General features: G+C 65.9%; 113 protein-coding genes and 2 tRNA genes (1 of these 115 cut by a window edge). 61 read left to right on the top strand and 54 right to left on the bottom strand.

Annotation, left to right across the window (positions count from 1 at the left end; translation table 11 throughout):
• On the bottom strand, positions 1-996 hold the 5' portion of the coding sequence (locus C5F44_RS13085; protein ID WP_107673981.1) for a TraB/GumN family protein. 3 nt of this gene lie to the left of the window's left edge; only the first 996 of its 999 coding nucleotides appear in the window; its start codon is at positions 994-996; the stop codon falls past the left edge of the window.
• Positions 997-1,192: 196 nt separating this feature from the next.
• On the opposite strand from C5F44_RS13085, the gene groES reads away from it, so the two are divergent.
• A complete protein-coding gene (groES, locus tag C5F44_RS13080) occupies positions 1,193-1,480 on the top strand; it encodes a co-chaperone GroES (protein ID WP_107673980.1) in 288 nt (95 codons plus the stop codon).
• A 43-nt stretch (positions 1,481-1,523) separates the two neighbouring features.
• On the top strand, positions 1,524-3,161 hold the full coding sequence (gene groL / locus C5F44_RS13075; protein ID WP_107673979.1) for a chaperonin GroEL: 1,638 nt from the start codon (positions 1,524-1,526) through the stop codon (positions 3,159-3,161).
• 77 nt (positions 3,162-3,238) lie between these two features.
• On the opposite strand, the gene C5F44_RS13070 is transcribed toward groL, so the two are convergent.
• Positions 3,239-3,727, bottom strand: coding sequence for a GNAT family N-acetyltransferase (locus C5F44_RS13070; protein ID WP_107673978.1), 489 nt, complete (start codon positions 3,725-3,727; stop codon positions 3,239-3,241).
• Positions 3,705-4,214 carry a GreA/GreB family elongation factor gene (locus tag C5F44_RS13065; RefSeq protein ID WP_107673977.1) on the bottom strand — a complete coding sequence of 170 codons (510 nt, stop codon included), beginning with the start codon at positions 4,212-4,214 and terminating at the stop codon, positions 3,705-3,707. Before C5F44_RS13065 ends, C5F44_RS13070 begins: the two co-directional genes overlap by 23 nt.
• Positions 4,215-4,337: 123 nt before the next feature.
• Between C5F44_RS13065 and C5F44_RS13060 the strand changes: the two genes are divergently transcribed.
• Both C5F44_RS13060 and C5F44_RS13055 read left to right on the top strand, forming a co-directional pair.
• Complete coding sequence (locus tag C5F44_RS13060) at positions 4,338-4,739, top strand: low affinity iron permease family protein (protein WP_107673995.1); 402 nt, start codon at positions 4,338-4,340, stop codon at positions 4,737-4,739.
• A gap of 69 nt (positions 4,740-4,808) precedes the next feature.
• Positions 4,809-5,510, top strand: coding sequence for an alpha/beta hydrolase (locus C5F44_RS13055; RefSeq protein WP_107673976.1), 702 nt, complete (start codon positions 4,809-4,811; stop codon positions 5,508-5,510).
• A 59-nt stretch (positions 5,511-5,569) separates the two neighbouring features.
• Here C5F44_RS13055 and C5F44_RS13050 read toward each other — a convergent pair whose 3' ends face one another.
• Both C5F44_RS13050 and purE read right to left on the bottom strand, forming a co-directional pair.
• Positions 5,570-6,637, bottom strand: coding sequence for a 5-(carboxyamino)imidazole ribonucleotide synthase (locus C5F44_RS13050; RefSeq protein WP_107673975.1), 1,068 nt, complete (start codon positions 6,635-6,637; stop codon positions 5,570-5,572).
• Positions 6,630-7,115 carry a 5-(carboxyamino)imidazole ribonucleotide mutase gene (gene purE / locus C5F44_RS13045; RefSeq protein ID WP_107673994.1) on the bottom strand — a complete coding sequence of 162 codons (486 nt, stop codon included), beginning with the start codon at positions 7,113-7,115 and terminating at the stop codon, positions 6,630-6,632. Before purE ends, C5F44_RS13050 begins: the two co-directional genes overlap by 8 nt.
• A 124-nt stretch (positions 7,116-7,239) precedes the next feature.
• Between purE and C5F44_RS13040 the strand changes: the two genes are divergently transcribed.
• A complete protein-coding gene (locus tag C5F44_RS13040) occupies positions 7,240-8,361 on the top strand; it encodes a DMP19 family protein (protein WP_107673974.1) in 1,122 nt (373 codons plus the stop codon).
• Positions 8,362-8,434: 73 nt separating this feature from the next.
• Here C5F44_RS13040 and C5F44_RS13035 read toward each other — a convergent pair whose 3' ends face one another.
• Both C5F44_RS13035 and C5F44_RS13030 read right to left on the bottom strand, forming a co-directional pair.
• Complete coding sequence (locus C5F44_RS13035) at positions 8,435-9,031, bottom strand: OmpW/AlkL family protein (protein WP_107673973.1); 597 nt, start codon at positions 9,029-9,031, stop codon at positions 8,435-8,437.
• A gap of 213 nt (positions 9,032-9,244) precedes the next feature.
• Positions 9,245-9,463, bottom strand: a complete 219-nt coding sequence (locus C5F44_RS13030; RefSeq protein WP_107673972.1) for a YdcH family protein — start codon at positions 9,461-9,463, stop codon at positions 9,245-9,247.
• Positions 9,464-9,674: 211 nt separating this feature from the next.
• On the opposite strand from C5F44_RS13030, the gene C5F44_RS13025 reads away from it, so the two are divergent.
• The 3 genes from C5F44_RS13025 (at position 9,675) to C5F44_RS13015 (ending at position 10,895) form a co-directional block, all read left to right on the top strand.
• Positions 9,675-10,103, top strand: a complete 429-nt coding sequence (locus C5F44_RS13025) for an Hsp20 family protein (RefSeq protein WP_107673971.1) — start codon at positions 9,675-9,677, stop codon at positions 10,101-10,103.
• A complete protein-coding gene (locus C5F44_RS13020; protein ID WP_107673970.1) occupies positions 10,100-10,327 on the top strand; it encodes a DUF1150 family protein in 228 nt (75 codons plus the stop codon). The genes C5F44_RS13025 and C5F44_RS13020 overlap by 4 nt, the downstream gene beginning before the upstream one ends.
• A 91-nt stretch (positions 10,328-10,418) precedes the next feature.
• The gene (locus C5F44_RS13015) at positions 10,419-10,895 is read left to right on the top strand and encodes a cytochrome b (protein WP_107673969.1); all 477 of its coding nucleotides are present in this window, start codon (positions 10,419-10,421) and stop codon (positions 10,893-10,895) included.
• Between the two features lie 70 nt (positions 10,896-10,965).
• Here C5F44_RS13015 and C5F44_RS13010 read toward each other — a convergent pair whose 3' ends face one another.
• The 3 genes from C5F44_RS13010 to trxB form a co-directional block, all read right to left on the bottom strand.
• Positions 10,966-13,035: a bifunctional sulfate adenylyltransferase/adenylylsulfate kinase gene (locus C5F44_RS13010; RefSeq protein WP_107673993.1), complete on the bottom strand. Its 2,070-nt coding sequence runs from the start codon at positions 13,033-13,035 to the stop codon at positions 10,966-10,968.
• A 137-nt stretch (positions 13,036-13,172) separates the two neighbouring features.
• Positions 13,173-13,649 carry an RES family NAD+ phosphorylase gene (locus C5F44_RS13005; protein ID WP_181318262.1) on the bottom strand — a complete coding sequence of 159 codons (477 nt, stop codon included), beginning with the start codon at positions 13,647-13,649 and terminating at the stop codon, positions 13,173-13,175.
• A 2-nt stretch (positions 13,650-13,651) separates the two neighbouring features.
• A complete protein-coding gene (gene trxB / locus C5F44_RS13000; protein ID WP_107673968.1) occupies positions 13,652-14,590 on the bottom strand; it encodes a thioredoxin-disulfide reductase in 939 nt (312 codons plus the stop codon).
• 177 nt (positions 14,591-14,767) lie between these two features.
• Here trxB and C5F44_RS12995 point away from each other — a divergent pair, with 177 nt between their 5' ends.
• A complete protein-coding gene (locus tag C5F44_RS12995; protein WP_107673967.1) occupies positions 14,768-15,268 on the top strand; it encodes an Lrp/AsnC family transcriptional regulator in 501 nt (166 codons plus the stop codon).
• On the opposite strand, the gene pgeF is transcribed toward C5F44_RS12995, so the two are convergent.
• From pgeF to lgt, 3 genes are read right to left on the bottom strand one after another with little or no spacing between them, the layout of a single operon-like run.
• Positions 15,265-16,023 carry a peptidoglycan editing factor PgeF gene (gene pgeF, locus C5F44_RS12990; RefSeq protein WP_107673966.1) on the bottom strand — a complete coding sequence of 253 codons (759 nt, stop codon included), beginning with the start codon at positions 16,021-16,023 and terminating at the stop codon, positions 15,265-15,267. The genes C5F44_RS12995 and pgeF overlap by 4 nt on opposite strands.
• Positions 16,023-17,081, bottom strand: coding sequence for a class I SAM-dependent methyltransferase (locus C5F44_RS12985; RefSeq protein ID WP_107673965.1), 1,059 nt, complete (start codon positions 17,079-17,081; stop codon positions 16,023-16,025). Before C5F44_RS12985 ends, pgeF begins: the two co-directional genes overlap by 1 nt.
• The gene (lgt, locus tag C5F44_RS12980; RefSeq protein ID WP_107673964.1) at positions 17,078-17,944 is read right to left on the bottom strand and encodes a prolipoprotein diacylglyceryl transferase; all 867 of its coding nucleotides are present in this window, start codon (positions 17,942-17,944) and stop codon (positions 17,078-17,080) included. The genes C5F44_RS12985 and lgt overlap by 4 nt, the downstream gene beginning before the upstream one ends.
• Before the next feature lie 129 nt (positions 17,945-18,073).
• Between lgt and C5F44_RS12975 the strand changes: the two genes are divergently transcribed.
• Entirely contained in the window at positions 18,074-18,337 is a 264-nt protein-coding gene (locus C5F44_RS12975; protein ID WP_107673963.1) for an accessory factor UbiK family protein, read from the top strand.
• A 104-nt stretch (positions 18,338-18,441) separates the two neighbouring features.
• Here the strand turns inward: C5F44_RS12975 and rodA are convergent, their stop codons facing one another.
• From rodA to C5F44_RS12950, 5 genes are read right to left on the bottom strand one after another with little or no spacing between them, the layout of a single operon-like run.
• Positions 18,442-19,581 (bottom strand): rod shape-determining protein RodA, encoded by a 1,140-nt coding sequence (rodA, locus tag C5F44_RS12970; RefSeq protein WP_107673962.1) that lies wholly within the window; start codon positions 19,579-19,581, stop codon positions 18,442-18,444.
• 10 nt (positions 19,582-19,591) lie between these two features.
• The gene (mrdA, locus tag C5F44_RS12965) at positions 19,592-21,538 is read right to left on the bottom strand and encodes a penicillin-binding protein 2 (protein ID WP_107673961.1); all 1,947 of its coding nucleotides are present in this window, start codon (positions 21,536-21,538) and stop codon (positions 19,592-19,594) included.
• On the bottom strand, positions 21,535-22,074 hold the full coding sequence (locus C5F44_RS12960; protein ID WP_107673960.1) for a rod shape-determining protein MreD: 540 nt from the start codon (positions 22,072-22,074) through the stop codon (positions 21,535-21,537). Before C5F44_RS12960 ends, mrdA begins: the two co-directional genes overlap by 4 nt.
• Complete coding sequence (gene mreC, locus C5F44_RS12955) at positions 22,067-23,080, bottom strand: rod shape-determining protein MreC (protein WP_107673959.1); 1,014 nt, start codon at positions 23,078-23,080, stop codon at positions 22,067-22,069. The genes C5F44_RS12960 and mreC overlap by 8 nt, the downstream gene beginning before the upstream one ends.
• A 37-nt stretch (positions 23,081-23,117) precedes the next feature.
• The gene (locus C5F44_RS12950; protein ID WP_107673958.1) at positions 23,118-24,155 is read right to left on the bottom strand and encodes a rod shape-determining protein; all 1,038 of its coding nucleotides are present in this window, start codon (positions 24,153-24,155) and stop codon (positions 23,118-23,120) included.
• A gap of 248 nt (positions 24,156-24,403) precedes the next feature.
• Between C5F44_RS12950 and C5F44_RS12945 the strand changes: the two genes are divergently transcribed.
• Both C5F44_RS12945 and C5F44_RS12940 read left to right on the top strand, forming a co-directional pair.
• A complete protein-coding gene (locus C5F44_RS12945) occupies positions 24,404-25,162 on the top strand; it encodes an SDR family NAD(P)-dependent oxidoreductase (protein WP_219908686.1) in 759 nt (252 codons plus the stop codon).
• 108 nt (positions 25,163-25,270) lie between these two features.
• Positions 25,271-26,023, top strand: a complete 753-nt coding sequence (locus tag C5F44_RS12940) for a PGN_0703 family putative restriction endonuclease (protein ID WP_107673957.1) — start codon at positions 25,271-25,273, stop codon at positions 26,021-26,023.
• Positions 26,024-26,041: 18 nt separating this feature from the next.
• On the opposite strand, the gene C5F44_RS12935 is transcribed toward C5F44_RS12940, so the two are convergent.
• Positions 26,042-28,258, bottom strand: coding sequence for a transglycosylase domain-containing protein (locus tag C5F44_RS12935; protein ID WP_107673956.1), 2,217 nt, complete (start codon positions 28,256-28,258; stop codon positions 26,042-26,044).
• Between the two features lie 268 nt (positions 28,259-28,526).
• Here C5F44_RS12935 and C5F44_RS12930 point away from each other — a divergent pair, with 268 nt between their 5' ends.
• Complete coding sequence (locus C5F44_RS12930) at positions 28,527-28,865, top strand: P-II family nitrogen regulator (RefSeq protein ID WP_107673955.1); 339 nt, start codon at positions 28,527-28,529, stop codon at positions 28,863-28,865.
• Positions 28,866-28,890: 25 nt separating this feature from the next.
• Positions 28,891-30,303, top strand: a complete 1,413-nt coding sequence (locus C5F44_RS12925; protein ID WP_219908685.1) for an ammonium transporter — start codon at positions 28,891-28,893, stop codon at positions 30,301-30,303.
• A gap of 237 nt (positions 30,304-30,540) precedes the next feature.
• On the opposite strand, the gene C5F44_RS12920 is transcribed toward C5F44_RS12925, so the two are convergent.
• The 7 genes from C5F44_RS12920 to dapA form a co-directional block, all read right to left on the bottom strand.
• On the bottom strand, positions 30,541-31,716 hold the full coding sequence (locus C5F44_RS12920) for an amino acid aminotransferase (protein ID WP_107673953.1): 1,176 nt from the start codon (positions 31,714-31,716) through the stop codon (positions 30,541-30,543).
• A 3-nt stretch (positions 31,717-31,719) separates the two neighbouring features.
• On the bottom strand, positions 31,720-32,580 hold the full coding sequence (gene sseA, locus C5F44_RS12915; protein WP_107673990.1) for a 3-mercaptopyruvate sulfurtransferase: 861 nt from the start codon (positions 32,578-32,580) through the stop codon (positions 31,720-31,722).
• A gap of 181 nt (positions 32,581-32,761) precedes the next feature.
• Entirely contained in the window at positions 32,762-33,055 is a 294-nt protein-coding gene (locus C5F44_RS12910; RefSeq protein WP_107673952.1) for a hypothetical protein, read from the bottom strand.
• Positions 33,056-33,211: 156 nt separating this feature from the next.
• Positions 33,212-33,685, bottom strand: coding sequence for an SsrA-binding protein SmpB (gene smpB, locus C5F44_RS12905; RefSeq protein WP_107673951.1), 474 nt, complete (start codon positions 33,683-33,685; stop codon positions 33,212-33,214).
• Between the two features lie 74 nt (positions 33,686-33,759).
• Positions 33,760-34,308 carry a Hint domain-containing protein gene (locus C5F44_RS12900; RefSeq protein ID WP_107673950.1) on the bottom strand — a complete coding sequence of 183 codons (549 nt, stop codon included), beginning with the start codon at positions 34,306-34,308 and terminating at the stop codon, positions 33,760-33,762.
• Between the two features lie 266 nt (positions 34,309-34,574).
• Complete coding sequence (locus C5F44_RS12895; protein WP_107673949.1) at positions 34,575-35,432, bottom strand: DMT family transporter; 858 nt, start codon at positions 35,430-35,432, stop codon at positions 34,575-34,577.
• 7 nt (positions 35,433-35,439) lie between these two features.
• The gene (dapA, locus tag C5F44_RS12890) at positions 35,440-36,324 is read right to left on the bottom strand and encodes a 4-hydroxy-tetrahydrodipicolinate synthase (RefSeq protein ID WP_107673948.1); all 885 of its coding nucleotides are present in this window, start codon (positions 36,322-36,324) and stop codon (positions 35,440-35,442) included.
• A 139-nt stretch (positions 36,325-36,463) separates the two neighbouring features.
• Between dapA and C5F44_RS12885 the strand changes: the two genes are divergently transcribed.
• Positions 36,464-38,386, top strand: a complete 1,923-nt coding sequence (locus C5F44_RS12885; protein WP_107673947.1) for a lytic transglycosylase domain-containing protein — start codon at positions 36,464-36,466, stop codon at positions 38,384-38,386.
• Here the strand turns inward: C5F44_RS12885 and C5F44_RS12880 are convergent.
• Together C5F44_RS12880 and C5F44_RS12875 are read right to left on the bottom strand one after the other, a co-directional pair.
• A complete protein-coding gene (locus C5F44_RS12880) occupies positions 38,383-39,021 on the bottom strand; it encodes an HAD family hydrolase (RefSeq protein WP_107673946.1) in 639 nt (212 codons plus the stop codon). The two genes, C5F44_RS12885 and C5F44_RS12880, sit on opposite strands and share 4 nt — an antisense overlap.
• Before the next feature lie 55 nt (positions 39,022-39,076).
• A complete protein-coding gene (locus C5F44_RS12875; protein ID WP_107673945.1) occupies positions 39,077-41,020 on the bottom strand; it encodes a 5'-nucleotidase C-terminal domain-containing protein in 1,944 nt (647 codons plus the stop codon).
• Positions 41,021-41,310: 290 nt separating this feature from the next.
• On the opposite strand from C5F44_RS12875, the gene nudC reads away from it, so the two are divergent.
• Together nudC and C5F44_RS12865 are read left to right on the top strand one after the other, a co-directional pair.
• Positions 41,311-42,252 (top strand): NAD(+) diphosphatase, encoded by a 942-nt coding sequence (gene nudC / locus C5F44_RS12870; RefSeq protein WP_107673944.1) that lies wholly within the window; start codon positions 41,311-41,313, stop codon positions 42,250-42,252.
• 55 nt (positions 42,253-42,307) lie between these two features.
• The gene (locus C5F44_RS12865; protein ID WP_107673943.1) at positions 42,308-42,787 is read left to right on the top strand and encodes an SRPBCC family protein; all 480 of its coding nucleotides are present in this window, start codon (positions 42,308-42,310) and stop codon (positions 42,785-42,787) included.
• A gap of 9 nt (positions 42,788-42,796) precedes the next feature.
• Here the strand turns inward: C5F44_RS12865 and C5F44_RS12860 are convergent, their stop codons facing one another.
• Complete coding sequence (locus tag C5F44_RS12860; protein WP_107673942.1) at positions 42,797-43,639, bottom strand: prephenate dehydratase; 843 nt, start codon at positions 43,637-43,639, stop codon at positions 42,797-42,799.
• A 169-nt stretch (positions 43,640-43,808) separates the two neighbouring features.
• Between C5F44_RS12860 and C5F44_RS12855 the strand changes: the two genes are divergently transcribed.
• The 6 genes from C5F44_RS12855 to C5F44_RS12830 all read left to right on the top strand — a co-directional run bounded on the left by C5F44_RS12855 (position 43,809) and on the right by C5F44_RS12830 (position 51,645).
• Positions 43,809-44,336 carry a c-type cytochrome gene (locus C5F44_RS12855; protein ID WP_107673941.1) on the top strand — a complete coding sequence of 176 codons (528 nt, stop codon included), beginning with the start codon at positions 43,809-43,811 and terminating at the stop codon, positions 44,334-44,336.
• A gap of 162 nt (positions 44,337-44,498) precedes the next feature.
• Positions 44,499-46,406 (top strand): extracellular solute-binding protein, encoded by a 1,908-nt coding sequence (locus tag C5F44_RS12850; protein WP_107673940.1) that lies wholly within the window; start codon positions 44,499-44,501, stop codon positions 46,404-46,406.
• A 24-nt stretch (positions 46,407-46,430) separates the two neighbouring features.
• Positions 46,431-47,600 (top strand): microcin C ABC transporter permease YejB, encoded by a 1,170-nt coding sequence (locus C5F44_RS12845; protein WP_107673939.1) that lies wholly within the window; start codon positions 46,431-46,433, stop codon positions 47,598-47,600.
• 3 nt (positions 47,601-47,603) lie between these two features.
• Positions 47,604-48,713 (top strand): ABC transporter permease, encoded by a 1,110-nt coding sequence (locus C5F44_RS12840; protein ID WP_107673938.1) that lies wholly within the window; start codon positions 47,604-47,606, stop codon positions 48,711-48,713.
• Complete coding sequence (locus C5F44_RS12835; protein ID WP_107673937.1) at positions 48,710-50,416, top strand: ABC transporter ATP-binding protein; 1,707 nt, start codon at positions 48,710-48,712, stop codon at positions 50,414-50,416. Before C5F44_RS12840 ends, C5F44_RS12835 begins: the two co-directional genes overlap by 4 nt.
• Positions 50,413-51,645, top strand: a complete 1,233-nt coding sequence (locus tag C5F44_RS12830) for a glycosyltransferase (RefSeq protein WP_107673936.1) — start codon at positions 50,413-50,415, stop codon at positions 51,643-51,645. The genes C5F44_RS12835 and C5F44_RS12830 overlap by 4 nt, the downstream gene beginning before the upstream one ends.
• A 69-nt stretch (positions 51,646-51,714) precedes the next feature.
• Here the strand turns inward: C5F44_RS12830 and hemN are convergent, their stop codons facing one another.
• The gene (hemN, locus tag C5F44_RS12825) at positions 51,715-53,070 is read right to left on the bottom strand and encodes an oxygen-independent coproporphyrinogen III oxidase (RefSeq protein ID WP_107673935.1); all 1,356 of its coding nucleotides are present in this window, start codon (positions 53,068-53,070) and stop codon (positions 51,715-51,717) included.
• Between the two features lie 66 nt (positions 53,071-53,136).
• Here hemN and fnrL point away from each other — a divergent pair, with 66 nt between their 5' ends.
• Together fnrL and C5F44_RS12815 are read left to right on the top strand one after the other, a co-directional pair.
• Entirely contained in the window at positions 53,137-53,883 is a 747-nt protein-coding gene (gene fnrL / locus C5F44_RS12820) for a transcriptional regulator FnrL (RefSeq protein WP_107673934.1), read from the top strand.
• Positions 53,884-54,021: 138 nt separating this feature from the next.
• Positions 54,022-55,584, top strand: a complete 1,563-nt coding sequence (locus tag C5F44_RS12815) for a trimethylamine methyltransferase family protein (protein WP_107673933.1) — start codon at positions 54,022-54,024, stop codon at positions 55,582-55,584.
• Between the two features lie 81 nt (positions 55,585-55,665).
• Here the strand turns inward: C5F44_RS12815 and C5F44_RS12810 are convergent, their stop codons facing one another.
• Complete coding sequence (locus tag C5F44_RS12810; protein ID WP_107673932.1) at positions 55,666-56,511, bottom strand: universal stress protein; 846 nt, start codon at positions 56,509-56,511, stop codon at positions 55,666-55,668.
• 208 nt (positions 56,512-56,719) lie between these two features.
• Between C5F44_RS12810 and ccoN the strand changes: the two genes are divergently transcribed.
• From ccoN to ccoS, 8 genes are all read left to right on the top strand, one after another.
• Positions 56,720-58,324 carry a cytochrome-c oxidase, cbb3-type subunit I gene (ccoN, locus tag C5F44_RS12805; RefSeq protein WP_107673931.1) on the top strand — a complete coding sequence of 535 codons (1,605 nt, stop codon included), beginning with the start codon at positions 56,720-56,722 and terminating at the stop codon, positions 58,322-58,324.
• 14 nt (positions 58,325-58,338) lie between these two features.
• Complete coding sequence (gene ccoO, locus C5F44_RS12800; protein ID WP_107673930.1) at positions 58,339-59,088, top strand: cytochrome-c oxidase, cbb3-type subunit II; 750 nt, start codon at positions 58,339-58,341, stop codon at positions 59,086-59,088.
• 13 nt (positions 59,089-59,101) lie between these two features.
• Positions 59,102-59,299, top strand: coding sequence for a cbb3-type cytochrome c oxidase subunit 3 (locus C5F44_RS12795; protein WP_107673929.1), 198 nt, complete (start codon positions 59,102-59,104; stop codon positions 59,297-59,299).
• A 1-nt stretch (position 59,300) separates the two neighbouring features.
• A complete protein-coding gene (ccoP, locus tag C5F44_RS12790) occupies positions 59,301-60,182 on the top strand; it encodes a cytochrome-c oxidase, cbb3-type subunit III (protein WP_107673928.1) in 882 nt (293 codons plus the stop codon).
• 296 nt (positions 60,183-60,478) lie between these two features.
• Complete coding sequence (gene ccoG, locus C5F44_RS12785) at positions 60,479-61,912, top strand: cytochrome c oxidase accessory protein CcoG (RefSeq protein WP_107673927.1); 1,434 nt, start codon at positions 60,479-60,481, stop codon at positions 61,910-61,912.
• A 3-nt stretch (positions 61,913-61,915) separates the two neighbouring features.
• Positions 61,916-62,368, top strand: a complete 453-nt coding sequence (locus C5F44_RS12780; protein ID WP_107673926.1) for a FixH family protein — start codon at positions 61,916-61,918, stop codon at positions 62,366-62,368.
• Between the two features lie 3 nt (positions 62,369-62,371).
• On the top strand, positions 62,372-64,606 hold the full coding sequence (locus C5F44_RS12775; protein WP_107673925.1) for a heavy metal translocating P-type ATPase: 2,235 nt from the start codon (positions 62,372-62,374) through the stop codon (positions 64,604-64,606).
• Positions 64,606-64,764, top strand: a complete 159-nt coding sequence (gene ccoS, locus C5F44_RS12770) for a cbb3-type cytochrome oxidase assembly protein CcoS (RefSeq protein WP_107673924.1) — start codon at positions 64,606-64,608, stop codon at positions 64,762-64,764. Before C5F44_RS12775 ends, ccoS begins: the two co-directional genes overlap by 1 nt.
• A 5-nt stretch (positions 64,765-64,769) precedes the next feature.
• On the opposite strand, the gene C5F44_RS12765 is transcribed toward ccoS, so the two are convergent.
• Complete coding sequence (locus tag C5F44_RS12765; protein ID WP_107673923.1) at positions 64,770-65,444, bottom strand: fumarylacetoacetate hydrolase family protein; 675 nt, start codon at positions 65,442-65,444, stop codon at positions 64,770-64,772.
• Entirely contained in the window at positions 65,444-67,381 is a 1,938-nt protein-coding gene (locus C5F44_RS12760) for a D-alanyl-D-alanine carboxypeptidase family protein (RefSeq protein ID WP_235822629.1), read from the bottom strand. The genes C5F44_RS12765 and C5F44_RS12760 overlap by 1 nt, the downstream gene beginning before the upstream one ends.
• 510 nt (positions 67,382-67,891) lie before the next feature.
• Here C5F44_RS12760 and rplO point away from each other — a divergent pair.
• The 17 genes from rplO to C5F44_RS12675 all read left to right on the top strand — a co-directional run bounded on the left by rplO (position 67,892) and on the right by C5F44_RS12675 (position 85,181).
• On the top strand, positions 67,892-68,359 hold the full coding sequence (gene rplO, locus C5F44_RS12755) for a 50S ribosomal protein L15 (RefSeq protein ID WP_107673921.1): 468 nt from the start codon (positions 67,892-67,894) through the stop codon (positions 68,357-68,359).
• Positions 68,360-68,465: 106 nt separating this feature from the next.
• Positions 68,466-69,824 (top strand): preprotein translocase subunit SecY, encoded by a 1,359-nt coding sequence (gene secY / locus C5F44_RS12750; protein ID WP_107673920.1) that lies wholly within the window; start codon positions 68,466-68,468, stop codon positions 69,822-69,824.
• Positions 69,825-69,828: 4 nt separating this feature from the next.
• A complete protein-coding gene (locus tag C5F44_RS12745; RefSeq protein WP_107673919.1) occupies positions 69,829-70,482 on the top strand; it encodes an adenylate kinase in 654 nt (217 codons plus the stop codon).
• Positions 70,483-70,664: 182 nt separating this feature from the next.
• The gene (gene rpsM / locus C5F44_RS12740) at positions 70,665-71,033 is read left to right on the top strand and encodes a 30S ribosomal protein S13 (protein ID WP_107673918.1); all 369 of its coding nucleotides are present in this window, start codon (positions 70,665-70,667) and stop codon (positions 71,031-71,033) included.
• Positions 71,034-71,048: 15 nt separating this feature from the next.
• Complete coding sequence (rpsK, locus tag C5F44_RS12735; protein ID WP_107673917.1) at positions 71,049-71,450, top strand: 30S ribosomal protein S11; 402 nt, start codon at positions 71,049-71,051, stop codon at positions 71,448-71,450.
• A gap of 118 nt (positions 71,451-71,568) precedes the next feature.
• Positions 71,569-72,585, top strand: a complete 1,017-nt coding sequence (locus tag C5F44_RS12730; RefSeq protein ID WP_107673916.1) for a DNA-directed RNA polymerase subunit alpha — start codon at positions 71,569-71,571, stop codon at positions 72,583-72,585.
• Positions 72,586-72,722: 137 nt separating this feature from the next.
• Positions 72,723-73,136, top strand: coding sequence for a 50S ribosomal protein L17 (gene rplQ, locus C5F44_RS12725; RefSeq protein WP_107673915.1), 414 nt, complete (start codon positions 72,723-72,725; stop codon positions 73,134-73,136).
• A 173-nt stretch (positions 73,137-73,309) separates the two neighbouring features.
• Entirely contained in the window at positions 73,310-73,921 is a 612-nt protein-coding gene (locus tag C5F44_RS12720; protein ID WP_107673914.1) for an autoinducer binding domain-containing protein, read from the top strand.
• A 54-nt stretch (positions 73,922-73,975) separates the two neighbouring features.
• Positions 73,976-74,563 carry an acyl-homoserine-lactone synthase gene (locus C5F44_RS12715; RefSeq protein WP_107673913.1) on the top strand — a complete coding sequence of 196 codons (588 nt, stop codon included), beginning with the start codon at positions 73,976-73,978 and terminating at the stop codon, positions 74,561-74,563.
• Between the two features lie 155 nt (positions 74,564-74,718).
• Complete coding sequence (locus C5F44_RS12710) at positions 74,719-76,104, top strand: trypsin-like peptidase domain-containing protein (RefSeq protein WP_107673912.1); 1,386 nt, start codon at positions 74,719-74,721, stop codon at positions 76,102-76,104.
• 30 nt (positions 76,105-76,134) lie between these two features.
• Positions 76,135-77,448, top strand: a complete 1,314-nt coding sequence (locus C5F44_RS12705) for a replication-associated recombination protein A (protein ID WP_107673911.1) — start codon at positions 76,135-76,137, stop codon at positions 77,446-77,448.
• A gap of 51 nt (positions 77,449-77,499) precedes the next feature.
• Positions 77,500-78,375 carry a tRNA 2-thiocytidine(32) synthetase TtcA gene (gene ttcA, locus C5F44_RS12700; protein ID WP_107673910.1) on the top strand — a complete coding sequence of 292 codons (876 nt, stop codon included), beginning with the start codon at positions 77,500-77,502 and terminating at the stop codon, positions 78,373-78,375.
• Between the two features lie 80 nt (positions 78,376-78,455).
• The gene (locus C5F44_RS12695) at positions 78,456-80,009 is read left to right on the top strand and encodes a putative bifunctional diguanylate cyclase/phosphodiesterase (RefSeq protein ID WP_107673909.1); all 1,554 of its coding nucleotides are present in this window, start codon (positions 78,456-78,458) and stop codon (positions 80,007-80,009) included.
• Between the two features lie 151 nt (positions 80,010-80,160).
• On the top strand, positions 80,161-82,080 hold the full coding sequence (gene yidC / locus C5F44_RS12690; protein ID WP_107673989.1) for a membrane protein insertase YidC: 1,920 nt from the start codon (positions 80,161-80,163) through the stop codon (positions 82,078-82,080).
• Entirely contained in the window at positions 82,077-82,832 is a 756-nt protein-coding gene (locus C5F44_RS12685; RefSeq protein WP_107673908.1) for an MOSC domain-containing protein, read from the top strand. Before yidC ends, C5F44_RS12685 begins: the two co-directional genes overlap by 4 nt.
• Positions 82,829-83,479, top strand: a complete 651-nt coding sequence (gene yihA / locus C5F44_RS12680) for a ribosome biogenesis GTP-binding protein YihA/YsxC (RefSeq protein ID WP_107673907.1) — start codon at positions 82,829-82,831, stop codon at positions 83,477-83,479. Before C5F44_RS12685 ends, yihA begins: the two co-directional genes overlap by 4 nt.
• Positions 83,480-83,558: 79 nt before the next feature.
• Positions 83,559-85,181: an MFS transporter gene (locus tag C5F44_RS12675; RefSeq protein ID WP_107673906.1), complete on the top strand. Its 1,623-nt coding sequence runs from the start codon at positions 83,559-83,561 to the stop codon at positions 85,179-85,181.
• On the opposite strand, the gene C5F44_RS12670 is transcribed toward C5F44_RS12675, so the two are convergent.
• Positions 85,178-85,909, bottom strand: coding sequence for an SDR family NAD(P)-dependent oxidoreductase (locus C5F44_RS12670; protein ID WP_107673905.1), 732 nt, complete (start codon positions 85,907-85,909; stop codon positions 85,178-85,180). The two genes, C5F44_RS12675 and C5F44_RS12670, sit on opposite strands and share 4 nt — an antisense overlap.
• A gap of 134 nt (positions 85,910-86,043) precedes the next feature.
• On the opposite strand from C5F44_RS12670, the gene argB reads away from it, so the two are divergent.
• The 3 genes from argB to C5F44_RS12655 are packed head-to-tail and all read left to right on the top strand — an operon-like array spanning position 86,044 to position 88,063.
• Complete coding sequence (gene argB, locus C5F44_RS12665; RefSeq protein ID WP_107673988.1) at positions 86,044-86,922, top strand: acetylglutamate kinase; 879 nt, start codon at positions 86,044-86,046, stop codon at positions 86,920-86,922.
• Positions 86,919-87,563, top strand: a complete 645-nt coding sequence (locus C5F44_RS12660; RefSeq protein WP_107673904.1) for a ferredoxin — start codon at positions 86,919-86,921, stop codon at positions 87,561-87,563. Before argB ends, C5F44_RS12660 begins: the two co-directional genes overlap by 4 nt.
• Positions 87,560-88,063 (top strand): SixA phosphatase family protein, encoded by a 504-nt coding sequence (locus tag C5F44_RS12655; protein WP_107673903.1) that lies wholly within the window; start codon positions 87,560-87,562, stop codon positions 88,061-88,063. The genes C5F44_RS12660 and C5F44_RS12655 overlap by 4 nt, the downstream gene beginning before the upstream one ends.
• A gap of 33 nt (positions 88,064-88,096) precedes the next feature.
• Here C5F44_RS12655 and C5F44_RS12650 read toward each other — a convergent pair whose 3' ends face one another.
• The 11 genes from C5F44_RS12650 to rpmH form a co-directional block, all read right to left on the bottom strand.
• Positions 88,097-88,537, bottom strand: coding sequence for a hypothetical protein (locus C5F44_RS12650; RefSeq protein ID WP_107673902.1), 441 nt, complete (start codon positions 88,535-88,537; stop codon positions 88,097-88,099).
• Positions 88,538-88,556: 19 nt separating this feature from the next.
• Positions 88,557-89,327: an amino acid ABC transporter ATP-binding protein gene (locus tag C5F44_RS12645; protein WP_164681913.1), complete on the bottom strand. Its 771-nt coding sequence runs from the start codon at positions 89,325-89,327 to the stop codon at positions 88,557-88,559.
• 14 nt (positions 89,328-89,341) lie between these two features.
• On the bottom strand, positions 89,342-91,138 hold the full coding sequence (locus tag C5F44_RS18335; protein ID WP_412917547.1) for an amino acid ABC transporter permease: 1,797 nt from the start codon (positions 91,136-91,138) through the stop codon (positions 89,342-89,344).
• Between the two features lies 1 nt (position 91,139).
• The gene (locus C5F44_RS12635; protein ID WP_107673900.1) at positions 91,140-92,465 is read right to left on the bottom strand and encodes an amino acid ABC transporter permease; all 1,326 of its coding nucleotides are present in this window, start codon (positions 92,463-92,465) and stop codon (positions 91,140-91,142) included.
• 130 nt (positions 92,466-92,595) lie between these two features.
• Positions 92,596-93,612, bottom strand: a complete 1,017-nt coding sequence (locus C5F44_RS12630) for an amino acid ABC transporter substrate-binding protein (RefSeq protein WP_107673899.1) — start codon at positions 93,610-93,612, stop codon at positions 92,596-92,598.
• A 231-nt stretch (positions 93,613-93,843) separates the two neighbouring features.
• Positions 93,844-94,551 carry an ATP12 family chaperone protein gene (locus C5F44_RS12625; protein ID WP_107673898.1) on the bottom strand — a complete coding sequence of 236 codons (708 nt, stop codon included), beginning with the start codon at positions 94,549-94,551 and terminating at the stop codon, positions 93,844-93,846.
• Positions 94,552-94,570: 19 nt separating this feature from the next.
• Positions 94,571-95,617, bottom strand: coding sequence for an RluA family pseudouridine synthase (locus C5F44_RS12620; protein WP_107673897.1), 1,047 nt, complete (start codon positions 95,615-95,617; stop codon positions 94,571-94,573).
• Entirely contained in the window at positions 95,614-95,997 is a 384-nt protein-coding gene (gene crcB, locus C5F44_RS12615; RefSeq protein WP_107673896.1) for a fluoride efflux transporter CrcB, read from the bottom strand. The genes C5F44_RS12620 and crcB overlap by 4 nt, the downstream gene beginning before the upstream one ends.
• Positions 95,998-96,028: 31 nt before the next feature.
• The gene (gene yidD, locus C5F44_RS12610) at positions 96,029-96,292 is read right to left on the bottom strand and encodes a membrane protein insertion efficiency factor YidD (protein ID WP_107673895.1); all 264 of its coding nucleotides are present in this window, start codon (positions 96,290-96,292) and stop codon (positions 96,029-96,031) included.
• Positions 96,289-96,705, bottom strand: a complete 417-nt coding sequence (gene rnpA, locus C5F44_RS12605) for a ribonuclease P protein component (RefSeq protein WP_107673894.1) — start codon at positions 96,703-96,705, stop codon at positions 96,289-96,291. The genes yidD and rnpA overlap by 4 nt, the downstream gene beginning before the upstream one ends.
• A gap of 38 nt (positions 96,706-96,743) precedes the next feature.
• Positions 96,744-96,878 carry a 50S ribosomal protein L34 gene (gene rpmH / locus C5F44_RS12600; protein WP_107673893.1) on the bottom strand — a complete coding sequence of 45 codons (135 nt, stop codon included), beginning with the start codon at positions 96,876-96,878 and terminating at the stop codon, positions 96,744-96,746.
• A gap of 256 nt (positions 96,879-97,134) precedes the next feature.
• Between rpmH and C5F44_RS12590 the strand changes: the two genes are divergently transcribed.
• The 4 genes from C5F44_RS12590 to C5F44_RS12575 all read left to right on the top strand — a co-directional run bounded on the left by C5F44_RS12590 (position 97,135) and on the right by C5F44_RS12575 (position 100,921).
• Entirely contained in the window at positions 97,135-97,839 is a 705-nt protein-coding gene (locus C5F44_RS12590) for a TVP38/TMEM64 family protein (protein WP_235822627.1), read from the top strand.
• Positions 97,839-99,257: a dihydrolipoyl dehydrogenase family protein gene (locus C5F44_RS12585; RefSeq protein WP_107673987.1), complete on the top strand. Its 1,419-nt coding sequence runs from the start codon at positions 97,839-97,841 to the stop codon at positions 99,255-99,257. The genes C5F44_RS12590 and C5F44_RS12585 overlap by 1 nt, the downstream gene beginning before the upstream one ends.
• Before the next feature lie 141 nt (positions 99,258-99,398).
• Positions 99,399-100,787: a sensor histidine kinase gene (locus C5F44_RS12580; RefSeq protein ID WP_107673986.1), complete on the top strand. Its 1,389-nt coding sequence runs from the start codon at positions 99,399-99,401 to the stop codon at positions 100,785-100,787.
• 57 nt (positions 100,788-100,844) lie between these two features.
• Positions 100,845-100,921, top strand: a tRNA-Arg gene (locus tag C5F44_RS12575).
• 388 nt (positions 100,922-101,309) lie between these two features.
• Here C5F44_RS12575 and C5F44_RS12570 read toward each other — a convergent pair.
• Positions 101,310-101,639: a nuclear transport factor 2 family protein gene (locus C5F44_RS12570; protein WP_107673985.1), complete on the bottom strand. Its 330-nt coding sequence runs from the start codon at positions 101,637-101,639 to the stop codon at positions 101,310-101,312.
• A gap of 138 nt (positions 101,640-101,777) precedes the next feature.
• On the opposite strand from C5F44_RS12570, the gene C5F44_RS12565 reads away from it, so the two are divergent.
• A complete protein-coding gene (locus tag C5F44_RS12565) occupies positions 101,778-102,683 on the top strand; it encodes a LysR substrate-binding domain-containing protein (RefSeq protein WP_107673890.1) in 906 nt (301 codons plus the stop codon).
• Between the two features lie 391 nt (positions 102,684-103,074).
• Here C5F44_RS12565 and C5F44_RS12560 read toward each other — a convergent pair.
• Both C5F44_RS12560 and C5F44_RS12555 read right to left on the bottom strand, forming a co-directional pair.
• Positions 103,075-103,150 (bottom strand) — tRNA-Ala (locus C5F44_RS12560).
• A 95-nt stretch (positions 103,151-103,245) separates the two neighbouring features.
• Positions 103,246-103,578 carry a TIGR02300 family protein gene (locus tag C5F44_RS12555; RefSeq protein WP_107673889.1) on the bottom strand — a complete coding sequence of 111 codons (333 nt, stop codon included), beginning with the start codon at positions 103,576-103,578 and terminating at the stop codon, positions 103,246-103,248.
• Between the two features lie 137 nt (positions 103,579-103,715).
• On the opposite strand from C5F44_RS12555, the gene C5F44_RS12550 reads away from it, so the two are divergent.
• The 3 genes from C5F44_RS12550 to C5F44_RS12540 all read left to right on the top strand — a co-directional run bounded on the left by C5F44_RS12550 (position 103,716) and on the right by C5F44_RS12540 (position 106,138).
• Complete coding sequence (locus C5F44_RS12550) at positions 103,716-104,411, top strand: M48 family metallopeptidase (protein ID WP_107673888.1); 696 nt, start codon at positions 103,716-103,718, stop codon at positions 104,409-104,411.
• A gap of 30 nt (positions 104,412-104,441) precedes the next feature.
• Positions 104,442-105,092, top strand: coding sequence for a GntR family transcriptional regulator (locus C5F44_RS12545; protein ID WP_107673887.1), 651 nt, complete (start codon positions 104,442-104,444; stop codon positions 105,090-105,092).
• A 134-nt stretch (positions 105,093-105,226) separates the two neighbouring features.
• Positions 105,227-106,138 (top strand): pirin family protein, encoded by a 912-nt coding sequence (locus C5F44_RS12540; RefSeq protein WP_107673886.1) that lies wholly within the window; start codon positions 105,227-105,229, stop codon positions 106,136-106,138.
• 80 nt (positions 106,139-106,218) lie between these two features.
• On the opposite strand, the gene lpdA is transcribed toward C5F44_RS12540, so the two are convergent.
• From lpdA to odhB, 6 genes are all read right to left on the bottom strand, one after another.
• Positions 106,219-107,607 carry a dihydrolipoyl dehydrogenase gene (lpdA, locus tag C5F44_RS12535; protein WP_107673885.1) on the bottom strand — a complete coding sequence of 463 codons (1,389 nt, stop codon included), beginning with the start codon at positions 107,605-107,607 and terminating at the stop codon, positions 106,219-106,221.
• A 66-nt stretch (positions 107,608-107,673) separates the two neighbouring features.
• Positions 107,674-108,564 carry a sulfotransferase family 2 domain-containing protein gene (locus C5F44_RS12530; protein WP_107673884.1) on the bottom strand — a complete coding sequence of 297 codons (891 nt, stop codon included), beginning with the start codon at positions 108,562-108,564 and terminating at the stop codon, positions 107,674-107,676.
• Between the two features lie 29 nt (positions 108,565-108,593).
• Positions 108,594-108,989 (bottom strand): MAPEG family protein, encoded by a 396-nt coding sequence (locus C5F44_RS12525; RefSeq protein WP_107673883.1) that lies wholly within the window; start codon positions 108,987-108,989, stop codon positions 108,594-108,596.
• Positions 108,990-109,121: 132 nt separating this feature from the next.
• Complete coding sequence (locus C5F44_RS12520) at positions 109,122-109,604, bottom strand: hypothetical protein (RefSeq protein WP_107673882.1); 483 nt, start codon at positions 109,602-109,604, stop codon at positions 109,122-109,124.
• A 58-nt stretch (positions 109,605-109,662) separates the two neighbouring features.
• Positions 109,663-110,250: a L,D-transpeptidase family protein gene (locus tag C5F44_RS12515; protein WP_107673881.1), complete on the bottom strand. Its 588-nt coding sequence runs from the start codon at positions 110,248-110,250 to the stop codon at positions 109,663-109,665.
• A gap of 78 nt (positions 110,251-110,328) precedes the next feature.
• On the bottom strand, positions 110,329-111,076 hold a 748-nt coding region (odhB, locus tag C5F44_RS12510; RefSeq protein ID WP_146161947.1), incomplete at its 5' end, for a 2-oxoglutarate dehydrogenase complex dihydrolipoyllysine-residue succinyltransferase.

The following is a 111,076-nucleotide window of genomic DNA, read 5'->3' as shown; positions in this document are numbered from 1 at the left end:
GGGGCCGGCCAGCGGGGTGATCGTCCAGCCGTCCTGCGCCAGCAGGTTCAGCACCCCCTCCGGCCCCGGCAGGTGCAGCGCACCGAAGGCCACCACCAGGGGGCCACCCTCGGCCGCCGCCGCGTCGATCACTGGAATCCAGGCGCGGTTGCGGCGGCTGACCAGCACCTCTTCCATCGCCTTCATCTCGGCATCCACCTGTTCGCGGGTATAGCCGGGCATGTTGTACGAGGTTTCGCGCATCAGTTCCCAGATCAACTGGCTTTTGCCGTCGTAGTAGGCATCGGCCAGCGTCACCGAGAAATCGGCGCTGACAGGTTCCAGCGCCAGCGACTGGTCGATCATCGCCACCTGGTCCTGCTGGGCGAAGGCATCGAAGATGGCAAAGACCGTGTCATAGGGTTCCAACGCCCGGATCGGCTTGCCCGCGGCGGTGGCGGCGTCGATCAGCAGCCCGTCCAGACCCTTGGGCTGGCTCAGGTCGGCCATGGCGCAGGGTGGCACCGACAGCAGGACGGTCACATACCAGGGCTGGAACTTGGCGGCCATGATGCCGGGAATCCCGCGGTCGGCCAGCGCCTGTTTCAGCCGCGCCCAGGTTTCGGGCGGCAGCATTTCCAGCAGCGACGGGCCTTCGGTGATCATCAGGACACCGGGATCGCTGGCCATGCGGTCCTTCAGCCGCTTTTCCTCTTCCGGGCCGCCTTCGACCAGCAGCATCCTGGCCGCAGCCAGCAGCGGCGTGATTCGCTGCATCACCGCGTCATGGCGCGGATCATCAAGGTGGTAGGTGCCGATGATGGTCAGGCTGGCCTTGCCCTTTGTGGCCGTCCAGAGATTGCCTTCGGAATAGGGCACGGCCGCGGCCGCCGCCTCGATCCGGGCGCGGTCTGCGGCGGGCATCAGATCCAGCAGGTTCAAGCCATAGCACGCGGTGGCCGCAGCGGGGGCCAGGTGCAGCAGGAGGCTTGCAAAAAGGGCAATCAGGAAACGCATCTGGCTCCGGTCCGGCAGGGGTCTGGGGCTGCATGGTGGCATCTGGGCGGGCGAAGGCCAAGCGAAAGCTGTGCGGCGAATTTGGTCCGGGCGGGTGTTGACAGGTGGCAGGGCAGCGCCTATCTCGGCCTCGTTAGCACTCGCCCGGCGTGAGTGCTGATCCTTTACAACCTGGAACCCAAGGGAGTGTTACCAGATGGCCTTCAAACCGCTGCATGACCGCGTGCTGGTCCGCCGCGTCCAGTCGGAAGAAAAGACCAAGGGTGGTCTGATCATCCCCGATACCGCCAAGGAAAAGCCCGCCGAAGGTGAAATCGTCGCCGTGGGCGAAGGCGCCCGCAAGGATTCGGGCGAGCTGATCGCCCCGTCGGTCAAGGCTGGCGACCGCATCCTGTTCGGCAAATGGTCGGGCACCGAAGTCACGCTGAATGGCGAAGAGCTTCTCATCATGAAGGAAAGCGACATCCTCGGCATCATTGCCTGAGGACGCTTTTCCCAACCGCAACCCATTCCAAGGAGCAACAGCAATGGCTGCCAAGGACGTGAAATTCACCGCCGATGCCCGCGATCGTCTGCTGCGTGGCGTCAACACCCTGGCCGACGCGGTCAAGGTGACCCTCGGCCCGAAGGGCCGCAATGTCGTGATCGACAAGTCGTTCGGTGCGCCCCGCATCACCAAGGACGGTGTGACCGTCGCGAAGGAAATCGAACTGGCCGACAAGTTCGAGAACATGGGCGCCCAGCTCGTCAAGGAAGTTGCCTCGCGCACCAATGACGAAGCCGGCGACGGCACCACCACCGCCACCGTTCTGGCGCAGGCCATCATCAAGGAAGGCCTGAAGTCGGTTGCCGCGGGCCTGAACCCGATGGACCTGAAGCGCGGCATCGACCTGGCCACCGCCAAGGTCGTCGAAGCGATCAAGGCTGCGTCGCGCCCCGTCAAGGACAGCGACGAAGTTGCCCAGGTCGGCACCATCTCGGCCAACGGTGAAGCCCAGATCGGCCGTTTCATCGCGGATGCGATGCAGAAGGTCGGCAACGAGGGTGTGATCACCGTCGAGGAAAACAAGGGCCTTGAGACCGAAGTCGAGGTCGTCGAAGGTATGCAGTTCGACCGCGGCTACCTGTCGCCCTACTTCGTCACCAACGCCGACAAGATGATTGCCGAGCTGGAAGACGCCTACATCCTGCTGCACGAGAAGAAGCTCTCGTCGCTGCAGCCGATGGTTCCGCTGCTGGAAGCCGTGATCCAGTCGCAGCGTCCGCTGATCATCGTGGCGGAAGACGTTGAAGGCGAGGCCCTGGCCACGCTGGTCGTCAACAAGCTGCGGGGCGGTCTGAAGATCGCCGCCGTCAAGGCTCCGGGCTTCGGCGACCGCCGCAAGGCCATGCTGCAGGACATCGCCATCCTGACCGGCGGTCAGGTCATCAGCGATGATCTGGGCATGAAGCTGGAAAATGTCGGCATCGACATGCTGGGCCGCGCCAAGAAGGTGCAGATCAACAAGGACAACACCACCATCGTTGATGGCGCCGGTGACAAGGCCGAGATCGAAGCCCGTGTTGCCCAGATCCGTGCGCAGATCGAGGAAACCACCTCGGACTACGACCGCGAGAAGCTGCAAGAGCGTGTGGCCAAGCTGGCCGGCGGCGTTGCCGTCATCCGCGTTGGCGGCATGACCGAAGTCGAAGTGAAAGAGCGCAAGGACCGTGTGGACGACGCGCTGAACGCGACCCGCGCTGCGGTGCAGGAAGGTGTCGTGGTCGGCGGCGGCGTGGCTCTGGTTCAGGCCACCAAGTCGCTGGAAGGCCTGAAGGGCGCCAACTCGGATCAGGACGTGGGCATCGCCATCGTCCGTCGCGCGCTGGAAGCCCCGCTGCGCCAGATCGCCGAAAACTCGGGCGTCGACGGCGCCGTTGTGGCCGGCAAGATCCGCGAATCGACCAGCCTCTCGTTCGGCTTCAACGCCCAGACCGAGGAATACGGCGACCTGTTCGCCTTCGGCGTGATCGACCCGGCCAAGGTGACCCGCACGGCGCTGGAAAACGCCGCTTCGGTGGCCTCGCTGCTGATCACCACCGAAGCCATGATCGCCGACAAGCCGGCTGACAAGGCTGCGGCTCCGGCGATGCCGGGCGGCGGCATGGGCGGCATGGACTTCTGATCCGGATCTTCGGAGAAGACAGGAAAGGGCGGCCTTCGGGCCGCCCTTTTGCTTTGGCCCCCTGTGCCGGAGGGTGGTCAGAGCGGCTTGACCAGCCGTTCGATCCATTGACCATCCGCTTCGTCGAAGCGGCGGATGCCGGTGGGGGCGAAGCCTTCGCGTTCCCAGAAGGCGCGGCCGCGGGGGTTGGCGTCCAGCACGCCAAGATAAAGCTGCGGCGCGCCCTTGGCGCGGGCCAGCGTTTCGGCACGGACCAGCAGGGCGCGGCCATGGCCCGATCCTTGCGCCCAGGGGCCAAGGACCATCAGCCCGATATAGGCGTCCTGCGGCTGGGGAAAGCCATAGGACAGCTCCAGCAGGCCCGAGAGGCGCCCGTTCAGGAACAGGCCCAGCCGGTTGCCGGTGGCTGGGTCAATGCCGGGCGGGCCGTCGGTGAAGAATTCGACGGCCTTGACCTGCGGATCGCAGGCGCCTTCGGCCAGCAGCCAGTAATCCGGCGCCGCGGTATAGAAGGCACGGACCAGATCGGTGTCGGTGGCGGCGTCAAGCGGTCGGATCGTCGGCATGGGCAATGCTCAGGATCTCCAGCGAAAGCGCGCCGGCGGGGCGGGGCCAGGTGACCTCATCCCCGACGCGGGCACCCATCAGGGCGCGGGCCAGGGGCGAATGGGGTGCGATGCGGCCGCGGGTGGCGTCGGATTCATCCTCGCCCACGATTTCATAGGTGGTCTCGCGACCGTCCTCATCGGCGACGGTGACGCGCAGGCCGAAGGCGACTTCGGTCAGGTCATGGCGGGCAGGATCGACCGGGATCGCGCTGGCGATGCGCGCCTCAAGCCAGCGGATGTCGCGCTCGGCCGCGGCTTCGGGCAGCTTGTCCAGCCGTTCGGCGCGGGCGCGGAGCGCCGCCAGTTCGCCCTGCCGCGCGGCCAGACGCGCGCGAAGATCGGCCAGACCGCGCGGCGTGACGAAGTTCGGATGCGCCGACAGCGGCAGGTCGGGCAGATCGGGGCGGTCTTTCCCGGCATCTTCGTTGACAAAGGCGCGGCTCATGCGACGGCACCGGCAATATGTGGGTTCTGGCTCATGCCACAGGCTTGCCGGGCAAGGCGGCCCTTGTCCAGTGCCGCGCATGGGCGCAGCATGGGCGCCCGGCACAGACAGAAGGAGCGTGCGATGGCGAGTTATGCGGCAATGGCGCGGCGGGTGGCGCGGTGGTGCGGGCGGCCAGTGACGGTGGCCATGGCGGTGGCCTTCGTTGTGGGCTGGACGGTCTCGGGGCCGATCTTCAACTATTCCGACAGTTGGCAACTGGTGGCGAATACGGTGACCAATGTGGTCACCTTTCTGATGGTGTTCCTGATCCAGTCCAGCCAGGACCATGACACGGCGGCGATCCAGTTGAAGCTGGACGAACTGATCCGCGCCACCAACGGGGCGCATAACGCGCTGCTGGATCTGGAAGAGCTTGACGAGAAGACGCTGGATTCGTTCCGGGCCCGCTATGAACAACTGGCCCGGCTGGCGCGGCAGGGACAGGTGGCCGGGCAGGCCGATACCGGATCGCCCGAGGCGTGACGTGGGGTCAGCCCCGGGGTCAGGCCGGACAGACCTTGCATCGCCGCCCCGGGCGGGGATGATCCTGCCATGATGCGCCCCACGCTTGATCTGCTGCGCGACCTGACCTCGGAAGAGGAAGGTGAGCCCCGCGCCCCGAAAGGCCGGGTGATCCTGGTGCATGGGCTGGCGCGGACGCAGCGGTCGCTGGCGGGGATGGGGCTGGCCTTGCAGGCGGCGGGCTATGACGTGGCAAGCGCCGCCTATCCGTCCACCAAGGCGGGGCCGGAAGAGCTGGTGAAAAGCGTGGCCGAGGCCTGGGCGGTGCCCTATCTGGGCGTCACGCATTTCGTGACCCATTCGATGGGCGGCATCCTGGTGCGCGACTGGCTGGCGCGCGGACGGCCGCAGGGGCTGGGCCGGGTGGTGATGCTGGCGCCGCCGAACCACGGGTCGGAACTGGTGGACACGTTCGGCGACTGGCGGGTGTTCAGGCTGTTCAACGGCCCGGCGGGGCTGGATCTGGGCACCGGGCCGGACAGTTGGCCGAACCGCCTGCCGCCGCCGGATTACCCGGTGGGAATCATCGCCGGGACCAAATCGGTCAGCCCGTGGTTTTCGCAGATCCTGCCGGGGCCGGATGACGGCAAGGTGACGGTCGCCAGCACCCGGCTTGACGGAATGGCCGACCATCTGGTGCTGGGCGTCAGCCACACCTGGATGATGGTGAACCCGGTGGTGATCCGCCAGACGGTACACTTCCTGCGCCACGGTCGGTTCGACCGGGGCTGAGGGGCGACCCTGGGCTGTCGGGGCGGCTGGCGCTGCGGTTAACCCGGCCCGCGCTTCTTTCAGCCCCGGGTGATGCGGTTGACGTGGCCCATCTTGCGGCCGGGGCGGGGGGCGCCCTTGCCATAAAGGTGGACCGCCGTGTCCCGTTCCTTCAGCAGCGCGGGCACGCGCAGCACGTCGTCGCCGATCAGGTTCTCCATCACCACATCGGCGTAGCGGTTGCCGTCGCCCAGAGGCAGGCCGGCGACGGCGCGGATGTGCTGTTCGAACTGGTCCACGCTGCAGCCTTGTTGCGTCCAGTGGCCAGAGTTGTGGACGCGGGGAGCGATCTCGTTCACCAGAAGCCCGGCGCGGGTGACGAACAGCTCAACCCCCATGACGCCGATGTAATCCAGCGCGTTCAGGATGCGGGCCGCCAGCAGCACGGCATCGCTGCGCTGGCCGGCGGTCAGCCGGGCGGGCACGGTGGTGGTGCGCAGGATGCCGTCGCGGTGGATGTTCTCGCCGGGGTCATAGGCGGCGACGCTGCCGTCGGGGCTGCGGGCGGCGATGACGGACACTTCGCGGTCAAAGGCGACGAAGCCTTCCAGCACGCAGGCGGCATTGTCCATGGCGGCCCAGGCGGCGGGAATGTCGGTCTCGGACTCAAGTTTGACCTGGCCCTTGCCGTCATAACCCAGCCGGGTGGTTTTCAGGATGGCGGGCAGGCCCAGCCGGGCCACGGCGGCGCGCAGGTCGGATTCCGAGTTCACGGCGGCCCAGGGGGCGGTTTGCAGGCCAAGATCGCCTAGAAAGGTTTTCTCGGAAATCCGGTCCTGGCTGACCGCCAGCGCCCGGCGGTTGGGGCGGATGGGGCGCAGGGATTCCAGCAGGTCCAGCGCCGAGGTGGGGACGTTCTCGAATTCGTAGGTGATGACATCCACGGTTTCGGCAAAGGCCCGCAGCGCGGCCGTGTCCGAATAGGGCGCGGTCGTCACGCGAAAGGCCACGTCGCCCGCCGGTGCGGCGCCCGGTTCGAAGATGTGGCAGCGATAGCCCAGGCGGCTGGCGGCGACCGAAAGCATCCGGCCCAACTGGCCGCCGCCGAGAATACCGATGGTGGCGCCTTGCGGCAGCGGTTCAGTCATCCTTCGGCTCCTCGGGGATGCTGGCCGAGAGGGCGGCGCGCCAGGCGTCCAGCCGTTCGGCAAGGGCCGGGTCCGAGATGGCCAGGATTCCGGCCGCCATCAGCCCGGCATTGGCCGCGCCGGCCGCCCCGATGGCCATGGTGGCCACCGGATAGCCCTTGGGCATCTGCACGATGGAATAAAGCGAATCGACGCCCGACAGCGCCTTGGTCTGCACCGGCACGCCGATCACCGGCACGCGGGTCTTGGAGGCCATCATGCCGGGTAGATGCGCCGCACCGCCCGCGCCCGCGATGATGACCTTCAGCCCGCGCGACACGGCGGTCTTGCCATAGTCCCAAAGCCGGTCTGGCGTGCGGTGGGCTGAAACGATCCGGGCTTCATAGGTGATGCCCAGCTCATCCAGGATCAGGGCGGCTTCCTTCATGGTGGCCCAATCGGATTGCGACCCCATGATGATGCCCACGGAAACGCTCATGCCCGGCCCCCTGATGCTGATGCGGCGCGCATATACGGAAGGGCCGCGCGGGGCAAGCCGGGAAGGGCCTTTCGCCTGCCGATCCATGCGTTAGGTTTGGCCGGTCGATGGGGGAAGTGGCGGTATGCGGGTCAAGGCGGCGGTTCTTGTGGTGATGTTTGCGGCGGCGGCGGCCGGCATGGCGCGGGCCGACCATCCGCTTTGCGCCCGGGGCGCGGTGGCCGGGCCGGTGCCGGTGGGCCACCTGCTGCAACAGGATGGCCAGGCCCTGCGGGTGGCCGCGTTCGAAAGCGTTGACTGGAAGGCGGTGTCCGAGGCGGAGGATCGGGTTCAGGTCGCCCCCGAGGCGCCGAAGCTGCGCGACCTTCTGGCCGAGAGATCGGCCGCCCTGCCGCCTGCGGCGCGCGATCTGCCCTATCTGGTGGTGCTGGCCGAGGTCGAGGCCAGCCCGGACGGCGCGATCTTCACCCTGACGCAAGGGGCCGAATCGCTGATTGCCGCGCGCCTGCTGGATGCGATGGACCGGGCCGGGCTGACGCAGGAAGCCGCCCTTCTGCGCGAGGCGGTGGGGCTGTTCCCCGACTGGGGCGACACGCCGGAAGACCGGGCCGAGCAGGTTTATGACCGCGACAGCTATGCGCCGATCGAACCGCTTTCCAGCCGGCTGGCCGAGATCGACGCGCGTTGGCCTGCCGCCGGGGGCCGCGCGCTGGCCGCCGCCGAGGCGCTGGTGGCGGCGGACCCGGCGCTGTCGAAAGCCTATGCCGACCGGCTGAACGGGCTGACCGAGGACGAGCGGTTCGGCTGGCTGCAGGCGCAACTCTGGGCGCAATGCACCACGCCGTCGTGGTGGACGGTCGAAGAGGCCGATGCCGCCTTCCTGTCCGGCGGCACGGTGCAGGGGGCGCTGCTGATGCTGGACCTGTTCGCCGGCACGATGGAGGAAGGCGGCGGTCTGGCCGATTTCTTCTACAATTCTCCGGGCACCTTTGCGCCGCGACTGGCGACGATTCTCGACCTGCGGAACCAGACGGCGGCGGCCAAGGCGCTGCGCGACGGCATGGCGCTGTTCGGCGGCAGCTATCCGCGCGATTATGAGCAGCGCATGATGGCGATGGATGCCTTTACCGAAGCCCAGTTCGCGCAACTGGATGACCTGAGCCTGGCGATTGATGCCGCCGGAATCCGCCGCGACATGCAGGGTCTGGCGCGCGAGGCCGGATTGATGCCGCCCCGGGGCAACTGACGGCGGCAATCTGCACAATGAAAAAGGGGCGGGTGGGCCCGCCCCAGCTCAGCTTGCATCCCGTGAGCGGGGATCAGAACTTCATCACATAGGCCACGTTGGCAACGATCGGGTCGATGTTGACCTTGCCGATGTTAGTGCCGTTCAGCGTCACGTCGCTGTCGATGTCGATGTAGCGGACTTCCATCCGCAGGGCGGCCTTCTCGTTCAGGGCGAAATCCATGCCCAGCGTGGCGGCCAGACCCCAGCTATCGTCGATCTTCAGATCGCCCAGCGGTGATTCTTCCGAGAAGAAGGTGGTGTAGTTGATGCCGACGCCGACGAAGGGCGTGACGCTGCCGCCGGTCGGGATGTGCCAGTTGATCGACACGGTGGGCGGCAGGTGCTTGGTGGTGCCGGCAAAGGTGCTGCCACCAAGATAGATGTCGTGCTTGAAGGGCAGGGCGCCCAGCACTTCCACGCCGATGTTGTCCTTGAAGAAGTATTCGAAGGCGATGGTCGGGCGGGCATTGTTGCCAACGGTGGCCGGCAGAGAGGCGAGCGTGCCGTTGTTGTCCTTGGGGGCGACATAACCGATGCCGAAGCTGAGGGTCATGTCGCCCGCGGATTGTGCGAAGGCTGGCACGGCGAGGGTAGTGCTGGCGAGCAGGGCGAGTACGAGGGTCTTCATTTCACTTGTCCCAAGTTTTTTTGTTTTCCACGCCCCGAGAATTGCGCGCGGCCGGATGCGACACGTTGACCTGAATCAATTGTAGACCATCGTATACCGCGACAGGACGCCGCACCCAAGCCGCGGAAAAGCAAGGATAAATTATATGTTATAGATGTATGTTATGGGCCTGCCGCTTTGCAGGCGGCCCCGCCCCGGCGGCAGCGGCGCGGGTCAGGCGATGATGTCGGGGATCAACTGGTCTTCGATCCGGGTGATCGCATCCTTCAGCGCCAGCTTCTGCTTTTTCAGCCGGCGCAGCGTCAACTGATCAGGGCGACCGTTGGTTTCCAGTGCGTGGACGGCCTCGTCCAGATCTCGGTGCTCACGGCGAAGCACTTCCAGCTTCACGCGCAGCATCTCATCGAAGCTCATCTCGGAGGGGGCGTTCATGGCAGCCTTGGCTTGCTTCTATTCATTATGCCCGACGATACAGCGAAACCTCTGATTCGCAGCAGATTTCGACAGGATTATTCTCGGCCCCCCTGTGCGTCGCCGGTCTTGCGAGGGCGGCACTTGCGCCCCATATTTCCCACAGGGGACGGGATGCCCGCGTGTGGGGTCCGGTCCTGCCGACGTCGCTTTCGTGAAGGACTGTCCTGCAATGACGAAACTTGGTCTGGGAACGCATCCCTTCCTTCTGGGCTTCGAACAGCTTGAACGGCTGGTCGAACGCACCGCCAAATCGGGGGGCGAAGGCTACCCGCCCTATAACATCGAAGCCACCGCCGAGAACGCCTATCGCATCACGCTGGCCGTTGCCGGGTTCCGCGAGGAAGACCTGTCGATCACGGTCGAGGATCGGCAACTGGTGGTTCGGGGCCGTCAGGCCGAGGATGCGCAGGATCGCGTCTTCCTGCACCGTGGCATCGCCGCCCGCGCCTTCCAGCGCAGTTTCGTGCTGGCCGACGGGGTTGAGGTCGCCGGGGCCGCGCTGGAACACGGTCTGCTGCATGTCGATCTGCGGCGGCAGGTGCCGGAAACCGTGGTGCAGACCATTCGGATCGGTCGCAAGGACGGAGGAGCCGCATGAATACGCCATTTCCGGGGTTTCCCGCCGATAACGGCCGCATCGCCTATGTCCGGCCCATTCTGGTGGCCGACCTGCCCGAAGATCTGCAGGCGCAGGCGGACGGGGCCGAGGTGATCTATGCGGTTCACAGTTCCGACGGCAAGCGGCTGGCGCTGGTGGCCGACCGCACGCTGGCCTTTCATCTGGCCCGCGCGCATGATTTTGCCCCGGTCAGCGTGCACTGAGCCCCGTTTCACACCTTGCCGTCACGCCGCATTGCCTGCCGTGCGGGCGCGTGTCTAGACTGCGCGCGTAGCCATACCGGATGAGGGCAAGATGACGGTTCGCAAGGGATACAACGGCGCGCAGATCGCGCTGCACTGGCTGGTCGCGCTGGGTGTGGTGTTCAACTATGTCGTCAGTGAGGGCATGGGCGACGCCCTTGACCAGAAGCTGGAAGGACACGAGATCACCGTCGGCATCGCACCGCTGCATGTCTGGGTCGGGGTGACCGTGCTGGTGCTGGCGGCGCTGCGCATCGTGCTGCGGCTGACCCGCGGTGGCCCGCCGGCCGAACCGGGGCCGCGCGGCAAGGCCGCTTCGGCGCTGCACGGTATTCTCTATCTGCTGATGGTCGCGGTGCCGATCGGTGGCGGTCTTGCCTGGTTTGGCGGGATCGAGGCTGTGGGCGATGGCCACGCGCTGTTCGCCAATGTGCTGATCATTCTGGCGGGCGCGCATGCGTTGATCGGGCTGGCGCACCACTATCTGCTGAAGGATGACATCCTGCGCCGGATGATGCGGCCGGAATAACCGGACCAAACCCGGGCAAAAGAATACGGGCGCCCTGCAGGGCGCCCGTTTGTCTTTGTGCGGGGCCGGATCAGGCGCGGATCAGACCCATGGATTCCAGCTTGAGAATCACCTGATGGGCGCAGTGGTCCACGTCCACATCCTGCGTATCGACCACCAGTTCGGCGGCGGTGGGCGCTTCATACGGGTCGGAGATGCCGGTGAATTCCTTGATCTTGCCTTCGCGGGCCAGCTTGTAGAGACCCTTGCGGTCGCGGCGTTCGCATTCCTCGATGCTGGTCGCGACATGCACTTCGACGAAGGCGCCGTAGGCTTCGATCATCTCGCGCACGGCGCGGCGCGTGGCCGTGTAGGGCGCGATCGGGGCGCAGATCGCGATGCCGCCGTTCTTGGTGATCTCGGACGCGACATAGCCGATGCGCTTGATGTTGATGTCGCGGTGTTCCTTGCTGAACCCCAGTTCCGACGACAGATGCTTGCGCACCACGTCACCGTCCAGCAGCGTGACCGGGCGGCCGCCCATTTCCATCAGCTTGACCATCAGCGCGTTGGCGATGGTGGACTTGCCCGAACCCGACAGGCCGGTGAAGAACACGGTAAAGCCCTGCTTGCTGCGCGGCGGGCTGGTGCGGCGCAGTTCGGTCACCACTTCGGGGAAGCTGAACCATTCGGGAATGTCCAGGCCTTCACGCAGGCGACGGCGCAGTTCGGTGCCGGAAATGTCCAGCACGGTATCGCCTTCCGGCACTTCGTTCGCGGGGAAGTACTGCGCCTTTTCCTGCACATAGACCATGTGCTTGAAGTCGACCATCTCGATGCCGATTTCCTCGGCGTGCTTGGCGAACAGTTCCTGCGCGGCGTAGGGATCATAGAAATCCTGCCCGGCCGAGTTCTTGCCCGGACCGGCGTGGTCGCGGCCCACGATCATGTGGCTGCAGCCGTGGTTCTTGCGGATGATGCCGTGCCAGACCGCCTCGCGCGGGCCGGCCATGCGCATGGCCAGATTCAGCAGCGAAAGCTGGGTGGTCTGCGCCGGATACTTGTCCAGCACCGCCTCGTAGCAGCGGACGCGGGTGAAGTGGTCCACGTCGCCCGGCTTGGTCATGCCGACGACCGGGTGGATCAGCAGGTTCGCCTGCGCTTCCTTGGCGGCGCGGAAGGTCAGTTCCTGGTGGGCGCGGTGCAGCGGGTTGCGGGTCTGGAACGCCACGACCTTGCGCCAGCCCATCTTGCGGAAGAAGGCGCGCAGCTCGTTCGGGGTGTCGCGGCGGCCCTTGAAATCATAATGCACGGGCTGCTGGATGCCGGTGACCGGGCCGCCCAGATAGACGCCGCCCGCGGTGTTGTGCAGGTAGTTCACCGCCGGATGCGCCAGATCGTCGGCACCAAACACCTTGGCGGCTTCGTTCGACTTGTTCGGAACCCATTTGTCGGTGACCGACAGGATGGCAAGGATCACGCCTTCGGCGTCGCGCAGCGCAATGTCCTGACCCGGCTCGATGCCTTCGGCGAATTTCTCGTTCACGTCCAGCGTGACCGGAATCGGGAACAGCGTGCCATCGGCGGTGCGCATGTTTTCGACGACACCGTCGTAATCCGCCTCGGTCATGAAGCCCTTGAGCGGGTAGAAGCCGCCGTTCATCAGGAGTTCAAGATCGCAGACCTGACGCGCGGTCAGATCCCAGGACGGCAGGTTTCCGGCCTCTACCTTCAGTTTCTGGGCCGATTCGTATGAGACATAAAGCTCGGGGATCGGGGCAAGGTTGTTCTGCATGACATCGGTCCTGTGTTTTGTGGGGATGAGGCTTGCGTCCTCACCCGTGAGTTCGGCGTGAAGGGCGTGATATTCGGCAAGTTTCCCTGCCAGAAAACGGTCAACCAGCCGGGCCTTCATGGCGCCACCCTTCGGGGTCAGCGCATAGGCAAAGCGTTGGCGGCGGTCGGTGGCGGTGTCGCGGTCGGTGACATGGATCAGCCCGGCTTCGGTCGCGGCGCGAAGCTGGGCGTTCAGGCTGCCAAGGCTGACGCCAAGCGCCTGCGCGGTTGCCCGCTGCGACGCCTCTGGCGCGCGGTCAAGCTGGCGCAGCAGGCGGAAGAGCTGGTCTTCCTCGGGCAGGGTGTGGCGGGCTGTGGATGACATCAAGACGCAACTATGTTCAACGATGAACATATCTCACATCCTGAGGAAAAGGGAAAGGGGCCGCTGCGGCGGGAGGGGGCAGGGGAAGATTATTGCCGCCCCGCCGCGGCAGAAACGCCACATCCGCCGGGGGCGGGTCAGCGCAGGGGGAAGGGGAGGGCCGCGCCTGCCGGGGCCAGAAGACCCGCATCGAACAGCGCAAGATGCGTCAGCGCCGGGGCCGAACGCGAGGAATAAAGCAATCCGGCGGCCCCTGCCGCCCGGGCCTGATCAGACCAGACCCATGTGGGGGCCGCCGCCCCGCCTGCGCGAATGTCCTGCCAGACGGCCGAGACCGCTGCCCGCCCGCGCAGGTCAGCCACAAGGCAGGGCGCAAGCTGCAACGGCACAATCTCGCGTGGAGGGTCGTCGGGGCTCAGGTATCGCTGAATGGCAACGATGCAGCCCTCGGGCGTGCAGGAAGTGTAAAGCGCGGTCTGGCCCGAATGGTGGAACCGCCCTTCGGGCGAGGTGACCGGCAGCAGCGGGTTGGCACCGCGAAACACCGCACGCCAGACCGTGCCCTGCCAGGGCAGAAGCGGCGGCCCCGCATCGGGTGCGGGGGCGCCGGGCATTGTCAGTGGCCCGCCAGAAACTTCTCGGCGTCCAGCGCGGCCATGCAGCCCATGCCGGCGCTGGTGACGGCCTGGCGGTAGACATGGTCGGTCAGGTCGCCCGCCGCGAACACGCCGGGAATCGAGGTGCGGGTGGTGCCGGGTTCCACCTTCACATAGCCGCCGTTGTGCAGTTCCAACTGGTCCTTGACCAGTTCGCTGGCCGGGGCGTGGCCGATGGCGACGAAGAACCCGTCGCAGGGAATATCCTGCGTGGCGCCGGTCTTCACGTTGCGGACGGTGACGGCGGTCACGCCCAACGGTGCCTCGGTGCCCTTCACCTCGGTCACTTCGCTGTCCCAGACCACGGCGATCTTGGGGTTCTTGAACAGCCGTTCCTGCATGATCTTTTCCGCGCGGAAGCTGTCGCGACGGTGCACGATGGTAACTTTCGACGCGAAGTTGGTCAGGAACAGCGCCTCTTCCACGGCGGTATTGCCGCCCCCGATCACCACCACCTCGCGGCCGCGATAGAAGAACCCGTCACAGGTGGCGCAGGCCGAAACGCCGAAGCCCTTGAACTTTTCCTCGCTTGGCAGGCCCAGCCAGCGCGCCTGCGCGCCGGTGGCCAGGATCACGGCATCGGCGGTCCAGCGGGTGCCGCTGTCGGTTTCCGCCACGAAGGGCCGCTGTGACAGGTCAAGCCGGGTCACCAGGTCGGTGATGATCTCGGCACCCATCTCGCGGGCGTGGTCTTCCATGCGGACCATCAGGTCCGGTCCCTGCACCGTCTTGTCGCCGGGCCAGTTCTCGACCTCGGTGGTGATGGTCAACTGCCCGCCGGGCTGCATACCCTGAATCAGCACCGGCTTCAGCATGGCGCGGCTGGCATAGACCGCCGCGGTATAGCCCGCCGGGCCGGAACCGATGATCAGAACCTTGGTGTGACGTGTCTCGCCCATGGAATGCCCCCGTGTGTCAGGGCCGATATATTCAACCCGCCCGCCCGCCGAAAGCCCCGGCGTGTTGCGTTTGCGGGTCGCGCCCCGAAACGGCACCGTCTTTTTCTTGCGCGACCTTGAAACAATGTTGCGCGCCTGCCGGCAAGCGCCTAGACAGACGCCAGAAAGGGGAACGGCATGGCAGGCCACAAGCTGGACGAGATCGACCGCAAGATTCTTGCGGAACTGCAGGTCGACGGTCGGATGACGAATGTGGAACTGGCAAGCCGGGTGGGCATCTCGGCCCCGCCCTGTCTGCGCCGTGTGCGCACGCTGGAGGAGCAGGGCTATATCCGCGGCTATCATGCCGACATCGACCCCCGCGAACTGGGGTTCGAGGTTTCGGTTTTCGCCTCGGTCCGGCTGAACAGCCAGGCCGAAGCCGATCTGTCCGCCTTCGAGGCGCGCTGCCGCGCCTGGCCGCTGGTTCGCGAATGTCACATGCTGAACGGCGAGATCGACTTCATCCTGAAATGCGTCTCGCCCGACCTGTCCACCTTCCAGAGCTTCCTGACCGGAGAGCTGCTCAAGGCCGACAATGTGGCCAATGTGAAGACCAGCCTTGTCATCCGCTGCGCCAAGGATGAACCCGGCGTTCCCTTCGACGTGCTGGAAGCGCGGCTGGCGAAGAACGCCTAAAGCCGTATGGCCGAGATAAGGCGCCCATAATCGGCCTCGGCCGCATGGGTGGTGCGGCGATAGCTGTAGAACCGATCCGGGTCGCGATAGGTGCAATGCCGCGTCCATTCGGCATGGCCCACCCCGGCCGAACGCAGCCGGTGCAGCCCGTAGGACGGCAGGTCGAACAGATAGCGCCCGCCTTCGCCATTGGCGAAGAAGCGGGCGTTTTCGGGATCGTCGCTCAGGAAGTTTTCCAGAAACTCGGTCCCCACCTCATAGGCGGCCTGGCTGATGGTGGGGCCGATCACCGCGGCAATGTCGGCCCGCCGCGCGCCCAGCGATTCCATCGCGGCAACGGTCGCCTCAAGCACGCCGTCGCGCGCCCCGCGCCAGCCGGCATGGGCGGCACCGATCACGCCGGATTTCGCGTCGGCGAACAGCACCGGCTGGCAATCGGCGGTTAGCACCGCCAGCGCCAGCCCCGGTGTTGCCGTCACCAGCGCATCCGCCTCGGGGCGCAGCGCCAGCGGGCCGGTCACGGTGACGACATCGGCCGAGTGGATCTGATGCACGGTCGCCAGCGCCGACAGGGGCACCCCCATCGCCTCGGCCACGCGGGCGCGGTTGATCGCCACGATCTCGGCCTGATCGCCCGATCCGGTGCCACAGTTCAGCCCGGCATAGACGCCGGAGGATGCGCCGCCCTTGCGGGTAAAGAAGCCGTGCCGGAAGGGCAGGGCGTCAGAGGTGATGAGTTCCAGAGTGGCAGGCATCAGGCAGCGTCAAATCCCGGTGGCGGTGGCGAACCGGCGCGGCAGAGTGCCAGCACCTTGAACAACGAACCCATTTCCTGCGGGTGGGTCAAGCGTCGAAGCGCGGCAAGGTGGGTTTCCCGCGCAGGCCCGGCCAGCCCCTGCGCCAGCCGGTCCGCTCGCGCGGCGATGCCCAGCCGGGCCAGCACGGCCCCCTGCGTGTCATAGGCACAGGCCCCGGCCCCCTGGGCCAGCGCCTCGAAATCGACATGGGCGGTCAGGTCGGCCTCGCCCGGATGGGCCAGCGGGTCGTCAAAGGCATGGGCGCGCAGGGCTTGCAGCGTGTCGCCGCGCGACCGCCAGTCGCCATAGTCGATGATATAGGCCAGCCCGCCGAACCGGGCGATCCGCGCCCGCACCGGGGCCAGCGCGAAGGTTGCCGCCGGGCAGACCTCGACCAGCGCGCCGGCGGGGGCATCGCGGAAGGCGGGGCTGTCGGGCACCTGCGGCAGCGGGGCCGACAGGCCGAAGGCCAGATGCCCCTTGTCCAACCCCACCAGCCGTTCGCGCCAGACCACGCCGTCACGCAGGAACTGGCGGATCGGCAGCGCATCGAAGAATTCGTTGGCGATCAGGAACAGCGGCTGGTCGGGCAGGCTGTCGGTGCTGTCGGCCCAGGTCACCGGATGCGGGGCCAGCCGGTCGCGCTGGCGGGCGCGCAGCACGGGCGAGGCTTCGACCAGCACCACCCGGGCCGCCGCATGGAACCCCGGCACGCCCCTGGTGGCGCGCAGCACATCGGCCATCAGCGTGCCGCGTCCGGGCCCCAGCTCGGCCAGCGTGAAGGGGGACGGCGCGCCCTGATCCAGCCAGGCTTGCGCCAGGGCCAGACCGAACAGCTCACCGAACATCTGGCTGATTTCCGGCGCGGTGGTGAAGTCGCCGCCGGCGCCGAACGGATCGCGGGTGGTGTAATAGCCATGCGCGGGGTGCAGTAGACAGTCGGCCATATAGTCGGCCACGCTGATCGGCCCGCTTTCGCGGATGCGTTCGATCAGCAGGGCGGCAAGCGGCGTCATCGCCGGGCGCGGATCAGGAACCACAGGCCAACGGCGATCATCGGCAGGCTCAGCATCTGGCCCATGGTCAGCCCCCAGCCGCCGACATGCCAGGCAAGGCCCAGCGGATTGCCGGGCGAGACGAATTGCGCATCCGGCTGGCGGACGAATTCGACCAGAAAGCGCGCGATGCCATAACCGGCCAGGAAGGTGCCCATCACCAGCCCCGGCCAGCGGAACGCGCCGCGCCGCCAGGCCAGCCACAGCACCAGCGCGCCCAGGATCAGCCCTTCCAGCGCTGCCTCATACAACTGGCTGGGATGGCGGGCGCAGGCTACCGTCGTCGTGGCGCAGGCCTGCGCCGCCGCGCCGGGAAACATCACGCCCCAGGGCAGGTCGGTCGGCCGTCCCCACAGCTCGGCGTTGACGAAATTCGCCAGCCGCCCCAGGAACAGGCCGATGGGCGCGACCATGGCCATCAGGTCGCCGGTCGGCAGCAGCGGAATCTTTTCGCGCCGGCAGAACCACAACCCGGCCACCACCACCCCCAGGAACCCGCCGTGGAAGGACATGCCGCCTTCCCAGATGCGCAGCGCGGCTAGCGGATCGGCCAGATAGTCGCCGGGCTGGTAGAACAGCACATAGCCCAGCCGCCCGCCCAGGATCACCCCGAAGATCACCCAGGTCAGCAGGCGTTCCACCTGCTCCGCGCTCATCGGGGCCTCGCCCGGCCACAGCCGTGGCGTGCGGACCGCGCGGGTGACCAGCCACCAGCCCAGCAGCAGTCCGAAGATATAGGCCAGCGCATACCAGCGCAGGGCAAAGGTCATGCCGCCCAGCGGGATTTCGAACACATTGGGCGAGATGTCGGGAAAGGGGATCATCGCGGCACTCCTTCGCGCCCGCTTGTCGGGGTGGGGCGGGCCGATGTCAACCGGCGGCGGATCGCCGCCTTGTGAACACCCGATCAAGCGCGCATATAAGGCCAAACGCGCCAACCGGAGCCTGAAGCCATGCAAAGCCGCAACAAGTTTCTTGATGACATGAGCCAGTTGATGACCAACGCCATGGGCGTGGCCCAAGGCGCCAAGACCGAGGCCGAAACGGCGATGAAGGGCTTTGTCGACCGCTGGATGGCCGACCGCGATTTCGTCACCCGCGAGGAATTCGATGCCGTCCGCGCCATGGCGCAGAAGGCGCGCGAGGAAAACACCGCGCTGGCCGCCCGGATTGCCGCGCTGGAAGAAGCGGCGGAAGGCAAGAAGAAGAAGGCCTGACCGCCGCAGGCGGGGGCGCAGGCGCGGGCAGGGCGCCCGCCTGCCTTTTCATCTGTCCTTAAACATCCCGGGGGTGCGGGGGCGGCGCCCCCGCCGCGCCACGCTTAACGCGGGCGATGGACATGGGCGCTTTGCACCAGCCCGAAGCCGACCAGGATCACCAGCATCGCCGACCCGCCATAGCTGAGCAGCGGCAGCGGCACGCCCACCACCGGGGCCATGCCCATCACCATCGACAGGTTCACCGCGATATAGAAGAAGAAGTTGGCCGCCACGCCGATGATCAGCAGCGACGAGAAGCGGTCACGGTTCTGCAGCGCCGAGACCAGGCAGAAGCCGATGATCAGCGCATACAGCACCAGCAGCGAGAAGGCGCCCACGAAGCCGAATTCCTCGGCCAGCGTGGTGAAGATGAAGTCGGTGTGCTTTTCGGGCAGGAAGTTCAGCCGCGACTGGGTGCCCTGCATGAACCCCTTGCCGGACCAGCCGCCCGATCCCAGCGCGATCTTGGCCTGAATGATGTTGTAGCCCGCGCCCAGCGGATCGGCGGTCGGGTCAAGGAAGGTGTCGATCCGGCGATACTGGTAATCGTGCAAGAACTGCCAGGGCGTGCCGCGGGTCAGGAACACCCCGGCAATCGCGCCCCCCGCCAGCGAGGCCACCGCCACGAAATACCACAGCGACACGCCGGCCGCGAACATCACCGTCGCCCCGCCCAGCAGCAGCATGAGCGACGTGCCAAGGTTCGGCTGCATCAGCACCAGAATGGTTGGCAGCACGGTCAGCAACACCGGCATCAGCACCCAGAGCGGCCGCGACACCCGCTTGTTGTCAAGCCAGTCGTAATAGGCCGCCAGCACCATCACCAGGGTGAACTTCATCATCTCGGACGGCTGGAACTGGATCACGCCGAAGTCGATCCAGCGCTGCGCGCCCATGCCGATCTTGCCCTTGAATTCGACAAAGATCAGCAGCGCGAAGGCCAGCAGATAGGCCGCTACAGCCATGCTGCGCCAGAACCAGATCGGCACGAAGGCCACGGCGAACATCAGCACCAGACCGGCTGCGAAAACCTGCGCCTGACGCCGTGCCCAGATGTCGAAATCGCCCCCGGCGATCGAGTAGAGCATCAGGATGCCGACCGAGGCCACCGCCACGATCAGCACCACAAGCTGCCAGTTGAGGTAAAGCACCTTCCGCAGCCCGGTCGGAACCTGTTTCAGCCGGTTGTCGTAAAAGGTCATGGCCGCCCCTTCATGCCTTTTCGGCCTTGGGTGCGGCGCCGGTGGTGGGGTCGCGCAACGACAGGTCTTTCAACATGCTTTCGATGCGGCCGCGCTGGCTGGCGGGATAGGCGTCCAGCGGCGGGATGCCGCCGGACAGTGCGTAAAGAATCACGTCGCGCCCGATGGGGGCCGCCGCCGCCGATCCGCCGCCGCCGTGTTCCACCACGACCGAGACCGCATAGCGCGGCGCCGCGGCCGGGGCAAAGCCCACGAACAGCGCATGGTCGCGCCGGTTCCAGGGCAACTGGTCGTTCGACACCACGCCGCGGGCCCGTTCCGCCGCGGTGATGTTGCGCACCTGGCTGGTGCCGGTCTTGCCGGCCAGCGCCATCGACACATCCACGATGCGCGACGATTTCGCGGTGCCGCGTTCGCCGTTCACCACCTCGTCCATGCCCCTGCGGATTGCGGCCAGCGTCGATTCCGCGATGCCCAGCGACGGGGCTTCGGGCACGGGGATCTCTTGCCCGTCGATCATCCGCACCAGCCGTGGCGCCACGGCGCGACCGCTGGCGATGCGGGCGGTCATCACCGCCAGTTGCAGCGGCGAGGCCAGCACATAACCTTGCCCGATCGAGGCATTGATGGTGTCGCCGATCCGCCATTCGGCCTTGTGGCGCTGCTGCTTCCAGGCCTTGTCGGGCATGTTGCCTTCGGTGATCGCGCTCATCGGCATGTCATGGCGGACGCCCAGACCCAGCCGGCGGCCCATTTCGGCGATCTTGTCGATGCCCACCTTCTGCGCGATGTCGTAATAGTAAACGTCGCAGCTTTCCGCGAAGGACCGTGTCAGCGACACCGTGCCATGTCCGCCCCTGCTCCAGCAGTGGAAGCGGCGGCCGCCGAACTCCAGATAGCCCGGGCAGCGCACGCGATAGTTCTCGTCAATCACCCCGGCCTCAAGCGCGGCCAGCGCGGTGACCATCTTGAAGGTCGATCCCGGCGGATAGGCGCCCGAGACGGTCTTGTTCGCCAGCGGCCGGTGGTCGTTTTCCATCAGCGCCTGATAATCGACATGGCTGATGCCGCGGACAAACAGGTTCGGGTCGAACGATGGCGACGAGACGCAGGCCACCACATCGCCATTCTGCACATCCATCACCACCACGGCGGCGCTTTCGATGCCCAGCCGGGCCTGGGTAAAGTTCTGCAGGTCGGCGTCGATGGTCAGGCGGATGTCGGCGCCCGGGTCGCCTTCATTGCGCTCAAGCTCGCGCATCACGCGGCCAACGGCGTTGACCTCGATCTTCTTGGTGCCGGCGGTGCCGCGCAGCGTGTCATCCATCCAGCGTTCCACGCCGATCTTGCCGATCTGGAACTTGGGCAGCCGCAACACCGGATCGGGATCTTCGCGTTCGGCCAGATCCCGTTCGGACACCGGCCCGACATAGCCCACCACATGGGCGAAATCCACGTCGCGAGGGTAAAAGCGCGACTGGCCCACCTCGGGCAGAACGCCGGGCAAGGCGGGGGCATTGACCGCGATCTTGGAAAAATCGTCCCAGCTCAGCCGGTCGCGCACGATTACGGGCACATAGGCGGAATGGCGAACGACATCGTTCACCGTTTCTTCCAGCTCTTCCGGCGTCATGGGAATGATGCCGGCCAGCCGCCGCATCACCAGTTCCACATCGCCCGCCTGTTCGCGGGTGATCACCACGCGGTAATTCTGTTCGTTGCCGGCGATGATCTTGCCGTTCCGGTCCTGGATCAGGCCGCGGGTCGGCGGGATCAGGCGGATGCTGATGCGGTTCTCTTCGGCCAGCAGGCGGAATTCGTCAGCCTGATCGACCTGAAGATAGCGCATCCGCACGCCAAGCGCCGCCACCATGGCCGTCATCGCGCCGCCCAGCATCAGCGTGCGCCGGGTCAGGCTGCGGGCGATGTCTTCCTTGTCCTTGGGCGTGCGTCTCACAGCCGCCTCCCGTAATCGTCGATTTCGCCGGTGGCGGGCTTGCGCAGATCGAAGCTGAGCCGCGACAGCCCGACGACCAGCGGATAGGCCAGGATCGACCACAGGATCTGCACCAGCGCATGGCCAAAGGGCGGTTGCGGCAGGAAAGACGCGGCAAAGGCAAAGCGATAGGCCAGCAGCATTGCCAGCATCAGCCCGGCCGCCAGCAACCATTCCACCACAAAGCTCAGCTCGCGCGTCAGCGCATTGCGCGAGCGGAGGAATTCCGTCGCCAGCACCATCAGCGCCGTCCACAGCCCCGGCGGGCGCATCAGGATCAGGTCTTCGGCCAGGGTGACGGCCACGATCATGCCCAGCGGCAGGTAATCCGGCCGGCGCATGACCCAGGCGAAGGTCAGGCACAGCATGAGGTCGGGCCCGGGCAAGGCGCCGGCGGTATTGCCCAGCGGCAAGAGCCGGATGAACAGCAACAGCAGCGCCAGCGCCAGAAACAGCGCCCGATAGCCCCAGGGATCTGCCCGCAGAAGCCTATCCATTGGTTGCCGCTCCGGCCGGGGCGGCGGCATCGCCGCCTTCGGCATCGCCCGATCCGCCGGCATCCACATCGGCGCCGCTGCCAGCAGCGGGCGGGGCGGCGGCAGCCCCTTCGGCATCCACCTCGGGCAGGGGCGAAGACGGCAGCAGGGGCGGCGCCACCAGCCCGCCGGCATCGGTGATCGGTTCCAGATCGTGGCTGCGCAGCACGCGCAGAAATTCCAGCCGCTGATAATCGGCGGCCAGCGAAACCCGCAGCCGCCGGTCGGTGCCCAGCACCACCTGCCCCACCAGAAGCCCGGCCGGGAACATGCCGCCATCGCCCGAAGTTACCACCCGGTCACCCGGTCGCACCTCATCGGCCTTTTCGATGAATTCCAGCGGGGGCAGCGGGCCGTTGTCACCCGACAACAGCGCCTTCTGCCCCGAGGGCTGGATCGTGACCGGAATCCTGCTGTTGGTATCCGTCACCAGAATTACCCGCGCCGTGCGTGCGCCCACGCCCGAAATGCGGCCCACCAGACCGATGCCGTCCATACAGGCCCAGCCGTCGCGGATGCCGTCGCGAGCGCCCACGTTCAGCAGCACCGATTGCCGGAACGGGCTGCCGCTGTCGGCCAGCACCTGCCCGGTGACATGGGTCAGCTTCGGGTCAAGCCGCACCTGATTCAGGTCCAGAAGGCGGGCGTTCTGCTGTTCCAGTTGCAGCGCGGCCTCTTTCCAGGCCTTCATCTGCTGCAATTCGCGCTTCAGTTCCTGATTCTGCTCATAGATCCGGGTGTAGGATTCGAAATCCTCGATCATGCCGGTGGCCTTGGTCACCGGCAGCAGCGCCCATTCCAGATTGGGAACCACCGCATCGACCAGCGCCGTGCGGAACCGTTCCACCCGCGGGCTGTCGATCCGCCACAGCAGGAACAGGCCCAGCAGCACAACGACCAGGCCGCCCACCAGCAGACGGCGCAGCGGTCGATAATATTCTTCCGGTGATGTCCGGGTTCTGGCCACACGCGCCTCGCCTTGCTGACCTGTCGCCCGGTTGCGATCAGGTGTCGTAGTCGATCACATGCCGAAGCTGCTTCTCATATTCCAGCGCCTTGCCGGTGCCGAGGGCAACACAATTCAGTGACTCGTTCGCCACGCTGATCGAAAGGCCGGTCTGTTCGCGCAAGGACAGGTCCAGATCGCCCAGAAGCGCCCCGCCGCCGGTCAGCATCACGCCGCGGTCCACGATGTCGGCCGCCAGGTCGGGCGGGGTGGCTTCCAGCGCCTGCATCACCGCATCGCAGATCTGCTGCACGGGTTCGGCCAGCGCCTCGGCCACCTGGGCCTGATTGATCTCGGTTTCCTTCGGCACGCCGTTCAGCAGGTCGCGGCCACGGATCGTCATGCTGGCGCCCCGCCCGTCATCGGGCATCCGGGCCGTGCCGATGCTGGTCTTGATGCGTTCGGCGGTCGATTCCCCGATCAGCAGGTTCTGGTGACGGCGCAGGTAGCTGACGATCGCCTCATCCATGCGGTCGCCGCCCACGCGGACGGACCGGGCATAGACGATGTCGCCCAGCGACAGAACCGCCACTTCGGTCGTGCCGCCGCCGATATCCACCACCATGTTGCCGGTGGGTTCGGTGATCGGCATCCCCGCCCCGATTGCCGCGGCAATCGGTTCGGCAATGAGACCGGCGCGTTTCGCCCCGGCCGACAGGACCGACTGCCGGATCGCGCGCTTTTCCACCGGCGTCGCGCCATGCGGCACGCAGACAATGATCTTGGGTTTGCTGAAGGTGGATCGCTTGTGAACCTTGCGGATGAAATGCTTGATCATTTCTTCCGCCGCCTCGAAGTCGGCGATCACGCCGTCACGCATCGGGCGGATCGCCTCGATGGTGCCGGGGGTGCGGCCCAGCATCAGCTTGGCATCCTCGCCCACCGCCAGAACCTGCTTCTTGCCGTCCTTGACGTGATAGGCCACGACCGAAGGTTCGTTCAGCACGATCCCCTTGCCGCGGATGTAGACCAGCGTATTTGCGGTCCCGAGGTCGATCGCCATATCTGACGAGAATAGGCCGGGAAGAAGCGACATTCGGGTGTCCCCACGAGCAAGCAGAATTGTCCCGGCGACTCAGGGTCCGAGGCGGGCGCCTTCATATAAGGACCTGCGCCGATGAACGAAAGGCCTTGTAGCACGGGCACGGCGGCAGGCCGCACACTTTCGCGTAGGTGCAGGAATCGCATGTTGAATGGGGGTTGGCGCCTCACATTCTTGCCCGGAATTGACCTTCCGCGACATCTTGCCATTCTGGCCCGGCAGGATGCAGGGCAGGGGGCAGCATGGCGGGCGTTGCGGGACGGGTGGCTTTGGTCACGGGCGCAGGGGCGCCGGGGGGAATCGGCTTTGCCATCGGGCGGGCGCTGGCCGCAGCCGGGGCGCGTGTCTGCCTGACCGCAACCACGCCGCGCATCCATGACAGGGCCGCCGAAATCGGCGCGATGTCGCATATCGCGGACCTGACCGATCCGGCCCAGGTGGCCGCGCTGTTCGCCGCCGTCGAGGCCGGGCTTGGCCCTGTCGAGGTGCTGGTGAACAATGCCGGCATGGTGCAATCGGGCAGGCGGGTGAAGCGGCAGGCGCTGGCCGGCTGGTCTGATGCCGACTGGGCGCATCACATGGCGCTGAACATCAACACCACCTTCCATTGCTGCCGCGCGGCCCTGCCGGGCATGGCGGCGCAAGGCTATGGCCGCATCGTCAACATCAGCAGCGTGACCGGGCCTGTCGTCGCCATAGACGGCAGTTCCGCCTATGCCACCGCCAAGGCCGCGATCACCGGCATGACCCGTTCGATCGCGCTGGAATATGGCCGGCAGGGCATCACCTGCAACGCGGTGCTGCCCGGCTGGATCGCCACCGACAGCTCCAGCCCCAAGGAAATCAGGGCCGGGCAGCGCACCCCGGCCGGCCGCCCCGGCACCCCTGCCGAAGTGGCCGCCTGCGCGCTGTTCCTGGCCAGCGAAGAGGCGTCCTATGTCACCGGCACCACGCTGGTGGTTGATGGCGGCAATACCCTGCAAGAGATGAAGGGCGCCTGATCTGCCCCCGCCTGCCGGGGATTGACCTGCCCGCGCGGCAGCTTCATCTGGGGGCCATCGCGCAGGCGTCCGGTTCCGGGCGGGCGCGCTTGCCCGGAAAGGCCGTTCATGCCCGCATCTTTCCCCTTCCTGCCCGGCGTTCCGGCCGAGGCCGTTCTTGCCGCCCTTGGCCGCGCGCCGGGGGGTGAACTGGCGTCTGGCAAGTTCGACAGCCCCGAGTCTTCGGCCGCGCTGGCCGCCAATGCCTTCGGCTGGTTCCTGGATCGGCCTGCCGCCCTGCCACCGCTGCCCGGCGTGCCGATGGGCCGGGTGGAAACGGTCGAGGTCGAGGCCGAGATGCCGTTCCCCTGGCGGGGCGGCAGGCATCCCTGGCTGGATGCGGTGCTTGTCACCCCCACGACGCTGGTTGGTGTCGAGGCCAAGCGTTATGAGCCGTTCCGCCCGCGCAAGGCATCGGCCTTTTCCGAGGCGTTCGAGACCCGCGACTGGGGCGATGGTATGGCCCGCTTCACCGCCCTGCGCCACGCGCTGACCGAAGGGCGGCAGGTCTATCGTTGCCTGGATGCCGTCGAACTGGTGAAGAACGCCTATGGCCTGCGCACGCAGGGCACCAAACGGGCGCGCGGGGCGGTGATGGTCTATCTGCATGCCGCGCCGGCCACCTGGGCCAGCGGCAAGCCGGTGGACCCTGCCGCCATTGCCCGGCACGAGGCCGAGATCGCCGATTTTGCCCGCGCGGTGAAAGGGGATGCCGTCACCTTTGTTGCGCTTCGCTGGTCAGACCTGCTGAAGCAATGGGCGCGGACGCCCGACCTTGCCGCCCATGCCGCGGCGATTGCCGGGCGGTTCGGCAGCCTGTGACGGTGGCGCTGGCGCCGGTCAGTTGCCGGCGCCGTTCCTTTGCACGTCGTTCAGGATCTGGTCGGCCAGATCGTCTTCGGTCATGCCCGGCTTGTTGGGGTTCGAGCCGTCGAAATAGGGCACGTCCTCGGGCTGGACGAAATCATTGGGGTCATAGGGAACCGGCTCACCCGGCATTGCCCCCGGAACGCCCGTGACCGTGTTGCCGGGAATTTCCTTCGGCAGCGGCTTCGGCTCTGACCCTTCGCTGATGCGGGTCATCACCTCATGCCAGATTTCCGCCGGCAGCCCGCCGCCGGTGACACCGTTCAGCGGGGTGTTGTCGTCATACCCCAGCCAGACACCCACCACATAATCGGCCGTGAAGCCCACGAACCAGGCATCGCGGGCCGAGTTGGTGGTGCCGGTTTTGCCGGCGGCCTCATACCCGTTCAGCCGGGCGCGGGTGCCGGTGCCCTTCTCGATCACCTGCGTCATCATGTAGATCAGCGCATGGGCCGCGGTTTCCGAGATCACCCGTTCCCCGATGCCGCCGCCCTGCCCGAACAGCGGCTCCTCCTCGCCCTGAAGTTTCAGCGCGCGCAGCCCGTAGGGCGTGACGGACGATCCGCCGTTCAGGATGCCGGCATAGGCGCCGGTCATCTCGATCAGGGTGGATTCGCTGGCGCCAAGGGCCAGCGCCGGGCCATCGGCCAGATTCTGCGCCACGCCGAAATCGGTGGCGACCTTCTTCACCAGATCGCGCCCGACCAGTTCCTGAATCTTGACGGCGGGAATGTTGCGGCTTTCGGCCAGGGCCTGGGTCAGCGTGATCATGCCCTTGAACTTGCCGTCATAGTTCTTGGGGGAATAGACGCCCGAGCCCGGCACGTTGATCGACCACGGGCTGTCATCGACATAATCCAGCGGGCTGTAGCCCAGATCCATGGCCACGGCATAGATGAAGGGCTTGAAGGCCGATCCGGTCTGCCGCAGGGCCTGGGTGGCCCGGTTGAAATCACCTGCCTGCGGCAGGTCGCGCCCGCCCACCATGGCGCGCACGGCGCCATCCGCGCTCATCACCACGATCGCGGCCTGCGCCTTCGACCCCGCCTTGACCTTGTTCTCGAAGACCCATTTCAGCGCCTCTTCGGCCTGAGACTGCATCTTCTGGTCGAGCGTGGTCTCCATGATCACGTCTTCGGTGGTGGTGCGGGCCAGATAGTCGGGGGTCGTCTCCATCACCCAGTCGGCAAAGAAGCCGCCGTTCTTCTGTGCCGCGGCCTTGGACAACTGGGCCGGATGGGCCAGCGCCTCGGCGGCCTCGGCCTTGGTCAGGTAGCCCTGTTCCTGCATCAGGCCGATCACCACGGCGGCCCGGTCGCGCGCGCGCTGCATGTTGCCGGTGGGCGCATAAGTCGAGGGCGCCTTGAGCAGCCCCGCCAGCATGGCCGCTTCGGCGGCGCTGACATCGGCGGCGGATTTGCCGAAATAGCGTTGGGCGGCGGCTTCAAACCCGCGGGCGCCGGCGCCCAGATAGGCGCGGTTGAAGTAGATCGTCAGGATGTCTTCCTTGGAATACTTCGCCTCCATCGCCATGGAGAACGGCAGTTCCTTGATCTTGCGCCACATGCCACCCGACCGGCAGTCCTTTTCGTATTCGGCTTCGGTCTTCCAATGCGCCGGGTCATAGGTAACGCCAAGGCAAAGCAGTTTCGCCACCTGCTGGGTGATGGTCGAACCGCCGTTGCCTTCGAACGGGCCGCGGCCTTCCGACAGGTTGATGCGCACGGCGCTGGCGATGCCGCGCGGCGACACGCCGAAGTGCCAGTAGAACCGCTTGTCCTCGGTCGCGATCACCGCGTTGTGCAGATAAGGCGAGACGGTGCCGGCGGTGACCTGGCCGCCGAAGGTTTCGCCGCGCCAGGCAAAGACCTTGTTGTTGCGGTCAAGCAGCGTGACCGAGCCGCGGGCACGGCCGTCAAGCAGGGCGTTCAGGTCGGGCAGTTGCGAATAGAAGTAGAAAACGATGCCGGCATAGACCAGCAGGGCGACGGCGGTCACCCGCCACAGCACGGCCCAGATCATCCGCCACAGGAACAGCACGAACCCCACGATCAGGCCATGCCGGCGGCGCGGGCCGGGCGTGCGCGGCGTGCGCTTGGGCGCCGCGGTTTTCTTCGCGGGCGCTGTCGTGCGCGAGGAATATCGTCTGTCCGCCACAAGGGGGTCTTTGCCCCTGCCACCCGCTGCCATCGTAAAACTGCCCGCCTTGATCGCGTGTTCATTCTTGGGGGGCGAAGATAGCCGCCTTTTGCCGCGATGCGAAGAGATCGGCGTCGCGATTCGCGTCGCTTGTATGATTAATTTACAGGCATAAGCCTGTTTTCCAGTCTTCAATTTGGGCATTCACCCCGGAAACGCCCCCCTGAGGCCGGCCTTTCTCTGTTCCGGCCCGGCGAAAACCCGCCTCCTTGCGCAGGGGGCCCATTGCCCCGGGCCCGACGCAGGAAAGGGGAAGACCGTGAAACTCATCATGGCTGCAGTGAAGCCGTTCAAGCTGGACGAGGTGCGCGAGGCGCTGACCGCGATCGGCGTGCGCGGAATGATGGTGTCCGAGATCAAGGGGTTCGGCTCTCAGTCGGGCCACACGGAAATTTACCGCGGCGCGGAATACGCCGTGAACTTCGTGCCGAAGCTGCGACTTGAGATCGTCGTCGCCGACGCGCTGGCCGACCAGGTTGTCGAGACGATCAGCAAGACCGCGCGCACCGGCAAGATCGGTGACGGCAAGATCTTCGTGATCGACGTGGAAAAGGCCGTGCGCGTGCGCACCGGCGAAACCGATGATGACGCGCTGTAAGCGTGCGGGGAAGAGGATGAACGCGATGAAACCATTGACGAAAATCTTGGGAACGGGAGCAGCCTTCGCGGCGCTGGCCGCGTTGCCCGCACTGGCGCAGGACGGTCCGATCAAGAACCCCGACGCGGCCGCCATGGCCGGAATGGTGGACAAGGGCGACACGGCCTGGATGCTGATCTCCTCGGCGCTGGTTCTGCTGATGTCGATCCCGGCGCTGGCGCTGTTCTACGGCGGTCTGGTGCGCACGAAGAACATGCTTTCGCTGCTGATGCAGGTCTTCATGATCGTATCGCTGGCGGCGCTGCTCTGGGTCGCTTACGGCTATTCGCTGGCCTTCACCAGCGGCGGGCCGTTCATCGGGGGCCTGTCGAAGGCGTTCCTCGCGAATGTCGGCACCGGCACCTTCGCCGCGACCTTCTCGAACAACGTCTACATCCCGGAATATGCGTTTGTCGTCTTCCAGATGACCTTCGCCTGCATCACCCCGGCCCTCATCGTTGGGGCCTTCGCAGAGCGGATCAAATTCTGGCCGCTGATGCTGTTCGTGGTGGTCTGGCTGACCGTGGTCTATTTCCCGATGGCGCACATGGTCTGGTACTGGGCAGGCCCGGACTTCCTTGCCGATCTGCCGGGCGATCACGGCCTGCTGTGGGGCTGGGGCGCGCTGGACTTTGCAGGCGGGACCGTGGTGCACATCAATGCCGGGATCGCGGGCCTTGTCGGCTGCATCGTTATCGGCAAGCGGTTGGGCTTCAACAAGGAAGCCATGCCGCCGCACAGCCTGACCATGACCATGATCGGCGCCTCGCTGCTGTGGGTTGGCTGGTTCGGCTTCAATGCCGGTTCCAACCTGGAATCGAACGGTCTGGCGGCACTGGCTTTCCTCAATACCTTTGTGGCCACCGCTGCAGCAACGCTGGCGTGGTGCTTTGTCGAACAGGCAGCGCACGGCCGCCCTTCGCTGCTGGGCGCGGTCACCGGTGCGGTGGCGGGTCTGGTCGCGATCACCCCGGCGGCAGGCTTCGCCTCGCCAATGGGCGCAATGCTGCTGGGTCTGATCGTATCGCCGATCTGCTACATCTTCGTCAGCAAGGTGAAGAAGGCCTTCGGCTATGACGACAGCCTGGATGTCTTTGGTGTTCACTGCATCGGCGGCATTGTCGGCGCCATCGGCACCGGCATCGTGGCCGACCCGTCGCTGGGCGGTCAGGGCTGGTACGATTACACCGTCTTCCCGGCCGTGGCCGGGGCCTATGACATGGGCGCCCAGGTGATCACCCAGATGAAGGCCGTCGGGGTGACGCTGGTCTGGTCGGGCGGTGTCTCTCTGGTCCTGTTCCTGGTGATCAAGGCCGTGTTCGGTCTTCGTCCGAGCGCCGATGACGAGCGTCAGGGTCTTGACCAGACCTCGCACGGCGAAAGCGCCTACAACTACTGAGGATGACCCGGGCGGCTGGCCCCTCCTGCCGCCCGAAATGGAAAGGCCCGCGGGTTCCTCCCCCCGCGGGCCTTTTCAGTTTTGTCTGCCGGCGCAGGGGAGGGCTCTGCCCCCACCTCGCTGACGCTCGGCCCCCCCGGGGTGTTTGGGCCAAGATGAAGAAGCATGTGCTTCCTCTTGGCCCAAATACCCCCGCCGGAGGCCCCGGCCTGCCACGAGGCACGCCAGGAAGGGGGGTTACAGAACCTGCGCGATGGCGGCGGCCAGAACCGGCACGGTTTTCGCGTTCAGCCCGGCAATGTTGATGCGGCTGTCGCCGACCATGTAGATGCCGTGCTGTTCGCGCAGCGTGGTGACCTGCGCTTCGGTCAGGCCCAGCCTGCTGAACATGCCGCGATGCCGTGCGACGAAATCGAAGCGGTCGCTGTTGGTGGCGCGGCGCAGCTCGTCGGCCAGTTGCTGGCGCAGGCCCAGCATGTTCTGGCGCACATCTTCCAGTTCCGATTTCCATTCGGCCGTCAGCGCGGCATCTTCCAGGATCATCGTCACCAGACGGGCGCCGTGATCGGGCGGGAAGCTGTAGTTCTGCCGGTTCAGGTAGTTCAGGTTGCCCTGCACCACGGCCTTGCGGTCGGGGCTGGTCAACGCGATCAGGATGCCGGTCCGTTCGCGATAGACGCCAAAGTTCTTGGAGCAGGAGGCGGCGATCAGCACTTCGGGGAAGGCGGCCGCCACCTTGCGCGTCGCCTCGGCATCGGCATCCAGCCCGTCGCCAAAGCCCTGATAGGCCAGGTCGACAAAGGGAATCGCGCCGCGCGCCTGCAGCACCGCGATCACCTGATCCCATTGCGCGGCATCCAGGTTCGCGCCGGTCGGGTTGTGGCAGCAGCCGTGCAGCAGCACCGCATCGCCAGCAGCAACGGTGCCCAGATCGGCCAAAAGACCGGCGAAATCGACCCCGCCGGTGGCGGCGTCGAAATAGCGGTATTCGCCAGACGGCATACCCAGGTATTTCACGATGGACGGATGGTTCGGCCAGGTCGGGTTGGACATCCACACCTTGGCCTTGGGGTTCGCCATGCGGATCAGTTCCAGCGCCTGCCGGATGGCGCCGGTGCCGCCGGGCGTGGCGACCGAGGCGGCGCGGTCGGCATAGCCGTCGCCGAGGATCAGCCCGACCATGGCCGCGTTATAGGCCGGTTCACCCGCCAGCGCGGTATAGGTCTTGGTCTTTTCGCTGTCCCACAGCTTTTTCTCGGCAGCCTTGACGGCGCGCATCACCGGGGTCAGGCCGGTGGGGTCTTTGTAGACGCCGACGCCAAGGTCGATCTTGGTGTCGCGCGGGTCTTCGCGGAACATCGCGATCAGTTGCAGGATCTTGTCCTGCGGCTGGGGATTCAGGGCTTCAAGCATCTTTCATCCTTTCCGGGCCGGCCCGGTTTCGACCGGCAGATCGTCATACATGCCCCATTCCGACCAAGAGCCGTCATAGACCGCCCAGTCGCGGTGGCCCAGCCGTTCCAGCGCCAGCGCCAGAACCGAGGCGGTGACGCCCGAGCCGCAGGTGGTGATGGCAGGCCGGCTCAGGTCAACGCCGGCGGCTTCGAACACGGCCTTCAGCGCGGCGCCCTGTTTCATGGTGCCATCGGGGTTGAGAACTTCGCCGAAGGGCACGTTCCTGGCGCCCGGAATATGGCCCGAACGCAGGCCCGGCCGGGGTTCGGGAACGCTGCCTTCAAACCGGGGGGCGCCCCGGGCGTCGATCACCTCGGCCAGGCCCAGCTTGGCGGCATGGGCGACCTGGGTCACGTCCTTCACCAGATGGTTCTGGCGGGCCACGGTGATGTGCCGGTCGCGCACAACGGGGGGCATGTCCTCGATCTCGCGCCCCTCGGCCCGCCATTTCGGCAGGCCGCCGTCCAGAACGGCGATGTCGGTCTTGCCCATCAGGCGGAAGGTCCACCAGACGCGGGCGGCGCTGAACAGGCCGGCCCCGTCATAGACCACGACCTGATGGCCATCGCCCACACCCATGGCGCGCATCCGGCTGATGAACTTTTCCGAAGGCGGCGCCATATGGGGCAGGCTGGACCGCTGGTCGGTGATTTCGTCGATGTCGAAGAAGCGCGCGCCTGGAATATGGCCCGCGTCATATTCCGCTTTTGGGTCGCGGCCCGCGTCGGGCATGTACCAGCTTGCATCCAGGATGCGCAGGTCCGGGTCGTTCAGATGTTGCGCCAGCCAGTCGGTCGAGACAAGCGTGCGGGGATCGTCCATCGGGGCGGGGATCAGCGGCATGGGGCGGCCTTGCGCGGGAAAGGGGTCTGCTGACCTATAGCCGCAGCACCGCCGGGTGCAAGCCTTCGCCGCGGGGTGCGGCAGTGCGGCGCCAGCAAAAGGCCCCGCGGCGGAACCGCGGGGCCTGTATCTTTCGGGCGCCGTCAAGCGCGCGGCGCGATCAGCCCTTGGCCATCGCCTTGCGGACAAAGCCGATGATCGCCATCAGCACGCCGCCGCCCACACCGCCGCCGGCCACGCTTTGGACAATGGCGCCGATATCAAGGTTCGCCATATCGGCCGTCGCGCCACCAAGACCACCCGCACCCAGCATCTGCAGCAGGTAGCCACCGATGCCACCGCCCAGGATGCCGGCGAGCGAGTTGCCCAGCGTGCCGAGGCTGAGGTTCTTGAGCAGCGCACCAGCGGCGTTGCCGCCAAGTGCACCCGCGATGAGTTGAATGATGATTTCCATACTGCGCAACCTTTCCCTGTCCCGCCGGTTCTTCGGCAGGTTCCGCCCGGTACTCAAGCGCAAGGCGCCAGGTCCGGGCAGGGGGAATCCTGCCCTATCGTTCCCCGGACGGCAATAAACATGTGTGAAAAGTGCAAGAATTAGCGAAGCTGTGGCTTAGCCGCCCTGCTTGAGAAGGCGGGCCTTCTGCCGGTCCCAGTCACGCTTGGCGCTGGTTTCGCGCTTGTCGGCCAGCTTCTTGCCCTTGGCGATGCCCAGTTTCAGCTTCACCATGCCGCGTTCGTTGAAATACATTTTCAGCGGAACGATGGTCATGCCTTCGCGGGCCGTCGCGTTCCACAGCCGCGACAGTTCCTTGCGGGACACCAGAAGTTTGCGGCGGCGGCGTTCTTCGTGGCCCCAGGTCTTGGCCTGCAGGTAGGGGGCGATGTAGCCGTTGATCAGCCACAGCTCGCCGCCTTCGACCGAGGCATAGCTTTCGCCGATGTTGGCGCCGCCCTGACGCAGGCTTTTCACTTCGGACCCTTGCAGGATGATGCCAGCCTCAAGGTCCGACTCGATATGATAATCGAAACGGGCGCGCCGGTTTTCGGCGATCAGCTTGGAATTGGGGTCTGATTTCTCGGCCATGGTCCGTTCCAGATAGGGGCGGCGGGCCGCGGAGTCCAGAAGGCAAGGTGCCGGAAGGTGCCCTGGCGGGCCGGTCAGGCGAAGCGGCGGCTGCGTTCGGCCAGGAACAGCGCCGCAGCGCGGGCGTGCAGTTCGGGAAAGGCCGTGTCGCCGCCGCGCAGGCCGGGGCACAGCAGCAGCAGGCCGGACTGCGCCCAGACCACCTCTTCCTCGGCGAAGATCGGGGTGACGACCTCAACCCGGCGCGGCGCGCTGGCGGTGCGGGCGCCGATGCAGCCGGTCAGCGCGGCGGCGGCAATGCGGGCATAGGGCGCGGCCATCAGACCGACCGTATCCAGCAGAACGGATTGGCCGGGCATCAGCATGACATCGGAACAGGCGTCGAAATGGCCGCCGGACAGGTGCACCACCGGCTCGCCGGGCAGCACCTCGCGCCGGTTCAGGGCAACGACGCGGCGCAGGCCGCCGTCCAGCGTCTGAAGGCTGTCGCCGACCCGCAGCGATTGCACAGGCCGCCAGCCGGCGGCGGTTTCGATCAGCGTTCCGTCGATCAGGCCCTGGCCAAGCGTGGCGGCTGCCGTGACCGGGGTGGCGGCAAAGCGGGTGACATCCTGCATGAACATGGGCGGTCTCCTTCAGGCTGACCCGGCCGTGAGGCCGGTGTTAAGGGTTTGGGCGGCCAGGGTGGCCATCTGCCCAAATCGCGCTTGGATCGCGCCATTTTTGCGCCACAATCTGGGCACTTTCCCGACATTGTTTGGCTTGGGGAAACGCCGGTCTGCGAATGGCCGCATCGTCCTGAAAGGCCGCTGCCGGTTACCGGCTGTTAGGCATGAAGCCCATAAAATTCAAAGTATTGTCAGGGCACGGCGCCGGTGAGTCCCGGCGGTCAGCGGCGGATGGTCAGCCCGATCAGGCCCGCGCCCACCACCAGCGCCGCCCCGATCAGGGTTTGCGCATCGGGACGTTCCCCGAACAGCAGCACCGCCAGGATCAGCGCGAAGACCAGCCGGGTATAGCGGAACGGGGTGACGGCCGCGACTTCGCCCGTGCGCATGGCGGCGGTCAGCGCGTGATAACCGACGATGCCGAAGGTGCAGGCGCCCAGCATCAGCGCGGCTTCGCGCCCGTCGGGCAGGCGGGCGCCGCCGGTCCAGCCCAGAATGACAAGCCCGGCGATGCCCAGCATGGCAAAGCCGATCACCCCAAGCTGCCGGTTCGACAGCCGCATCGGCGCGGCGCGGGTCGCCAGATCGCGGCCGGCAAAGCCCAGCATCCCGGCCACGGCCAGCAGCGACAGCGCCGAGAACCCCGCCACGCCCGGCCGCAGGATGACAAGCACCCCGATCAGCCCCACCAGAACCGCCAGCCAGCGCAGCCAGCCGACCCGTTCGTTAAACAGGATCGCGGCGCCCGCGATCACCACCAGCGGCGTCGCCTGCAGGATGGCCGAGGTGGTTGACAGCGGCGTCAGCGCGATGGCCAGCGCATAGAACAGCCGCCCGCCGATTTCGAACCCCGAACGGATCAGCAGCGGTGGGGCCAGAAAGCCGCTCGGAAAGGCGGGTTCGCCCATGCGGCGGGCCATCAGGCCAAAGGTCAGGATGCCGGCGATGCCCATGACCACCATCACCTGCCCCACCGGCAGGCTGTGGGCGGCGGCCTTGATGAACATGTCCTCGACGGCGAAACCCGCCATCGAAAGCGTCATCAGCATCGCGCCGCGAAGGTTGTCGGCGCGGGTCATGGGCGGATCACAGAACCCCGGCGTGGACCATGGCGGCACGGATGCGCGCCTTGGTGCCATCGGTCAGGCCCACCAGCGGCAGGCGCACGTCTTCGGTGCAGCGCCCCAGCAGCGACAGGCCGTATTTCGCGCCGGCAAGCCCCGGTTCCAGGAAGATCGCCTCATGCAGCGGCATCAGCAGATCCTGATACTTCAGCGCGGTGGCATAGTCGCCGCGCAGGGTGGCGGCCTGGAATTCGGCGCAGAGCCTGGGCGCGACATTCGCGGTCACGCTGATGCAGCCCACGCCGCCATGGGCGTTGAAGCCAAGCGCCGTGGCATCTTCGCCCGAAAGCTGCACGAAATCGGCCCCACAGGCGGCGCGCTGCTGGCTGACCCGCTCGATCTTGCCGGTGGCGTCCTTGACGCCCACGATCCGCGGCAGGGCGGCCAGCTTGCCCATGGTTTCGGGCGTCATGTCCACGACCGACCGGCCGGGAATGTTGTAGATCACGATCGGCAGGGTGCAGCAGTCATGCAGCGCGGTGAAATGCGCGATTAGCCCCGCCTGGGTGGGCTTGTTGTAATAGGGCGTCACCACCAGCGCCGCGTCGGCCCCCACCTTTTCGGCATGGCGGATCAGGCGGATGCCTTCCACCGTGTTGTTCGACCCGGCGCCCGCGATCACCGGCACCCGGCCGGCGGCGAACTTCACCACGGCCTCGACCACGGCTTCATGTTCTTCATGCGTCAGGGTCGGGCTTTCGCCGGTGGTGCCCACCGGGACAAGGCCGGTCGAGCCCTGCTCGATCTGCCAGTCGACCAGTTTTTTCAGGGTGTCCATGTCCACTTCGCCGCCCTTGAAGGGCGTCACCAGGGCCGGGATCGACCCGCTCAACCTGTCGTGGCGCATCGCGCATCTCCTGAAAGCGGTCCGTCGCTGGCCGCGGTTGCAATCGGCCCTCCTTATCGCCGGACGAAAGGCTTGCCAAGCACCGCAGATGACGGGTTCGTGGGTTGTGGCGCGCGGCGCGCTAAGGCAATTTCCGGCCATGACGACATTCCTTCGCCTTGTGCTGCTTGCGGTCCTGCTGATCGCCCCGCCCGCCCGTGCCGATGAGGTGCAGGCGATGAAGACCGCGCTATCGGTCGCCGCCACCGGAGACTGGGACGGCGCGCTGGCCGTTGCCCCGCAGGGGGTGGGGCGGGATGTGGTGGTCTGGCAATGGCTGCGCGCGGGCAAGGGACGGCTGGGCGATTATGAGTCGTTCCTGGAACGCAGGCCTGACTGGCCGGGGCTGCCGCTCTTGAAGGAAAAGGGCGAACAGGCGCTGGCATCCGAAACGCCGGCGCGTGTGGTGGCCTATTTCGGGGCGGACAGCCCTGTCACCGGCGAAGGCGCGGTGGCGCTGGTGGGGGCACTGTGGGCGACGGGTGACCTTGCCCGCGCCGAGACCGAGGCGATGCGCGCCTGGGCTGAACTGGACCTGACGCCGGAACAGGAACAGATGCTGCTGGGTCTGGCGCCCGACGCCCTGGCGCGGCTGCATCAGGCGCGGCTGGACAACCTGCTCTGGTCCGGCAAGGGCCCGCAGGCCGAACGGATGCTGCCGCTGGTATCCGAAGGCTGGCAGAAGCTGGCCCGCGCCCGGCTGGCGCTGCGGGCCGGCAAGCCGGGGGTGGATGCGCTGGTTGCCGCCGTGCCCGAGGATCTGAAGCAGAACCCCGGCCTGACCTATGAGCGGTTCCTGTGGCGGATGCGGCGCGACCAGTATGACGATGCGGCGGCGCTGATCATCGCCACCCCGCCCGAGGCCCTGGGCCGGCCTGCCATGTGGGCCGAACGCCGGGCGCTGCTGGCGCGCTGGCTGTTGCGGCAGGGCCGCCCGGCCGAGGCCTACAAGGTGGCGGCGCAGCACGGGCTGGCCGGAGGCGCGGCCTATGCCGACCTGGAGTTCCTTGCCGGGTTTGTCGCCCTGCGGCGGCTGGGCGACGGCGAAACCGCGTTGCGCCACTTTGGCCATCTCGGGGCCGAAGTCACCACGCCCATCAGTCTGGCCCGCGCCGCCTATTGGCAGGGCCGCGCGCTGGAGGCGCTGGGCAGGGATGAAGACGCCGAAACCGCGATGCAGGCGGCGGCGCGGCACCAGACGGCCTATTACGGCCTTCTGGCATCCGAAAAGCTGGGCCTGCCGCTGGACAAGCGGCTGATCGAAGATGCACCCGGCCCCCCCGGAAGCTGGCGGCAATCCGCCTTTGCCGGATCTTCGGTGCTGGCGGCGGGGCGCCTGCTGCTGGCCGCGGGCGACCGCACGCTGGGCAAGCGGTTCCTGCTGCATCTGGGCGAAAGCCTGGACGATGCCGAACTGGCGCAACTGGCCGACATGGCGCTTGAGATGAACGAACCGCATGTCGCGGTGGTGATCGCCAAGGCGGCGGCCGAACGCGGGGTGATCCTGCCGCGCGCCTATTTCCCCGTGCCGGATTTCGTGCAGGACGGGCTGAAGGTCTCGCGTGCGCTGGCGCTGGCGATTTCGCGGCGCGAAAGCGAATTCGATCCGGCGGCGCGATCCCATGCCGATGCGCGCGGGCTGATGCAGATCCTGCCAGGCACGGCCAAGCTGATGGCCAAGGAACTGGGGGTCGAGTTCACGCCGGGCAAGCTGCTGACGGACCCGGCCTATAACGTGACGCTGGGTTCGGCCTATCTGGCGCATCTGATCGAGGAGTTCGGCCCCTCGATCGCGCTGGTCGCCAGCGGCTACAACGCCGGGCCGGGGCGGCCCCGCCGCTGGGTCGATGATCTGGGCGATCCGCGGCAGAAATCGGTGGATGTGGTCGACTGGGTCGAGACCATCCCCTTTGCCGAAACCCGCACCTATGTGATGCGGGTGGTGGAAGGCGTGGTGATCTATCGCGCCAAGCTGAAGGGCAAGGCCGGGCCGGTGCGGCTGACGCCTGAACTGCGCGGCTAGGCAGGGCCGATCAGCCCGGCGCTGCGGGCGCCGGTCAGCAGGTCGGGGGCAAGGTGATGCGCCCAGCGGCCCTGGGATGGCAGGATGTCGGGCACCTGCACCACGGTGCAGCCGGCCCGCCAGGCGGCTTCGGCCCCGATCTCGCTGTCTTCGAACACCAGACAACGGGCCGGATCGCAGCCGAACAGGTTGGCGGCCAGCAGATAGGGGGCAGGGGCGGGCTTGGGTTCGGTGACATCATCGAACGTCACCACATGGTCGAAGAACCCGGCCAGCCCCGCCACCGCCAGCTTGTGATGCGCGCCCGCCCGCGCGGTTGAGGTGACAAGGGCGCGGCGGCGGCCCTCGGTTGCCTGCAGAAGCGGCATCACGCCGGGTTTCAGCGGCAGGCCGGCGTTGACACCGGCATCAAACCCGGCGCCCCAGTCGCGGCGGATGGCGTCAAGATCGGCCTGCGGAAACCGGCTGCGGATGATCTGCGCCACGCTGGCCTGATCAAGGCCGATCAGCCCGTGCATGAAATCGGCATCGACCGTCACCCCGGCGGCCGCAAAAGCGGCGATGCCGGTCGAAAGCGCGATGCTTTCGGTGTCGATCAGGGTGCCGTCAAGATCGAAGAACAGCGCATCGAACATGGGATTCCGCCGGATAGGCCGGCAGGGCGCGGGCCGGCCCGGGCGACATAGCGCATCACAGGTGCAGACGGAAGCGCCGGAACCCCTGCTCGGTCAGCCCCAGCGGTTCGGGGCGCAGATGCGCCACGTCGGACAGATGCGCCGCTGCGCCGGTTCCGCTGTCGAACAGCACGCTGGCCCCGGCCAGCGGCGCCAGCGACCAGCCGGCGCCCTTTGCCGGTTCAAGGGGCGGTCCGGCGGCAACAAAGGCGGCCAGCGCCTCGGTGCACAGGGTGCGGGGCAGGCGGATCTCGGTCCCCGGCCCGCCGTGCCCGCCCATGCGATAGCTGTTGGTCACCAGCACCAGCGGCATGGCGCGGGGGACCGGCTCGCCCGCAAGGCAAAGGTCGCGGATGCGGCTGCCGGGGCTGCGCGACAGGTCGATGCGGAAGGACAGCGCGGGCGCCAGTTCAAACTCGAACGGCGGGAAGGTGGGGTCGATCAGGGGCTGGTCGGCGCGGCCGGCCCGCAGGGTGCGGAACAGCCGGGCCGAGTGTTCGAGCCGGGCCAGAAGGTCGGCCCCGGTTGTCAGCACCGCGCGCAGGCTGTTGGGAAAGGGGTAAAGGTCGTGCACATGGCGCACCGACAGCGGGCCGGGCCGGATGTCGGTATAGTTCAGCGGCCCGCCCCGCCCGCCGCAGCGGAAAGGGGTAACGGTTGCCACCAGCGGCAGGGCGGCTTCGGGCCGGCCTGACAGCAGGCGCCGCACGGTGGCCTCTTTCGCCGCCGCGACCAGCCGCATCGCGGCGGTATCGGCCACATGGGCGAAATGGGTGGTCAGCGGCACCGCCGTCTGGCCCAGCCGCCGCCGCGTCCAGGCCAGCGCGGCGCGGTGATCGTCGCCGATGGCCGCCCGCAGCGGCGCCGCATGGCGCCGGATGGCCGGGGCCGACAGTCCGGCCACCACCTCGGACGCGCTGATCGCCCGGCCGATGCCCCCGGCTACCCGCCAGCCATGCGGGCCATGGGTCAGCTCAAGGTCGATCATGCCCAGATGTGACCCGGAATGACCGGGCTGCACCGTTGGCGTGCCGCAGACCCGCCCGGCCTGGGCGTCGATCCGCGGATCGGCGATCCGCAGCGCGGCGGCCGGGCCTGGCGGAAAAACCTGATGGGTGTGCCCGGCGATCACGGCATCAACGCCGTCCAGCGCGGCAATCTCGGCCGCGACCTCGCCCGTCTTGGTGCCTTGCCCTGGCAGGGCCAGGCCGGAATGGACCAGGCAGATCACCACATCGGCGCCCTCTGCCCGCATTTTCGGCACCCAGTCCCGCGCGGCGGCCAGCATGGGCCGCACCCAGACCCGCCCCGACAGCCAGTCGCCGGCCCAGTCCAGCGTTTCCGGCGGCGTCAGGCCAAGCACGCCAATGCCGATGTCATGCCCGGCGCCGCAGCGGTCGCGCAGGTGTCGGGTCAGCAGCACCCAGGGTGGCACCAATGTGCGGTCGGCGGGCGTGCCGGCCCCCGGCCGCAGCACAACGGTGGCCGAAACGGCCGGAAACCGGGCATCGGCCAGCGCCTGCGTCAGCCGTTCCAGCCCGTAATCGAATTCATGGTTGCCCAGCCCCACCGCATCATAGCCCAGGGCATTGAAGGCGGTGATCGCGGGATGCGGCCGGTTGCGGTGCCGCCCCCGCGGGTGCGAGGCCATCTCGGTCAGGGCGGTGCCCTGCAGGAAATCCCCGTTGTCAAGCAGGATCGAGTTTGCCGCCCCCGCCCGCGCTTCGGCAATCAGCGCGGCGGTCTGCGCCAGCCCGGTGCCGAACAGGGGCCGGTTGGCGAAATAGTCATAGGACATCAACTGCCCGTGCAGATCTGATGTTGCCAGCACCCGCAGGTCAATCTGGCAGGCCGGGGCCATCTGCAAGGGGCCGGAGGGCGGTTCGGGCTGCGGCCCGCCACCGCCATCGCTGGCGGCGCAGACAATTCTTGGGCCTTCGCAACGGAGTGCCTTTTTCATCTTCCGATTGCCAGCCTGGCAAGCGGATCTGACGGGAATTCGGTGCCCACGGGCGCACAAGTCCTTTCAGACGGCTATGTTGTGGCAACTGAGGCGCTGATTAAAACTCGTCTTATAGTTGTTTTATGATCCGGCCAAGGGCAAGGGTCTCCGATGAATGCCGCCATGCCGGGCAGAGAGTGTTGCGCCGGTGCCGCGCCACCGTGGCGCGAAAGGCGCAATCTGGGGGCTTTATCGCCCGCCCGCGCCATGCGATCCAAGGCGCGGCAGCACGAAGGGGGCGCAGGGCGATGCAGGATCAGGTCGGAATGGCCTTTGCCGGATCGGGGCTGGATCGCGCCCATGCGCTGCGCGGCGACCCTGCCGCCCTGGCCGATCTGGCGCGCGGCGGCCGGGTTCTGCCGGTCTGGCGCGGCCGGCCGCTGTTCGGGCCTGGCGGCGCGGGCTGGCTGCCCGCGGGGCATCCGGTGCTGGCGGAGGCGGCCGAAACGGTGTTCCTGGGTCTGCAAGACGGGCAGGGGCTGTTCGCCGCCGATGTTTCTGCGCGGGCTTTGGCGGACACCACCGAGGGATCGGTTTTCGATGCGGGCGACCGGACCGACCCCGAAGCCCCGCCGCAGCATGTGTTCGGCGACCTGCGTCAGCGCATGGCCACCCTGGACGCGCGCGATGGCGAACTGGCCGCCACGGCACGGGCCTTGCTGGAATGGCACCGCGGCCACGGCTTCTGCGCCCGCTGCGGCGGCCGCAGCGTTGCGGCCCGGGGCGGCTGGCAGCGGCAATGCCCGGCCTGCGGCGTGGAACATTTCCCGCGCACCGATCCGGTGGTGATCATGCTGGTCACCCTTGGCAACCTTACGCTTCTGGGCCGCAGCCCCGGCTGGCCCGAGGGCATGTTCTCGTGCCTGGCGGGGTTCGTCGAACCCGGAGAGACCGTCGAGGCGGCGGTGCGCCGCGAGGTGGCCGAGGAAACCGGCGTGCGCTGTGGTGCCGTGCGCTATGTCACCAGCCAGCCCTGGCCGTTTCCTGCGTCGCTGATGTTGGGCACCCGGGCCGAGGCGGAAACCCGCGACCTGACGCTGGACCCGGCCGAAATCGAAGAGGCGCTCTGGATCAGCCGTGAAGAACTGCTGACGGTCTTCGCGGGCCATCATCCCCGCATCCGGGCGCCGCGTCGCGGCTCGATTGCGCATTATCTGCTTGCCAACTGGGTTGCAGACCGGCTGGATTAGTCTATCTCCGAATTGGCCCGGTCCTTGTGCCCGGGGCGAGGCGACGGGACGGAACATGCACTTTATCACGAAGCAGGATATCGAGGCCCCGCTGGACTTTGTCTATCGGACCCTCAACGAGTTTGATCAGTTTGAACGCATGGCCGCGCGCCGCGGTGCCGAGGTGGAGCGTATAGACCGGCTTCGTGTGCCCGGCCCCGGCGCGGCCTGGCGGTTGCGCTTTGCCTTCCGGGGCAAGCCCCGCGTGCTGACGATCCGGGTGGACGACCTGCAGGAAGACAGCCTGATGGTGTTCGGGCTGGAAAGCAACACGCTGGACGGCAGCAGCCGGATCGACCTTGCGGCGCTGGCGCCGCGGCGGACGCGAATCACGATCCTGACGGAAATCCGGCCGCGCACCCTGGGCGCGCGGGTGATGCTGCAATCGGTGCGGCTGGCGCGGGGACGGGTTCAGAAAAAGATCGACGGGGCCAGCAGCAAGCTGGCCGCCATGATCGAGGAACGCTGGCGTGCCGTCCAGCGCCGCGGATACTGAGCGCAGTCCCTAATCGCGGGCTCGGTCGGCGGGATAGACGCCGATGATGCTGACTTCCTTCGAGAAGTAGCGCAGTTCCTCCAGCGCGCGGGCGGCAGGGGCATCGTCGGGATGCCCTTCGATGTCGGCATAGAACTCGGTCGCGGTGAAGCTGCCACCGACCATGTAGCTTTCCAGCTTGGTCATGTTCACCCCATTGGTCGCGAAGCCGCCCAAGGCCTTGTACAGCGCGGCCGGAATGTTGCGGACGCGGAAGGTGAAGGTGGTCATCATCCGCTCGGCCCGGCGGCTGTGGTCGGCGGTGCGGCTCATCACCAGGAAACGGGTGGTATTGTTCTTCTGGTCCTCGATATGGCGGGCCAGCACGTCCAGCCCGTAGATCGAGGCGGCCAGTTCGCTGGCCAGCGCGGCGCGGGTCTTGTCGCCGGCTTCGGCCACTTCGCGGGCGGCGCGGGCGTTGTCAGAGCTGACCTTGCCCCGGATGCCATGCGCCTTCAGGAAGCCCGCGCATTGCGGCAAGATCACCACATGGCCATGCGCCTCGGTGATGTCCTCGACGCGGGCCCCCGGCACGCCCAGCAGATTGACATGCACGCGGACAAAGGCTTCGTCCACGATATGCAGCCGCGCGCGGGGCAGCAGGCTGTGCACGTCCGCGACCCGGCCATAGGTCGAATTTTCAACCGCCAGCATCCCCAGATCGACTTCGCCCGAGCGGGTCATGTCGACGACATCCTCGAAGGTGGTGCAGGGCACCGCTTCCATGTCGGGACGGGCCTGCTGGCAGGCCTGATGCGAATAGGCGCCAAGTTCGCCCTGAAAGGCGATCCGTCCGGTGGTCTGGGCAGTCATCTCGGCTGGCTCCGCTGTCTTGCCTGTCTTGTGCCCGTCACTGGCCCCAACAGCCAGCGCCGTCAAGGTTTCGTGACGAAAGCACGGTGTCTGCGCGCACTACGGCTTGCATGAAGCGGGGGTTAGCGGATAGATACGCCGCGAATATCGGTTCTGGGAACGAGGCGACATGTTCGACACGATGACAATCACCAAGGCAGTCGGCGGAACTTGCGGTGCGCTTCTTGCCTTCCTGCTTCTGGGTTGGGCTTCTGACGGGCTTTACGCCATGAACACCGGCCACCATGGCGAAGGCGAGGCCAAGCAGGCCTATACCATCGACACCGGGTCCGCCCCTGCCGCCGAGACCGAGACCGCCGCCGCGGGCGCCGATTTCGCCACCCTTTTCGCATCGGCCGATCCGGCCGCGGGCGAAAAGGTGTTCGGCAAGTGCAAGGCCTGCCACAAGATCGACGGCAACAACGCGACCGGCCCGCATCTGGACGGCGTGGTTGACCGGCCCAAGGCCAGCGTCGCCGGCTTCACCTATTCCGCCGGCCTGCAGGCCATGTCGGGTGAAAGCTGGACGCCCGAGAACCTTGACCACTTCCTGACCGATCCCAAGGCCTATGTCGCGGGCACCAAGATGGCCTTTGCCGGTCTGCCCAAGCCGCAGGATCGCGCCAATATCATCGCCTATCTGGCGACGCTGAAGTAATCCGGCGCCTTGCGCCGTGCGAGGGCCGTGCCGAAAGGCGCGGCCCTTGTCATTTCCATGATTGTCTCTGTCACGGGCGCATCACGAATTCGCGCCTTTTCCATCGACAAGGGCCGCTCTAGCATCTTGAATGACGACGGATTTCTGCGAGGGGTGGCACGGATGGCAGCGGCAGCAGTGGCAAGGACGGCTCAACCCGTTTGGGACGCCTCGGGGTGGCTGTTTGCCGGGGCTCTGGCATTGACCATGGGCCTTACAGCCGGACATGCCCGCGGCGAGACGGTGATCACCTCGCACGGGATTTCCACCTTCGGCGATCTGGCCTTGCCGGCGGATTTCACCCATCTGCCTTACGTCAACCCCGATGCCCCCAAGGGCGGCGAGCTGAGCCAGTGGACCTTTGGCAGCTTTGACACGATGAACCCGTTTTCTGTGAAGGGCCGGGCCGCCATCGGGTCCAGCGTGATGCTGGAAACCATCCTGACCAGCACGGCGGATGAGATCGGCGCCAGCTACTGCCTGCTGTGCAGCACGATGGAATACCCCGAAGACCGGAGCTGGGTGATCTTCAACCTGCGTGACGACATCCGCTTTTCCGATGGAACGCCCCTGACGGCCGAGGATGTGGTGTTTTCCTATGAGCAGTTCCTGACCAAGGGACTGCAGGATTTCCGCACCGTGTTCGCCGAACAGGTGCTGTCGGCCGAGGCGCTGGACCCGCATCGGGTGAAGTTCACCTTCCGGCCCGGAGTGCCCACCCGCGACCTGCCCGAATCCGTGGGCGGGCTGCCGGTGATGTCGAAGGCGCATTACCTTGCCAACAAGCTGGATCTGGAAGAGGCGTCGATGACGCCGTTCCTGGGGTCCGGCCCCTATGTGCCGGGCAAGATCGACATCGGCCGGTCGATCACCTATGTCCGCAACCCCGATTACTGGGGGCAGGATCTGCCCATCAACAAGGGCCAGAACAATTTCGACGTGCTGCGCTATGAATACTTCTCGGACCCGAATTCGGCGTTCGAGGGGTTCAAGGCAGGGGCCTATGCCTTCCGGCAGGAAAACTCGTCCAAGCAATGGGCCGAGCAATACAATTTCCCCCGCATCGCCGACGGCACGGTGATCAAGGCCGAATTGCCCTCGGGGGCCAAGGCGCAGGGGCAGGCCTTCATGTTCAACCTGCGCCGCGAGAAATGGCAGGACCCGCGGGTGCGGCAGGCGATCAGCCTGATGTTCAACTTCGAATGGTCGAACCAGACGCTGTTCTACGGCCTTTATGACCGGGTGAATTCGGTCTGGGAAAACACCTGGATGGAGGCGGAAGGCACGCCTTCGCCGGAAGAGGCGGCGGTGTTGCAGCCGCTGGTGGATCAGGGGCTTCTGCCCGCCACCATCCTGACCGAGCCGGCGGTCATGGCGCCGGTGTCGAACCCCGACCGCCAGCTTGACCGCCGCAACCTGCGCGCCGCCTCGGCCCTGCTGGACGAGGCGGGCTGGATCGCCGGAGATGACGGCAAGCGCCGAAACGCCAAGGGCGAATTGCTGACGATCGAGTTCCTGAACGACAACCCCACCTTCGACCGGGTGATCCAGCCCTTTGTCGAGAACCTGATCGCGCTGGGCGTGGACGCCAGCCTGAACACCATCGACCAGGCGCAATTCGAAAACCGGACCCGCAACCCTTCGTATGACTTTGACATCATCACGGGAAATGCACGTTCGCAGTACTTTTCAGGGGCGGAGCTGAAACAGTTCTACGGATCGGCCACGGCGGATGTTTCGGTCTTCAATATCATGGGGCTGAAGTCGCCAGCGGTGGACAAGCTGATCGAGGTGGTGATGGCCTCGAAGACCAAGGACGAGCTGACCATCGCCACCAAGGCGCTGGACCGCGTGCTGCGCGCCGAAGGGTTCTGGGTGCCGCAATGGTTTAACGCAAAGGACTGGGTGGCCTATTACGACATGTATGAACACCCCGACCCGCTGCCCCCCTATGCGCTGGGCGTCACCAGTTTCTGGTGGTACAACGCCGAAAAGGGCGAGGCGCTGAAAGCCAGGCGCGTCTTCCAATAAAACAACAGACCAACGGGCAGGGACTTGGGCGCCTATATCCTCCGACGCTTGCTACTGGTGATCCCGACGCTGTTCGGGATCATGCTCATCAACTTCGCGCTGACCAATGTCGTTCCCGGCGGCCCGCTGGACCAGATCGAGGCGCGGCTGGAAGGCGACGGCGATTCCATCAAGGCGCTGAGCGGCGGCGGAGATGCGCAGAAGGACGCCGGCGGCGGCGGGCAGGGGCAGGGAGCCGAGGGTGGCTATATCGGTGCCCGCGGCCTGTCACCCGAGTTTCGTGCCAAGCTTGAGGTGCAGTTCGGCTTTGCCCGCATCGTCTGTGACCCCGGCTATACCGGCACCCCCACCGTCAAGGCGCCCGAATGCCACAAGGAGATGATCCCGTTCTGGGAACGCTTCGGCATCATGATGTGGCGCTATCTGCAGTTCGACTTTGGCGAAAGCTACTTCCGCAACATCAGCGTGGTTGATCTGGTGGTGGAAAAGATGCCGGTTTCAATCACGCTGGGCCTGTGGTCCACGCTGATCGCTTATCTGATCTCCATCCCCCTTGGCATCCGCAAGGCGGTGCGTGACGGATCGCGGTTCGACACCTGGTCGTCGGGCATCATCATCGCGGCCTATGCCATTCCGGGCTTTCTGTTCGCCATCCTGCTGATGGTGCTGTTCGCAGGCGGGTCTTACTGGCAGATCTTCCCGCTGCGCGGCCTGACTTCGGACGGCTGGCAGACGTTCAGCCTGTGGCACAAGATCACCGACTACCTTTGGCACATCGCCCTGCCGGTGACGGCGCAACTGATTTCCAGCTTTGCCACGCTGACGCTGCTGACCAAGAACAGCTTTCTGGACGAGATCAAGAAGCACTATGTGATGACCGCCCGCGCCAAGGGCCTGTCGGAAAGCCGTGTGCTGTATGGCCATGTCTTCCGCAACGCGATGCTGATCGTGATCGCAGGCTTCCCCAGCCTGTTCCTGGGCGTGTTCTTCGGGTCGTCCCTGATCATCGAGATGATCTTCTCGCTGGACGGCCTGGGCCAGCTTGGCTTCAAGTCGGCGGTCGAGCGGGACTATGCGGTGATGTTCGGCACGCTGTTCGCCTTTGGCCTGATCGGGCTGGTGGTCGGCATCCTGTCCGACCTGATGTATGTCTTCGTCGATCCGCGGATCGACTTTGAAAAACGGGCGGGGTGAGCCATGGCCCTGTCGCCCCTGAACCAGCGCCGCTGGCGCAACTTCAAGGCCAACCGCCGGGCCTGGTGGTCGCTGATCCTGTTCCTGATCCTGTACGGTCTGTCGCTGTGTGCTGAGCTGCTGGCCAATGACCGGCCGTTGCTGGTGAAGTATCAGGACGGCTATTACACGCCCTTCCTGAAGTTCTATTCCGAACAGACCTTCGGCGGCGACCTGCGGACCGAGGCGAACTATACCACGCCCGAGGTGCGCTGCCTGATCGTGACCGGCGGGTCGCTGGATTGCTGGGATGACCCGGAAGGCATTGCGCTTGAGGCCGAGACGAAGGGCACCGCGTTGGGCCAGCCGGTGCAGAAGGGCTGGGTGCTGTGGCCGCCCATTCCCTACAGCTACAACACCATCGTGAACACCGGCGGCACCGCCCCCGGCGCGCCCAGCGAACAGAACTGGCTGGGAACCGACGATACCAGCCGCGATGTGCTGGCGCGGGTGATCTACGGCTTCCGCCTGTCGGTCACCTTTGCGCTGATCGTGACGGCGCTGAACGCCGTTCTGGGCATCGCCGCGGGCGCGGTGCAGGGCTATTTCGGCGGCCGCACCGACCTGATCTTCCAGCGCATCATCGAACTTTGGGGATCGGTCCCCTCGATCTATGTCATCATCATCCTGACGGCTGTCTGGGCCAAGTCGTTCTGGCTGATGGTGGGGCTGATGGTGCTGTTCGGCTGGACGGCGCTGGTCGGCGTGGTGCGGGCCGAATTCCTGCGCGCGCGCAACTTTGAATATGTCCGCGCCGCCAAGGCGCTGGGGGTGCCCGACTGGCAGATCATGTTCCGCCACATGCTGCCCAATGCCATGGTGGCGACGCTGACGATGATGCCCTTCCTTGTGACGGGCGCCATCGGATCGCTGGCCATGCTGGATTATCTGGGCTTCGGCCTGCCGTCCTCGGCCCCCTCGCTGGGGCAGTTGTCGCGGCAGGCGCAGCAGAACCTGCAGGCGCCGCATCTGGCCTGGGTGTCGTTCTTCACCTTTGCCACCATGCTGACGCTGCTGATCTTCATCTTTGAAGGCGTGCGCGATGCCTTCGATCCGCGGAAGACCTTTCGATGACCCTGCTGGATGTCCGTGACCTGAAGGTCAGCTTTTCGCAGGATGGCCGTATCATCCCGGCGGTCAAGGGGGTCAGCTTCAGCGTTGCCAAGGGCGAAACCGTGGCGCTGGTCGGCGAAAGCGGATCGGGGAAATCCGTCACCGCGCTGTCAACCGTGCGGCTTCTGTCCGACAATGCCACCGTATCGGGGCAGGTGCTGTGGCAGGGCCGTGACATGCTGGGCCTGCCCGAAGCCGAGTTGCGGCATGTTCGCGGCAACGACATCAGCTTCATCTTCCAGGAGCCGATGACCAGCCTGAACCCGCTGCACACGATCGAACGGCAGATCGGGGAGAGCCTTGCCCTGCATCAGGGCCTGACCGGCGACAAGGCGCGGGCGCGGATCCTTGACCTGTTGCAGAAGGTGGGCATCCGTGATGCCGAAAGCCGGCTGTCCGCCTATCCGCATCAGTTGTCGGGGGGGCAGCGCCAGCGGGTGATGATCGCCATGGCGCTGGCCAACGGTCCCGAACTTCTGGTGGCCGACGAACCCACAACCGCGCTGGACGTGACCATTCAGGCGCAGATCCTTGACTTGCTGGCCGATCTCAAGCGCAGCGAGGGGTTGAGCCTGCTGTTCATCACCCATGACCTGACCATCGTCCGCCGGATCGCCGACCGGGTCTGCGTGATGCAGGGCGGCGAGATCGTCGAACAGGGGCCAGCGGCGGATGTCTTTGCCAACCCGCAGCACCCCTATACCCGCAAGTTGCTGGCGGCTGAGGCGAAGGGCGTGCCCGATCCCGTGCCCGCCGGCGCGCCCGAGGTGGTGCGGACCGAACATCTGCGGGTCTGGTTCCCGATCCAGAAGGGTTTTCTGCGCAAGACGGTTGGCCATGTGAAGGCGGTGAACGACGCCAGCCTGTCTGTTCGGGCCGGCGAAACGCTTGGCATCGTGGGCGAAAGCGGCTCGGGCAAGACGACGCTGGCGCTGGCGATCCTGCGGCTGATCGGCTCGCAGGGGAAAGTGCTTTTTCTGGGCCGCGACATCGGCCGCCTGGACGAGACCTGGGACGAGGCCGAGGCCCGCCGCGCCCGCGACCCGGACAGCGACCTGATCAGCGAGGCGAGTGATGCCGCCCTGGCGGCCTTCTTCGGCTCAAAAGGGCGCGCGGCGGTGCGGGCCATGCGGCGGCACATGCAGGTGGTGTTCCAGGACCCCTTCGGCAGCCTTTCGCCCCGGATGACCGTGCAACAGATCATCGCCGAAGGCCTGGGCGTCCATGGTGTTGATCCCCGCCGCAACCGGACCGAGATGGTGGCCGAGATCATGACCGAAGTCGGTCTCGATCCGGCGTCGATGGGGCGCTATCCGCATGAATTTTCCGGCGGCCAGCGCCAGCGCATCGCCATTGCCCGCGCCATGATCCTGCGGCCCAAGCTGGTGGTGCTGGACGAACCGACGTCGGCGCTGGACATGACGGTGCAGGTGCAGATCGTGGATCTTCTGCGTGCCTTGCAGCGCAAATGGGGGCTGGCCTATATCTTCATCAGCCACGACCTGAGGGTGGTGCGGGCGATGTCGCACAAGGTGATGGTGATGAAGGCCGGCGATGTGGTCGAACTGGGCGAGGCGCAGGCGCTGTTCGCCGCGCCGCAGACCGAGTACACCCGCGCGCTGCTGGCGGCGGCCTTTGCGCGGCCGGGTGGCGCGCAGCCATGAAGATCCTGTTCGTTCATCAGAATTACCCGGCGCAATTCCTTCACCTTGCGCCGGCGCTGGCCGCACGCGGGCATGATTGCCGGGTGCTGACCGATGCCTCCAATACCCGCGCGGCTGCCATTCCCGTCTGGCGCTATGCCTATTCTGCGCCCGAGGTCGATGCCGCCGCCTGCCGGCTGGGCCGCAACTACACCACCATGTCCGACCGGGGTGTCGCCGTTGCCCGCGCGGCCCGCATCCTGCGCGAACGGGATGGCTATGTTCCCGACGTGATCGTCGGTCATTCCGGCTGGGGCGAGACGCTGTTCCTCAAGGATGTGTGGCCCGAGGCAAAGCTGCTGGTCTATGCCGAGTTCTACTATCGCGGCCGTGGGGCCGATGTCGGGTTCGACCGCGAATTCGGCCCGCCCAGCCTGGACAAGGTGATGATCGCGCAGGGCCGGGCCGCGCATCTGGCGCAGGCGCTGCTACATGCCGACCGGGGTTTGTCGCCAACCTTCTGGCAGGCCTCGACCCACCCGCCGGCGCTGCGGTCTATGATCGACGTGGTCTTCGACGGGGTGAACACCGAAACCGTGGTGCCCAATGCGGCGGCCCGGCTTACGTTGCCCGATGGCCGGGTGCTGCGGGCGGGCGATGAGGTGCTGACCTTCGTCAACCGCAACCTTGAACCCTATCGCGGCTATCACACCTTCCTGCGCGCCTTGCCCGGCGTTCTGGCCGCGCGGCCGGCAGCGCAGGTGCTGATCGTGGGCGGCAACGCGGTCAGCTACGGCCCGGCCCCCAAGGACGGCAGGGCCTGGAAGGACATTTTCCTGGATGAGGTGAAGGACCAGATGGACCTGAGCCGGGTGCATTTCCTGGGGCGGGTGCCCTATGCCGACTTCCTGTCGATCCTGCAGGTGTCGCGCGTGCACGCCTATCTGACCTATCCCTTCGTGCTGAGCTGGTCGATGCTGGAGGCGATGTCGGCGGGCTGCCACCTGATCGCCTCGCGCGTGGCGCCGGTGCAGGAGGTGGTGCGGGATGGCTACAACGGCCAGTTGGTCGATTTCTTCGATGTGCCGGGCTGGACGCGCGCGCTGACCGAAGGGCTGGCCGAACCCGCCCGCTTTGCCCGCCTGCGCGCCAATGCCCGCAAGACGGTGCGCGATCGCTATGACCTGAACGCGGTCTGCCTGCCGAAGCTGGTGGCGCTGGTCGAAGGGCTGGGTCTCAAGTCAGGCTGACCGGCCTGCTCCTTGCAAAAAAAGAAGGGCAGCAAGGGACTTGCTGCCTTCCTTGTGTTCGGGGGCCGGTCAGACGGCGGCCGAGTGCTGCGCCTTGGACTGGTCGTAGGCGTCGAAGGCGCGGGCGACCATGCGGGTCAGCGGCTTGGCGCGGTCAGGGATGATCAGCGCGCCATTCTCGATCTTCAGCATGTCTTCAAAGCCCGAGGCGGCGGTGCGGAACAGGCTGTCCACATAGGCCGGGGTCACGCCATAGTCGCGCACCAGTTCGGCCCGGTCGACGCGGAAATCGCACATCAGGGCCTCGATGATGCGGGCGCGCATCAGGTCTTCGCCCGCGAAGGCGTGGCCGCGGTGGGTCGAGAAACGTCCGTCGCGGATGGCCTTGGTGTGGTCAGACGTGCCCGAGGCGTTTTGCGCATAGCCCTGCGGGAAGCGGCTGATCGACGAGGCGCCCAGCCCGATCAGGGCGGGGGCGGTGTCGTCGGTATAGCCCTGGAAGTTGCGCCGCAGCTTGCCGGCCTTGAGCGCCACCGCCAGCCCGTCATCGGGGCGGGCGAAGTGGTCGATGCCGATTTCTTCATACCCGTCCCAGAGGAACAGCTTCGAGGCCGTCTCGAACAGCTTGAGCCGCTCTTCCGGCGAAGGCATCGCTTCCGAGGGAATCATCTGCTGGCGACGGCTCATCCATGGCACATGGGCATAGCCGTAAAGCGCCACCCGGTCGGGCGACAGGGTCAGCAGCTTCTGGACCGAATCGGCGATGCGGATGCCGGTCTGGTGCGGCAGGCCGTAAAGCAGGTCGCAGTTCAGGCTGGTCACGCCGCGATCCCGGATCTTTTCCGCAACTTCGCGGGTGATCTCATAGGTCTGGTCGCGACCGATGGCCTTCTGGATTTCAAGGTCGAAGTCCTGCACCCCGATCGAGGCGCGGTTCATCCCCGAGGCCACCAGCGCGTCAAGGCGGGCATCGTCCACCTCGTTCGGGTCGATCTCGACCGAGAATTCGCCGCCCTCGGCCATGGGGGCCACGGCAAAGACCGCATCGGCCAGCGCCCGCATCTCATCGGGCGGCAGCATGGTGGGGGTTCCGCCCCCCCAATGCAGCCGCGAAAGCGTGACGCCGCGCGGCAGATGCCGCGCCAGCAGCGCGATTTCGGCCTTCAGGGTCTGGGCATAGGCGATGACGGGGTCATCGGACGATGTGCCCTGGGTGCGGCAGGCGCAGAACCAGCACAGGCGCCGGCAGAACGGCACATGCAGGTAAAGCGAGATTCGGGCACCTTCCGGGATCGCTTCGATCCAGGAGGTGAAATCGCCGGGGCCAATCGACGTGCCGAATTGCGGTGCCGTAGGGTACGACGTGTACCGGGGCACCCGCGCGTCAAAAAGACCGAGGCGCGTGAGTTGCGCATCTGTTGTCATAAGGTTACTCTTAGTTGCGTCGGGGGGTGGCAGCCTTGATACAGATCAATCGTTGAAAGGCCCGGCATGTCACTGCATGATCTTCCGGCGGTGCATCAGGAATGTGGTGATTGCCCGATCCGCCATCGTGCCGTCTGCGCGCGTTGCGAATCCGATGAACTCGCCCGGCTGGAGCAGATAAAGTATTATCGCAGCTATCAATCCGGCCAGACAATCATCTGGTCAGGCGACCGGATGGACTTTGTCGCCTCGGTCGTGACCGGGATCGCAACCCTGACCCAGACCATGGAAGATGGCCGCCGGCAGATGGTTGGCCTGCTGCTTCCGTCTGATTTTGTCGGCCGACCGGGACGAAATAGCGCAGCCTATGATGTGACCGCCACCACCGATGTGGTGATGTGCTGCTTCCGCAAGCGCCCCTTCGAAGAGATGATGTCGCAGACGCCGCATATCGCGCATCGCTTGCTTGAGATGACGCTGGACGAACTGGATGCCGCGCGCGAATGGATGCTGCTGCTGGGCCGCAAGACCGCGCGCGAGAAGATTGCCTCTCTGGTGGCGATCATCGCCCGCCGCGACGCCTCGCTGTCGCTGCGCCGCTCGAAGGGCGAGATGGTCGTTGACCTGCCGCTGACGCGCGAAGAAATGGCCGATTACCTGGGCCTGACGCTGGAAACCGTCAGCCGCCAGATCAGCGCGCTGAAGCGCGACGGGGTCATCAGCCTGGAAGGCAAGCGCCACGTCACCATTCCCGATTTCGACCGCCTGCTGGAAGAGGCGGGCGACGATACCGATGGCGGGCTGCTGATCTGACGGCCGCCGCGCCGGCGCGATACAGCTCCGTTGACGCATTTCATTGTCCTGCTAACGTCTGCGTTGAGCTGAAGTCGGCAGGCAGTCAGCCTAATCGGTGTGTGCCATGAGCAACCTTGTCCCGGGGGGAAGGCAGCCATGGAACACACACAGCCCGACAGAACCGGCAAGCGCAGCCGCGTGACGCGCGCCAGCCATCCCGCCACCGCCTTCCGTCAGGAACCGCCGGGATTTGCCCGCGCGGTCTTCGGTTTCCTCTCGGATGCCGAGGTCGAGGGGCTGAAGGCCCGGGTCGAGGACATCCTGGCCGATTACGGCGTGGCGATCCTGCATCCCCAGGCGCATGAAAGGCTGCTTGCCGCCGGCGCGCAGCCGGGGCGCGATGCCAACCGCATCCGCCTGCCACGCGGCCTGATCCGAGAGGCGATGGCGGCAACGCCCAAGGCTGTTCGTCTGGGCGGGCGCGAGTCGCGGTTCGACATCGACCTGCCGCGCGCCGACAAGGGCTTCATTCTGCGGACGGGCACCGGCGCGCATGGCTATGTGAACCCGCGCGACGCCAGCTATCGCAACATGGATCTCGAGGCGGTGAACGAAATCGCCGCCGTGGCCAATACGCTGGAGGAGGTGGGGTTCATTGCCCACCCCTTCGTGCATGGGGTGCCGGAAAAGACCGCCGACATTCACAGTTTCGGACGGCTGGTCAGCCGCACCGCCAAGCATGTCTGGATGCAGCCCTACCAGTGGGAAAACGTCGATTACCTGATGAAGATCGCGGCCATTGCCGCCGGGGGTGAGGCGGCCCTGCGCGCCAACCCGATCACCAGTTGCATCACCTGTTCCTTCACGCCGCTGGAGTTCAAGTTCATGGACACGCAGGTGATCCTGAAGGCGGGGGAATATGGCGTGCCGCTTCATGCCTGCAGCCTGCCCTCTGCGGGCGGCACGGCGCCGCTTTCCGTGGCCAGCATGGCGATCATGGCCGCGGCCGAGATCGTGGGCATGACCGTCATGGCGCATATCCTGGCGCCCGGAACCCCGGTGATCGCCACGCCGCTGATGTTCACGCTGGACATGCGGACGGGATCGGCCTTGCAGTCCTGCGTCGAAAGCCTGCAGGCGGCCAGTTTCTCGGTCCAGCTTCTCAAGCGCGGCTGGGGTCTGGTGGCGCATACCTACGGATCAGGCTCTGACACGCCGGATGTCGATGTGCAGGGCATGGCCGAACGCGCGCTGCTGGCGCAGGTGGTGGCGCTGGCGGGGGCCGATATTCTGGGCGGCATCGGGCAACTGGAATGTGCCACGGTGTTCAGCCCGGTTCAGGCGGTTCTGGACAATGAAATCGGCGCGATGATGCGCCGTTTCATCCGCAAGCCTTCCCTGGAAGCCGAGGCGCTGAACTGGGACGAGATGATGCAGGTCCGCACCGGCGGGCACTTTCTTGACTCTGCACATACCATCGCGACCTGCCGCGACCAATTGTCGCCCCGGGTGTTCCGGCGGCAGGGGCGGGACGATTACGAAAGGTCCGGTCGCCGCACCGCCTTTGACGAGGCGCGCGAGGCGGCGTTGACCGCCATTGCCACGGCGCCCGAGGCGGGCGTGCTGTCGGAAGAGCAGAACCGAGAGATCGCCGCCCTGGCCGCCCATGCCGATGTGCATATCGTGGCCGCCTATGCCGGCGCGGTGTCGGTGATCTGAGGGCTTTGCCTGCCCTGGTCCGCCGCCCGGTTGCTGCGCAGGGCGGCGGATCGGTTCATTCTGCCAAGCCGTTCCCGGCCGTCAGTGGGCCATGAAGACCGGCACTTCGGTCTGTTCCAGCATATTCCGCGTCGCGCCACCCAGAATGGCCTCGCGGAAGCGGGAATGGCCATAGGCGCCCATCACCAGCAGATCGGCGTTGATGTCGCGGCAATGCCGCGCCAGCACGTCCGAAATGCGGGGCAGGGTGCGGGCCAGAACCTGCACCTCGGCCTTGACGCCGTGGCGCGTCAGCAACTGGCACAGAAGACCGCCCGGGTCAGACCGTTCCGGCCCGTGCGCCGGCGGGTCGATCACCGTGATCGTCACCATTTCGGCCCGTTTCAGGAACGGCAACGCCCGGCGCGCGGCAACCATCGCCTCGCGGCTCTGGTTCCAGGCCAGCGCGATCCGCTTGGGTTCGGCGGAGGTCAGGCCCTTTTCCGGCACCACCAGCACCGGCGCCATACCTTCGAACATGGCCGCCTCGATCACCGCCTCGGCTTCCGGTCCCTGCGTCTTGCCATAGGGTTTGGGCAGCACCACCAGATCGGCATAGCGGGCGCGGGTGGCGACCAGATCGGTCAGTGCGCCCATCTGCGACACGGCCGATTCCACGGACCAGCGCAGTTCGGGCCCCTGCGCGGCCATGCCCGATTTGAGCGTGGTCTCGATCTGGCGCGCCTCTTCCTCGGCCCGTTCCATCGCGACCTGAAGGATCACGGCGCCCGAGCCGACATAGGAATAGCCGACCTGCGTGCGGTCGACCCCAAGACCGAGGGCATCGAGATGCGCATCCATCTTGCGGGCGATCAGGCCGGCAGCCTCGACAGCGCGCGCGGCGGTGTCGGGGGAAGCGGCGATGGTCAGTATTGATTTGTAGGCCATGGTTGCCTCCTGCGGTTGATCTGTGCAGTATTTATTTCGGTATCGGACGCTCTACGTTGACCGAGGTCAAGCCTGTCAATCGGGTTTGTTGATGCAGATCAAGGCGGGTCTTGTGCCGGGCCAGCACAAGCGGAACAGTCTATAAGACCGCCGTGGAATGAGTCGAAACTTGTCTCACGGATGAAAAAAAGAGACGAAGGGACGCAAAATGTGGGATTACGTCAAGCTGATCGCGCTTGGCGCTATCGCGGTTCTTGCCGCGATTGCAGCAAACTACGCGCGCGATCTGGCCTATATGGTCAACGCGATCGAAGTCATGCTCGTCTCTGCCATCGCCTTTGTGGTGGTGCTGCGGGGAACCGGGGATGCCAAGGTGGCGAACTCGGGCGAATACATGGACGGCCTGATCCGGGCCGGCGTGGCGCTGACCGCCTTCTGGGGAGTCGTGGGCTTCCTGGTGGGGGTGGTCATTGCCAGCCAACTGGCCTGGCCCTGGCTCAACTTTGAAGTTCTTCAGGGGATCGGCAACTTCGGCCGTCTGCGGCCCCTGCACACCAGCGCGGTGATCTTCGCCTTCGGTGGAACCGCCCTGATCACCACCTCGTTCTATGTGGTGCAGCGGACCAGCGCCGCGCGCCTTTTCGGGGGCGGTCTGGCCACCTTCGTGTTCTGGGGCTGGCAGACGGTGATCCTTCTGGCGGCCACCAGCTATGTGCTGGGCGGGTCGCAAGGCAAGGAATACGCCGAACCGGCCTGGCACATCGACCTTCTGATCACGGTGGTCTGGGTGGCCTATCTGGTGGTCTTCGCCGGCACGATCATGAAGCGCAAGGAACCCCACATCTATGTGGCCAACTGGTTCTACCTGTCCTTCATCATCACCATCGCGATGCTTCACCTGGTGAACAACATGGCGATCCCGGTCTCGATCTTCGGTAGCCAGTCGGTGCAGGTCACCAGCGGCGTGCAGGATGCGATGATCCAGTGGTGGTATGGCCACAACGCGGTGGGCTTCTTCCTGACCGCCGGCTTCCTGGGCATGATGTACTACTTCGTGCCTAAGCAGGCCGAACGTCCCGTCTTCAGCTACAAGCTGTCGATCATCCACTTCTGGGCCCTGATCTTCCTCTACATCTGGGCCGGCCCGCACCACCTGCACTACACCGCGCTGCCTGACTGGGCCGGTACGCTGGGCATGGTGTTCTCGATCATCCTGTGGATGCCGTCCTGGGGTGGCATGATCAACGGCCTGATGACGCTGTCGGGCGCCTGGGACAAGCTGCGCACCGACCCGATCATCCGCATGATGGTGGTGTCGATCGGCTTCTACGGCATGTCCACCTTCGAAGGCCCGATGATGTCGATCAAGGCTGTGAACAGCCTGTCGCACTATACCGACTGGACCATCGGTCACGTCCACTCCGGCGCGCTTGGCTGGAACGGCATGATCACCTTCGGTGCGCTCTACTTCCTGACTCCGCGCCTGTGGAACCGGGAAAGCCTCTACTCCCTGAAACTGGTCAGCTGGCACTTCTGGCTCGCGACCATCGGGATCGTCCTCTATGCCTCGGCCATGTGGGTCACCGGCATCATGGAAGGCCTGATGTGGCGTGAAGTGGATGCGAACGGGTTCCTTGTGAACGCCTTCGCCGACACCGTGGCTGCGAAGTATCCGATGTATGTGGTGCGCGCCCTGGGCGGCGTCATGTACCTGACCGGGGCCATCATCATGGCCTATAACCTGTGGATGACCGTCAAGGCACAACCGGCGAAGGCCCCGGTGAATGCCAACAACGCCATCCCGGCCGAATAAGGGAGGGGAGTGACATGGCTTTCCTTGATAAACACAAGGCGATTGAAACGCACGCCACGCTGCTGATGGTCCTGGCCTTTCTGGTCGTGACCATCGGGGGGGCGGTGCAGATCCTGCCGCTGTTCTATCTTGAGAACACGATCGAGAAGGTGGACGGGATGCGTCCCTACACCCCCCTCGAACTGGCCGGGCGTGACATCTACATCCGCGAAGGCTGCTACGTCTGCCACAGCCAGATGATCCGCCCGATGCGCGACGAAGGCGTGCGCTACGGCCACTACTCGCTGGCGGCGGAATCGATGTATGACCATCCGTTCCAGTGGGGCTCCAAGCGCACCGGGCCGGATCTGGCCCGCGTCGGTGGTCGCTACTCGGACGAATGGCATCAGGATCACTTCACCTATGCCAAGGCCGTGGTGCCGGAATCGGTGATGCCGCCCTACGGTTTCCTGTTCAACAAGGTGATCGACGGCAAGTACATCGCCGACGTGATGGCCACGCACCGCATGGTGGGCGTGCCCTATACCGATGCGATGATGGAAAATGCGCTGGCTGACTTCCTGGCGCAGGCCGATCCGAACGCCGACAGCTCGGGTCTGCAGGAACGCTACGGCTCTGCCGCGATCAAGGGCGGCAAGGACGTGAACGTGCGCAACTTCGACGGCCAGCCGCAACTGACCGAAGCCGATGCGCTGATCGCCTATATCCAGGTTCTGGGCACGATGGTCGACTTCTCGACCTTCACCCCGGACCCGGCTCGCTGATGGGGAGGGACGGATGGAAACCTATTCGTTCCTGAGGGAACTTGCCGATAGCTGGGGTCTCCTGGCGATGACGGCGATGTTCCTTGGCATCGTTGTCTGGGTCTTCCGGCCCGGTGCCCGCAAGGTGCAGGACGATGCCGCCAACTCGATCTTCCGCAACGACAAGCGTCCTGCGGAAGCCGACAAACCCCACCAGGCCAAGGAGGCGTGACATGTGCGCCAAGAAAGTGACAAAGGCCGCCCCCGGGCAGGTGGAAACCACCGGCCATTCCTGGGACGGCATCGAAGAGTACAACAATCCGCTGCCGCGCTGGTGGGTCTGGATCCTGTATGCTTGCATCGTGTGGGGCATCGGCTATACCATCGCCTATCCGGCTTGGCCGCTGATCAGCGGCGCGACCCAGGGCCTGCTCGGCCAGGACTCGCGGATCGACAGCCAGAAGGAATATGCCGAGTGGGATGCCAAGAACGGCCCGATCAAGGCAAAGCTGATCGCGACCGATCTGAACGCCATCAAGGATGACCCGGATCTGTCGGCCTATGCCGAACGCGCCGGGGCGGCCGTCTTCCGCACCAACTGCGCGCAATGCCACGGCGCAGGCGCGGCCGGTGTGCAGTCGCTGGGGTATCCCAATCTGCTGGACGACGACTGGCTTTGGGGCGGCACGATGGAAGACATCCATACGACCGTGACCCACGGCATCCGCAACACCACCGATCCCGAAGCCCGCTATTCCGAAATGCCGAAATGGGGCGTGGACGAACTGCTGGACGCGACGCAGATCGGCGACGTGGTGGAATATGTCCTCCAAATCTCGGGGCAGGAGCATGATGCGGCCAAAGCCGAAGCCGGCAAGACCGTCTTCGTCGAAAACTGCGCAAGCTGCCATACCGAGGCCGGCACTGGCGACCGCACGCAAGGCGCGCCGAACCTGACCGATGCGGTCTGGCTGTACGGTGGGTCGCGTGAGGCGGTGCATCAGTCGGTGTTCTACGCGCGCTTCGGCGTGATGCCGAACTGGAACGCCCGTCTGTCGGAAGACGACATTCGCGCCGTGTCCTACTATGTGCACAGCCGCGGCGGCGGCGAGTGACATAAACCTTTTCCCCGGCGGTGCCAGCCACCGCCGGAGACTGGCACCGGCGGCCCTTCCTGTTCGCGCGTTCACGGGGTGCCGGTGTCTTATCCATCTGGCTGGGCCGCGTCACAGCCGCGGCCTTTTCTTCATCGGGCGGTATGACCGCCATCGCCTGCGGCAAATGCGCCCGCCTCCGCCCGCCCGCTGGATAATCCGCATCTTTGATGGGATTTTGATGCAGGTCAAAGTGGCCTTTTCTCAGCCGACCCATACCACGGTGAGAAACATATTCATGAATCCGGAGATGTTCCGTGTCCACCCCAGATACCAATCCGCCCAGCCTCTACGCCGCGCGTGAGCCAATCTTCCCGCGGCGGGTCTATGGCAAGTTCCGCACCCTGAAGTGGTGGCTCCTGGCGGTGATGCTGGGCATCTACTATGTGCTCCCGTGGATTCGCTGGGACCGTGGCCCCAGCCTGCCCGATCAGGCGGTGCTGCTGGATCTGGGTAACCGCCGCTTCTTCTTCTTCATGATCGAGATCTGGCCGCACGAGTTCTATTTCGTCGCCGGCTTGCTGATCATGGCTGGCCTTGGCCTGTTCCTGTTCACCTCGGCCGCGGGCCGCATCTGGTGCGGCTATGCCTGCCCGCAAACCGTTTGGACTGACCTTTACATCCTGGTCGAACGCTGGATCGAAGGCGATCGCAACGCGCGCATCCGCCTGCACCGTCAGGCCTGGAACGGCGAAAAGATCCGCAAGCGGGCGATCAAATGGACCGTCTGGTTCCTGATCGGCCTCGCCACCGGCGGCGCATGGGTGTTCTACTTCACCGATGCGCCCACGCTGATGCACAATCTTCTGACAGGGCAGGCCCACCCCATCGCCTATACGACGATGCTGATCCTGGCCGCGACGACCTTTGTCTTCGCCGGTTTCGCCCGCGAACAGATGTGCATCTACGCCTGCCCCTGGCCGCGCATCCAGGCCGCGATGATGGATGAGGACACCATCACCATCGCCTATCGCGAGTGGCGGGGCGAGCCGCGCGGCAAGCAGGATGTGGCCGGCAACGGCGACTGCATCGACTGCATGGCCTGCGTGAACGTCTGCCCGATGGGGATCGACATCCGCAACGGCCAGCAACTGGCCTGCATCACCTGCGGCCTGTGCATCGACGCCTGCAACGACATGATGGACAAGATCGGCAAGCCGCGCGGCCTGATCGGCTATCTTGCGCTGACCGACGAAAAGGCCGAGCGCGAGGGCAAGACGCCGAAAAGCGTCTGGAGCCATGTATTCCGCCCGCGCACCATCCTTTACACCCTGCTTTGGGGCGGGGTCGGCGTGGGGCTGGTGGTCGCGCTGTTCCTGCGCAGCGAAATTGACGTGAACATCACCCCGGTCCGCAACCCGACCTATGTGATGCTGTCCGATGGCGCGATCCGCAACGCCTATGACATCCGGCTGCGCAACAAGCATGGCGAAGAGCGCTGGTATGACATTTCGGTGACCTCGGCCGAACCGCTGGACGTTGCCGTAGAGGGAACGCAGGATCTGCGCATCAAGGTGCCGGCCAACGAAACCTATGAGGCGCGGTTCTATCTGACCGCTCCCGCAGGCAGCCCGGCCGCCAAGACGGGCCGCAGCGAAGTGACGGTCTGGATCGCAGACGAGGGAACCGCGGCCCAACCCGGAAAAGAACGGGTCGCAAAAGAGACCGTGTTCAACGGCAAGGAGGACTGAGCCATGGCAGAACTGACCGGACGCCATGTGCTGGCGATCACCGTGGGGGCTTTCGGCATCATCATCGCCGTGAATCTGGTGATGGCTTGGAAGGCCATCTCCACCTTCCCGGGGCTGGATGTGCAGAACTCTTACGTCGCCAGCCAGGAGTTCAACGCCAAGCGGGATGCCCAGGTGGCCCTGGGCTGGACCATGACCCCGGTCTATGACCGTGGCCGCATGACGATTGCCTTCACCGACGCCGCCGGAAACCCGGTCGAGGTCAAGGCGCTGGACGTGCTGGTCGGCCGCACCACCGAAGCCAAGGACGACGTGACCCCCGCCTTTACCTATGTCGCGGGGCTGTACGAGGCCGAAGTCGCGCTGAACCGTGGCGTCTGGCTGGTGCGGGTCAATGCCACCGCCAAGGATGGCACGGCCTTTGAACAAAGGGTGCAACTTCAGGTGAAGGGCTAAGCCATGGCCGTGGCCGAGGGGCGGATCGAGGCTGACACCGGAAGCACGGCCGAAGTTTCGGGCGGGCTGTCGGCCTGCCCGGCCTGCGTGGCCGCCCCGTCAGCAGAACGCATCGCGGCCTCGGCCGCGGCGGCAGGCCACGCGCGGCTGATGCTGTCGGTGCCGGCCGCCCATTGCGCGGCCTGCATTTCCACGGTCGAACATGCCGCCGAAGCGGTGCCCGGTGTCCGGTCTGCGCGGCTGAACCTGTCGCTCCGGCGGCTGTCCGTGGATGCCGACCCGCAGGTGACCGTGCCGCAGATGATCGAGGTGCTGCGGTCCGTGGGCTATGAGGCGCACGAACTGGACCCCGGCCTTCTGTCAACCACCGAAACCGACAGGCAGGCCCGTGATCTGCTGATGCGGCTGGGGGTGGCTTTCTTCAGCATGATGAACGTCATGCTGCTATCCGTCGCCGTCTGGTCGGGCGCCGAAGGTGTGACCCGCGACCTGTTCCACTGGATTTCCGCGGCCATCGCGTTGCCCACGGTGGTGTTCTCGGGGCAGCCCTTCTTCAAGTCGGCCTGGGCTTCGTTGCGGGTCGGGCGGCTGGGCATGGATGTGCCGATCAGCCTGGCCCTGATCCTGGCCTCGTCCATCTCGTTGTTCGAGACCATCTATTCCGGCCATCACGCCTATTTCGATGCGGCCGTGATGCTGTGCTTCTTTCTGCTTCTGGGCCGCTATCTTGACCACCGCACCCGTGCCATCGCCCGGTCGGCGGCGCAGGAACTGGCCGCGCTGGAAGTGCCGCGCGCCATCGTGCTGATCGACGGGGCCGAGGTGCCCAAGCCGATTGCCGAGGTTGCCGCCGGCGATCTGGTTCTGGTGCGTCCCGGCGGCCGGATGCCGGTGGACGGGATCGTGGTCGAGGGCACCTCTGAGGTGGACCGCAGTGTTCTGACCGGGGAAAGCCTGCCCGTCTGGGCGGGCGAGGGCAGCGCCGTCAGCGCGGGCGAGGTCAACCTGACCGGCCCGCTGACCTTGCGTGTTACCGCCGCGGGCAAGGATTCCAGCCTGCACCGCATGGCCGATCTGGTGGCCGTCGCCGAAAGCGCCAAGACCCGCTACACCAGCCTCGCCGAACGGGCTTCGGCGCTGTATTCGCCGCTGGTGCATCTCTTGTCCTTTTCCGCCTTCGGCTTTTGGATGTGGAAGACGGGCGGCGACCTGCGCTATTCCATCAATATCTCGGCTGCGGTTCTGATCATCACCTGCCCCTGCGCGCTGGGGCTGGCGGTTCCCGCCGTGGTCACGGCGGCCAGCGGCCGGCTGTTCCGCAAGGGTCTGCTGATCAAGCAGGGCAATGCGCTGGAACGTCTGGCGGAGGTGGACACGGTCTGCTTCGACAAGACCGGCACCCTGACCCTTGGCACGCCCGAGGCCACCAATCTGGCCGATCATCCTGATACCGCGACCGAAGTCGCGCTGGCGCTGGCCGGGGCCTCGTCCCACCCGCTGGCGCTGGCGCTGGCCGAAGCGGCGCGGGCGCGCGGCCTGAAACCCGCCCGCGTGGACCAGATCCGCGAAGTGCCCGGCTATGGCATCGAAGGCGAATGGAAGGGTCGCAAGGTTCGCCTTGGCCGGGCTGAATGGTGCAATGGCGAAGGCCTGCCGGTGACCGCCACCTATCTTTGCACCGGCGAAGGTGAAAAGCCCCGCGCCTATACCTTTGCCGACCGCCTGCGCCCCGGTGCGGCCGAGGTGATGGCCGCGCTCAAGGCGCAGGGGCGCAGGGTCATTCTGCTGTCCGGCGATACCGAGGCGGCGGTGGCCGCGCTGGCCGGCCGTCTGGGCATTGCCGAATGGCAATCCGCCATGCTGCCCGCCGAAAAGGCCGCCCGGATTGCCGCGCTGTCGGCCGATGGGGCCAAGGTTCTGATGGTGGGTGACGGGCTGAACGACACCGCCGCGCTGGCCGCCGCCCATGTCTCGATCAGCCCCGCCACCGCGCTGGATGCGGCCCGCGTGGCATCAGACATCGTGCTGTTGGGGCAGGACATGGCCCCCATCGCCGATGCGCTGCGCATCAGCCGTCAGGCGGTGCGCCGGATGGTCGAGAATTTCATGATCTCGGGCGGCTACAACGTGGTGGCGGTGCCGCTGGCCCTGATCGGCAGCGCCACGCCGCTGGCCGCGGCCCTGGCGATGTCGCTGTCCTCGATCACGGTCTCGCTCAACGCCTTGAGGCTGAAGTAATGGAAATTCTGGGCATCCTGATCCCTGTGTCGCTGTTTCTGGGCGGCATCGGCCTTGTGGCCTTTGTCTGGGCGATGCGGCACCGCCAGTTCGACGATATGGAAGGCGATGCCAACCGCATCCTGACCAAGGACTGGGACGACAAGCCCCGGCCCTGAGCCGGTCAGCCGATGGTGACAACCGCAGGCGCCAGCCCGTCGATTTCCACGCTGAAGCTGTCGCCGCGCTGCATCGCGCCCACGCCGGCGGGCGTGCCGGTAAAGATCAGGTCGCCGGGCGCCAGAGTCACCAGCCGCGACAGATGCGCGATCACCCCCGCCACCGGCCAGATCATGTCGGACAGCTTCGCCTCTTGCCGGACCGTGCCGTTCAGCAGGCCGCGGATGTGCCCCTCGGGCACCGGCCCGCGCCGCAGCGGCCCGACAATGGCCGAAGCGTCGAATCCCTTGGACATGTCCCAGGGCCGCCGCATCGCCTTGGCTTCGGCCTGCAGGTCGCGGCGGGTCAGGTCATTGCCGGCGGCACAGCCCCAGACCAGCGCCAGCGCCGCCGCCTCCGGCACGTCCGCCCCGCCACCGCCCAGGGCAACAACCAGCTCGGCCTCGTAATGAAGATCGGCGGTCGCGGGCGGGTAGGGTAGCGTCGATCCGCTGTCCACCACCGCATCGGCCGGCTTCAGAAAGAAGAACGGCGGGTCGCGGTCGGGATCATTGCCGAACTCGCGGGCGTGTTCGGCATAGTTGCGGCCCACGCAATAGATGCGCCGCACGGCGAAACGGTCGTCCGACCCTGCGATGGCCACCGACGGCGGGGCCGGCGGCGGCAGCACGAATCCCATCAGCCCGGACCCATCGCTTCACATTCCATGCCCCGGGCGCGCAGCCGGCGGCAGGCCAGATCGGCCTGATCCTCGGTCAGCCCCAGAAACGAGGCCCGCCAGGCGCCGCCCTTCTGGGTGGTCTTCTTCAGGCCACCTTTCAGCGTGGCGCTTTCGGCCAGGGCGGTTTTCATCAGCGCCCGCTCCGCCTCGGCGCGCGAGGTGAAGGCGCCGACGTTCACACCCCAATGCGCCCCGCCCGAGGTGGATTTGGCAATCACCACCAGATCGGCATCGGCTTCCGCCTCGGTCTGGGCCGGTTCGGCGGCCGCCACCTGCACCGGATCGAAGATCGGCGCCTTGCGGGTGACCGGCGCTTCGGTTGTTTCGGGCAGGTCGCTGGCGCGGGCGGAAACCGTTTCGACAGCGGTCACCTTGGCGGCGGGCATCGCGGGCGCCGGGGCCACCGCTGCCAGCTCAACCGGCGCCGGCGCGGCGTCGGCCATGGGCACGACCTGTTCCAGAACGGTTTCGGCCTCGGCCACAACCTCTGCCTCGGGCTGGGCTGCCGGGGCTGCCGCCAGTTTCTCGGGGCGGGCCTGCGGCCGCACGGTCGGCAGGGCCGGTTCGGCAACGGCAGCCGGGGCTGCGGCCAGCGCCGCCGCCTGAGCCTCAAGCGTGCCTTCGGCAGGGGCGGGGGTTTCGGCAGGCGCCGCGCCCGCAGCCAAGGCTGCGGCCTGCGCCTCGAGCGTGCCCGCAGCCGGGGCAGGGGCGGCGGGGGCCGGGGGCACTTCAGCCAGTGCAACCGCGGTGTCTTCGGCGTCAAGATCCGGGGCTGCACCGTCTTCGGCTGCAACAGCCAGGGCTTGTGCCTGTGCGTCCAGCGTTCCTTCGGGGGCCGAGGTCGCCTCGGCCAGCGCGCTTGCCACGCTTGCGGCAATGGCGGCCGAAACCGAATCGGGCACTTCGGGTGCCGGGGGTTCGGGCGCCGGTTCGGCGGCGGCCATGGCCACGCCCGCATCGGTGTTGCCCGCGCCTGGCCGCGCCTTCGGACGGACCGACCGGATCACTTCGCCCGAAACACGAATGGTCTTGGCGGCGCCGCCTTCGACATCGGGTTCGTCAATCGCCGGATTGGCCGTGGCCACCAGCGCATCCGCCGGCACGGGGGCCGCTTCCGGCGCCTTCTCGCGCACGTTGCCCTTGGCCATGCCAAAGCCCATGTTCATCAGCTCAACCATCTTGGCATTGCGCTGCGCGGTCGAGGTGCCGCCGAAGATGGTGGCAATGATGCGCTTGTTGCCGCGCTTGGCGCTGGCGGTCAGGTTGAAGCCGGCGGCGCCGGTATAGCCGGTCTTGATGCCGTCGGCGCCTTCGTAGCCGTCCAGAAAACGGCTGTTCGTGTTGGTCACCGTGGCAAGGCCCGCATCGGCGGTGCGGCGCGAGAAGATGCCATAATACTGCGGGAAATCATAGAACAGATGCCGGCCAAGCACGTTCATGTCGCGGGCCGTGGACAGGTGGCCGTCGGCGGTCAGGCCGTTGGGGTTCTTGAAGGTGGTATTCTTCATCCCCAGCGCGCGGGCCGTCTTGGTCATCCGCTTGGCAAAGGCCGCCTGCGACCCGCCGATGTGTTCGCCAATCGCCATGGCGGCATCGTTGGCCGACTTGATGGCCGCGGCGCGGATCAGGTAGCGCATGGCGATCTTCTGTCCGGCCTTCAGCCCCAGCCGCGACGGCGGCTGTGCCGCCGCATTCTTGGAAACGGTGACCATGGTGTCCAGCGACAGCCGGCCCGCCTCGATTTCCTGGAACGCGATATACAGCGTCATCATCTTGGTCAGCGAGGCCGGGTGCAGCCTCGTGTCGGCGTTTTTTGCGTAAAGCGTTTCCCCGGTGCGCGCATCCATCACGATGGCGGCATAGGGGGCCGCGCTGACCGGCATTGCCAAGGGCATCGCCAGAAGCGCCACGAAAATAGAAAGGATGCGGAGTCCCCGCCCGATCAGCGATACCACGTCGCCTATCCCTTTGCCTGTATCGGGCCCCTGTTGGCGGGGCCTCATTTCTGCCGACACTCACGCTAGCACAGGGATGCTGTGTGGAAAACCCGTATTTTCCAAGGGGTTTGCGCGAGTAGCTCATCTTGTGGCGGGGAAGCAGCACTTTGCTGACCGGCCGGGAAAATATAGCGGAAAGCCGCCTGCAAACCGCTATCCCTAGGGCACGTTTTCGGGGCGCCTTTTCCGGCAGCGACTGTGATTTCCCTTGCAACCTGCGCGAAAGGCAGGCATCCGCCGCGCACGGCAACCGGGCCACCCACCGCCGGACACCTCAACTTGCTTGCCTGACGGGGGCCAAGGGTGTAAGGGCCCGCGGTGGCCCGAAAGGGCTGCGAGAATCAACAAGAAATGCCGAGTTGGCTCCATCCGTCGCAGGCGGGGCCCTTCCGGCCAAGGAGATGCGACATGAAACTGAATGAACTTCGTGACAACGAAGGTGCTGCCCGCAAGAAGAAGCGCGTCGCGCGCGGCCCGGGTTCGGGCAAGGGCAAGACCGCCGGCCGCGGGATCAAGGGTCAGAAGTCCCGTTCGGGCGTGGCTCTGGGTGGCTACGAAGGCGGCCAGATGCCGCTGTACCGCCGCCTGCCGAAGCGCGGCTTCACCAAGCCGAACCGTCTGGACTTTGCCGTCGTGAACCTTGGCCTGATCGAGAAGTTCATCGCCGCCGGCAAGCTGAACGCCAAGGAAGAGATCACTGAAGACGCACTGGTTGCGGCCGGCCTCACCTCGGACAAGCGCGACGGCATCCGTATTCTCGCAAAGGGCGAGATCAAGACCAAGATCACCCTCAAGGTCACCGGCGCCTCGGCCTCTGCCATCGAAGCGGTCAAGGCCGCGGGCGGCAGCATCACGGTTGCGGCTTCCGCTGAATAAGAGGTTGTGAGCGGCGCTTGCGTCGCTTACATCATCCCCAGTTTTCCAGCGCGCCGCCGGACCGGAAAACGGTTCCGGCGGCGTTGTCCATGCAAAAGGGCACCTTATGGCATCCGCCGCAGAACAGATGGCAGCGAACCTCTCCTGGGGCACGCTTGGCAAGGCAACCGATCTTCGCAGCCGGATCTTCTTCACGATCGGACTTCTGATCGTCTATCGGCTTGGCACCTATATCCCGGTTCCGGGCATCGACGGCGATGCGCTGCGCGAGTTCATGCAGAAGGCCGGTCAGGGCATCGGCGGCATGTTGAACATGTTCACCGGCGGCGCGATCAGCCGGATGGGTATCTTCGCGCTGGGGATCATGCCCTATATCAGCGCCTCGATCATCGTGCAGCTTCTGGGCACCATGTACGGCCCGTGGCAGCAACTGAAGAAAGAGGGTGAGCAGGGGCGCAAGAAGCTGAACCAGTACACCCGTTATGGCACGGTGGCGCTGGCGATCTTCCAGTCCTACGGCATTGCCATGTCGATCCAGGCCGGCGATCTGGCCCATACGCCCGGGCTGTTCTTCACGCTTTCCTGCGTGATCACCCTGGTCGGCGGCACGATGTTCCTGATGTGGCTGGGCGAACAGATCACCAGCCGCGGTATCGGCAACGGCATCTCGCTGATCATCTTCGTCGGCATCGTTGCGGAAATTCCGCGCGCCATCGCGCAGTTCCTGGCGCAGGGCCGGTCGGGCGCATTGTCCACGCCGGTGATCCTTGGGATCATCCTGATGGTCATCGCCGTGATCACCTTCGTCGTGTTCATGGAACGCGCGCTGCGCAAGATCCATATCCAGTATCCCCGCCGTCAGGTGGGCATGAAGGTCTATGATGGCGGCTCGTCGCATCTGCCGATCAAGGTCAATCCGGCGGGCGTCATCCCGGCGATCTTTGCCTCGTCCATCCTTCTGCTGCCGACCACGCTCAGCACCTTCTCGGGGCAGGGCACCAATCCGGTCCTGTCGTTCATCAGCGCCTATCTGGGCTATGGGCAGCCGCTTCATCTGGTTTTCCTGGCCGCGCTGATCGTGTTCTTCAGCTACTTCTACACCACGAACGTCAGCTTCAAGACCGATGAGGTGGCCGAGAACCTGAAGACACAAGGCGGTTTCATTCCCGGTATCCGTCCCGGCAAGAAGACCGAGGAATACCTGGAATATGTGGTTGACCGTATTCTTGTGCTGGGGTCGGCCTATCTGGCGGCGGTCTGTCTTCTGCCCGAGATCCTGATTTCCAAGGTTGGTGTGCCGTTCTACTTTGGCGGGACTTCGGTGCTGATCGTGGTGTCGGTGACGATGGACACGATCAACCAGGTGCAGTCGCATCTGCTGGCCCACCAGTATGAAGCCCTGATCGAGAAATCGCAGCTTCGCGGCAAACGCCGTGGGGCCGCCAAAGCCCCCGCCCGTCGCTGACACCATGGCCAAGAACATCATCCTTCTTGGCCCGCCGGGCGCGGGCAAGGGCACGCAGGCAAAGCGTCTGGAAGAGACGCGGCAGATGGTGCAGCTTTCGACCGGCGACATGCTGCGCGACGCCATGGCCAGCGGCACCGAAATGGGCAAGCGCGTCGCCGCGATCATGGACCGCGGCGAGCTGGTCACCGACGAGGTGGTCATCGGCCTGATCCAGGAAAAGCTGGAGAAGGGTGCCGGGGGCGGTTTCATCTTCGACGGCTTTCCCCGCACGCTGAAGCAGGCCGATGCGCTGGAGGCCTTGCTGGCGCAGATCGGCCAGAAGCTGGATGCCGTGATCGAGATGCAGGTCGATGATACCGCGCTGGTCCGCCGGATCACCGGGCGCTATACCTGCGGCACCTGCGGCGCCGTTTATCATGACGACACCCGGCCGACCAAGGTGCCCGGCACCTGTGACGTCTGTGGCGGGCATCAGATGAAGCGCCGCGCCGACGACACCGAAGAGGCGCTGAAAACCCGCCTGATGGAATACTACAAGAAAACCTCGCCGCTGATTGGCTACTATTATGCTAAGGGGCAGCTTTGCCCGGTCGACGGCCTGGCAGAAATGGACGCTGTTGCAGCGGCCATTGCGAAAGTTCTTGACAAGGCTTGAAAATGCCGCCTGTCGCCCTTGACGGGCGTGGCAAAAGCCCATATTGCACGGCGTCCCGATGCGGAATCGCCCGTGTCGTGGTTTCCCGTTCGCGGGAAGATCGTTGTCCGGGGCGGCTGTGCCCGGGGCGGTTGTGAAAAAAGGTTCTGGCAGGACGGAACCGCAACGAAAGGAAAGACGGCGTGGCACGTATCGCTGGCGTCAATATCCCCACCCAGAAGCGGGTTCCGATCGCGCTTCAGTACATCACCGGCATCGGTGCCCACAGCGCCGAGGCGATCTGCGCCGCGCTGAACATCGACCGCGCCCGCCGCGTGAACCAGCTGACCGACGCCGAAGTGCTGTCGATCCGCGAATACATCGACGCGAACCTCACCGTCGAAGGCGACCTGCGCCGTGAAGTCAGCATGAACATCAAGCGGCTGATGGACCTGGGCTGCTACCGTGGTCTGCGCCACCGCAAGGGCCTGCCGGTCCGCGGTCAGCGCACCCATACGAACGCCCGCACCCGCAAGGGCCCGGCGAAACCCATCGCTGGCAAGAAGAAATAAGAGGAGCGCGAGACAATGGCACGTGATCCCAAGGCCGCCGCCGCGCGCACCAAGCGCAAGGAACGCAAGAACATCGCCACGGGTGTGGCGCATGTGAACAGCTCGTTCAACAACACCAAAATCCTGATCTCTGACGTGCAGGGCAACGCCATCTCGTGGTCGTCCGCTGGCACGATGGGCTTCAAGGGCAGCCGCAAGTCGACGCCCTATGCCGCCCAGATGGCCGCCGAAGACGCCGGCCGCAAGGCGCAGGAACATGGTGTGAAGACGCTGGAAGTTGAAGTGCAGGGCCCCGGTTCGGGCCGTGAATCGGCGCTGCGTGCGCTGGCTGCCGTCGGCTTCCAGATCACCTCGATTCGCGATGTGACGCCGCTGGCGCACAACGGCTGCCGTCCGCCGAAGCGCCGTCGCGTCTGACGTATTGGAAATACTGCCGGGCCATGCGTTTCGCGTGGCCCGGTTCACGTTTTGAAAGACCCTCGGGCGCCCCACCCCATCGGACCATGGGGGTGCAGGCAGGAATGGAGGCTAGTCCATGATCCACAAGAATTGGCAGGAACTGATCAAGCCGACGCAGCTTGTCGTCAAGGCGGGGGCAGACCCGGCACGGGTCGCCACCGTGATCGCCGAACCGCTGGAACGCGGCTTCGGTCTGACGCTGGGCAATGCGCTGCGTCGTGTGCTGCTCAGCTCGCTGCAGGGCGCGGCCATCACCAGCGTGCAGATCGACAACGTGCTGCACGAATTCTCGTCGGTGGCGGGCGTCCGTGAGGATGTGACCGACATCGTCCTGAACCTGAAGGGCGTGGCGCTGAAGATGGATGTCGAGGGGCCGAAGCGCCTGTCGATCTCGGCCAAGGGGCCGGGCGTCGTGACTGCCGCCGCGATTTCGGAATCGAACGGGATCGAGGTTCTGAACAAGGACCATGTGATCTGCCACCTTGATGAGGGTGCGGATGTGTTCATGGAACTGACGGTTTCGACCGGCAAGGGCTATGTCTCGGCCGACAAGAACCGCCCGGAAGATGCGCCGATCGGCCTGATCCCGATCGACGCGATCTATTCGCCGGTGAAGAAGGTCAGCTACGAAGTGCAGCCCACCCGTGAGGGCCAGGTGCTGGACTATGACAAGCTGACGATGAAGGTGGAAACCGACGGCAGCCTGACGCCCGAGGATGCCGTGGCCTATGCCGCGCGTATCCTGCAGGATCAGCTCTCGATCTTCGTCAACTTCGAAGAACCCGAGTCGGCCAAGGCCGGCGAAGTGGATGCGGGTCTGGAGTTCAACCCGCTGCTGCTGAAGAAGGTGGACGAGCTGGAGCTTTCGGTCCGTTCGGCCAACTGCCTGAAGAACGACAACATCGTCTATATCGGCGACCTGATCCAGAAGACCGAAGCCGAGATGCTGCGCACCCCGAACTTCGGCCGCAAGTCTCTGAACGAGATCAAGGAAGTGCTCTCGGGCATGGGTCTGCACCTTGGCATGGATGTCGAGGACTGGCCGCCGGAGAACATCGAGGATCTGGCGAAGCGTTTCGAAGACCAGTTCTGAGCTTTCGGGGTGCGCGTCAGCGCACCCCATTCGACAAATGCCCGGATCTGCCGGGGAAAACATGGCGAAAGCCCAAGGTGAGCGGGTCAATCGTAGGCCCTGCCGGACAAAGCAAAACGCGCGAATAGGAGATTTCCATGCGTCACTCTAGCGGCTACCGCAAACTGAACCGCACCCACGAACACCGCAAGGCGATGTTCGCCAACATGGCCGGCTCGCTGATCGAGCACGAGCAGATCAAGACCACCCTGCCGAAGGCCAAGGAACTGCGTCCGATCATCGAAAAGCTGGTCACCCTGGCCAAGCGCGGTGATCTGCACGCCCGCCGTCAGGCCGCGGCGCAACTGAAGCAGGACCAGTATGTCGAGCGTCTGTTCGCCATTCTCGGCCCGCGCTACAAGGACCGTCAGGGCGGCTATGTGCGCGTGCTGAAAGCCGGCTTCCGCTATGGCGACATGGCCCCGATGGCGATCATCGAATTCGTTGATCGCGACACCAGCGCCAAGGGCGCGGCGGATCTGACCCGCCTTGAGGCGCAAGACGCCGAATAAGGCATTTCACCCGAAAGATGCAAAAGCCCGCTTTCCCGGCGGGCTTTTTTCTGTTTGTAACGCAGGGCAAGCGTGGCGTCGGCCGGCAGGTCGGGCAAATTTTCTTGATATCGTAACTCCCGCGGTGACAATCAATCACAGGTAGAATCGCGGGATTCTGGAAGTGGTGCAGAATGTCCGAGCGGAAGGTCGTAAGCGTTTTGTTGGATGAGCTCGAACAGCTTGCTCCCATGGGGTATTCGGTCGGATTGCATATCCGGTTTGCCACGCCGATGGTCTACAAAAGCTCATATCCGGCGCGTTGGGTCGAACACTACAACCTTCATTCCTATTACTTGCGCGACCCGCTTGTGTTCTGGGGCATCGGTGTCGAGGGAACGACGCGATGGAGCTCGATCCCCTTGCCGGACCCGTTTGGTGTGTTGAAAAAGGCCGCGGCTCATGGGCTCAGCTACGGCGCGGTCTCTTCTTATGGTCCGATCACCTCGCGGTCCATTGTGGGTGTCGCCCGCGCCGATCGCGAGTTCACCGATGACGAGCTTGAAACCCTGCGAGAGCTGACCATTCAGCTCCATGTTGCCGCCAAGCCGCCATCGGACCTGTCGAAGGCCCAGATCGAGGCGCTGAAATGCGTCGCGGACGGGGATCGGCACTCGGCAGCGGCGGAAAAGCTCGGGATCACGGAAAGCGCCTTCAAGGCGCGCCTCCAGTCGGCGCGAACGCGGCTTGAGGCGCGCACCACGTCGGAGGCCATCCGTAAGGCACGGGAGTACAGACTGCTCTGACCGGGGCCGTTCCCCTTCAAAGGTTTACCCACCCACCTGAGAAGGAGAAAGGCAATGGAAGTTACGACCCTCTCGTATGAGAACCTTCACAATCACGGGCAGCTTTTCGCCAATATGTTCCGGGCCCGCCACCGGACGTTCATCCAGCATAACAAGTGGGACTTGCCGCAGGCGGACGGCATGGAGTTTGACCAGTACGACACGCCGGCCAGCCGCTGGGTTGCGGTGCACCGGCATGGCGAGGTGATGGCGGGGGTGCGGCTGACGCCCACGATCCATCGCTGTGGTGTTTACAGTTACATGATCCGCGATGCCCAACTGGGCCTGCTGGAAACCATCCCGCGGGATCTGTTGAACTTCGAGGCGCCCGTCGATCCCTACATCTGGGAATCGAGCCGGGTGTTCGTGTCCGATGCTGTTCCGGCGGCCGAAAGGCTGCGGGTGCAGATGCAGCTTATCCACGAGATGGTGGTTTCTGCCCGCAGTCTGGGCGCCACCACGCTTCTTGGCATCATCCCCGAGCACAGCCCCCGGCTGGCGCGGCGGGTGGGGCTTGATTGCGTGCCTGTCGGTCCGGTGATGGATACCGGGGGCATGAACTCGGTCTGCGTCTCGATCTCGATGGCGACCAAGCTGCATTGACCAGGGGTGGTCAGGTGGGGTTCGAACGGGGCCTTCCCGGTGGGAAGGCCCCATCTTTGCCCAAGCACGCGAATGTGTCGGTTGGGCTGTTGCATGATCGCCCGTCGCGCGTGAAAACTGTGCGCCGCAACGCCAGATCATTCGGGAACCGTCCAATGAAGCGTCTTCTTCTGCCGGCCCTGGCGCTGGCCACCGTTCTGCCCCTGTCGGCCCTGGCCGAAACGGCGGTGCCGTCCAGCGCGGGCGAAATTGCCCTGTCCTTTGCGCCGGTGGTGAAGGGAACGGCGCCATCCGTCGTGAACATCTATGCCCGGCAGGTTGTGCAGGACCGCGTCAGCCCCTTTGCCGGTGATCCGTTCTTTGACCAGTTCTTTGAGGAATTCGGCGCAACGAAACCGCGGGTGCAGAATTCGCTGGGCTCGGGCGTGATCGTGTCCGAGGACGGGATCGTCGTCTCGAATTATCATGTCGTGGCCGATGCCACCGACATCCGGGTCGTTCTGGCCGACCGCCGCGAATATGCTGCAACCGTGCTGCTGGGAGATCCGCAGATCGACCTTGCGGTGCTGAAATTGACCACGGACGAGCCGCTGCCCGCGCTGACGTTGGGCGACAGCGAGGCGCTGCAGGTGGGCGACCTTGTGCTGGCGATCGGCAACCCGTTTGGCGTGGGGCAGACCGTCAGTTCGGGCATCGTGTCCGGCCTCGCCCGCTCGGCGCTGCAGGTGGGCGACGGGACGGGCTATTTCGTGCAGACCGATGCGCCCATCAACCCCGGCAATTCGGGCGGGGCGTTGGTCGACATGGCCGGCCGGCTGATCGGCATCAACACCGCCATCGTCACCCGTGACGGTGGATCGAACGGGATCGGGTTTGCCATCCCCTCGGCGCTGGTGGCGAGGGTGGTGGAACAGGCCAAGGCCGGTGCCACGCAGTTCAACCGCCCCTGGGCCGGCATCGGCGGGCAAGAGGTGGACGGCAGCCTGTCCGAAGCGCTGGGAATGGACCGTCCGCTGGGGGTGCTTGTCACAACCCTGCACCCGCAAAGCCCCTTTGCCACCGCCGGCCTGGTGGAAGGCGACGTGGTGCTGTCGCTGGGTGGGGCCGCCATCAACACGCCGCAGGAATTCATGTTCCGGCTGGCGGTTCTGGGAAGCGGCCCGCAAGAAGTGCGCTATCTGCACAAGGGCGTTGAGGCCACCACCTCGGTCACGCTGGGCCCCCCACCCGATACGCCGGACCGGCAGGCGGTCACGGTGACGGAAGAGGTGGTCCTGCAAGGGGCAACCCTGGCGCGGATCAACCCGGCCGTGATGGCCGAACTGGGCCTTCCGCTGGGCGCCAGCGGCGTGGCGGTCACCGCGGTTGATGGGGTTGCCCGTGACGTGGGGCTGCGGCCCGGTGATATTCTGGTGGCGCTGAACGGCCAGATGGTCACCACCCCGGACGAGGCGCTTGCCGCCAGCCGCGAACAGGCCCGGCGCTGGCAGATCGACCTGATCCGCGGCGGCCAGACCTTGCGCCTGCGCTTCCGGCTTTAGATTCCCGGCGCCGGGGCCTAGACTGCCGCCATGGCAGACCTGTTCGACACCGCAAACGCACCCCGGCAAGATGCGCCCCGCCCGCTGGCCGACAGGCTGCGGCCCAAGTCGCTGGCCGAGGTAATCGGGCAGGAGTCGGTGCTGTCGCCCGATGGCCCCCTGGGGGCCATGCTGGCGGCGCGGTCGCTGTCCTCGCTGATCCTGTGGGGGCCGCCGGGGGTGGGCAAGACCACCATCGCGCGGCTGCTGGCGGCGGAAACCGATCTGGCCTTCGTGCAGATCAGCGCCATCTTCACCGGCGTGCCCGATCTGAAAAAGGTGTTCGAGCAGGCGAAGATCCGGCGGCAGAACGGGCAGGGGACGCTGCTGTTCGTCGATGAAATCCACCGCTTCAACAAGGCCCAGCAAGACGGATTCCTGCCGCATATGGAGGATGGCACCATCCTTCTGGTCGGGGCCACCACCGAAAACCCCAGTTTCGAACTGAACGCGGCACTTCTGAGCCGGGCGCAGGTGATCGTGCTGGAACGGCTTGATCTGGCTGATCTGGAACGGCTGGCGCAGCGGGCGGAAAAGGAACTGGGCCGTGCCCTGCCGCTGAAGGGCGAGGCGCGCGAGGCGATGCTGGAAATGGCCGATGGGGATGGCCGGGCGCTTCTGAACCTGATCGAACAGGTGGCGGCCTGGCGGCTGGATCATCACCTCGACCGCGACGAACTGGCCCGGCGGCTGATGCGCCGCGCCGCGCGGTATGACAAGTCGGGCGATGAGCATTACAACCTGATCTCGGCCTTGCACAAATCGGTGCGCGGCAGCGATCCTGATGCCGCGCTCTACTGGTTTGCGCGGATGTTGGAGGGCGGCGAAGACCCGCGTTTTCTGGCCCGCCGCATCACCCGCATGGCGGTTGAGGATATCGGGCTGGCTGATCCGCAGGCACAGGACGTATGCCTGCAGGGCTGGCAAACGTATGAACGTCTGGGCAGCCCCGAAGGCGAGCTGGCGCTGGCGCAGGCGGTGGTCTACCTGGCACTCGCGCCCAAGTCGAACGCGGTCTATACCGCCTACAAGGCGGCCCGCGCGCTGGCCCGCGAGACCGGCAGCCAGATGCCGCCCCGCCACATATTGAACGCGCCGACCCGGCTGATGAAGGACATCGGCTATGGGTCCGGCTATGCCTATGACCACGACGCCGAGGACAGCTTCTCGGGGCAGGACTATTTCCCCGAAGGCATGAAGCGGCCGGTGCTATACACCCCGCCCGAACGCGGCTTCGAGCGTGAGCTGAAGAAGCGGATCGACTATTTCGCCAAGCTGCGCAGCCGCCGGCAGGGCGGTTCTTGACGCAAGCCCCGCCCGCGCCCTAAGGGGCGCGAGACCCCCGCAGGAGCCGCCATGCTGGACGATGAGCTTTCGGACGATATTCACCCGCTGTTTCACGGGGCCCCCAAATCGACCGAGTTCCGCAAGCTGCGCAAGCGGCTGGTGCAGAACGTGCGCGAGGCGATCGAGACCTATGGCATGGTCCGCCCCGGCGACCGCTGGCTGGTCTGCCTGTCGGGCGGCAAGGACAGCTATACCCTGCTGGCGGTGCTGACCGAGCTGAAATGGCGCGGCCTGCTGCCGGTGGATCTGCTGGCCTGCAATCTGGATCAGGGCCAGCCGGGGTTTCCGGCCACCGTGCTGCCCGAGTTTCTGACGCGGATGGGCGTGCCACACCGGATTGAGTATCAGGATACCTATTCGGTGGTGACCTCGAAGATCGCGCCGGGGGGCACGATGTGCAGCCTGTGTTCGCGGCTGCGGCGCGGCAACCTGTACCGCATCGCGCGCGAGGAAGGGTGCAGCACGGTGGTGCTGGGCCATCATCGCGATGACATTCTGGAAACCTTCTTCATGAACCTGTTCCACGGCGGGCGGCTGGCCTCCATGCCGCCGCGGCTGGTGAACGAAGAGGGCGATCTGTTCCTGGCCCGCCCGCTGGCCTTTGTGCCCGAGGTGGATTGCGACCGTTTCGCCCGTGCCATGAACTACCCCATCATCCCCTGCGATCTGTGCGGCAGCCAGGAAGGCCTGCAACGCGCGCAGGTCAAGAAACTGCTGGATGACTGGGAAACCCGCAGCCCCGGCCGGCGGCAGGTGATGTTCCGCGCGCTGATGAACGTGCGGCCGTCGCATCTGGCCGACCCGGCGCTGTTCGATTTCGCCGCGCTGGCGCTTGGCCTGCCGGGCGATACGGAAAATCCGAAACAACTTCGCCTGCCGGATTAACGAAGCGATCAACCCTTTTGGTCTTACTGGCCCGGATTGCGGGCGCCCCGGTGGCGCGCGTCAGGGGAAAGGACGGCCAGATGTCGAATCTGCGGTTCCCGCAGGCCGCGCAACGGGTGCTTCGGGCGTTCACCTGGGTGCGCCGCCCGGAACTGGTGGTGTTCCTGCCGGCCATGACGCTGGCCGGGTTCTGGCTGGGCGGCGAATCCGTGCTTCTGGCGCTGGCGCTTGGTCTGCCGCTGCTGTTTGCGATCGGCGGCCCCGCCCTTACCGGACGCCCGCCCCCGCAGGCAGACGGTGACGGCACCACATCCGTCAGCCAGGCCATCGCGGCGATGGACCGTATCCTGCCCCGGATCGACCAGTCGGGCCGGACAACGGCCTGTCTGGTGATTCAGTTTGATGATCTTGACACGCTGCTTGACCGGCACGGTCGCGCCGCCCAGGCCGAGGTGGTGGCGCGCACCACCGGCCGTATCCGCGGTGCCCTGCGCACGGGCGATCTGGTCGCCGCCTTGCAGGGATCGGCCATTGCCGTGGTGCTGGCGCCGGTGCGGCGGCTGGATCTGGAAACGCTGGTGCAGATGAGCGCGCGGTTGCAGGCCGCCATCACCACGCCAGTTTCGCTGGGGGGCGTGCAGGTTCACATCAGCGCCTCTATCGGGTTCTGCCCGGGGGGCCGGTCCCCGGAGCCGAACGGCAAGGCGCTGCTGGATGCGGCCCAGACCGCCGCCGAGGAGGCGTTTCGCCACGGGCCGGGCGGCATCCGGGCCTGGTCCGCCGATATGGCGCAAGGAAGGGCCGCGCGCGATGCGCTGCGCGACGATCTGGAAACCGCGCTTGAGACGGGCCAGATCCGCCCGTATTTCCAGCCGCAGATCTGCACCGACACTGGCGAAATCTCGGGTGTTGAGGCGCTTGCCCGCTGGCATCACCCCGAACGCGGCTGCCTTTGCCCTGCCGATTTCCTGCCCGCGCTGGAAGGCAATGATCTTGGCGAACGGCTGGGCGAGGTGATGCTGTTCCAGGCGCTGACCGCGCTGGTGGGCTGGGACAGGGCCGGTCTGCGGGTGCCTTCGGTCTCGGTCAACTTCTCGGCAGAGGAACTGCGCAACCCGCGCCTTCCCGACCGCATCCGGTGGGAGCTGGATCGGTTCGACCTGCCGCCCGAGCGGCTGACGGTTGAAATCCTGGAAACGGTGGTGGCGCGGACTGACAATGACATGATCGTGTCCAACATCGCCCAGCTTGCCCGGCTGGGCTGCGGCATCGACCTTGATGATTTCGGTACCGGCAATGCGGCCCTTTCGACGCTGCGCCGCTTTGCCGTGCGCCGGCTGAAGATCGACCGCAGCTTCGTGACCCGTGTCGATCAGGACCGCGATCAGCAGCGGATGGTTTCGGCCATTGTCTCGCTGGCCGACCGGCTGGACCTTCAGACGCTGGCCGAAGGGGTTGAGACGGCAGGGGAACATGCAATGCTGTCGCAACTGGGCTGCGGCCATGTGCAGGGCTTTGGCCTGGCCCGGCCCATGCCGCTGGACGAGGCGACCGACTGGATCGCCCGGCATCGGAACCGGCAGGACCGCCTGCCGCGGATCGGATTGCAGGGCGGGGGGATGGCGGGTGGCTAGGGGCTGCAAGGCCGGATTTCCCGCGGATTCGAGCCGGAAATCGCCCCGCTGCGCGATTGTGCCCCGCCGATGAGGGGCGAAACCGCTTGACCTTTGCCGCCCCCTTCTGTTGAACAGCGCCGATCCTTCCTTCACGCTTGGCGGTGTCCAGATGGGCGACAACAACAACAAGAATCTGATCCTCGCCACGGTGCTCAGCTTTCTGGTCATCATGGTCTGGTTCGTGCTGTTCCCGCCGCCCGAGCCGGTGGTTGCGCCCGATCCGGCCACGGCCACGCAGGCCGCCCCGGAAGGCAGCGCTGCAACGCCGGCGGTGCCGGGGGCCCCTGCCGCCGCTGCGGCGGGCGCCGATGTGGCGACCGCCGTGCCGGAATCGCCCCGGCTGAGCATCGACACGCCCGAACTGCAGGGCTCGATCTCGATGAAGGGCGCGCGTATCGACGATCTGCTGCTGAAGAAATACCCCGAGACGCTGGACCCGGGCTCGCCCATCGTGCGGCTTCTGTCGCCGGTCGGGGAAGAGCATCCCTATTATGCCGTGTTCGGCTGGCTGCCCGTTTCGGGCCTTGCCGCCGGTGAGGTGCCCGATGCCCGCACCGAATGGACCATCGCCAAGGGCGCGACGCTGGCGCCCGGCCAGCCGGCCACCCTGTCATGGGACAATGGCAAGGGCCTGACCTTCCTGCGCGAATTCCAGGTGGATGAAAACTATCTCTTCACCGTGACCGACACGGTGAAGAACTCCGGCGCCGCGCCGGTGCAACTGTCGCCCTATGGCATTGTTGCGCGCCACGGCCTGCCGAAGATGCAGAACTTCTTTGTCATCCACGAAGGCGCGGTGCGCCGCACAGATGGCACCCTGGAAGAGACCCGCTACAAGGACGTGGTCAAGCTGGACGCCAACCCGGCCGAGGCTGCCGCGACCGAGATCGTGGAATCGACGGGCGACGGCTGGATCGGGTTTACCGACCATTACTGGATGACGATCCTGGTGCCGGAACAGGGCAAGCCCTTCACCCAGGTGACCAAGCACGTCGCGCAATCCGACATCTACCAGGCCGAGGTGCGCCAGCCCGCCGTCAGCGTGGCGCCGGGCGAAAGCATCACGAACAGCACCCGCCTGTTCGCGGGGGCCAAGGAATGGGAAGTGATCCGCGCCTATCAGAATGAGGCCGGTATTCCCGGGTTCATCGATTCCATCGACTGGGGCTGGTTCTATTTCCTGACCAAGCCGATCTTCCAGGTGCTGCACTGGCTGCACGGGCTGATCGGCAACATGGGTCTGGCCATCATCGCGCTGACCTTCGTGCTGAAGCTGATCGTGCTGCCGCTGGCCTACAAGTCCTATGTCTCGATGGCGCGGATGAAGGAACTTCAGCCCGAGATGGAGGCGATCAAGCTGCGCGCCGGTGACGACAAGCAGCGGTTGCAGCGCGAAACGCTGCAGCTTTACAAGGACAAGAAGGTGAACCCGGCGGCGGGCTGTCTGCCGATCCTGATCCAGATCCCGATCTTCTTCAGCCTGTACAAGGTGATCTTCGTCACCATCGAACTGCGCCACGCGCCGTTTTTTGGCTGGCTTCGCGACCTGTCGGCGCCCGACACCTCATCCATCTACAACCTGTTCGGCCTGCTTCCCTGGGCTTCGCCCACGCCGGGCACGCTGATGGCGACGATCTTCATCGGTGTGCTGCCCATCCTGCTGGGCATCACCATGTGGCTGCAACAGAAGCTGAACCCGGCGCCCGCCGATCCGGTGCAGCAGCAGATCTTTGCCTGGATGCCCTGGGTGTTCATGTTCATGCTTGGCGGCTTCGCCAGCGGTCTGGTGGTCTACTGGATCACCAACAACCTGATCACCTTCACCCAGCAATACCTGATCATGCGCAGCCACGGCCACAAGCCTGACCTGTTCGGCAACATCAAGTCAGGCTTCCGCAAGAAAGAGGCGGTGGCGGTGGCCACCGTGACGCCCCCGCCGGCCAAGGCCGCCGCCAAGCCGGCCCCGAAAGAGGCAACGCCGAAGCCGGTGGCGAAATCTCCGCCCAAGGGCGGCGGACGGAAGAAATGACAGGGCGACTGGCGCATATCTTCCGCCACCCGATCAAGGCTCACGGACGCGAGGAACTCGCGTCCGTTGTGCTTTCGGCGGGGGCGGCGCTGCCGTGGGACAGGTACTGGGCCGTGGCACATGCGGTGTCGAAATTCGACAGCGCGGCGCCGGCCTGGGTGTCCTGCGGCAATTTCCAGCGGGGGGCGCGCACGGCCAGCCTGATGGCCATCGAGGCGCGGTTCGATCCGGTGTCGGGCGTGATTTCGCTGACCCACCCGGAGCTTCCGCCCCTGACCTTTCGCCCCGAAACGGAAGGCGCGCGGCTGATCGACTGGATCGCGCCGATCAGCCCGCAAGACCAGTTCCGCCCGGTCGCGCTGGTGCGGGCGCCCGATGCGGCGATGACCGACACGCCCTTCGCCAGCGTCTCGATCAAGAGCCTTGCCTCGAACGCTGCCCTGTCGGCGCATATGGGGGTGGATCTGTCGATCCATCGCTGGCGTGGCAACCTCTGGCTGGATGGTGTGCCCGCCTGGGCCGAGTTCGACTGGATCGGCCGCCGGCTGCGCATTGGCGGTGCCGTGCTTGAGGTGCGCGAACGGGTGGGGCGCTGCAAGGCCACGACCGTGAACCCCGCCACCGGCCGCGTTGATGCCGATACGCTGGCCGCGCTGCGGCAGGTGGTTGGCGCGCAGGATTTCGGAGTTTTCGCCGTGGTCATCGACCCCGGCCCCATTGCCCGCGATGACCGGGTGGAGCTTTTGCCATGACCCTTGCCTTTTCGCTTGCCCCCGAACCCGAGGACGAGGCCCGCGAGGCCGGGCGGCTGCTGTTCGCCGGCCCGGTCGATTTCGTCAAGGGTGTGGTCGCCATGTCGGGCCTGCCGCCGGCTGACCGGCTTGAGGTCTGCTTTGCCGGCCGGTCGAACGTGGGAAAATCCAGCCTGATCAATGCGCTGACCGGGCGCAAGAATCTGGCCCGCGCGTCGAACACGCCGGGGCGGACGCAGGAGATCAACTATTTCGCCCTAGGCGACAGCCGTTACCTGGTTGACCTGCCCGGCTATGGCTATGCCGAGGCGCCGGTGGCCATCGTTGCCAAGTGGCAGGCGCTGCTGAAGCAATATCTGCAAGGCCGCCAGACCCTGCGCCGTGCCTTCGTGCTGATCGACACGCGGCATGGCGTCAAGGAGGTGGACGAGGAGATCCTGTCGATGCTGGACCGCGCGGCCGTGACCTTCCAGGTGGTGATGACCAAGGCCGACAAGGTGAACCGTGCCACGCGCGAGGCGAACATCGCCCAGGTGATGCAGGCGCTGCAAAAGCACCCGGCCGCCTATCCCGAGATCGTGGTCACAAGTTCCGAAAAGGGCGAGGGGATCGAGACCCTGCGCGCGCTGGTCGCCACGCTGCAATAGGCGGCCCGGCGTCAACCGGGCTGGAAAGGCGGCGCGACCTGCGCCACAAAGGGGGCCTGAAAGGTTGCCCATGTCTTCCATGTCGCCCGAAACGCGTTCCGCCCTTGCGCCCCTGTCGCACCCGAGTTTCCGTCTGATCTGGACGGCCACGCTGGCATCGAACCTTGGCTCGCTGGTGCAGGGGGTTGGCGCGGCTTGGCAGATGGCCGAACTGACCGATTCCGAGCGGATGGTCGCGCTGGTGCAGGCCTCGACCACGCTGCCGATCATGGTGCTGGCGGTGGCCTCGGGCGCCGTGGCCGACAATTTCGACCGCCGCCGGGTGATGCTGCTGGCGCAGGTCTTCATGTGCGCGGTTTCCACCCTGCTGGCGCTGGCCGCCTGGGCCGATCTGCTGGGACCGTGGAGCCTGCTGGCCTTTACCTTCCTGATCGGGCTGGGCGCCGCGCTGCACCTGCCGGCGTGGCAGGCGTCGATGCGCGATCTGGTGCCGCGCGAAGACCTGCCCGCCGCGGTGACGCTGAATTCGGTCAGCTTCAATCTGATGCGGTCGGTGGGGCCGGCGCTTGGCGGGCTGATCGTGGCCTCGGCCGGGCCGGCGGCGGCCTTCGCGCTGAACGCGGTCAGCTATCTGGCGGTGATCTATGCGCTGGTACGCTGGAAATCGCCGGTCGAGGAGCGGAACCTGCCGGCCGAACGGCTGGGCAGCGCGATGTGGGCCGGGCTGCGCTATGTCACCTATTCGCCCAATCTGGTGCTGGTGATGGGGCGGGGCTTCCTGTTCGGCTTTGGGGCCGTGGCGGTGATGGCGCTGCTGCCGCTGGTCACGCGCGATCAGCTTGGCGGCGGGGCCACGAGTTTCGGCCTGATGCTGGGCATCTTTGGCCTTGGGGCCATTGGCGGGGCCTTTGCCAGCTCTACCATCCGGCGGCTGTTCCGGCTGGAAACCATCGTGGCCGGGTCTTTCGCCGCCTTCGCCGCGGGAACCACGGTGCTGGCGCTGGCCAACAGCATCCTTGCCGCCGTGCCGGGGCTGATGCTGTGCGGCGCGGCCTGGGTGCTGGCGCTGTCGAACTTCAACGTCTCGACCCAGCTTGCCACGCCCCGCTGGGTGGTGGGGCGGGCGCTGGCGATCTATCAGTCGCTGGCCTTTGGCGGCATGGCGCTGGGGGCCTGGATCTGGGGCCATCTGGCCGAGACGACGACGATTCCCACCGCGCTGTATTCCGCTGCGGCCTTTCTGGCGCTTGGCGGGGCCATCGGGTTCTTCCTGCCGATGCCGGCCCTATCGGAAGCGAACCTTGATCCGGCCAACCGCTTCAACGCCCCGGCGTTGCGGCTGAAGCTGAAGCCCCGATCCGGGCCTATCATGGTGATGGTGGACTGGGACATTCCAACCGACAAGACCGAGGCCTTCCTGGGCCTGATGGCCGAACGCCGCCGCTTTCGCCGGCGGGATGGCGCCCGGCAATGGGTGCTGATGCGCGATCTGGAAAACCCCGACATCTGGGTCGAAAGCTACCATGTGGCGAACTGGACCGATTACCTGCGCCACAACCAGCGCCGCACCGCGACCGATGCCACCAATTTCGACCGGCTGATGGAGCTGCACCGCGGCCCCGGCTTCCCCCGTGTCCATCGCATGATCGAGCGCTATACCGTGCCCGACCATGACGACATGACGCCGCTGGACCCGGCCTAGACGTGCTGGGCGCCGTTCACTTCAAGCTCGGCGCCCGAGATATAGGTCGATTGGTCCGAACACAGGAACCAGATCGCATCGGCCACTTCCGAGGTCTTGCCAAGCCGCTGCATGGGCAGTTTTTCCACGATCTTGTCGGTTCCGGGCGACAGGATCGCGGTGTCGATCTCGCCCGGGGCAATGGCGTTGACGCGCACCCCCAGCGGGCCGAAGTCATGCGCCATTTCCCGCGTCAGCGCCGCCAGCGCCGCCTTTGAGGTGGAATAGGCCGCCCCGGCAAAGGGGTGAACCCGGCTGCCGGCAATCGAGGTGACGTTCACGATGGCGCCCTTGGCGGCAGAGAGTTCGTTCATCAGCCCGCGCGCCAGGATGATGGGGGCGAAGAAGTTGACGTGGAACACCTGTCCCCAGGTCCGCAGGTCGGTGTCCAGCGTGTTCAGCCGGCTGCCGCCCGGCCCTTTCGGCGAAATCCCGGCGTTGTTGACCAGCGCGTGCAGCTTGCCGTCGATGCGCGAGCGGATTTCCTCGATCGCGGCGATGGTTGCGTCGGGCGAGGCCAGGTCCAGTTGCACATGCGCCTCGCGGCCGCCGGGCCAGGGGCAGCGGTCATCGAAGGGCTGGCGCGAACAGGTCAGGATGCGCCAGTCCTCGCGTTCGAACCGCTTGACGGTTGCGTGGCCGATCCCGCGCGAGGCGCCGGTCAGCAGCAGGGTCTTGGTTTCGGTCATTCGGCGCACTCCTCAGGATTGCGCTGAACCCTAGGCTGCGGCGCGGCAAAGGCAATCCCTGCTTGGCAGAAGGGATGAAAAGTCTTATGCGGCGCCAGTGCCCGGAGGCCCTGATGAAGCAGCAGACCCTGACCATGCAAGACGCCCAAGCCACCGCCAAGATGTTGTCCGAAGCCCTTCCCTATCTGCAGCGGTTTTCCGGCGCGGTGGTGGTGGTCAAATTCGGGGGCAATGCAATGGGCGATGATGCCGCCATGGCCGAATTCGCCCGCGACATCGTGCTGATGCGGCAGGTGGGCGTGCATCCGGTGGTGGTGCATGGCGGCGGCCCGATGATCAACGACATGCTGGGCAAGCTGGGCATCAAGTCGGAATTCGTCCGCGGCAAGCGGGTGACGGACAAGGCCACCGTGCAGGTGGTCGAGATGATTCTGTCGGGTCTGGTGAACAAGCGGATCGTGCAGGCGATCATGGATGCCGGCGGCCGCGCCGTGGGCATTTCCGGCAAGGACGACGACCTGATGGTGTGTGAGGCCGACGATCCCGAACTGGGCTTTGTCGGCCGTCCGGTCGAGATGAACGTGCAGGTGCTGCGCGACCTGTACAACGCCGGGATCATTCCGGTGGTGGCGCCGGTGGCGACGGGCATGAAGGACAACGAGACCTTCAACGTGAACGGCGACACGGCGGCCGGGGCCATTGCCGGCGCCTTGCAGGCCGACCGCCTGCTGCTGCTGACCGATGTGCCGGGGGTCAAGGACGCGAGCGGTCAGGTGATGACGCAGATCACGCCGGACGAGATTCGCCAGATGACGGCGGACGGGGTGATTTCCGGCGGGATGATTCCCAAGACCGAAACCGCGCTGATGGCCATTGAACAGGGCACCCGTGCGGTGACCATTCTGGATGGGCGCATCCCGAACGCCTGTCTGGTGGAACTGTTCACCGACCATGGCGCCGGCAGCCAGATCCGCGCGACTGCGCCGCGCGTCACGCCGCATGTGAAGCGGTGACACCGGCCGATCTGGACGCCCGCCTTTCGGCGGAGTTTCTTGAGATACTTGGCGGCTTTGCCGTGGCCGAGGGGGAAGAGGGTTTTCCCCCGGGCACGCGGACGGTGCTGCTGCTTGGTCCGCGTGAGCCGGGGTTCTGGCCGCATTTGCTGGCCCAGCCGGAATGGGACGGAGCGCCCGACCCGGTGGACCGCTGGTCGCGTCGCGTGGTGGGGCGGCTGGCCTGCGATCTGGGGGCCAAGGCGCTGTTCCCCTTTGGCGGGCCACCCTACCACCCGTTCTACGCTTGGGCGCTGCGCACGGGGCGCTGCTGGCCCAGCCCGGTGCGGTTGCTGGTCCATGCCTCGCAGGGGATGCTGGTCAGCATCCGCGGCGCGCTGGCGCTGCGCGACGAGGTGGCGGTGCCGCCGCCGGTGGCGCAGCCCTGCGAAACCTGTGCCGCCCCCTGCCGGACGGCCTGCCCCGCCGGGGCACTGGGGGCCGCAGGCTATGACCTGCCGGCCTGTCATGGCTGGCTGGATACGGACGGGGCCGACTGTCTGACCGGAGGCTGTCTTGTGCGGCGCGCTTGCCCGGTCTCGGCTACCTATGCAAGGATGCCGGAACAGTCCGCCTATCATATGAGGCAGTTCCACCGATGAAGCGCCTGATCCTGACCCGGCACGCAAAATCAAGCTGGGATGATCCCACTATGGCCGACCATGACCGGCCCCTGAACGAACGCGGCAAGGCGGCGGCCGCCGATCTGGGGCAATGGCTGGCCAGCCGCGGCTATGTGCCGGAAGAGGTGCTGTGTTCGGATGCCCTGCGCACCCGCAAGACATTTTCCGGCATCGCCCCCGCGCTGCCCGGCACGCCGGTGCTGGAACTGAAGCCCGCGCTTTATCATGCCGGGCCGGATGTGATGATGGCCGTGCTGCGCCATGGCAAGGCCGATACGGTGATGATGATCGGCCACAATCCGGGCATCGCGGAATTCGCGCATCGGCTGGTGTCGAAGACCCCGCCCAGCCACGACTTCACCCGCTATCCGACCGGAGCGACGCTGGTGGTGGACTTTGCCATCGACAGTTGGGCGGATGTCGGCTTCGGGCAGGGTGTGCCAGTGGATTTCGTGGTCCCGCGCGAGATTGATGCGTGAGGGTTGGCTGACTGATGAACCCAGACCAAGGGATCAGTGCTGGACGTGTCCCGCTTTGATAAGATGATCTGTTTCGTCAAAGCAGACGAACAGGGAATCGTAGTCAATCCCTAGGCCGCTGCACATGCCAAGCGACCAGTTCATGCACCCCGATGCGTCCTTTTCTGGGTGCCCAGCGGGACCAAGAAGGTCTACGATCGCTTCAAGCGTTGTACCTGCTTTCAGATGCCGCCGCAGCAGGCTGCGCACCATTGGGCCGCGCGGACAATCGCTCTCCTTCATGACGCACTGGTAGTCAGTCAGACCCTCGCAACTTCCAGCCTCGGTCCATTTTTCCGGTGTGAAGGTTTCCCCCATGAAAGGGAACTCATGAAGCCAGAAGCGCGGCGCCAACACAAATATCAGAATGGCCGCCGCCAGCAGGGCGACGGCCAGTAGGATTGCACGGGCTATCCACCTGAACAGGCGGGCCATTCGAATAGGTGCCCGTGGTTCAGTGCCCCAGAATCTGCGACAGGAACAGTTTGGTCCGTTCGCTTTGCGGGTTCGAGAAGAACTCTTTCGGGGCGTTCTGTTCGACGATCTGGCCCTGGTCCATGAAGATCACCCGGTTTGCCACGGCCTGGGCAAAGCCCATTTCGTGGGTCACGCAAAGCATGGTCATGCCTTCCTCGGCCAGCGCGATCATGGTGTCGAGCACTTCCTTGATCATCTCGGGGTCAAGCGCCGAGGTGGGTTCGTCAAACAGCATGATCCGCGGCTTCATGCACAGCGACCGGGCAATGGCCACCCGCTGCTGCTGACCGCCCGAAAGCTGGCCCGGATACTTGTGCGCCTGTTCGGGGATCTTGACCTTGCGCAGGAAGTGCATCGCGGTCTCTTCCGCCTCGCGCTTCGGGATCTTGCGGACCCAGATCGGCGCGAGGGTGCAGTTTTCCAGAATGGTCAGATGCGGGAACAGGTTGAAGTGCTGGAACACCATCCCGACTTCCGAGCGGACCTTGTCGATGTTCTTCAGGTCCGAGGTCAGCTCGGTGCCGTCCACCACGATCTGGCCGGACTGGTGTTCTTCCAGCCGGTTGATGCAGCGGATCAGCGTCGACTTGCCCGACCCGGACGGTCCGCAGATCACGATCCGTTCGCCCTTCTGCACCGTCATGTTGATGTCGCGCAGAACGTGGAACTGACCGTACCACTTGTTCATGCCGCGGATTTCGATGGCGACCTCATCCGAGATCTTCATCTGCTTTTGCGCTTCGGCCATGGGGGCACTCTCCATTAACGGTGGTCGGTCTTCAGCTTGCGCTCGAGATACATCGAGTAGCGCGACATGCCGAAGCAGATGAGGAAGAAGATGACGCCGACAAAGATGTAGGGCTCCCAGTAGATGCCCTTCCAGTTGATGTCGGCCCGGACGGACTGGGTGACGCCGCGCAGCGGGTCCAGCAGGCCGATGAAGGAGACCAGCGTGGTGTCCTTGAACAGGCCGATGAAGGTGGACACGATCCCCGGGATCGAGATCTTCAGGGCCTGCGGCATGATGATCAGCCGCTGCGCCTGCCAGTAATCCAGCCCCAGCGCATCGGCAGCCTCGTACTGGCCGCGGGGCAGGGCGGCCAGACCGCCGCGGATGACCTCGGCCAGATAGGCGGCCGAGAACAGCGAGGCGAGGATGATCACGCGCAGGATCAGGTCGAAGTTGGTGCCCGGCGGCAGGAAGTAGGCCAGCAGCAGCGAGGCGGTGAACAGCAGGGTGATCAGCGGCACGCCGCGGATGAACTCGATGAAGCCGACCGAGAGCCGTTTCACCAGGAACATGTCCGACCGGCGGCCAAGCGCCAGCAGGATGCCCAGCGGCAGCGAGGCGGTGATGGCGGTGACCCCGATCACGATGGCCAGAAGAAAGCCGCCGAACTGGTCAGAGTTGACCGAGGCCAGGCCGACCGGGGCGATGCCGGTCATGGTTTTCACCAGCCAGGGATGGACGAACATCCCATAGGCCCCGATGGCCAGCAGCCCGCCAAGGATGCCGATCCCGGCCGCGCGGCTGCGGGCGGCGTTGAAGATCCCGATGGCGGCCAGAATCCCGCCCAGACTAAGGAGCGAGGCGAAGGGGAAGTCGGCGACCATCGAAAGGTTCAGGTCCAGCACCCCGCTGACCACACGCATCACGGCGATGAGGGCCCAGACCAGCATCGCGACCACCCAGATCACGGCGGACACCAGCGCACCAAGCGACTTGCCCAGCAGGCCCGCGTTTTCGCCCAGCCCGGGATAGAAGCTGTTGGCCGAGGACAGGGTTTTCAGGAAGCCGGTGCTGATCGTGTCGATATAGCCGATCAGCGTTGCGGCCACGATGGCCCCGCCGATGGCCACGATGGCGGCATAAAGGGTGTTCGGGCCGGCGCTGCGCAGCTTGCCGTAGAGCAGGCCGAAGCCGATGCCCACCACAACCGCCAGGATGGCCGAGAGGTAGGTCCAGACCTGGCCCCCCCACAGCAGGAACAGGGCGGCGAAGGGATAGGCCAGCGTGACCCAGATCAGCAGCTTGGGCCGGAACCAGGCCACGGCGAACAGGGCGGCCATCAGGACGATGGTCACGATTTCCACCAGGATCGGGGTGGACAGCGCCAGCATCGCCAGCGCGGCCAGCACGCCGGTGATGCCGGTCATGATCGCGGCCTTGCGGTCGTTCCAGTAAAGAACCGGCGACAGGGCCACGAACAGCAGGCCGCAGGCCAGCACCGGGCGCCAGTACAGGTCTTGCGGGTAGAAGCCGAAGATATACTGGTGCCAGCGGGCCTTGATCACCGCCCAGCAGGCGCCGTCGGTGGCCCCTTCCGAGGCGACGATCGCCCGGCATTCGGACAGGCTGGTGGCGTTCCAGACGCCATGCCACCACCACGGAAAGGCCATCCAGACCAGCGAGACGACGACATAAAGGCCCAGCAGGGTAAGGACGGTGTTCAACGGACCCGAGAACAGGTTCTCGCGCAGCCATTTCACCACGCCGGATTCGCGCAGCGGCGGTTCCTGCGGCGGCAGCATTTCGGTTCGGATGAAGCTATCGGACATCTCAGCGCTCCTTCAGCTTCACGGCATTGTTGTAGACGTTCATCAGCGCCGAGATCAGCAGGCTGATCGTCAGGTAGATGAGCATCATCAGCAACATGCACTCCAGCTCTCGCCCGGTCTGGTTCAGCGTGATGCCGCCCAGGGTGCCGCGCAGGTCAAGATAGCTGACCGCGATGCCCAGAGAGGTGTTCTTGGTCAGGTTCAGATACTGGCTGATCAGCGGCGGGATGATCACCCGCAGCGCCTGCGGCAGGATGATCAGGTTCATCGTGCGGCCCGGGCGCAGGCCCAGGGCAAAGGCGGCCTCGGATTGGCCCCGGCTGATGGCCATGATCCCGGCGCGGACGATTTCGGCGATGAAGGCGCCGGTATACAGGGCAAGGGCCAGCGTCAGCGCGGTAAAGCTGTGCTGCACCAGGATGCCGCCCTGGAAGTTGAAGCCCTTGGACACGCCGTTCTCATCGGCGGCAAAGGCCGGCAGTTGCAGGTGGAAGCCCATGGCCACCAGCAGCAGGATGGTGGGCGCGAACAGGATCAGCAACGATTGCCACCAGGTGGTTGGGCGGTCGCCGGTGTCTTCCTGAATGGCCTTGGCGCGGCGCAGCAAGGCCCTGTTGGCCAGCACCGAGCCGATGATCACCGCCAGCGTCGCCAGAACCGAGTAATTGATCGGCACGCTGCCGATCTGGGTGCCGCCAAGCGGGCGATCCAGCATTGGCGTGGCGACATAAGACCCGCGGTTGGTCAGGGCGACCGTGCCGAACAGCATCTTTTGCGCGGCGGGGTAGATGTCATCCGAGGTGTCCTCGGTCTGCCAACTGTCCACCATGGCCTGCGTCACCTTGAAATCATTGGGCGCGGGCTGGGTTTCCGAGGTGACGACGAAGACCAGGATGATCCACAGCAGCAGGGGCACGTTGCGGAAGGCTTCGACATACACCGTCATCAGGCGGCTGATCAGCCAGTTGTGCGACAGCCGGAGAACCCCGACGAAGATGCCGATCACGGTGGCCAGAACGCAGCCGATGAAGGCCACGAGCAGGGTGTTCAGCAACCCGATGATGACCGCGCGCCCGTGGGTGCTGTCATTGGTATAGGGGATCAACTGTTGTTCGATGTCATACCCGGCACGAACCCAGAGGAAGCCGAAGTTGATGTCCTTGCCCTTGGCGGCAAGGTTCTGGATCGTGTTGTCCAGCAACCATCCCACCATCAGCAGGAACAGGATCAGCACGACCACCTGAATGGTGATCGACCGAAACCGGGTGTCGTAGATGAGCATTGAAAGGCGGAAGCCTTCCTTGGGTGCCTCGGAGGCAAGTGCCATGTGTGCTTTTCCCCTGTGTCCGTCCGGCTTCCGGCTTTTTGCCGGTTATGTCGCGTGATTGCGCGCGGATCGGATCATTCTTGAAACGAAGAAGGGCGCACCCGTTTGGGGTGCGCCCTGGAACTCATGCTCAGCGGAAGGGCGGAGCGTACTGCAGGCCGCCCTGGGTCCACAGCGCGTTCAGGCCACGGGCCAGGCCGATCGGGGTGGCTGAGCCGATGTTGGCTTCGAAGATTTCGCCATAGTTGCCGCCGGCCATGATCGCCGCCTTGAAGGCGCCGTTGTCGAGGCCAAGCATCTTGCCCATGTCACCTTCCAGGCCCAGCAGGCGGCGCACTTCCGGGTCGGTCGACGATGCGGCGACCTCTTCGATGTTGGCCTTGGTGATGCCCTTTTCTTCCGCGATCAGCAGGGAATAGAAGGTCCAGCGAACCACGTCGCCCCACTGGCTGTCGCCATGACGGACGACCGGGCCGAGGGGTTCCTTCGAGATGATTTCCGGAAGGATGATGTGGTTTTCCGGGTCAGCCATGGTGGCACGCGCGGCGGCCAGGCCCGAAGCATCGGTGGTGTAGGTGTCGCAGGCGCCGGCCAGATACTGGCGCTGCGCTTCGCTGTCATCCTGCACGGTAACCGGGGTGTAGCTGATGTTGTTGAACTTGAAGAAGTCCGCCAGGTTCAGCTCAGTCGTGGTGCCGGTCTGGATGCAGACGGTGGCGCCGTCCAGTTCCTTGGCCGAGGACACGCCCAGGTCTTTCTTCACCATGAAGCCCTGGCCGTCATAGTAGTTCACGGCAACGAAATCGAGCTTCAGGTCAACGTCGCGCGAGTAGGTCCAGGTCGAGTTGCGGACCAGAACGTCAACTTCGCCCGAAGCCAGCGCGGTGAAGCGGGTTTCGCCGGTGGTGGGAACGAACTTGACCTTGGTCGGGTCGCCCAGAACGGCGGCGGCGACGGCACGGCAGAGGGCAACGTCGAAGCCGACCCAGGTGCCATTCGCATCGGGCATACCGAAGCCCGTCAGGCCGGTGTTCGAGCCGCAGATCAGCTCGCCACGCGCCTTGACATCATCCAGCGTGCCGGCCGAGGCAAACCCTGCGATCAGGGTGGATGCCGCGAGCGCGCCGAGGAGTGCCGATTTGTTCATATTTACCTCTTCCTGAGTTTTGCCCTTTTCGGGCTACGTTTGTTTGTGCCCTGCGGGCGCGCAGGGGCGGATGCTGTCGGAGGTTGCCCTCCCAGTCCGTGCAGTTTCCGCGAAAGCGCTTTGGATGGTCAAGAGTTCATCACAGGCTTCGGAAAAATCGCCTATCAAGCGGGCATTGCTTGGGTTTTTTGCACTGTTCGGGGGCGGTTCCCGAAGGACAGGACCAAATTGTTACCGGCACAATTCGTAGAATCGGTGCGCATCGAAGAATGCGGCCTGCCGCAGCGCTGCGGTCTCGGCGGCTTCTTCATCGGTTCCCCAAAGCTCGGCCTGCCAATCCTCGTCTATCCGGCAAAGCGACCAGGCCTCTTCGGCGGTCACGCGGCGGTTGATCAGCGCCAGCGCCAGAACCAGCGATCCGGGGATCGCGACAAGATCGTGAAAGGCGGCAAGGCGGAAAGTCGACAGTGCGGCGACCTGCGATCTGAGCGCCGCCAGACTGGCCGCGGGTTGCGGCACGGGAATGATACCGCCGCCCACCGCAAGCGGTGCTGACAGGGCGGTGGCGGCCCAGTCCAGCAGCGGATCCCAGCCAGCTGCCTGCCGCGCGGCCAGGGCCTGCGGCGCCTCGGCGCGATAGCACAGCAGATCGGTGCCGCCATATTCGGCCAGCAGATCCACCACTTCCGCCTGCTGGACGGACAGCTTGTCGATGGCGGAATTGGCGGTGCGGGTCAGCGGCATGGTGTCGGGCCGCACCTCGCCGGTCTGCGCATCCCACTCGGCCGCGATGGCCTTGGCCAGGGCCTGCGTCGGAACGATCAGCGGCGCCTTGGCGGGCGTCTTTACGCGCCGTCCGTCCAGCAGAACGGCAAAGCCGCCTTCCGCCGGTTCGGCCGTGGCCCTGGTCCAGAAGCGTTTCAGTGTCCAGCCGCTCATGCCAATGCGCCCCCTGTCGTCAGCCGAAAACCTCGAACGGGTCGGCGGGAACATCGTCTTCCTTCCAGTCCAGCGCCTTCCAGGTGCGGGCCATGTGTTCGGGCAGGGGCGCGGTGAAGGTCATCATTTCCTTGGTCACCGGATGTTCGATGCTGATCGAGCGCGCGTGCAGGTGCATCTTGCGCGACACATCCCCGCCGATGGCGGCGCCCCAGCCTTCGCCCTGATTTTCCGCCTGCGATCCGCCATACTTGCCGTCGCCGATGATCGGATGGCCGATCTCGGCCATATGGGCGCGCAACTGGTGGGTGCGGCCGGTGACCGGCTCCAGCGCCATCCAGGACAGGCGGTTACCCAGGAACCAGAGGGTGAAGAAATCGGTCTGGGCGCGCTTGGCCTCGGGGTGGTCCTTGGCCTTGGCGGGGTGGATGCAGATCATCTTTTCGCCTTCGCCGCCCTTGCCGCGACCCGGCGCCTTTTCAAGGTAGAACTTGATCGACCCCTTCTTGGGGTTCGGCACGCCGGCGACGACCGCCCAGTAGATTTTCCGCGCGGCGCGGTGGCGCAGGCTTTCCGACAGGGCGCGGGCCACGCGGTCGGTGCGGGCCAGCAGCAGGATGCCCGAGGTATCCTTGTCCAGCCGGTGCACCAGCTTGGGGCGTTCCTTGTAGCCGAAGGTCAGCGCCTCGGTCAGGCCATCGACATGGCGGTCGCCCTGGCCGCTGCCACCTTGCGACGGCAGGCCCGGCGGCTTGTTCAGCACGATCATGTGCTGGTCCATCCACAGCACGGCCGATTGAATCATCTTCACGTCGGCCGGGCTGAAGCGCGACCGTTCGGCGGGCGCCGGGGCGGGCGTGTCGGGAATGGGCGGGACGCGCACGGTCTGGCCCGGGGCCACGCGGTCGGCGGGTTTCACGCGGGCGCCATCCAGCCGCAACTGCCCGGTGCGGCACAGCTTTTCCACCGCGCCTTGCGTCAGTTGCGGAAAGCGGCGTTTCAGCCAGCGGTCAAGGCGCTGTTCGCCCTCATCCTCGGTTACGGTCAGAAGCTGGACGCCGGTCATGCAAAGACCCCCCGGAACAGGTGAAGTGCCAGCGCAATGGCGGCAAGGGACAGCAGGACCGAGCCTGCCACATAAACCAGCGCAAGGCCGGTCTGGCCACGTTCGTAAAGCGTGATCGTATCCAGCGAGAAGGCCGAAAACGTGGTAAAGCCGCCCAGCACGCCGGTCATCAGGAAGGGCGCCAGCCGGTTGCCGGACTTTTCGGCCAGAAGCACCACCAGCAGCCCCATCAGGAAAGACCCGGCCACGTTGATGATCAGCGTGGCATAGGGAAAGCCGGTGCCCAGCAGGCGGCCCGACGTGACATTCACGACATAGCGCGCCGAGGCGCCGATGGCGCCCCCGGCAGCAACCTGGGCAAGGGTGGTTCCCGAAATCATGTGCGGCCTATGCGGCGGGGTGGGGTCAGAGTCAATCGGCGGGGCGGTTGCGGGTCTGGTCGAAATCGGGGTCCGTGCCGGGCACCGGGTCATAGCCATGGCCGCCCCAGGGGTGGCAGCGGCAGATCCGGTGCACCGTCAGCCAGCCGCCTTTCAGCCCGCCATGCCGAGCCAGCGCCTCAAGCGAATAGGCGCTGCAGGTGGGCTGATAGCGGCAACCGTGCCCGACCCAGGGCGACAGCACCAGCCGGTAGGCGCGAACGGGCAGGGACAGGGCAAAGGCAAGCGGTGTCATGGCCGGGGCCCCCGTGGGGCGTGAACGGCGGTCAGGGCGGCTTCCAGATCGGCCAGCAGGGCGGCGAAGGGCCGGGCGATGGTGGCATCGGGCCGGGCGACCAGCACATAATCCCAGCCGGGCTGCGCCAGACGCGGCAGCACGGCCCGGGCCACTTCGCGCAGGCGGCGCTTGGCACGGTTGCGGGCCACGGCATTGCCGATCTTTTTCGAGGCGGTGAACCCGATCTGCACCTTGTCCGTGCCGTCGCGCCGGTCACGGGCCTGCAACAGGAACGATCCCGCCCCCTGCCGGCGGGCGGATGCGGCCTTCAGGAATTCGGGCCGGGTCTTCATCACGCAAACGGAAACCGCCGGAGGCGCGGGGGGCGCTTCGGCGGGTTGCCTTGTGCCCTGTGCCTCCGGCGGCGTCATGTCTTCATCCTTCCGCGCGGGTGGCGCGGCTGGGGGCCTTAGGCCGACAGAACCTTGCGGCCCTTGGCGCGGCGCGCGGCCAGGACAAGGCGACCGCCCTTGGTGGCCATGCGCGCACGGAAGCCGTGCCGGCGCTTGCGAACCAGAGTCGAGGGTTGGTAGGTACGCTTCATTGCGGCTCTCCGTCAGATCGGGTGCCCGAACCGAAGGGATTCGAGGGCATGGAACTTGAAGCCCGCTCACTACGGGCGACGGCGGCGGCTGTCAACCTGTGCGACGCGGATTTCCTGCAAGAATTCCGCGCCGTGGCCCGCTGGGGGCCGCCCTGGGGATCAAGGCGGCGTGAAATCGGCGGGCAGGGCGCATCCGCGGATGTGCGCCCGCCGTAACTGGGCTATGCCTGTCAGACCCGGTGCCAAGGATACCGCGATGCCCGCCTTCTGGAAACGTCTGCCGCTGTTGCTGATCGTTCTTGCCGCGGTGGCGGGGGCGGTGCTGCTGCGCGACCGGCTGAGTTTTGCCGCGCTGGCCGAGAATCGCGCCGCGCTGCTGGCGTTCCGCGATGCGCATTACGGGCAGGCGGTGGCGGCCTTCGTGGCGGCCTATGTGGCCATCGTCGCCTTTTCCCTGCCCGGCGCGACCGTGGCAACGCTGACCGGCGGCTTCCTGTTCGGCACCTTTCCGGGGGTGCTGTTCAACGTGGCCGGGGCCAGCATCGGCGCGGTGCTGATCTTTCTGGCCGCCCGTGCCGGCCTGGGCGCGGGCGTGGCGCAGCGGGTTGCGGCGCAGGGCGGCGCGGGGGCGCGGCTGATGGCGGCCCTGCGCGAAAACGAATGGTCGGTGCTGTTCCTGATGCGTCTGGTTCCGGCAGTGCCGTTCTTTCTGGCCAACCTGATTCCGGCCTTTACCGGCACCCGGCTTTGGCCCTTTGCGGTGACCACCTTCCTTGGCATCCTTCCGGCAACGCTGGTCTTCACCAGTATCGGTGCCGGTCTGTCCGAGGTGTTCGCGCGGGGGGAAACGCCGGATCTGGGGGTGATCTTCGCGCCGCATGTCCTGCTGCCGCTTCTGGGCCTGGCGGCGCTGGCGGCCTTGCCGATGGTACTGAAGATGTTTCGCAAGGGGGCCGCATGATGCAGCAGATCAAGACCGACCTTTGCGTGATCGGCGCCGGTTCGGGCGGGCTGTCGGTGGCGGCGGGCGCGGTGCAGATGGGCGCGCGTGTCGTGCTGATCGAGGCGGGCGAGATGGGCGGCGACTGCCTGAACGCGGGCTGCGTGCCGTCAAAGGCGCTGATCGCGGCAGCGGCGGCGGCCGAAGCGCAGCGCAAGGGGTTTCGCGGCGTGGCGGGCGTGGCGCCGGTGGTGGATTTCGCGGCGGTGAAGGACCATGTGGCCGCTGTGATTGCCGCCATCGAGCCGCACGACAGCCAGGCGCGGTTCGAAGGGTTGGGCTGCACGGTGATCCGGGCGCAGGCCCGCTTTACCGGCCCGCAGGTGGTGGAGGCCGGCGCGACCCGCATCACGGCGCGGCGCTTCGTCATCGCCACCGGCAGCCGGCCCTTCGTGCCACCGATTCCGGGGCTGGAGACGGTGCCCTTCCACACCAACGAGACGATCTTTGCCCTGCGCGACCGGCCCGACCATCTGCTGATCATCGGCGGCGGGCCGATCGGGCTGGAAATGGCGCAGGCGCATCGCCGGCTGGGCTGCGCGGTGACCGTGGTCGAGGCGGCGCAGGCCTTGGGCCGCGAAGACCCCGAGGCGGCGGCGGTGGTGCTGGCATCCCTGCGCGCCGAGGGGGTGGAGATTCGCGAAGGCGTGGGCGTGGCCGCGGTGGAAGGGCAGGCCGGGGCGATCACGCTGAGGCTGGCCGACGGGGCAAGGCTGACCGGGACACACCTCTTGGTGGCGGTGGGGCGCAAGGTGGCGGTCGCGGGGCTGGGGCTTGAGGCGGCGGGTGTCGAATTCGACGCGAAGGGCGTCAAGGTCGATGCGCGGCTGCGGTCGGTCAGCAATCGCAGGGTCTTTGCCGTGGGCGATGCGGCGGGGGGCCTGCAGTTCACCCATGTGGCGGGCTATCACGCCGGCATCGTGGTGCGGCAGGCCGTGCTGGGGTTGCCGGCGAAAGCCCGCACCGACCATATCCCCCGCGCCACCTATACCGACCCGGAACTGGCGCAGGTGGGCCTGACCGAGGCCGAGGCGCGGGCTGTCCACGGGGCGAAGCTGACCGTTGTCCGCGCCGGGTTTGATGGCAACGACCGGGCGGTTGCCGGGGCCAAGGGCGCGGGGTTCGTCAAGGTCATGGTGGTTGGCGGGCGGCCGGTCGGGGCGCTGATCGTGGGGCCGGCGGCGGGGGAACTGATCGGGGTCTGGGCGCTGGCTTTGGCGGCGCGGTTGAAACTGACGGCGCTTGCCGGCACCGTTCTTCCCTATCCCACCCTGTCAGAAGCATCGAAACGTGCCGCAAGCGCCTATTTTTCCCCGAAACTCTTTGATAATCCTGTGCTCAAGGCGGTGGTACGTTTCGTGCAAAGGGTGTTGCCCTAGGCCGGCGCACCCCGGAGGCCAAGGCCCCCGGCCCCCGCGGACGATTTGGTGAAGGGAAGTCGGGTGTCGCAGGTCAGGACACGCGGACAGTTCTTCCGAACGCTGTCGGGGCGGTTCCTGCTTCTGACGGTGGCCTTCGTCATGCTTGCCGAAGTGCTGATCTTCCTGCCCTCGATCGCGCGGTTCCGGGCCGATTACATGCTGGAACGGCTGAAACAGGCGCAGATCGCCGCGCTGGTGCAACTGGCCGCGGATGAAATGGTCAGCCCCGAACTTGAAGCCGAACTGCTGCGCAATGCCGAGGTTTACAACGTGGTGCTGCGGCGCAACGATGTGCGGCAGCTTGTGCTGTCGTCGCCGGTGCCGGGGGCGGTGTCGGGCAATTACGACCTGCGCACCGCCGGCCCGTGGGAGCTGATCCGCGATGCGGTGATGACCCTGGTGGAACGGGAAAACCGCATCGTGCGGGTGATCGGCAACCCGGTGCAGGAAGGCGGCCAGCTTATCGAAATCACCATGCAGACCGAACCGCTGCGCAAGGCGATGGTGCGCTATGGCGGGCGCATTCTCTATCTTTCGGCCCTGATCTCGGCGGTGACGGCGGTGCTGCTGTTCATCGCGGCGCAAAAGCTGATCGTGCAGCCGATCCGGCGCGTGGTGCGGCACATGCAGCTTTATGCCGAAGCCCCGGAAGACGCGCGGCGGGTGATCGCGCCCGTGGCCGAGCTGGAGGAGATGCGCGTCGCCGAAGAGGCGCTGGCCAGCCTGCAAACCCAGTTGACCGGGGCGCTGCGGCAGAAGGAACGGCTGGCCCAGCTTGGGGGCGCGGTGGCCAAGATCAGCCACGACCTGCGCAACATCCTGACCACGGCCCAGCTTTTTGCCGACCGGATCGAGGACAGCGCCGATCCTGTGGTGGCGCGGTCGGCGCCCAAGCTGGTGAATTCGATCAGCCGGGCGGTGGCGCTGTGCGAATCGACGCTGGCCTTCGGCAAGGCGGAAGAGCCGCCGCCGCAACTGTCGCGCTTTGCCCTGCGGCCGCTGGTCGAGGAGATGATCGAGGGCGAGGGGCTGGCCGAGGCGGTTCCCATGATCGGGCCGGTTGCCCTGACCGAAGGGGCGGCGCCTGCGGGGCTGGTGTCCTGCCTGATCGACGTACCGCCCGGCCTGACGCTGCGTGCCGACCGCGAACAGTTGTATCGCGTGCTGTCGAACCTGATCCGCAACGCCCGTCAGGCGCTGGAAGCCACGGGCGTTCCGGGCATGATCGAGCTTTCGGCCGGCGAGGGCGAGGCCGAATGGTGGATTCGCGTCGGCGATACCGGGCCGGGCCTGCCGCAGAAGGCGCGGGAAAACCTGTTCTCGGCCTTTCAGGGCGGCGCGCGCAAGGGCGGCACCGGCCTTGGCCTTGCCATCTCGTCCGAACTGGTGCGCGGGCATGGCGGGCGGCTGGAACTGGTGCGCAGCGATGCCGACGGCACCGAGTTCATGATCCACCTGCCGAAAGAGACAATGGACGCAGATACATGATCGCGCGTTTTGTCTCTTGCATTGCGCCGACAGCACGGCTACATCGCCCGGCATTGCGGACCCGTAGCTCAGCTGGATAGAGCATCAGACTACGAATCTGAGGGTCGGGCGTTCGAATCGCTCCGGGTCCGCCATTTTTCCAAAGAAAATCAGACGGTTGCATGTGTGCGGGATTTTTCCTGTCCGACGATCCACATGTGTCCTCGGAGGATTTGCGGCGGATGTACGGTCGGACGGGCCAGACCTTCCCCCTTCCGGGCAATAAAAGGCGGGGCCGAAGATCTGCCGAGCCCCTTTACGAGAATGTCGAACCCGCCGCGATTCCGATGCGCCGCGTCCGCCACCGTCTGGCCCCCCGCGCGGCGGGTCCGTCTGCTTCGACGAATCCCGTGCCGGAGAATTCCGCCGGCGATGGTCAGCACGCGGGCGCCAGGCCATGGAAGATGGCCACTGTCGCAGCGCCAGCCCCCGAAGTGCCATCGCGGATCAGAACGCGACGAACCCCCGGGGCCAGAAGGGATGTCATACAGTGATCTCCAGCTCGGCGATCTTGTCGCCCGCAAGGACGAAGAAGTAGCGCAGGTCGATCGGGCTTCCCGGAAAGTCACCGACGGCGTGGCCAGTCACCTGGGTTTTCCCACCTTCGGTGCTGATCAGGAACGGCGTCACCGTGTAGCTGTATTGTTGTCCTTCTCCTGCGATCCAATCGCGAATGGCCTCGCGGCCCCGATGGATCTTGCCCTTGTCCTTTACCGTGCCCTTGTCGGTGAAAGCGGCTGCCACAGCCTCGGGGCTGCCGTTTCGGTCGGCGTCGAAATAGGCTTTGATGCTCTTCGGCAGGGTGATTGTCATTTTGGTCTCCATCCATGGTTTCTGCAGGTTCCGCATCGGCTGCGCCGGTGTCGGGGGCTGATGAAGGACAATCTAGATGTGGACGAATGGCGCGATAACTGGGATAAATCGGCACGAGGAATTCCGATAAGAGGGATAATGACCCGGCCGCTGTTCGCCGATCTGGATGCCGTTCTCAGCATCGCCCGCCAGGGGTCGTTCCGGGCCGCCGCGCTTGAACTTGGCATGTCGACAACGGCGCTGAGCAACGCCATCGCCAAGCTGGAGCAGCGGCTGGGTGTTCGCCTGTTCAACCGCACGACGCGAAGCGTCTCGCTGACCGATGCGGGACAGACCTTTGTCGCGCGGATCACGCCCGCGATGACGGACATCCATGACGCGATGCTGGCGGTGCAGGCGCTTCAGGAAACGCCGACCGGCACATTGCGCATCAACGCCTTCGCATCCGCCGCCCGCGAGGTGATGGCGCCACTCATCCTTCCGTTCCTGCGGCGCTATCCGCAGGTGAAGATTGATCTGGTCACGGAAGGGAAGCTGGTCGACATCGTGGCGGCCGGGTTTGATCTGGGGCTGAGACCCCTCGACCTTGTGCCCACCGACATGATCGCCGTGTCGCTTGGCCTGCCGCGTGAAAACGCTGTCGTCGCCTCGCCCGAGTTCTTGCGTATGCACGGCGCACCGAATGTCCCGGCCGACCTGTACCGCTATCGCTGCATTCGCGCACGCCTTCCCAACAACGCCCTGCTGCGCTGGCGGTTCGAGAAGGGCGGGGTGCCCGTCCACATTGACGTGCAGGGCGCCATCACCCTTGACGAGGCAAGCCTTGTCCGGATCGCCGCCCGGGAAGGTATGGGCCTTGGATACGTTCAGGAGGCGGATGTGCGTGAGGACATTGCCACGGGGCGGCTTGTGCGGGTTCTGAAGGACTGGACCCCCAGTCTGGTCCCGCTGGCGCTTTACTACCCCGGCCGGAAGACGCCGCCAGCGGCTTTCAGCGCGTTCATTCATGCCGCAAGAGAGTTCGCTGGCGGGAAGATGAGCTGACAATGAGGATCTGCAAGATTCCAGTTGGCAGTCAGCGCGTTCGCTTTGAAAGGCCTCTCACACCGGGCGGCGTATGCCTTGAGGTGATCCAGGTGTGAAGCATCCGCCAAGTTTTCTGCAGCGCCGGTCGAGCGTCTGCGCCACGGAGATTGACTACGGAGTAAGTTGGTGAACTGACCGCCCGTTTAGGGCTGTTTGTGCGGTGTCATACAGCCAAAGCAGCGAGCTGGAGGGTGCCGCGGGCCGCTTCAGCTTCCCTCTGTGAGCGAAACAAAAGCCAGCAGAGCGATCTCTACCGGCGTCGGGTCTTTCACGGACGCAGGTTTCCCAGCTAAGTGAACAACCTGCTGTCATTAATGGAAGATCTTCCTGGCACTTGCCAGAGGAGATTTGGTGGAGCCGAGGGGAATCGAACCCCTGACCTCTTGAATGCCATTCAAGCGCTCTCCCAACTGAGCTACGGCCCCACCGGAGGTTCCGCGGATATCCCGCCGCGGTGCCGGGTGTCTAGGCGAAGGCGCGGGGGGCTGCAAGGGGAAAAATGCAGCCCCGCGCGAAGTTGTCAGACGTCTTCCTCATCGGCCGCGACATCGGCCAGATCGTCGAGCGAGACGTTGTCGTCAGCGTCGTCTTCCAGCAGATCATCGTCGATCTCGGTGTCATCCGCGACGGCGGCGCCGAGCAGATCGTCATCGGCTTCAAGGTCTTCGACCAGCGTGTCGTCCTTGTCGGGCACGACCCGGCTGATCACCGCGGCGGCCATCTTGCGGCGCGCAGATTCGATATCCACCACCTCGCCCGTGTAGGGGCTCACAACGGGGGTGCGGTTCAGGTCGTAGAAGCGCTTGCCGGTCGTCGGGCAGATGCGCTTGGTGCCCCATTCTTGCTTGGGCATGGGTATCGTCCCTTCAGTTCGGGCCATTGGTTCGGGCAATCGGAAAGCCGCCCCTTGCCATAGCTGCGGGCGGCTGTCAAAGCCTTTGTCATGCCGGGCGAGATGCGCGCTGCGGCACGGTTTTGCAAGGGGAAAGAATGCCGGTTTTGCCGGGAAATCCGCCGGTCGAGGTTCATTTGCGCCGCTCCGCGCAGGCGCGGCGGTTTTCGCTGCGGGTGTCGCGGCTGGATGGCAAGGTCACGCTGACCCTGCCGCAGCGGGCGCGCGACTCCGAGGCGATGGGATTCCTGACCGCGCAGGAAGGCTGGCTGCGCGAGACGCTGGCCACCATGCCCGAGGCCGCCGGTGAACGGGTAGGGCTTGGCAGTCTGGTGCCCGTGGAAGGGGTGCCGCTGCGGCTGGTGCAGGCGGCCACAGGCCGGGCGGTGCGGGTTGAGGGCGGGGCGCTGCTGGTGCCGGGTGATCCGGCACAGGCCGGGGTGCGGGCGGGGGCCTGGCTCAAGGCGCTGGCGCGCGACAGGCTGGCGGCAGCCTCAACACGCTATGCCGCGCAGGTGGGGCGTGGCTTTACCGGGCTGGCCCTGCGCGACACGCGGTCCCGCTGGGGATCGTGCAGCCCGGACGGGCGGCTGATGTATTCCTGGCGGCTGATTCTCGCGCCGGCTTCGGTGCTGGATTATGTGGCGGCGCATGAGGTGGCGCATCTGGTCGAGATGAACCATTCCCCGGCCTATTGGGCGGTGGTGGGGCGCATCTTCCCCGGCTGGCAGCGCGAGCGGGCCTGGCTGCGCAGCCACGGGCAGGATCTGCACCGGCTGCGCTTCGGGGATTGACCCCCGCGCGGCGCTTTGCTTCCCTGCGTCATGCCTACGCCGCCCCGCCCCACCTTGCCCGATCTGGCCGCCCATGAGCGGCTGTATCGCACGCTGCGCCAGCAGGTGATGCACGGCGAGCTGACACCCGGCCTGTCGCTGACGTTGCGGGGGCTGGCGCGGCAGTTCGGCGTGTCGATGACGCCGGCGCGCGAAGCGGTGCGGCGGCTGGTGGCCGAAGGGGCGCTGACGCTGTCTTCGTCGGGCCGGATCTCGACGCCCGAGCTTTCGCCCGAACGGATCGAGGAACTGGCGGCCGTGCGGGCGCTGCTGGAGCCGGAGATGGCCTCTCGGGCGCTGCCGCGGGCGCATTTCGCCCTGATCGAGCGGCTGGCGGCGATCAACGCACAGAACACCGAGGCGGCGGTGCGGCAGGATGCGGTGGCCTATGTCCGCACCAACCTTGAGTTTCACCGCACCCTGTACCTGCGGGCGCAAACCCCGGCGATGCTGGCGCTGACCGAGACGGTCTGGCTGCAACTGGGCCCCACGATGCGCGCCGTCTATGCCCGGCTGAACCGCCGTGACCCGCCCACCCATCACCGGATGATCCTGGCCGCGTTGCGGGCGGGCGATGAGCCGGGGCTGCGGCTGGCGGTGCGGACCGATGTGATTCAGGGGTTGCGGCACCTGTCGGGTTAAGGGGAACCGGCGGGGCGGGGCTGGCGGCGCAATCTCTGCATTTCTGCACAGTCGGCTTGTGCGCCTGCGTATTGGCGAGACGCCGGAAACGCCCCATCTTGGCCGCAACGAAACCCCTTCCAAGGAGACCGGCCATGTCGTTCCGTCCCGTTCTGGAAACCCGCCGCGCCCAACCGCATATCGAGGGCGCCGGCGTCCATCTTCACCGTGCCTTCGGGTTCCAGGACCCGACCGAGGCCGATCCGTTCCTGCTGTTCGACGATTTCCGCGGCGATCATCCGCGCGATTACAGCGCGGGCTTCCCCTGGCACCCGCACCGGGGGATCGAGACCATCACCTATGTTCTGGCCGGCACGGTGGAGCATGGTGATTCGCTGGGCAACCGGGGCATCCTGGGGCCGGGCAGCCTGCAACTGATGACGGCGGGCCGGGGGATTTTGCATCAGGAAATGCCCAAGGGTGACGCGCAGGGGCGGATGCACGGCTTTCAGCTTTGGGGCAACCTGCCCAAGGCGCTGAAGATGACCGACCCGCGCTATCAGGACATTCCCGGCGTGGAACTGCCCGAACGGCATGAGGATGACGGCAGCAGCCTCCGGGTGGTGATCGGGGATTATCGCGGCGTGAAAAGCCCGGTCGATGGCATCGCGGCCGATCCGCAGTATCTGGATGTCTTCGTGGCGCCGGGCAAGCGCAAGGAATTCCGCGTCGATACCCGCCGCCGGGCCTTTGCCTATGTCTTTGAAGGCGCGGGCCGGTTTGCCGATGCGGCGGCGCCGCAAGGCGTGCGGCTGGAAAAGGAAGTGGCGGGCCGCGAGGTCAATATCCGCGACCTGTCGGGCAACCGCACGCTGGTGCGCTTTGGCGATGGCGATACGGTGACGGTGACGGCGGGGCCGGAAGGCGTGCGCTTCCTGCTGGTCAGCGGGGCGCCGATCGAAGAGCCGGTGGCCTGGGCCGGGCCGATCGTGATGAACACCGAGGCCGAACTGCGGCAGGCCTTTGCCGAATTGCGCAACGGCACCTTCATCCAGCCGGTGCACTGAACCAAAGGGCCGGGGGCGCTGCCCCCGGACCCCCGGGATATTTGAGGACAGATGAAAGCCCGCAAGGGCTTTCGCTGTTTTCAGGCGTGGATCGCGCCGTCGCCGCAGGCAAGGGCGGCTTCGCGCACTGCTTCCGAATAGGTCGGGTGGGCGTGGCAGGTCAGCGCAATGTCTTGCGCCGCGGCACCGAATTCCATGGCGACGCAGATTTCATGGATCAGGTCGCCGGCGCCCGGGCCGATGATATGGCAGCCAAGGATGCGGTCTGTTTCCTTGTCGGCCAGCATCTTGACGAAGCCTTCGCCCTGGAACACGGCCTTGGCGCGGGCGTTGGCCATGAAGCTGAACTTGCCCACCTTGTAGGCGCGGCCCTGGTCCTTGAGCTGTTCTTCGGTCAGGCCCACGGTGGCCACTTCGGGGGTGGTGTAGACGACGCCGGGGATCACGCCGTAATTCACATGGCCGTATTTGCCGGCCATGATCTCGGCCACGGCCATGCCCTCATCCTCGGCCTTGTGGGCCAGCATCGGGCCGGCGATGGCGTCGCCGATGGCATAAAGGCCGGGAACGTTGGTGCGGAAGTGGTCGTCGGTCTTGACGGTGCCGCGCGGGCCCATCTCGACGCCAAGCGCCTCAAGCCCCAGGCCGGCGGTATAGGGCCGGCGGCCCGTTGCCACCAGAACGACATCGGCCTCGATCTCGCCGGCGCTGTCGTCCTTGCGCAGCTTCCAGGTGACCTTGGCGCCCTTTGCGGTTTTCTCGACCACCTGCACGGCGGCCCCCAGCACGAACTTCAGGCCCTGCTTCTGCAGGATGCGCTGGAAGGATTTGGCCACTTCGGCATCCATGCCGGGGGTGATGGCATCCAGATATTCGACCACCGTCACCTCGGCGCCAAGCCGGGCATAGACGCTGCCCATTTCCAGCCCGATCACGCCGGCACCGATGACGACCATCGACTTCGGGATCTTCGGCAGGGCCAGCGCGCCGGTCGAGGTGACGATCACCTCTTCATCGACGGTGATGCCGGGCAGGACCGAGGCTTCGGAACCCGTTGCAATCACGATGTTTTTCGCGGTGTGAACCTCGTCGCCAACCTTGACCTGGCCCGGCGCCGGGATTGAGCCCCAGCCCTTCAGCCAGGTTACCTTGTTCTTCTTGAACAGGAATTCGATGCCCTTTGTATTGCCGGCGATCACATCGTCCTTGTAGCGCAGCATCCGGTCCCAATCGACCGTGGGCTTGGCGCCCATCAGGCCCATCTTTTCAAAGTTCTCATGCACTTCATGCAACTGATGCGTGGCGTTCAGCAGCGCCTTCGACGGGATGCAGCCCACGTTCAGGCAGGTGCCGCCCAGGGTTTCGCGCGCCTCGACACAGGCGGTTTTCAGGCCCAGTTGGGCGGCGCGGATGGCGGCGACATAGCCGCCGGGGCCCGCGCCGATGATGATCACGTCAAACTCTGCCATGGGTCGGTTCCTTCGGATTCGGATGTCTTCTTTGCGTCTTCCGGGCGTCTTGCTTGCGTCTTGCGCTCAGGGCTGCCCGGTCGGGGGTTCAGGGAAAGGGCCGATCTCGGTCGAATAGCCGAAAGCGGCGTAATCGGCGGCATAGATCTGGCGGATCAGTTCGGCCGCGCGGGGGGTGATCAGCTCGCGCCCGGTCTGGTCGGGGCTGGCGTTGCTGTGCGGCATGACGAAATCCTGCGGCAGGGGGGCCCCCAGCCGGTCAGCGATCTGATGCAGGAAGGGGTTGAGGTCTTCGACATGGGCGATCAGGTCGGGGCGGAACACCTGCGGCATGATGCTGTCAACCTGGCGCTGCCAGTGCGGATCAACCAGATCGGCGCGGTTGTCGGCATAGCAGGCGGCGATGAATTCAAGGAACTTCTCGAACCCCGAGGGGCGATAGCTTTCCTTGGCCCAGTTCAGGCCCGTCAGCGCCGAGATGTGCAGCCGGTCGGTGTAATAGGGAACGTGCTTCAGCACATGCGACCGGCAGATGTGCTTGAACCCCGAGATCGCCCGCAGTTCCGGGTCGCGCACCGCGGTGATGCGCAGCGCGCCCGACAGGGCGGCGGCGGGATCGTCCAGTTCCCACAGCGGGCAGATCAGGCGCGATGACAGGACGCGGGTCGCCGGGGCGTCGCCGTTGGGGTCTTCGGGATCGGTCACGTCACCGGGCAGGGGCAGGCCGAATTCCAGTTCGAACAGCAGCCGCTTGAGCGAGGACGACGCCGCCTTGGGCGTGGCGGCATAGGCCCAGCGGCCCGAGCGGGGCAGGAATACGCCCGACAGGAAGCCAAGCGCCGCGGCATCGCTGGCGAAGGCGGTGCCGGTGGCGGCGCGGAAGGCGGCGGCGCGGGCAAGGCGCTGCGCGGCATCGGACGCGGGGGCGGGAAAGAACAGGGTCGCGGGGCGGGGCATCGGACGGGCCTTTGCAGGTTACGGACAGGTCAGAACAGGGCGGCCAGCAGCAGCACAAGGGTGGCGAAGAACCCCACCGCCCAGATAGCCGAACGCCACGGCCGCCAGCCATAGGCATAGGCGGGAACATAAAGGATGCGGGCGGCAAGGAACACCCAGGCGGCGGTTTGCGTCACCGCCGAGGACTGGCCCGACAGCGTGACCACCACCACCGCAAGGGTGAACAGGATCAGCGCCTCGAAATGGTTGTTCATGGCGCGTTGCAACCGCCCGGTGCGGGTGGACAGCCCGTGTTCGGGCGGCTTGTCGCGCGGGCTGGAGGTATAGCGCGTGCCCAGTTCAAGGTTCGCCGGAACGGCGAACAGCGCGAATTGGGCCATCTGCAGCAGGCCACACAGGGCAAGAACGGTGAGTTCGGGGGTCATTCGGGGCCTTTAGCAGAGGGGGATACCCATGTTTCTGACGTGAACTTGCCTGAGCGCCTGTCTGAGAACGATGAACGCTGCCGGTGAAGGTGTCTGGTGGGCCACCAGCATGACGATGGTGGCCCGAAACTGTCAATTCACCCCGATGGCCTGAGGGAGGACATTGCGTTTGTGGGCCCACCTGAACAGTTGCATCGTATCATGCGTGACAACCCTGCGATCAAGCCCGACGACCTGACAGCCGACCTGCGTGACGATCTGGGCGTTCGCGTCGCGGATCATGTCCCGCGTCTGATGCGAGTCGCCCATGAAACTTTCATAAACCTGAGGCTGCGTGCGGTTGATGATCGCGGTGGCTTTCTTGAACCGGGCCGCCGCGGTGGTGCTTCCGGTGCCATTGAGGCAAGCCACCTGATATTTGTGGGTCTGGAGGGAAGGTTCGACATCAACGCTTCCTCCCCGCTTCACGCCACGGTGCAGCGCTTCGCGGGTAAACGAAAACGTCGTGGTGGATGCGCTGGCGTCAAGCGCAGGGGAGGGGGCTGTTGAGACACAGCCCATGACAAGCGCGGCAAGGGCAAGACTGAGGGTGAGCGGCTTGAGGGAGAATGACATCAGATTTCCAGTAACTGGTTAACAGAAGGTGACGGGGCGGTGGTGGCACGGTCGGGGGTCATGCGCGGATCTCGATCGGGGTGCCATCGGGGACTTGTGACCAGATAGCCTGCATTTCGGCATTGGTCACGCCGATGCAGCCATCGGTCCAGTCTGCCAGCAGGTGCAGGTTGCCAAGGAAGCCCCAGCCGTTCGGCAGGCCGTGGATCATGATGTTGCCGCCGGGGGCGGCACCGGCCGCTTCGGCGCGGGCGGCATCTGCCGCGTCGGGGTAAGAGATATGCAGGCTGAGATGCGCGACCGAAGAGGGATTGCGCCAGTCGATCCGGTAGCGGCCTTCGGGCGTGCGTTCATCGCCTTCTTGCGCCTTGGGGCCGGCATCGGCGGCTGCGCCCAGCGAGATGCGGTATTCGGCCAGCGGCTGACCCTCGCGCAGCAGCGTCAGGCGGCGGGCGGATTTCTCCACCAGCACCAGATCGGCCTGCCGGTCAGCCGGCGCCATGGCGGGCGGCGTGCCGGGCCAAAGGCGGGCGGCGGCCTTTGTATAGGCCACGGCCGTAAGGGGCAGGGCGACGGCAAGGGCGGCGGCGACAAGGGCTGTGCGTCCTGTCAGTCCGCGCCGCGCTGCGGAAGGGGCGGCGGTCATGGCGTGCCTCGCGCGGTGGGGCCGTCCCGCCCGGCGACCGAAGGTTCGGGTCGCGGGGCGGGACAGAGGGATTTGATCTTACAGATCCATCAGCAGGCGGCGCGGGTCTTCCAGGGCCTCTTTCACGCGGACGAGGAAGGTCACGGCGCCCTTGCCGTCAACGATGCGGTGATCGTAGCTGAGGGCAAGATACATCATCGGGCGGATGACGATCTGGCCGTTCACCACCACCGGGCGATCCTGGATCTTGTGCATCCCGAGGATGCCCGATTGCGGCGGGTTCAGGATCGGCGAGGACATCAGCGAGCCATAGACCCCGCCGTTCGAGATGGTGAAGCTGCCGCCCTGCATTTCGGCCATCGACAGCTTGCCGTCGCGGGCGCGGACGCCCAGTTCGGCGATCTTCTTCTCGATGGCGGCAAAACCCATCTGGTCAGCGTCGCGCACCACCGGCACCACAAGGCCCGACGGCGTGCCGACAGCCACGCCCATGTGGACGTAGTTCTTGTAGACAACATCGGTGCCGTCGATTTCGGCGTTGACCTCGGGCACTTCCTTCAGCGCGTGGCAGCAGGCCTTCACGAAGAAGGACATGAAGCCCAGCTTGACGCCGTGCTTCTTCTCAAAGGCGTCCTTGTATTCGTTGCGCAGGCCCATGATGCCGGACATGTCCACCTCGTTATAGGTGGTCAGCATGGCGGCGGTGTTCTGCGCGTCCTTCAGGCGGCGGGCGATGGTCTGGCGCAGGCGGGTCATCTTGACCCGTTCCTCGCGCGCGGCATCGTCGGCCGGGACCGGGGCACGCGGAATGGCGGCCGGGGCGGGG

It is taken from the genome of Fuscovulum blasticum DSM 2131 (genome assembly GCF_003034965.1).
GTDB lineage: Bacteria > Pseudomonadota > Alphaproteobacteria > Rhodobacterales > Rhodobacteraceae > Pseudogemmobacter > Pseudogemmobacter blasticus.
Note: the sequence above shows the minus strand (reverse complement) of the source record. Positions and strands in the feature narration are given on the sequence as shown.

Coding starts and splice junctions, on each gene's coding strand:
- dapA (WP_107673948.1), bottom strand. CDS start 36,324: ATGCGCCACGACAGGTTGAGCGGGTCGATCCCGGCCCTGGTGACGCCC.
- C5F44_RS13055 (WP_107673976.1), top strand. CDS start 4,809: ATGATGCGCCCCACGCTTGATCTGCTGCGCGACCTGACCTCGGAAGAG.
- C5F44_RS12635 (WP_107673900.1), bottom strand. CDS start 92,465: ATGGCACTTGCCTCCGAGGCACCCAAGGAAGGCTTCCGCCTTTCAATG.
- ttcA (WP_107673910.1), top strand. CDS start 77,500: ATGCTGGACGATGAGCTTTCGGACGATATTCACCCGCTGTTTCACGGG.
- lpdA (WP_107673885.1), bottom strand. CDS start 107,607: ATGGCAGAGTTTGACGTGATCATCATCGGCGCGGGCCCCGGCGGCTAT.
- C5F44_RS12545 (WP_107673887.1), top strand. CDS start 104,442: ATGCCTACGCCGCCCCGCCCCACCTTGCCCGATCTGGCCGCCCATGAG.
- C5F44_RS12935 (WP_107673956.1), bottom strand. CDS start 28,258: ATGGCAGCGGGTGGCAGGGGCAAAGACCCCCTTGTGGCGGACAGACGA.
- C5F44_RS12655 (WP_107673903.1), top strand. CDS start 87,560: ATGAAGCGCCTGATCCTGACCCGGCACGCAAAATCAAGCTGGGATGAT.
- C5F44_RS13020 (WP_107673970.1), top strand. CDS start 10,100: ATGAATACGCCATTTCCGGGGTTTCCCGCCGATAACGGCCGCATCGCC.
- argB (WP_107673988.1), top strand. CDS start 86,044: ATGCAAGACGCCCAAGCCACCGCCAAGATGTTGTCCGAAGCCCTTCCC.
- C5F44_RS12550 (WP_107673888.1), top strand. CDS start 103,716: ATGCCGGTTTTGCCGGGAAATCCGCCGGTCGAGGTTCATTTGCGCCGC.
- secY (WP_107673920.1), top strand. CDS start 68,466: ATGGCATCCGCCGCAGAACAGATGGCAGCGAACCTCTCCTGGGGCACG.
- C5F44_RS12795 (WP_107673929.1), top strand. CDS start 59,102: ATGGAAACCTATTCGTTCCTGAGGGAACTTGCCGATAGCTGGGGTCTC.
- C5F44_RS12975 (WP_107673963.1), top strand. CDS start 18,074: ATGCAAAGCCGCAACAAGTTTCTTGATGACATGAGCCAGTTGATGACC.
- C5F44_RS13025 (WP_107673971.1), top strand. CDS start 9,675: ATGACGAAACTTGGTCTGGGAACGCATCCCTTCCTTCTGGGCTTCGAA.
- C5F44_RS12865 (WP_107673943.1), top strand. CDS start 42,308: ATGCACTTTATCACGAAGCAGGATATCGAGGCCCCGCTGGACTTTGTC.
- C5F44_RS12835 (WP_107673937.1), top strand. CDS start 48,710: ATGACCCTGCTGGATGTCCGTGACCTGAAGGTCAGCTTTTCGCAGGAT.
- C5F44_RS12710 (WP_107673912.1), top strand. CDS start 74,719: ATGAAGCGTCTTCTTCTGCCGGCCCTGGCGCTGGCCACCGTTCTGCCC.
- rodA (WP_107673962.1), bottom strand. CDS start 19,581: ATGACCTTTTACGACAACCGGCTGAAACAGGTTCCGACCGGGCTGCGG.
- C5F44_RS12645 (WP_164681913.1), bottom strand. CDS start 89,327: ATGGCCGAAGCGCAAAAGCAGATGAAGATCTCGGATGAGGTCGCCATC.
- rnpA (WP_107673894.1), bottom strand. CDS start 96,705: ATGACGCCGCCGGAGGCACAGGGCACAAGGCAACCCGCCGAAGCGCCC.
- C5F44_RS12945 (WP_219908686.1), top strand. CDS start 24,404: ATGGCGGGCGTTGCGGGACGGGTGGCTTTGGTCACGGGCGCAGGGGCG.
- C5F44_RS12705 (WP_107673911.1), top strand. CDS start 76,135: ATGGCAGACCTGTTCGACACCGCAAACGCACCCCGGCAAGATGCGCCC.
- purE (WP_107673994.1), bottom strand. CDS start 7,115: ATGAGCGTTTCCGTGGGCATCATCATGGGGTCGCAATCCGATTGGGCC.
- fnrL (WP_107673934.1), top strand. CDS start 53,137: ATGTCACTGCATGATCTTCCGGCGGTGCATCAGGAATGTGGTGATTGC.
- C5F44_RS12520 (WP_107673882.1), bottom strand. CDS start 109,604: ATGTCATTCTCCCTCAAGCCGCTCACCCTCAGTCTTGCCCTTGCCGCG.
- C5F44_RS12840 (WP_107673938.1), top strand. CDS start 47,604: ATGGCCCTGTCGCCCCTGAACCAGCGCCGCTGGCGCAACTTCAAGGCC.
- C5F44_RS12565 (WP_107673890.1), top strand. CDS start 101,778: ATGACCCGGCCGCTGTTCGCCGATCTGGATGCCGTTCTCAGCATCGCC.
- groES (WP_107673980.1), top strand. CDS start 1,193: ATGGCCTTCAAACCGCTGCATGACCGCGTGCTGGTCCGCCGCGTCCAG.
- yihA (WP_107673907.1), top strand. CDS start 82,829: ATGACCCTTGCCTTTTCGCTTGCCCCCGAACCCGAGGACGAGGCCCGC.
- sseA (WP_107673990.1), bottom strand. CDS start 32,580: ATGGACGATCCCCGCACGCTTGTCTCGACCGACTGGCTGGCGCAACAT.
- C5F44_RS12925 (WP_219908685.1), top strand. CDS start 28,891: ATGAAACCATTGACGAAAATCTTGGGAACGGGAGCAGCCTTCGCGGCG.
- rplO (WP_107673921.1), top strand. CDS start 67,892: ATGAAACTGAATGAACTTCGTGACAACGAAGGTGCTGCCCGCAAGAAG.
- C5F44_RS12585 (WP_107673987.1), top strand. CDS start 97,839: ATGCAGCAGATCAAGACCGACCTTTGCGTGATCGGCGCCGGTTCGGGC.
- C5F44_RS12630 (WP_107673899.1), bottom strand. CDS start 93,612: ATGAACAAATCGGCACTCCTCGGCGCGCTCGCGGCATCCACCCTGATC.
- trxB (WP_107673968.1), bottom strand. CDS start 14,590: ATGGGCGAGACACGTCACACCAAGGTTCTGATCATCGGTTCCGGCCCG.
- ccoO (WP_107673930.1), top strand. CDS start 58,339: ATGGCTTTCCTTGATAAACACAAGGCGATTGAAACGCACGCCACGCTG.
- ccoS (WP_107673924.1), top strand. CDS start 64,606: ATGGAAATTCTGGGCATCCTGATCCCTGTGTCGCTGTTTCTGGGCGGC.
- C5F44_RS12540 (WP_107673886.1), top strand. CDS start 105,227: ATGTCGTTCCGTCCCGTTCTGGAAACCCGCCGCGCCCAACCGCATATC.
- C5F44_RS12745 (WP_107673919.1), top strand. CDS start 69,829: ATGGCCAAGAACATCATCCTTCTTGGCCCGCCGGGCGCGGGCAAGGGC.
- C5F44_RS12875 (WP_107673945.1), bottom strand. CDS start 41,020: ATGAAAAAGGCACTCCGTTGCGAAGGCCCAAGAATTGTCTGCGCCGCC.
- C5F44_RS12780 (WP_107673926.1), top strand. CDS start 61,916: ATGGCAGAACTGACCGGACGCCATGTGCTGGCGATCACCGTGGGGGCT.
- C5F44_RS13040 (WP_107673974.1), top strand. CDS start 7,240: ATGCGGGTCAAGGCGGCGGTTCTTGTGGTGATGTTTGCGGCGGCGGCG.
- hemN (WP_107673935.1), bottom strand. CDS start 53,070: ATGACAACAGATGCGCAACTCACGCGCCTCGGTCTTTTTGACGCGCGG.
- C5F44_RS18335 (WP_412917547.1), bottom strand. CDS start 91,138: ATGTCCGATAGCTTCATCCGAACCGAAATGCTGCCGCCGCAGGAACCG.
- pgeF (WP_107673966.1), bottom strand. CDS start 16,023: ATGCCTGCCACTCTGGAACTCATCACCTCTGACGCCCTGCCCTTCCGG.
- C5F44_RS12830 (WP_107673936.1), top strand. CDS start 50,413: ATGAAGATCCTGTTCGTTCATCAGAATTACCCGGCGCAATTCCTTCAC.
- C5F44_RS13065 (WP_107673977.1), bottom strand. CDS start 4,214: ATGAGCCGCGCCTTTGTCAACGAAGATGCCGGGAAAGACCGCCCCGAT.
- smpB (WP_107673951.1), bottom strand. CDS start 33,685: ATGGCCGAGAAATCAGACCCCAATTCCAAGCTGATCGCCGAAAACCGG.
- C5F44_RS13010 (WP_107673993.1), bottom strand. CDS start 13,035: ATGTCATCCACAGCCCGCCACACCCTGCCCGAGGAAGACCAGCTCTTC.
- C5F44_RS12720 (WP_107673914.1), top strand. CDS start 73,310: ATGTCCGAGCGGAAGGTCGTAAGCGTTTTGTTGGATGAGCTCGAACAG.
- C5F44_RS13035 (WP_107673973.1), bottom strand. CDS start 9,031: ATGAAGACCCTCGTACTCGCCCTGCTCGCCAGCACTACCCTCGCCGTG.
- lgt (WP_107673964.1), bottom strand. CDS start 17,944: ATGATCCCCTTTCCCGACATCTCGCCCAATGTGTTCGAAATCCCGCTG.
- C5F44_RS12695 (WP_107673909.1), top strand. CDS start 78,456: ATGTCGAATCTGCGGTTCCCGCAGGCCGCGCAACGGGTGCTTCGGGCG.
- rplQ (WP_107673915.1), top strand. CDS start 72,723: ATGCGTCACTCTAGCGGCTACCGCAAACTGAACCGCACCCACGAACAC.
- C5F44_RS12760 (WP_235822629.1), bottom strand. CDS start 67,381: ATGCCCTTGGCAATGCCGGTCAGCGCGGCCCCCTATGCCGCCATCGTG.
- C5F44_RS12650 (WP_107673902.1), bottom strand. CDS start 88,537: ATGGCCCGCCTGTTCAGGTGGATAGCCCGTGCAATCCTACTGGCCGTC.
- C5F44_RS13005 (WP_181318262.1), bottom strand. CDS start 13,649: ATGCCCGGCGCCCCCGCACCCGATGCGGGGCCGCCGCTTCTGCCCTGG.
- crcB (WP_107673896.1), bottom strand. CDS start 95,997: ATGATTTCGGGAACCACCCTTGCCCAGGTTGCTGCCGGGGGCGCCATC.
- C5F44_RS12985 (WP_107673965.1), bottom strand. CDS start 17,081: ATGACGCCGCTTGCCGCCCTGCTGATCGAACGCATCCGCGAAAGCGGG.
- C5F44_RS12895 (WP_107673949.1), bottom strand. CDS start 35,432: ATGACCCGCGCCGACAACCTTCGCGGCGCGATGCTGATGACGCTTTCG.
- yidD (WP_107673895.1), bottom strand. CDS start 96,292: ATGACACCGCTTGCCTTTGCCCTGTCCCTGCCCGTTCGCGCCTACCGG.
- groL (WP_107673979.1), top strand. CDS start 1,524: ATGGCTGCCAAGGACGTGAAATTCACCGCCGATGCCCGCGATCGTCTG.
- rpmH (WP_107673893.1), bottom strand. CDS start 96,878: ATGAAGCGTACCTACCAACCCTCGACTCTGGTTCGCAAGCGCCGGCAC.
- C5F44_RS12850 (WP_107673940.1), top strand. CDS start 44,499: ATGGCAGCGGCAGCAGTGGCAAGGACGGCTCAACCCGTTTGGGACGCC.
- ccoP (WP_107673928.1), top strand. CDS start 59,301: ATGTGCGCCAAGAAAGTGACAAAGGCCGCCCCCGGGCAGGTGGAAACC.
- C5F44_RS12715 (WP_107673913.1), top strand. CDS start 73,976: ATGGAAGTTACGACCCTCTCGTATGAGAACCTTCACAATCACGGGCAG.
- C5F44_RS12815 (WP_107673933.1), top strand. CDS start 54,022: ATGGAACACACACAGCCCGACAGAACCGGCAAGCGCAGCCGCGTGACG.
- C5F44_RS12590 (WP_235822627.1), top strand. CDS start 97,135: ATGCCCGCCTTCTGGAAACGTCTGCCGCTGTTGCTGATCGTTCTTGCC.
- rpsK (WP_107673917.1), top strand. CDS start 71,049: ATGGCACGTGATCCCAAGGCCGCCGCCGCGCGCACCAAGCGCAAGGAA.
- C5F44_RS12675 (WP_107673906.1), top strand. CDS start 83,559: ATGTCGCCCGAAACGCGTTCCGCCCTTGCGCCCCTGTCGCACCCGAGT.
- C5F44_RS12670 (WP_107673905.1), bottom strand. CDS start 85,909: ATGACCGAAACCAAGACCCTGCTGCTGACCGGCGCCTCGCGCGGGATC.
- C5F44_RS12775 (WP_107673925.1), top strand. CDS start 62,372: ATGGCCGTGGCCGAGGGGCGGATCGAGGCTGACACCGGAAGCACGGCC.
- C5F44_RS12555 (WP_107673889.1), bottom strand. CDS start 103,578: ATGCCCAAGCAAGAATGGGGCACCAAGCGCATCTGCCCGACGACCGGC.
- C5F44_RS12525 (WP_107673883.1), bottom strand. CDS start 108,989: ATGACCCCCGAACTCACCGTTCTTGCCCTGTGTGGCCTGCTGCAGATG.
- C5F44_RS12960 (WP_107673960.1), bottom strand. CDS start 22,074: ATGGATAGGCTTCTGCGGGCAGATCCCTGGGGCTATCGGGCGCTGTTT.
- C5F44_RS12900 (WP_107673950.1), bottom strand. CDS start 34,308: ATGTTCATGCAGGATGTCACCCGCTTTGCCGCCACCCCGGTCACGGCA.
- C5F44_RS12625 (WP_107673898.1), bottom strand. CDS start 94,551: ATGAGCGGCTGGACACTGAAACGCTTCTGGACCAGGGCCACGGCCGAA.
- C5F44_RS12995 (WP_107673967.1), top strand. CDS start 14,768: ATGGCAGGCCACAAGCTGGACGAGATCGACCGCAAGATTCTTGCGGAA.
- C5F44_RS12910 (WP_107673952.1), bottom strand. CDS start 33,055: ATGGAAATCATCATTCAACTCATCGCGGGTGCACTTGGCGGCAACGCC.
- C5F44_RS12685 (WP_107673908.1), top strand. CDS start 82,077: ATGACAGGGCGACTGGCGCATATCTTCCGCCACCCGATCAAGGCTCAC.
- C5F44_RS12765 (WP_107673923.1), bottom strand. CDS start 65,444: ATGGGATTCGTGCTGCCGCCGCCGGCCCCGCCGTCGGTGGCCATCGCA.
- C5F44_RS12580 (WP_107673986.1), top strand. CDS start 99,399: ATGCTTGCCGAAGTGCTGATCTTCCTGCCCTCGATCGCGCGGTTCCGG.
- C5F44_RS13015 (WP_107673969.1), top strand. CDS start 10,419: ATGACGGTTCGCAAGGGATACAACGGCGCGCAGATCGCGCTGCACTGG.
- C5F44_RS13060 (WP_107673995.1), top strand. CDS start 4,338: ATGGCGAGTTATGCGGCAATGGCGCGGCGGGTGGCGCGGTGGTGCGGG.
- C5F44_RS12620 (WP_107673897.1), bottom strand. CDS start 95,617: ATGACCGGCGTCCAGCTTCTGACCGTAACCGAGGATGAGGGCGAACAG.
- C5F44_RS12860 (WP_107673942.1), bottom strand. CDS start 43,639: ATGACTGCCCAGACCACCGGACGGATCGCCTTTCAGGGCGAACTTGGC.
- C5F44_RS12855 (WP_107673941.1), top strand. CDS start 43,809: ATGTTCGACACGATGACAATCACCAAGGCAGTCGGCGGAACTTGCGGT.
- C5F44_RS12950 (WP_107673958.1), bottom strand. CDS start 24,155: ATGTCGCTTCTTCCCGGCCTATTCTCGTCAGATATGGCGATCGACCTC.
- C5F44_RS12940 (WP_107673957.1), top strand. CDS start 25,271: ATGCCCGCATCTTTCCCCTTCCTGCCCGGCGTTCCGGCCGAGGCCGTT.
- C5F44_RS12810 (WP_107673932.1), bottom strand. CDS start 56,511: ATGGCCTACAAATCAATACTGACCATCGCCGCTTCCCCCGACACCGCC.
- C5F44_RS13050 (WP_107673975.1), bottom strand. CDS start 6,637: ATGACTGAACCGCTGCCGCAAGGCGCCACCATCGGTATTCTCGGCGGC.
- C5F44_RS12920 (WP_107673953.1), bottom strand. CDS start 31,716: ATGCTTGAAGCCCTGAATCCCCAGCCGCAGGACAAGATCCTGCAACTG.
- yidC (WP_107673989.1), top strand. CDS start 80,161: ATGGGCGACAACAACAACAAGAATCTGATCCTCGCCACGGTGCTCAGC.
- C5F44_RS13070 (WP_107673978.1), bottom strand. CDS start 3,727: ATGCCGACGATCCGACCGCTTGACGCCGCCACCGACACCGATCTGGTC.
- C5F44_RS12885 (WP_107673947.1), top strand. CDS start 36,464: ATGACGACATTCCTTCGCCTTGTGCTGCTTGCGGTCCTGCTGATCGCC.
- C5F44_RS12530 (WP_107673884.1), bottom strand. CDS start 108,564: ATGCCCCGCCCCGCGACCCTGTTCTTTCCCGCCCCCGCGTCCGATGCC.
- C5F44_RS12570 (WP_107673985.1), bottom strand. CDS start 101,639: ATGACAATCACCCTGCCGAAGAGCATCAAAGCCTATTTCGACGCCGAC.
- C5F44_RS12880 (WP_107673946.1), bottom strand. CDS start 39,021: ATGTTCGATGCGCTGTTCTTCGATCTTGACGGCACCCTGATCGACACC.
- C5F44_RS12730 (WP_107673916.1), top strand. CDS start 71,569: ATGATCCACAAGAATTGGCAGGAACTGATCAAGCCGACGCAGCTTGTC.
- nudC (WP_107673944.1), top strand. CDS start 41,311: ATGCAGGATCAGGTCGGAATGGCCTTTGCCGGATCGGGGCTGGATCGC.
- ccoN (WP_107673931.1), top strand. CDS start 56,720: ATGTGGGATTACGTCAAGCTGATCGCGCTTGGCGCTATCGCGGTTCTT.
- C5F44_RS13030 (WP_107673972.1), bottom strand. CDS start 9,463: ATGAACGCCCCCTCCGAGATGAGCTTCGATGAGATGCTGCGCGTGAAG.
- C5F44_RS12515 (WP_107673881.1), bottom strand. CDS start 110,250: ATGACCGCCGCCCCTTCCGCAGCGCGGCGCGGACTGACAGGACGCACA.